Annotated in this window: 108 protein-coding genes, 1 tRNA gene, 2 pseudogenes and 1 riboswitch (1 of these 112 only partly in view); of the genes and pseudogenes, 53 read left to right on the top strand and 58 right to left on the bottom strand. The window is 68.7% G+C overall.

Annotated elements, in window-relative coordinates; translation table 11 throughout:
• Positions 1-420, top strand: partial view of a GreA/GreB family elongation factor gene (locus ACS5NL_RS04495; RefSeq protein WP_439352444.1) — the 3' portion only. 63 nt of this gene lie to the left of the window's left edge; only the last 420 of its 483 coding nucleotides appear in the window; the start codon falls outside the window, past its left edge; its stop codon occupies positions 418-420.
• Positions 421-495: 75 nt separating this feature from the next.
• Here ACS5NL_RS04495 and ACS5NL_RS04500 read toward each other — a convergent pair whose 3' ends face one another.
• From ACS5NL_RS04500 to ACS5NL_RS04565, 14 genes are all read right to left on the bottom strand, one after another.
• Positions 496-1,320 (bottom strand): SDR family NAD(P)-dependent oxidoreductase, encoded by an 825-nt coding sequence (locus tag ACS5NL_RS04500; RefSeq protein ID WP_439352445.1) that lies wholly within the window; start codon positions 1,318-1,320, stop codon positions 496-498.
• A gap of 41 nt (positions 1,321-1,361) precedes the next feature.
• On the bottom strand, positions 1,362-2,330 hold the full coding sequence (locus tag ACS5NL_RS04505) for an alpha/beta fold hydrolase (RefSeq protein WP_439352446.1): 969 nt from the start codon (positions 2,328-2,330) through the stop codon (positions 1,362-1,364).
• A 13-nt stretch (positions 2,331-2,343) separates the two neighbouring features.
• Complete coding sequence (locus ACS5NL_RS04510) at positions 2,344-3,420, bottom strand: alkene reductase (protein WP_439352447.1); 1,077 nt, start codon at positions 3,418-3,420, stop codon at positions 2,344-2,346.
• 43 nt (positions 3,421-3,463) lie between these two features.
• Complete coding sequence (locus ACS5NL_RS04515; RefSeq protein WP_439352448.1) at positions 3,464-4,168, bottom strand: SDR family oxidoreductase; 705 nt, start codon at positions 4,166-4,168, stop codon at positions 3,464-3,466.
• A gap of 86 nt (positions 4,169-4,254) precedes the next feature.
• Positions 4,255-5,256, bottom strand: a complete 1,002-nt coding sequence (locus ACS5NL_RS04520; protein ID WP_439352449.1) for an NADP-dependent oxidoreductase — start codon at positions 5,254-5,256, stop codon at positions 4,255-4,257.
• A gap of 110 nt (positions 5,257-5,366) precedes the next feature.
• Entirely contained in the window at positions 5,367-5,972 is a 606-nt protein-coding gene (locus ACS5NL_RS04525; protein WP_439352450.1) for a TetR/AcrR family transcriptional regulator, read from the bottom strand.
• Positions 5,973-6,077: 105 nt separating this feature from the next.
• Positions 6,078-7,529 carry a xylulokinase gene (gene xylB, locus ACS5NL_RS04530; RefSeq protein ID WP_439352451.1) on the bottom strand — a complete coding sequence of 484 codons (1,452 nt, stop codon included), beginning with the start codon at positions 7,527-7,529 and terminating at the stop codon, positions 6,078-6,080.
• 4 nt (positions 7,530-7,533) lie between these two features.
• Positions 7,534-8,469 (bottom strand): AraC family transcriptional regulator, encoded by a 936-nt coding sequence (locus tag ACS5NL_RS04535; RefSeq protein WP_439352452.1) that lies wholly within the window; start codon positions 8,467-8,469, stop codon positions 7,534-7,536.
• 39 nt (positions 8,470-8,508) lie between these two features.
• A complete protein-coding gene (dalD, locus tag ACS5NL_RS04540; protein ID WP_439352453.1) occupies positions 8,509-9,900 on the bottom strand; it encodes a D-arabinitol 4-dehydrogenase in 1,392 nt (463 codons plus the stop codon).
• Positions 9,901-9,925: 25 nt separating this feature from the next.
• Positions 9,926-10,660 carry an SDR family oxidoreductase gene (locus ACS5NL_RS04545; RefSeq protein WP_439352454.1) on the bottom strand — a complete coding sequence of 245 codons (735 nt, stop codon included), beginning with the start codon at positions 10,658-10,660 and terminating at the stop codon, positions 9,926-9,928.
• A gap of 5 nt (positions 10,661-10,665) precedes the next feature.
• Complete coding sequence (locus ACS5NL_RS04550; protein WP_439352455.1) at positions 10,666-11,709, bottom strand: ABC transporter ATP-binding protein; 1,044 nt, start codon at positions 11,707-11,709, stop codon at positions 10,666-10,668.
• Between the two features lie 140 nt (positions 11,710-11,849).
• A complete protein-coding gene (locus ACS5NL_RS04555) occupies positions 11,850-12,680 on the bottom strand; it encodes a carbohydrate ABC transporter permease (RefSeq protein ID WP_439352456.1) in 831 nt (276 codons plus the stop codon).
• Between the two features lie 8 nt (positions 12,681-12,688).
• Positions 12,689-13,549, bottom strand: coding sequence for a carbohydrate ABC transporter permease (locus tag ACS5NL_RS04560; protein WP_439352457.1), 861 nt, complete (start codon positions 13,547-13,549; stop codon positions 12,689-12,691).
• A gap of 102 nt (positions 13,550-13,651) precedes the next feature.
• Positions 13,652-14,854, bottom strand: coding sequence for an ABC transporter substrate-binding protein (locus ACS5NL_RS04565; RefSeq protein WP_439352552.1), 1,203 nt, complete (start codon positions 14,852-14,854; stop codon positions 13,652-13,654).
• Positions 14,855-15,239: 385 nt separating this feature from the next.
• On the opposite strand from ACS5NL_RS04565, the gene aroE reads away from it, so the two are divergent.
• The 3 genes from aroE to creC are packed head-to-tail and all read left to right on the top strand — an operon-like array spanning position 15,240 to position 18,263.
• The gene (gene aroE / locus ACS5NL_RS04570) at positions 15,240-16,091 is read left to right on the top strand and encodes a shikimate dehydrogenase (RefSeq protein ID WP_439352458.1); all 852 of its coding nucleotides are present in this window, start codon (positions 15,240-15,242) and stop codon (positions 16,089-16,091) included.
• A gap of 26 nt (positions 16,092-16,117) precedes the next feature.
• The gene (creB, locus tag ACS5NL_RS04575; protein ID WP_439352459.1) at positions 16,118-16,816 is read left to right on the top strand and encodes a two-component system response regulator CreB; all 699 of its coding nucleotides are present in this window, start codon (positions 16,118-16,120) and stop codon (positions 16,814-16,816) included.
• A 4-nt stretch (positions 16,817-16,820) separates the two neighbouring features.
• Positions 16,821-18,263: a two-component system sensor histidine kinase CreC gene (gene creC / locus ACS5NL_RS04580; protein WP_439352460.1), complete on the top strand. Its 1,443-nt coding sequence runs from the start codon at positions 16,821-16,823 to the stop codon at positions 18,261-18,263.
• 19 nt (positions 18,264-18,282) lie between these two features.
• Here the strand turns inward: creC and ACS5NL_RS04585 are convergent, their stop codons facing one another.
• Complete coding sequence (locus ACS5NL_RS04585) at positions 18,283-18,834, bottom strand: PaaI family thioesterase (RefSeq protein WP_439352461.1); 552 nt, start codon at positions 18,832-18,834, stop codon at positions 18,283-18,285.
• A 55-nt stretch (positions 18,835-18,889) separates the two neighbouring features.
• Here ACS5NL_RS04585 and ACS5NL_RS04590 point away from each other — a divergent pair, with 55 nt between their 5' ends.
• The 4 genes from ACS5NL_RS04590 (at position 18,890) to ACS5NL_RS04605 (ending at position 22,902) form a co-directional block, all read left to right on the top strand.
• Positions 18,890-19,360, top strand: coding sequence for a MarR family winged helix-turn-helix transcriptional regulator (locus ACS5NL_RS04590; RefSeq protein ID WP_439352462.1), 471 nt, complete (start codon positions 18,890-18,892; stop codon positions 19,358-19,360).
• Complete coding sequence (locus ACS5NL_RS04595; protein ID WP_439352463.1) at positions 19,353-20,714, top strand: MATE family efflux transporter; 1,362 nt, start codon at positions 19,353-19,355, stop codon at positions 20,712-20,714. Before ACS5NL_RS04590 ends, ACS5NL_RS04595 begins: the two co-directional genes overlap by 8 nt.
• A 99-nt stretch (positions 20,715-20,813) precedes the next feature.
• Positions 20,814-22,178, top strand: a complete 1,365-nt coding sequence (creD, locus tag ACS5NL_RS04600; protein WP_439352464.1) for a cell envelope integrity protein CreD — start codon at positions 20,814-20,816, stop codon at positions 22,176-22,178.
• 13 nt (positions 22,179-22,191) lie between these two features.
• Positions 22,192-22,902 carry a metal-dependent hydrolase gene (locus tag ACS5NL_RS04605; protein WP_439352465.1) on the top strand — a complete coding sequence of 237 codons (711 nt, stop codon included), beginning with the start codon at positions 22,192-22,194 and terminating at the stop codon, positions 22,900-22,902.
• On the opposite strand, the gene ACS5NL_RS04610 is transcribed toward ACS5NL_RS04605, so the two are convergent.
• Positions 22,871-23,368, bottom strand: coding sequence for an Lrp/AsnC family transcriptional regulator (locus tag ACS5NL_RS04610; protein ID WP_439352466.1), 498 nt, complete (start codon positions 23,366-23,368; stop codon positions 22,871-22,873). The genes ACS5NL_RS04605 and ACS5NL_RS04610 overlap by 32 nt on opposite strands.
• Positions 23,369-23,475: 107 nt before the next feature.
• On the opposite strand from ACS5NL_RS04610, the gene ACS5NL_RS04615 reads away from it, so the two are divergent.
• The 11 genes from ACS5NL_RS04615 (at position 23,476) to ACS5NL_RS04665 (ending at position 34,340) form a co-directional block, all read left to right on the top strand.
• Positions 23,476-23,784: a 4a-hydroxytetrahydrobiopterin dehydratase gene (locus ACS5NL_RS04615; RefSeq protein WP_439352467.1), complete on the top strand. Its 309-nt coding sequence runs from the start codon at positions 23,476-23,478 to the stop codon at positions 23,782-23,784.
• A 1-nt stretch (position 23,785) separates the two neighbouring features.
• The gene (gene phhA / locus ACS5NL_RS04620; RefSeq protein WP_439352468.1) at positions 23,786-24,667 is read left to right on the top strand and encodes a phenylalanine 4-monooxygenase; all 882 of its coding nucleotides are present in this window, start codon (positions 23,786-23,788) and stop codon (positions 24,665-24,667) included.
• A 125-nt stretch (positions 24,668-24,792) separates the two neighbouring features.
• Complete coding sequence (locus ACS5NL_RS04625; RefSeq protein WP_439352469.1) at positions 24,793-25,713, top strand: transketolase; 921 nt, start codon at positions 24,793-24,795, stop codon at positions 25,711-25,713.
• Positions 25,710-26,651 carry a transketolase family protein gene (locus ACS5NL_RS04630; protein ID WP_439352470.1) on the top strand — a complete coding sequence of 314 codons (942 nt, stop codon included), beginning with the start codon at positions 25,710-25,712 and terminating at the stop codon, positions 26,649-26,651. The genes ACS5NL_RS04625 and ACS5NL_RS04630 overlap by 4 nt, the downstream gene beginning before the upstream one ends.
• 18 nt (positions 26,652-26,669) lie before the next feature.
• Positions 26,670-28,163: an FGGY family carbohydrate kinase gene (locus tag ACS5NL_RS04635; protein ID WP_439352471.1), complete on the top strand. Its 1,494-nt coding sequence runs from the start codon at positions 26,670-26,672 to the stop codon at positions 28,161-28,163.
• A gap of 4 nt (positions 28,164-28,167) precedes the next feature.
• Entirely contained in the window at positions 28,168-29,178 is a 1,011-nt protein-coding gene (locus ACS5NL_RS04640) for an ABC transporter permease (protein WP_439352472.1), read from the top strand.
• A gap of 46 nt (positions 29,179-29,224) precedes the next feature.
• Positions 29,225-30,154 (top strand): sugar ABC transporter substrate-binding protein, encoded by a 930-nt coding sequence (locus ACS5NL_RS04645; RefSeq protein ID WP_439352473.1) that lies wholly within the window; start codon positions 29,225-29,227, stop codon positions 30,152-30,154.
• A gap of 34 nt (positions 30,155-30,188) precedes the next feature.
• Positions 30,189-31,700 carry a sugar ABC transporter ATP-binding protein gene (locus ACS5NL_RS04650; RefSeq protein ID WP_439352474.1) on the top strand — a complete coding sequence of 504 codons (1,512 nt, stop codon included), beginning with the start codon at positions 30,189-30,191 and terminating at the stop codon, positions 31,698-31,700.
• A gap of 36 nt (positions 31,701-31,736) precedes the next feature.
• A complete protein-coding gene (locus ACS5NL_RS04655) occupies positions 31,737-32,717 on the top strand; it encodes a sugar-binding transcriptional regulator (RefSeq protein ID WP_439352475.1) in 981 nt (326 codons plus the stop codon).
• 38 nt (positions 32,718-32,755) lie between these two features.
• Entirely contained in the window at positions 32,756-33,523 is a 768-nt protein-coding gene (locus ACS5NL_RS04660; RefSeq protein ID WP_439352476.1) for an SDR family oxidoreductase, read from the top strand.
• A 28-nt stretch (positions 33,524-33,551) separates the two neighbouring features.
• Positions 33,552-34,340, top strand: coding sequence for an SDR family oxidoreductase (locus ACS5NL_RS04665; protein WP_439352477.1), 789 nt, complete (start codon positions 33,552-33,554; stop codon positions 34,338-34,340).
• Positions 34,341-34,361: 21 nt separating this feature from the next.
• On the opposite strand, the gene ribBA is transcribed toward ACS5NL_RS04665, so the two are convergent.
• Complete coding sequence (gene ribBA / locus ACS5NL_RS04670; RefSeq protein WP_439352478.1) at positions 34,362-35,471, bottom strand: bifunctional 3,4-dihydroxy-2-butanone-4-phosphate synthase/GTP cyclohydrolase II; 1,110 nt, start codon at positions 35,469-35,471, stop codon at positions 34,362-34,364.
• A gap of 103 nt (positions 35,472-35,574) precedes the next feature.
• A riboswitch (FMN riboswitch) is annotated at positions 35,575-35,731 on the bottom strand.
• Between the two features lie 31 nt (positions 35,732-35,762).
• Here ribBA and ACS5NL_RS04675 point away from each other — a divergent pair.
• Positions 35,763-36,485, top strand: coding sequence for a hypothetical protein (locus ACS5NL_RS04675; protein ID WP_439352479.1), 723 nt, complete (start codon positions 35,763-35,765; stop codon positions 36,483-36,485).
• Positions 36,482-37,348: a hypothetical protein gene (locus tag ACS5NL_RS04680; protein WP_439352480.1), complete on the top strand. Its 867-nt coding sequence runs from the start codon at positions 36,482-36,484 to the stop codon at positions 37,346-37,348. Before ACS5NL_RS04675 ends, ACS5NL_RS04680 begins: the two co-directional genes overlap by 4 nt.
• Positions 37,349-37,396: 48 nt before the next feature.
• On the opposite strand, the gene ACS5NL_RS04685 is transcribed toward ACS5NL_RS04680, so the two are convergent.
• From ACS5NL_RS04685 to ACS5NL_RS04720, 8 genes are all read right to left on the bottom strand, one after another.
• Positions 37,397-38,323, bottom strand: coding sequence for an SMP-30/gluconolactonase/LRE family protein (locus ACS5NL_RS04685; protein ID WP_439352481.1), 927 nt, complete (start codon positions 38,321-38,323; stop codon positions 37,397-37,399).
• 8 nt (positions 38,324-38,331) lie between these two features.
• Positions 38,332-39,303: an amidohydrolase family protein gene (locus tag ACS5NL_RS04690; RefSeq protein WP_439352553.1), complete on the bottom strand. Its 972-nt coding sequence runs from the start codon at positions 39,301-39,303 to the stop codon at positions 38,332-38,334.
• Positions 39,304-39,341: 38 nt separating this feature from the next.
• Positions 39,342-40,340 (bottom strand): Bug family tripartite tricarboxylate transporter substrate binding protein, encoded by a 999-nt coding sequence (locus ACS5NL_RS04695; protein WP_439352482.1) that lies wholly within the window; start codon positions 40,338-40,340, stop codon positions 39,342-39,344.
• Positions 40,341-40,395: 55 nt separating this feature from the next.
• Positions 40,396-41,382: a Bug family tripartite tricarboxylate transporter substrate binding protein gene (locus tag ACS5NL_RS04700; RefSeq protein WP_439352483.1), complete on the bottom strand. Its 987-nt coding sequence runs from the start codon at positions 41,380-41,382 to the stop codon at positions 40,396-40,398.
• Positions 41,383-41,426: 44 nt separating this feature from the next.
• The gene (locus ACS5NL_RS04705) at positions 41,427-42,506 is read right to left on the bottom strand and encodes a cyclase family protein (RefSeq protein WP_439352484.1); all 1,080 of its coding nucleotides are present in this window, start codon (positions 42,504-42,506) and stop codon (positions 41,427-41,429) included.
• A gap of 21 nt (positions 42,507-42,527) precedes the next feature.
• Positions 42,528-43,463, bottom strand: a complete 936-nt coding sequence (locus ACS5NL_RS04710; protein WP_439352485.1) for an NAD(P)-dependent oxidoreductase — start codon at positions 43,461-43,463, stop codon at positions 42,528-42,530.
• Positions 43,460-44,143 (bottom strand): RraA family protein, encoded by a 684-nt coding sequence (locus tag ACS5NL_RS04715; RefSeq protein WP_439352486.1) that lies wholly within the window; start codon positions 44,141-44,143, stop codon positions 43,460-43,462. Before ACS5NL_RS04715 ends, ACS5NL_RS04710 begins: the two co-directional genes overlap by 4 nt.
• A 190-nt stretch (positions 44,144-44,333) precedes the next feature.
• A complete protein-coding gene (locus tag ACS5NL_RS04720) occupies positions 44,334-45,314 on the bottom strand; it encodes a Bug family tripartite tricarboxylate transporter substrate binding protein (RefSeq protein ID WP_439352487.1) in 981 nt (326 codons plus the stop codon).
• A gap of 129 nt (positions 45,315-45,443) precedes the next feature.
• Between ACS5NL_RS04720 and ACS5NL_RS04725 the strand changes: the two genes are divergently transcribed.
• The 4 genes and pseudogenes from ACS5NL_RS04725 to ACS5NL_RS04740 all read left to right on the top strand — a co-directional run bounded on the left by ACS5NL_RS04725 (position 45,444) and on the right by ACS5NL_RS04740 (position 48,134).
• Positions 45,444-46,229 (top strand): IclR family transcriptional regulator, encoded by a 786-nt coding sequence (locus tag ACS5NL_RS04725; RefSeq protein ID WP_439352488.1) that lies wholly within the window; start codon positions 45,444-45,446, stop codon positions 46,227-46,229.
• Positions 46,230-46,239: 10 nt separating this feature from the next.
• Positions 46,240-46,494: pseudogene (locus ACS5NL_RS04730) on the top strand (VOC family protein); the annotation flags it as partial.
• A gap of 417 nt (positions 46,495-46,911) precedes the next feature.
• On the top strand, positions 46,912-47,526 hold the full coding sequence (locus tag ACS5NL_RS04735) for an HD domain-containing protein (RefSeq protein ID WP_439352554.1): 615 nt from the start codon (positions 46,912-46,914) through the stop codon (positions 47,524-47,526).
• A 104-nt stretch (positions 47,527-47,630) separates the two neighbouring features.
• Complete coding sequence (locus ACS5NL_RS04740; RefSeq protein WP_439352489.1) at positions 47,631-48,134, top strand: hypothetical protein; 504 nt, start codon at positions 47,631-47,633, stop codon at positions 48,132-48,134.
• Positions 48,135-48,147: 13 nt separating this feature from the next.
• On the opposite strand, the pseudogene ACS5NL_RS04745 reads toward ACS5NL_RS04740, so the two are convergent.
• A pseudogene (locus tag ACS5NL_RS04745) lies at positions 48,148-48,411 on the bottom strand (methylglyoxal synthase); the annotation flags it as partial.
• 280 nt (positions 48,412-48,691) lie between these two features.
• Between ACS5NL_RS04745 and ACS5NL_RS04750 the strand changes: the two are divergent.
• The 4 genes from ACS5NL_RS04750 (at position 48,692) to ACS5NL_RS04765 (ending at position 50,764) form a co-directional block, all read left to right on the top strand.
• On the top strand, positions 48,692-49,294 hold the full coding sequence (locus tag ACS5NL_RS04750; protein ID WP_439352555.1) for an HD domain-containing protein: 603 nt from the start codon (positions 48,692-48,694) through the stop codon (positions 49,292-49,294).
• A gap of 70 nt (positions 49,295-49,364) precedes the next feature.
• Entirely contained in the window at positions 49,365-49,799 is a 435-nt protein-coding gene (locus tag ACS5NL_RS04755; RefSeq protein ID WP_439352490.1) for a hypothetical protein, read from the top strand.
• A 154-nt stretch (positions 49,800-49,953) separates the two neighbouring features.
• Entirely contained in the window at positions 49,954-50,238 is a 285-nt protein-coding gene (locus ACS5NL_RS04760; RefSeq protein ID WP_439352491.1) for a hypothetical protein, read from the top strand.
• Positions 50,239-50,392: 154 nt separating this feature from the next.
• Positions 50,393-50,764 (top strand): hypothetical protein, encoded by a 372-nt coding sequence (locus ACS5NL_RS04765; RefSeq protein ID WP_439352492.1) that lies wholly within the window; start codon positions 50,393-50,395, stop codon positions 50,762-50,764.
• On the opposite strand, the gene ACS5NL_RS04770 is transcribed toward ACS5NL_RS04765, so the two are convergent.
• From ACS5NL_RS04770 to ACS5NL_RS04800, 7 genes are all read right to left on the bottom strand, one after another.
• Positions 50,733-51,119 carry a methylglyoxal synthase gene (locus ACS5NL_RS04770; RefSeq protein ID WP_439352493.1) on the bottom strand — a complete coding sequence of 129 codons (387 nt, stop codon included), beginning with the start codon at positions 51,117-51,119 and terminating at the stop codon, positions 50,733-50,735. The two genes, ACS5NL_RS04765 and ACS5NL_RS04770, sit on opposite strands and share 32 nt — an antisense overlap.
• Positions 51,119-52,714, bottom strand: coding sequence for a glucose-6-phosphate isomerase (gene pgi, locus ACS5NL_RS04775; protein ID WP_439352494.1), 1,596 nt, complete (start codon positions 52,712-52,714; stop codon positions 51,119-51,121). Before pgi ends, ACS5NL_RS04770 begins: the two co-directional genes overlap by 1 nt.
• A gap of 36 nt (positions 52,715-52,750) precedes the next feature.
• Positions 52,751-53,389 carry a bifunctional 4-hydroxy-2-oxoglutarate aldolase/2-dehydro-3-deoxy-phosphogluconate aldolase gene (locus ACS5NL_RS04780; protein WP_439352495.1) on the bottom strand — a complete coding sequence of 213 codons (639 nt, stop codon included), beginning with the start codon at positions 53,387-53,389 and terminating at the stop codon, positions 52,751-52,753.
• Positions 53,390-53,509: 120 nt separating this feature from the next.
• Positions 53,510-55,339: a phosphogluconate dehydratase gene (edd, locus tag ACS5NL_RS04785; RefSeq protein WP_439352496.1), complete on the bottom strand. Its 1,830-nt coding sequence runs from the start codon at positions 55,337-55,339 to the stop codon at positions 53,510-53,512.
• A gap of 12 nt (positions 55,340-55,351) precedes the next feature.
• Positions 55,352-56,044 (bottom strand): 6-phosphogluconolactonase, encoded by a 693-nt coding sequence (gene pgl, locus ACS5NL_RS04790; RefSeq protein ID WP_439352497.1) that lies wholly within the window; start codon positions 56,042-56,044, stop codon positions 55,352-55,354.
• A 2-nt stretch (positions 56,045-56,046) separates the two neighbouring features.
• The gene (gene zwf / locus ACS5NL_RS04795; RefSeq protein WP_439352498.1) at positions 56,047-57,519 is read right to left on the bottom strand and encodes a glucose-6-phosphate dehydrogenase; all 1,473 of its coding nucleotides are present in this window, start codon (positions 57,517-57,519) and stop codon (positions 56,047-56,049) included.
• Positions 57,520-57,627: 108 nt separating this feature from the next.
• A complete protein-coding gene (locus ACS5NL_RS04800) occupies positions 57,628-58,632 on the bottom strand; it encodes a PfkB family carbohydrate kinase (protein ID WP_439352499.1) in 1,005 nt (334 codons plus the stop codon).
• A 171-nt stretch (positions 58,633-58,803) separates the two neighbouring features.
• Here ACS5NL_RS04800 and ACS5NL_RS04805 point away from each other — a divergent pair, with 171 nt between their 5' ends.
• From ACS5NL_RS04805 to ACS5NL_RS04830, 6 genes are all read left to right on the top strand, one after another.
• Positions 58,804-59,793 (top strand): sugar ABC transporter substrate-binding protein, encoded by a 990-nt coding sequence (locus ACS5NL_RS04805; RefSeq protein ID WP_439352500.1) that lies wholly within the window; start codon positions 58,804-58,806, stop codon positions 59,791-59,793.
• A 202-nt stretch (positions 59,794-59,995) separates the two neighbouring features.
• Positions 59,996-60,955 carry an ABC transporter permease gene (locus ACS5NL_RS04810; protein ID WP_439352501.1) on the top strand — a complete coding sequence of 320 codons (960 nt, stop codon included), beginning with the start codon at positions 59,996-59,998 and terminating at the stop codon, positions 60,953-60,955.
• 2 nt (positions 60,956-60,957) lie between these two features.
• A complete protein-coding gene (locus tag ACS5NL_RS04815) occupies positions 60,958-61,749 on the top strand; it encodes an ATP-binding cassette domain-containing protein (protein ID WP_439352502.1) in 792 nt (263 codons plus the stop codon).
• A gap of 12 nt (positions 61,750-61,761) precedes the next feature.
• Complete coding sequence (locus ACS5NL_RS04820; protein WP_439352503.1) at positions 61,762-62,214, top strand: RbsD/FucU family protein; 453 nt, start codon at positions 61,762-61,764, stop codon at positions 62,212-62,214.
• 132 nt (positions 62,215-62,346) lie between these two features.
• Entirely contained in the window at positions 62,347-63,507 is a 1,161-nt protein-coding gene (locus tag ACS5NL_RS04825) for an ROK family protein (protein ID WP_439352556.1), read from the top strand.
• Positions 63,508-63,566: 59 nt separating this feature from the next.
• Positions 63,567-63,845, top strand: a complete 279-nt coding sequence (locus tag ACS5NL_RS04830) for a hypothetical protein (RefSeq protein WP_439352504.1) — start codon at positions 63,567-63,569, stop codon at positions 63,843-63,845.
• Between the two features lie 36 nt (positions 63,846-63,881).
• Here the strand turns inward: ACS5NL_RS04830 and ACS5NL_RS04835 are convergent, their stop codons facing one another.
• From ACS5NL_RS04835 to ACS5NL_RS04845, 3 genes are read right to left on the bottom strand one after another with little or no spacing between them, the layout of a single operon-like run.
• Positions 63,882-64,565 carry an ABC transporter ATP-binding protein gene (locus ACS5NL_RS04835; protein WP_439352505.1) on the bottom strand — a complete coding sequence of 228 codons (684 nt, stop codon included), beginning with the start codon at positions 64,563-64,565 and terminating at the stop codon, positions 63,882-63,884.
• The gene (gene miaA, locus ACS5NL_RS04840) at positions 64,562-65,536 is read right to left on the bottom strand and encodes a tRNA (adenosine(37)-N6)-dimethylallyltransferase MiaA (protein WP_439352506.1); all 975 of its coding nucleotides are present in this window, start codon (positions 65,534-65,536) and stop codon (positions 64,562-64,564) included. Before miaA ends, ACS5NL_RS04835 begins: the two co-directional genes overlap by 4 nt.
• Positions 65,526-66,782 carry a multidrug effflux MFS transporter gene (locus ACS5NL_RS04845; protein WP_439352507.1) on the bottom strand — a complete coding sequence of 419 codons (1,257 nt, stop codon included), beginning with the start codon at positions 66,780-66,782 and terminating at the stop codon, positions 65,526-65,528. Before ACS5NL_RS04845 ends, miaA begins: the two co-directional genes overlap by 11 nt.
• A 113-nt stretch (positions 66,783-66,895) precedes the next feature.
• On the opposite strand from ACS5NL_RS04845, the gene ACS5NL_RS04850 reads away from it, so the two are divergent.
• The 5 genes from ACS5NL_RS04850 (at position 66,896) to ACS5NL_RS04870 (ending at position 72,943) form a co-directional block, all read left to right on the top strand.
• Positions 66,896-68,011: a phosphotransferase family protein gene (locus tag ACS5NL_RS04850; protein WP_439352508.1), complete on the top strand. Its 1,116-nt coding sequence runs from the start codon at positions 66,896-66,898 to the stop codon at positions 68,009-68,011.
• A 17-nt stretch (positions 68,012-68,028) separates the two neighbouring features.
• Entirely contained in the window at positions 68,029-69,288 is a 1,260-nt protein-coding gene (locus ACS5NL_RS04855; RefSeq protein WP_439352509.1) for an acyl-CoA dehydrogenase family protein, read from the top strand.
• Entirely contained in the window at positions 69,285-71,024 is a 1,740-nt protein-coding gene (locus tag ACS5NL_RS04860) for a long-chain-fatty-acid--CoA ligase (RefSeq protein ID WP_439352510.1), read from the top strand. Before ACS5NL_RS04855 ends, ACS5NL_RS04860 begins: the two co-directional genes overlap by 4 nt.
• Positions 71,025-71,069: 45 nt before the next feature.
• Entirely contained in the window at positions 71,070-72,053 is a 984-nt protein-coding gene (locus tag ACS5NL_RS04865) for a Bug family tripartite tricarboxylate transporter substrate binding protein (protein WP_439352511.1), read from the top strand.
• 152 nt (positions 72,054-72,205) lie between these two features.
• On the top strand, positions 72,206-72,943 hold the full coding sequence (locus ACS5NL_RS04870) for a FadR/GntR family transcriptional regulator (RefSeq protein WP_439352512.1): 738 nt from the start codon (positions 72,206-72,208) through the stop codon (positions 72,941-72,943).
• A 14-nt stretch (positions 72,944-72,957) separates the two neighbouring features.
• Here ACS5NL_RS04870 and ACS5NL_RS04875 read toward each other — a convergent pair whose 3' ends face one another.
• Positions 72,958-73,800 carry an alpha/beta hydrolase gene (locus ACS5NL_RS04875; protein WP_439352513.1) on the bottom strand — a complete coding sequence of 281 codons (843 nt, stop codon included), beginning with the start codon at positions 73,798-73,800 and terminating at the stop codon, positions 72,958-72,960.
• A 323-nt stretch (positions 73,801-74,123) separates the two neighbouring features.
• Between ACS5NL_RS04875 and ACS5NL_RS04880 the strand changes: the two genes are divergently transcribed.
• From ACS5NL_RS04880 to ACS5NL_RS04895, 4 genes are all read left to right on the top strand, one after another.
• Entirely contained in the window at positions 74,124-74,525 is a 402-nt protein-coding gene (locus ACS5NL_RS04880) for a GreA/GreB family elongation factor (RefSeq protein WP_439352514.1), read from the top strand.
• A 121-nt stretch (positions 74,526-74,646) separates the two neighbouring features.
• Positions 74,647-75,621: an HlyD family secretion protein gene (locus ACS5NL_RS04885; RefSeq protein WP_439352515.1), complete on the top strand. Its 975-nt coding sequence runs from the start codon at positions 74,647-74,649 to the stop codon at positions 75,619-75,621.
• Complete coding sequence (locus ACS5NL_RS04890) at positions 75,618-76,574, top strand: ABC transporter ATP-binding protein (RefSeq protein WP_439352516.1); 957 nt, start codon at positions 75,618-75,620, stop codon at positions 76,572-76,574. Before ACS5NL_RS04885 ends, ACS5NL_RS04890 begins: the two co-directional genes overlap by 4 nt.
• Positions 76,571-77,704 (top strand): ABC transporter permease, encoded by a 1,134-nt coding sequence (locus ACS5NL_RS04895; protein WP_439352517.1) that lies wholly within the window; start codon positions 76,571-76,573, stop codon positions 77,702-77,704. The genes ACS5NL_RS04890 and ACS5NL_RS04895 overlap by 4 nt, the downstream gene beginning before the upstream one ends.
• On the opposite strand, the gene ACS5NL_RS04900 is transcribed toward ACS5NL_RS04895, so the two are convergent.
• On the bottom strand, positions 77,676-78,395 hold the full coding sequence (locus tag ACS5NL_RS04900; RefSeq protein WP_439352518.1) for a GNAT family N-acetyltransferase: 720 nt from the start codon (positions 78,393-78,395) through the stop codon (positions 77,676-77,678). The genes ACS5NL_RS04895 and ACS5NL_RS04900 overlap by 29 nt on opposite strands.
• A 5-nt stretch (positions 78,396-78,400) precedes the next feature.
• The gene (gene mutL, locus ACS5NL_RS04905; protein ID WP_439352519.1) at positions 78,401-80,353 is read right to left on the bottom strand and encodes a DNA mismatch repair endonuclease MutL; all 1,953 of its coding nucleotides are present in this window, start codon (positions 80,351-80,353) and stop codon (positions 78,401-78,403) included.
• A 47-nt stretch (positions 80,354-80,400) separates the two neighbouring features.
• On the opposite strand from mutL, the gene ACS5NL_RS04910 reads away from it, so the two are divergent.
• Positions 80,401-81,063 (top strand): DedA family protein, encoded by a 663-nt coding sequence (locus ACS5NL_RS04910; protein ID WP_439352520.1) that lies wholly within the window; start codon positions 80,401-80,403, stop codon positions 81,061-81,063.
• Here the strand turns inward: ACS5NL_RS04910 and ACS5NL_RS04915 are convergent, their stop codons facing one another.
• A complete protein-coding gene (locus tag ACS5NL_RS04915) occupies positions 81,064-82,509 on the bottom strand; it encodes an N-acetylmuramoyl-L-alanine amidase (protein WP_439352521.1) in 1,446 nt (481 codons plus the stop codon).
• Positions 82,510-82,516: 7 nt separating this feature from the next.
• Positions 82,517-83,083 (bottom strand): tRNA (adenosine(37)-N6)-threonylcarbamoyltransferase complex ATPase subunit type 1 TsaE, encoded by a 567-nt coding sequence (gene tsaE, locus ACS5NL_RS04920; RefSeq protein ID WP_439352557.1) that lies wholly within the window; start codon positions 83,081-83,083, stop codon positions 82,517-82,519.
• A gap of 12 nt (positions 83,084-83,095) precedes the next feature.
• Between tsaE and queG the strand changes: the two genes are divergently transcribed.
• A complete protein-coding gene (gene queG / locus ACS5NL_RS04925; protein WP_439352522.1) occupies positions 83,096-84,157 on the top strand; it encodes a tRNA epoxyqueuosine(34) reductase QueG in 1,062 nt (353 codons plus the stop codon).
• On the opposite strand, the gene ACS5NL_RS04930 is transcribed toward queG, so the two are convergent.
• On the bottom strand, positions 84,145-85,722 hold the full coding sequence (locus ACS5NL_RS04930) for an acyl-CoA synthetase (RefSeq protein ID WP_439352523.1): 1,578 nt from the start codon (positions 85,720-85,722) through the stop codon (positions 84,145-84,147). The two genes, queG and ACS5NL_RS04930, sit on opposite strands and share 13 nt — an antisense overlap.
• Before the next feature lie 146 nt (positions 85,723-85,868).
• On the opposite strand from ACS5NL_RS04930, the gene ACS5NL_RS04935 reads away from it, so the two are divergent.
• The 3 genes from ACS5NL_RS04935 to ACS5NL_RS04945 are packed head-to-tail and all read left to right on the top strand — an operon-like array spanning position 85,869 to position 88,372.
• Complete coding sequence (locus tag ACS5NL_RS04935; protein ID WP_439352524.1) at positions 85,869-86,687, top strand: MlaE family ABC transporter permease; 819 nt, start codon at positions 85,869-85,871, stop codon at positions 86,685-86,687.
• 18 nt (positions 86,688-86,705) lie between these two features.
• A complete protein-coding gene (locus ACS5NL_RS04940) occupies positions 86,706-87,728 on the top strand; it encodes an MlaD family protein (RefSeq protein WP_439352525.1) in 1,023 nt (340 codons plus the stop codon).
• The gene (locus tag ACS5NL_RS04945; RefSeq protein ID WP_439352526.1) at positions 87,725-88,372 is read left to right on the top strand and encodes a hypothetical protein; all 648 of its coding nucleotides are present in this window, start codon (positions 87,725-87,727) and stop codon (positions 88,370-88,372) included. The genes ACS5NL_RS04940 and ACS5NL_RS04945 overlap by 4 nt, the downstream gene beginning before the upstream one ends.
• 27 nt (positions 88,373-88,399) lie before the next feature.
• Here ACS5NL_RS04945 and ACS5NL_RS04950 read toward each other — a convergent pair whose 3' ends face one another.
• The gene (locus ACS5NL_RS04950; RefSeq protein WP_439352527.1) at positions 88,400-89,152 is read right to left on the bottom strand and encodes a siderophore-interacting protein; all 753 of its coding nucleotides are present in this window, start codon (positions 89,150-89,152) and stop codon (positions 88,400-88,402) included.
• A 67-nt stretch (positions 89,153-89,219) separates the two neighbouring features.
• On the opposite strand from ACS5NL_RS04950, the gene ACS5NL_RS04955 reads away from it, so the two are divergent.
• On the top strand, positions 89,220-89,672 hold the full coding sequence (locus ACS5NL_RS04955) for a MarR family winged helix-turn-helix transcriptional regulator (RefSeq protein WP_439352528.1): 453 nt from the start codon (positions 89,220-89,222) through the stop codon (positions 89,670-89,672).
• A gap of 37 nt (positions 89,673-89,709) precedes the next feature.
• On the opposite strand, the gene ACS5NL_RS04960 is transcribed toward ACS5NL_RS04955, so the two are convergent.
• The 9 genes from ACS5NL_RS04960 to ACS5NL_RS05000 all read right to left on the bottom strand — a co-directional run bounded on the left by ACS5NL_RS04960 (position 89,710) and on the right by ACS5NL_RS05000 (position 98,308).
• Positions 89,710-89,785, bottom strand: a tRNA-Ala gene (locus tag ACS5NL_RS04960).
• A 33-nt stretch (positions 89,786-89,818) separates the two neighbouring features.
• Positions 89,819-90,631 carry an OmpA/MotB family protein gene (locus tag ACS5NL_RS04965; RefSeq protein ID WP_439352529.1) on the bottom strand — a complete coding sequence of 271 codons (813 nt, stop codon included), beginning with the start codon at positions 90,629-90,631 and terminating at the stop codon, positions 89,819-89,821.
• Positions 90,632-90,633: 2 nt separating this feature from the next.
• Positions 90,634-91,434, bottom strand: a complete 801-nt coding sequence (locus ACS5NL_RS04970) for a motility protein A (protein ID WP_439352530.1) — start codon at positions 91,432-91,434, stop codon at positions 90,634-90,636.
• A 109-nt stretch (positions 91,435-91,543) separates the two neighbouring features.
• Positions 91,544-92,770, bottom strand: a complete 1,227-nt coding sequence (locus tag ACS5NL_RS04975) for a hypothetical protein (RefSeq protein ID WP_439352531.1) — start codon at positions 92,768-92,770, stop codon at positions 91,544-91,546.
• Entirely contained in the window at positions 92,754-93,818 is a 1,065-nt protein-coding gene (locus tag ACS5NL_RS04980; protein ID WP_439352532.1) for a hypothetical protein, read from the bottom strand. The genes ACS5NL_RS04975 and ACS5NL_RS04980 overlap by 17 nt, the downstream gene beginning before the upstream one ends.
• A gap of 35 nt (positions 93,819-93,853) precedes the next feature.
• Entirely contained in the window at positions 93,854-95,809 is a 1,956-nt protein-coding gene (locus ACS5NL_RS04985) for an acyltransferase family protein (RefSeq protein ID WP_439352533.1), read from the bottom strand.
• Between the two features lie 42 nt (positions 95,810-95,851).
• Positions 95,852-96,502: an SGNH/GDSL hydrolase family protein gene (locus ACS5NL_RS04990; RefSeq protein ID WP_439352534.1), complete on the bottom strand. Its 651-nt coding sequence runs from the start codon at positions 96,500-96,502 to the stop codon at positions 95,852-95,854.
• A 93-nt stretch (positions 96,503-96,595) separates the two neighbouring features.
• The gene (locus tag ACS5NL_RS04995) at positions 96,596-97,561 is read right to left on the bottom strand and encodes an NAD(P)-dependent oxidoreductase (protein ID WP_439352558.1); all 966 of its coding nucleotides are present in this window, start codon (positions 97,559-97,561) and stop codon (positions 96,596-96,598) included.
• Positions 97,562-97,585: 24 nt separating this feature from the next.
• A complete protein-coding gene (locus ACS5NL_RS05000; RefSeq protein ID WP_439352535.1) occupies positions 97,586-98,308 on the bottom strand; it encodes a GntR family transcriptional regulator in 723 nt (240 codons plus the stop codon).
• A gap of 93 nt (positions 98,309-98,401) precedes the next feature.
• Here ACS5NL_RS05000 and ACS5NL_RS05005 point away from each other — a divergent pair, with 93 nt between their 5' ends.
• Positions 98,402-99,289, top strand: coding sequence for an alpha/beta hydrolase (locus tag ACS5NL_RS05005; RefSeq protein ID WP_439352536.1), 888 nt, complete (start codon positions 98,402-98,404; stop codon positions 99,287-99,289).
• On the opposite strand, the gene ACS5NL_RS05010 is transcribed toward ACS5NL_RS05005, so the two are convergent.
• Positions 99,282-100,259, bottom strand: a complete 978-nt coding sequence (locus ACS5NL_RS05010) for a GMP reductase (protein ID WP_439352537.1) — start codon at positions 100,257-100,259, stop codon at positions 99,282-99,284. The two genes, ACS5NL_RS05005 and ACS5NL_RS05010, sit on opposite strands and share 8 nt — an antisense overlap.
• A 235-nt stretch (positions 100,260-100,494) precedes the next feature.
• On the opposite strand from ACS5NL_RS05010, the gene ACS5NL_RS05015 reads away from it, so the two are divergent.
• The gene (locus ACS5NL_RS05015; RefSeq protein ID WP_439352538.1) at positions 100,495-102,909 is read left to right on the top strand and encodes a UvrD-helicase domain-containing protein; all 2,415 of its coding nucleotides are present in this window, start codon (positions 100,495-100,497) and stop codon (positions 102,907-102,909) included.
• Between the two features lie 95 nt (positions 102,910-103,004).
• Here ACS5NL_RS05015 and ACS5NL_RS05020 read toward each other — a convergent pair whose 3' ends face one another.
• The 5 genes from ACS5NL_RS05020 to ACS5NL_RS05040 form a co-directional block, all read right to left on the bottom strand.
• Complete coding sequence (locus ACS5NL_RS05020) at positions 103,005-103,988, bottom strand: porin (RefSeq protein ID WP_439352539.1); 984 nt, start codon at positions 103,986-103,988, stop codon at positions 103,005-103,007.
• A 148-nt stretch (positions 103,989-104,136) separates the two neighbouring features.
• Entirely contained in the window at positions 104,137-104,409 is a 273-nt protein-coding gene (locus tag ACS5NL_RS05025) for a hypothetical protein (protein ID WP_439352540.1), read from the bottom strand.
• Between the two features lie 70 nt (positions 104,410-104,479).
• On the bottom strand, positions 104,480-105,253 hold the full coding sequence (locus ACS5NL_RS05030) for a BPSS1780 family membrane protein (RefSeq protein WP_439352541.1): 774 nt from the start codon (positions 105,251-105,253) through the stop codon (positions 104,480-104,482).
• A gap of 9 nt (positions 105,254-105,262) precedes the next feature.
• Complete coding sequence (locus tag ACS5NL_RS05035; protein WP_439352542.1) at positions 105,263-106,273, bottom strand: homoserine kinase; 1,011 nt, start codon at positions 106,271-106,273, stop codon at positions 105,263-105,265.
• A gap of 12 nt (positions 106,274-106,285) precedes the next feature.
• Complete coding sequence (locus tag ACS5NL_RS05040) at positions 106,286-106,624, bottom strand: hypothetical protein (protein ID WP_439352543.1); 339 nt, start codon at positions 106,622-106,624, stop codon at positions 106,286-106,288.
• A 76-nt stretch (positions 106,625-106,700) separates the two neighbouring features.
• Between ACS5NL_RS05040 and polA the strand changes: the two genes are divergently transcribed.
• The gene (polA, locus tag ACS5NL_RS05045; protein ID WP_439352544.1) at positions 106,701-109,490 is read left to right on the top strand and encodes a DNA polymerase I; all 2,790 of its coding nucleotides are present in this window, start codon (positions 106,701-106,703) and stop codon (positions 109,488-109,490) included.
• Positions 109,491-110,053: the final 563 nt, after the last annotated feature.

The following is a 110,053-nucleotide window of genomic DNA, read 5'->3' on the forward strand; positions in this document are numbered from 1 at the left end:
GAACAGGCCGCGCGGGCGGCCCATGAAACGGCGACTCACGAAGAAAACATCGCCGAAAACAAATACGACACCTTGGGGCTCGAAGCCGCCTACCTGGCCACCGGCCAAGCGCGTCGCGCCGAAGCCATCCGCCAGGCGATGGCCAACTGGCGCCAATTCCGCCCGCGTCCCTACGACGCCAGCAAAGGCATACAGCTCGGCGCACTGGTCTGCCTGGTCGATGCCGACGACAGGCAGCAACAGCTCTTTCTCGGCCCGGATGGGGGCAGCATGAAGTTGGTCAGCGGCGCTCAGCTTGTTCAGGTCATCAGCAGCGAAGCCCCGTTGGGCCGGGCCATGCTCGGCAAATGCGAGGGGGATGAGGTGTCGATACAGGTCGCTCCCATCCGACAGCAGTTTGAGGTGCTGCGGGTTCATTGAGCCGCAAGCAGGTTCCCTCCGAAGTGATCAGACATGCCTGGCGGTCCTTTCGCTTCGGGTGTCGACAGGCCTGTCTCAGGTCGTGCTGCGCGCAGGCAGCGTCAGGCGCGGCCTGCCGAGCACCTGGGTCGCCACCCGGGAGGCCCACCGCCGCGACAGGAAGCGCACACCGAAGGTGGACAGCTGGTTGAACAGGCCTGGCACGACCGTGCGCTGGCCTTGCAACATGGCGCGGACCGCAGCCTGCGCCACGAACTCGGGGCTTTGGGTCGATGCGTTCGCGATCCACGAGTAGTCGCCCCCGCCGGAGGCGGCGTGGAACCCGGTGTCGGTGCCGCCGGGGCAGACGCAGGTCACGCTCAGCGGCGTGCCACGGTGCTCGTCGTGCAGGCCCTCGCTGAAGTTGCGCACGAACGTCTTCGACGCCGCGTACAGCGCCATGTTGGGCACGGACTGGTAAGCGCCGGTCGAGGCGATGTTCAGCATGTGCGCAGGGCCGGAGCCGGCCTTGTGCGCATCGACGAAGCAGCGCGCCAGCGCCACGAGCGAGGTCATGTTGAGCTGGATGAGCTCGGCGTCGCGCGCCCAATCCACCTCGTCGAACCGGCGGAAGTAGCCGAAGCCGGCGTTGTTGATCAGGATGTCGATCGGGCCGCTGGCGGTGGCGGCAGCCCACAGGGCGCGCGCCGCATCGGGCTGGCCGAGATCGCCGGTGACGATCTCGACCTTCACGCCCTGGCAGGTCGCGGCGACGGCTTCCAGGGCGTCGCGCCGCCGTGCCGTCAGCACGAGGTCCACGCCGAGCGCCGCGAGCTCACGCGCGATGGCCGCGCCAATACCGCTGGAGGCGCCGGTCACCAGCGCGCGCTGGCCCTTGAACTGGCTTGTGTGTGCACGCATGTCGTTCTCCTGGTCTTGGGGGCTGCGTTGCCTGGCCAGCGTCAGCGGGCCAGGAACTCGAGCGTGCTGCGCACGAAGTCGGCATGGAACTGGAAGGCCCCGCCGTGTCCGGCATCGGGGTAGATGACCAGCTGGCTGTTGGGCAGCCGCCGGGCCAGGTCGTGCGTGTTGACCGTCGGGACCATGCGGTCGTGGTCACCGTTGACCACCAGCACCGGCTGCGTCACCACCGACAGGTCGGCGGGCGCCTTCTTGCCCCACACGCGCAGCGCCTCCAGCTGGGCCATGAACGCGCTCACCGAGATCTCGGTGTCGCGGTCTTCGGTGCGTTCCTTCAACCGCGCCAGGAAGGCCTTGCCGGCCTCGATGCCTTGGGGCGTTCGCGTGAAGAACAGGAACTGCTTGGCGTCCTGGCCGGTGAAGAAGCCCCGGGCCATGTCGTAGAAGGTCACCCCCGCCACGGTGCTGATGCCTTCGCCACCCGCAGGACCGGTGCCCGCGAGCACCATCTTGCGCACGAGTGGCGGCTGTTTCAGCACGACTTCCTGGGCGACCATGCCACCCAGCGAGAAGCCCAGCAGGTCCACCTTCTGCAAGCCCTTGGCCCGGATGAAGGTGATGGCGTCGTCTGCCATCGCTTCCATCGAATTCGACGGCGAGCCGCTGGAGGCCCCGATGCCGCGGTTGTCGAAGGCGATGACGTGGTGTTTGGCCGCGAGGCCGTCGATGATGCGCGGGTCCCAGTTGTCGAGGACCGCCGCCAGGTGGGTCAGCATCACCACGGGCGTGCCGCCGTGGTGCTGGCCCAGCTCGCGGTACGCGAAGTTCACGCCGCCGGCCGAGATGGTCTGGGTGGGCACGTTCTTCCAGGTGAGCTCGGCCTTTGGTCCGGCCGCGACCTGGCCTTGGTTCGCCGCGCTGGCGGCAGGCTCTGCCGCCAGCAGCGTGGGCACATGGAGAGTGGTTGACAGGGCCAGGCCCAGCGTGGCCGTCTTGAGCAGGTGTTTCATCATCGGTCTCCGCTCAGGCGCCGAGCGCCGGATAGTCGGTGTAGCCCTTGGGGCCGGGCGTGTAGAAGGTCGCCATGTCCAGCGGGTTCAAGGCCGCCTTGGCCTGCATGCGCTCGACCAGATCGGGGTTGGCGATGAAGGGGCGGGCAAAGGCGATGAGGTTCGCGTGACCCGCATGGAGCGCGCTCTCCGCACTGGCCTGATCGAAGCCTCCGGCCAGGATGAACAGACCGTGGAACGCCACGCGAAGGCGGAACTTGAACTCGGCGGGCACGGGCGGCGCGCCCAGCGCCGAATGGTCCAGCAGGTGCACATACAGAATGCCCAGCTGCGCCAGTGCTTCGGTGAGGGCCAGGTATTGCGCCTCGACATCGGGGTAGGCCCCCATGCCGTTGAACACGCCGTAGGGCGACAACCGGATGCCCACCTTGTCTGCGCCGATGGCGGCGGCCGTGGCGCGAGCCACCTCGAGGGCGAAGCGGTTGCGGCCTTCGATGCTGCCCCCGTAGCCATCGGTGCGGTGGTTCACGTTGGCGTTCAGAAACTGCTCGATCAGGTAGCCGTTTGCGGCGTGCAGCTCGACCCCGTCGAAACCCGCGTCGATGGCCAGTTGGGCCGACCTGGCGTACTCCGCCACGGCGTGGGCGATGTCGTCTTCGCTCATCGCGCGGGGTGCGCTGTGCGGCTGCATGCCCTGGGTGTCGGTGAACATCTCGCCGGGGCAGACCTCGGCGGTGGGCGCGAGCACCTCGGCCCCTTCCGGCAGGTTGGCCACATGGGCCACGCGCCCGGTGTGCATCAGCTGGACAAAGATCTTGCCGCCTTTGGCGTGCACCGCGTCCGTCACCTGCTTCCAGCCTTGCACATGGGCTTCGGTGAACAGGCCCGGAATGCGGGCGTAGCCCAGCCCGTTGGGCGAGGGCGAGGTGCCCTCGGTGACGATCAGGCCGGCCGAGGCGCGCTGGCCGTAGTACTCGGCCATCAGGGCGTTGGGCGTGTTGTGGTCCACCGCCCGGCTGCGTGTCATGGGCGCCATGACGATGCGGTTGCGCAGTGGCAGGGAGGGCGCGGAGAGAGGCGTGAAGAGCATGGTGGTCTTCCTGTGGGTGTGAGTTGAGACTGAGGGCCTGGGTTTATTGGCCTTGGGGCAGATAGACCGGGCGCGGTGCCGTCAGGCCTTGCCGCACCTGCTCGGTGAGCGCGTCGGCCAGCACCTCGTCGGCGCCCGCTTCCAGCCCGTCGAGCGCGCGCTGCACGATTACCTCGGCGCTGCTCTTGGGGACCTCGAAACCGCGCGTGAGGTCGGTGTCGACATAGGCCATGTGCAGGCCCAGCACCTGGGTCTTCTGCCCGGCCAGCTCGTGGCGCAATGCATTGGTCAGCGGCCACGCCGCGGACTTGCTGGCCGAATACGCGGCCAGCTCACTGCCGTTGACCCACGACGCCACCGACAACACATTGAGCAGTGCGCCACCGCCGTTGGCCTTGAGCACGGGCGCAAAGGCCTTGCTCACGTTCAGCACGCCGAAGAAGTTGGTCTCGAAGATGCGGCGTGCCACCGCGTCGCTGTCAGGCGCCAGGAAGCCGCCGGGCTGGGCGATGCCCGCGTTGTTGATGACCAGGGTCACGTCGGTGGCCTGCTGCACTGCAGCTGCGATTTCCTCGGGTTTGGTGACGTCCAGTTGCAAGGCATGGACACCGGGCAAGGTGACGGTGGCGGGATCGCGTGCGGCGGCGTAGACCTTGCGGGCGCCCCGCGCCAGCAGTTCGCGGGCAAAGGCCAGGCCGATGCCGCGGTTGGCGCCGGTGATGAGGACGACGGCGTTTTGAATGTTCATGGATGGCTCCTGAGAAGGTTGGGATACGAAATTCACATGACGATCGTCATATGTAGGGGCGTGAAAAAACGAAAGGGTGGAAAGGTTCAGCGAAGCTTGATGACCACCTTGCCTTTGGCCCGACCGCTTTCGACGTAGGCCATGGCCTCGTTGGTGGCGTCGAAGGGGAAGACCTTGTCGATCACCGGGCGGATGGCGCCCGACTCGATCAACTGTGTGATCTTCTGCAACTGGCTGCCGCTGGACTTCATGAACAGGAACGAATAGCCGACCTGCAGGCGCCGGGCCTGCCTGCGCACGCCAAAGCTCAGGGCGCGCATGACCTGAGTCACCACCCACGGGGCCTTGATGTCCTGCGCAAACTGCGGATCGGGCGGCCCCGAGATGGAGATGAGGCTGCCACCGGGCTTGAGCACGCCCAGGGACTTCGCCAGGGTCTTGCCGTCCTGGCTGTTGAGCACCACGTCGTAGTCGCTCAGCTTTTCTTCAAACGCATCCTTCCTGTAGTCGACGATCACATCCGCGCCCAGGCCCTTGACCAGGGCGGCGTTGCCCGCGCTGGTGGTGGTGGCCACCGTCGCGCCCAGGTGCTTGGCCAGCTGGATGGCGAACGTGCCCACGCCACCGGAGCCTGCCTGGATGAAGACCTTCTGCCCCTTCTTGAGACGGGCTTTTTCCACCAGCGCCTGCCAGGCCGTCAGTCCCACCAGGGGGATGGACGCAGCCTCTTCCATGCTGATGTTCCGGGGCTTGATCGCCACCGAGTCCTCCTTGACGGCCACCAACTCGGCGAAGGTGCCGATGCGGAAGTCGTCGGGCCTGGCGTAGACCTCGTCGCCCACCTTGAACTGGCGCACCCTCGGCCCGACACGGACCACCACGCCGGCCACATCGTGTCCCAGGACAAAGGGCGTGCGGTACGGCAGGATGAGCTTGAACTCGCCGTTTCGAAGCTTGGAATCCAGCAGGTTCACCGCGGTCGCGTGCACCTCGATCAAGACCTCGTCTTCACGCAGCTCCGGTGCCGGCATCTCGGCGGCCCGCAGTTTTTCGTTCTTCCCGTAGCGATCCACGACGAAGGCTTTCATGGTCTTTCCTTTTGGCAAACAGTGCAGGGGACGGATCCATTGGATCCGGTTGAGATGAAGTTTGGAATGATGATCATCATATTTGTGAGCAAAAAAAACCGGTCCGTGGCTCAGACGCCGGAAGGGGCCAGGCGCTTCAAAGCGGCGCCGCACAGCGCGTCCGACAACGCCGGGTCATCGACGGCGCGGGCCAGCATCAGGGTGCCCACCATGGTGGCCACCGTCACCAGCGCGCGCTCATGGGCGCCGGGCTGTCCCCAGTCCGGCGACTGACGGGCCACCAGATCGATCATCTCCTTGATGCGGCGCGTGGCGGCCCGGCGCACTTCGGGCGACTGGCGGGGCATTTCGGAACCCAGGGCCGACACGGGGCAACCCGTCTCGATGCCCGCCAGGTGCTCTTTGGACAGATAGGTCTGCATCAGCGCCTGCAATGCCTGCTCAGGCGGGACCGCGGCAATGACACTGGCCGCGAAGGCGTTGGACTCGGCACCCGCACGGTCCGCCGCTTCGGCCAGCATGGCTTCGCGGGAATCGAAGTGGGCATAGAACGCGCCGTGCGTCAGCCCCGCCTCTTTCATGATGTCGGCCACCCCCGTCCCGTCGTAGCCGCTGCGCCGGATGGCGCGGGCGGCCGCCTGCACGATGCGCTCGTGCGAGGCCTCTTTGGCGGCACTGCGGATGTTGGTTGGTGTCTTTCGCATGACGTGCATCATACAAAATATCGATGAACAGTGCAATGGGGGCGTTGAAACGGGCGAAAGCCTGTTTCAGGTCTGGCCGCGACCCCGGCCCAAGCCGTCTCCGCCGCCGGGCGGCTCTCAGCGCAAGGCCGGATACAGCGCCCTGAACCGCGCATGGCGCGCCCGCAGCGTTTCGCTTTGTGCCGTGTTGGGTTCGAAGCGGTGCCGCACCGGGGGCGTGACGCAGACCGTGTCGAGGCCGCCGCCGGTGGCCAGCCAGGCCAGGCGGGCTGCGCCCATGGCGCCGCCGCTTTCGGAGTCCTGGTGCACGGTCAGTGCCAGGCCGAAGATGTCGGCCAGCAATTGCGCCCACCAGGCGCTGCGGGAGCCGCCACCGACCAGCGAGAGCGCGCGCAGCGGCGGGTCGCTGGCGGGAATGGTGTGCAGACCGTCGCACAGGCCGAAGCCCACGCCTTCGGCCACCGCGTAGGCCAGGTGTTCGCGGCCGTGTTCGGCGCGCAGGCCAACCCAGGCGCCGGTGGCCAGCGGGTTGTTGTGGGGCGAGCGTTCGCCGCTGAGGTAGGGCAGGAACAGCGGGGCCTGGCCCTGGGCGCCGTGGTCCAGCGTCGCGGCCGCGGCCAGCAGCGCGGCTTCGTTCTCGAAGCCGAGGTTTTTCGTGGCCCAGCTCACTGCGCTGGCGGCGCTGAGCATCACGCTCATCACGTGCCAGCGGTCGGGCAGGGCGTGGCAGAACGCGTGCAGCGCCTGCGCCGGGTTGGGTTCAAACGCGGCACCGCTGACAAAGACCACGCCCGAGGTGCCCAGCGAGACGAAGCCTTCGCCCGGGCGCACCAGGCCCATGCCGACCGCGCTGGCGGCGTTGTCGCCGGCACCACCGGCCACCGGCACCGCCGACGGCAGGCCCCAGCGGCTGCACAGCGCTGGTTTGACCAAGGCCGAGACCTCGCTGCCTTCGACCAGCCGCGGCATGTGGGCGCGGGTCAGGCCGGTCGCGGTGAGCATCACGTCGGACCAGTCGCGCCGGCCCACGTCCAGCCACAAGGTGCCGGCGGCGTCGGACATCTCGCTCACGGCTTCACCCGTGAGCATCAGGCGCAGCCAGTCCTTGGGCAGCAGCACGCGCCGGGTCTTCGCAAAGGTTTCCGGTTCGTGCTCGCGCACCCATTGCAGCTTGGGCGCCGTGAAGCCGGGCATGGCCAGGTTGCCGGTGATGGCCGAAAGCTGTGGCACGTCGCGGGTGAGCTGTTCGCACTGCGCGCCGCTGCGGCCGTCGTTCCAGAGGATGGCCGGGCGCAGCACCTGGTCGTGGCCGTCGAGCAGGGTGGCGCCGTGCATCTGGCCGGACAGGCCGATGCCGCGCAGCTGTGCGAGCGCCTGCGGTTGCTCCGCGTGCAGCTGGTCCATCACCGCTTCGAGCGCCTGCCACCAGGCGGCCGGGTCCTGCTCGGACCACAGCGGCTGCGGGCGCTGCACCGTCAGCGGTGCGCGGGCGGTGGCAATGACCTGGTGCTGGTCGGACAGCAGCAGGGCCTTCAGTTCGGACGTGCCGAGATCGAGACCGAGGAACATGGGATCAGGCCGAGCCTTTGAAACGGGTCAGCGATTGCTTGCGGAATTCGGTGGGCGTCATGCCCTTGATTTCCAGGAAGCGGCGGTTGAAGTTGGCGACGTTGTTGAAGCCGACCTCGTAGCAGATGTGGGTGACCTGCTGGTCGGTGTCCATCAGCAACTGGCAGGCGCGGCTGATGCGCACCCGGTTGACGAAGTCGGTGAAGGTGTTGCCGGTGGCCTTGCGGAAGAAGCGGCTGAACTTGCTCTCGCTCATGCCCAGCTCGGCGGCCAGCGCGCCGGCCGAGTGGTCGTCGGCCATGTTGTCGGTGATGCGGCTGACGACGGCGTGGATCTGGTCGATCGAGGCATCGTCGTCGTCGCTCTGCAGCTGCACGCTCGAGAGCAGGCGGTAGTCGGTGCAGGCGGCCAGGTCGGCCAGGTAGTCGCAGAACGCGGTGAGGCGGCGCAGACCGCGCGCGGACTTCACGCGGTGCCAGTGTTTCTCGGCCACTTCCGACAGGCCGAAGAACTCGATGCCGTTCTTGGCACGCTCCAGCAGCGGCAGCACTTCGCGCAATTCCGGGATGGTCTCGGCGGCGCGCACCAGCGGCTCGTGGGTGAACTGGATCACCAGATCGCGCTGCGCCACGCCGCCCTCGGGCATGTCCATGGTCACCCAGTTGTGCGGCAGGCGCGGCCCGGTGAGCACCAGCTGGCCGGCCTGGAACGGGCCGATCCAGTCGCCCACGAACACCTTGCCGCTGGTGCTGGTGATCAGGTGCAGCTCGTACTCGTCGTGGTAGTGCCAGCGCGCCAGCGGCGTCGGAAAACCATGGTCCAGGCAGCGCACGAAGCCGACGTCCGACGACAGCTCGTAGCCCAGGTCGGGCGAGCGGACGAACTCGTGCTCCAGCTCGGGCTTGAGCTGGCGCGGGGCGATGGGCATCTTCACGGTCATGGTGTGCTCCGGCAGGGAAGCCGAGGAAGTTACACCGGTTCAGGCCTTGGCGCGCTCCGCCACGAAAGCCTGCACGCGGGCGTAGGCCTTGCGCAGTGTGCCGACCAGTTCCGGACGGCTGGCCATCTCGCCCCACAGCGTGGTGTCGGCGGCGTAGGCGGCGACCGGGTCGGCCGCGTCGCAGATCGCGTGCGCCACGGCCGGGTCCATGGCCTGGTCCTGGTAGGTGTAGGGGATCTGGCCGGCGTGCCAGCGCTGCAGGTAGGCCAGGAACAGCGCGGGCAGCATGGCCACGCTGTCGAAGCTGCCGCCGCGCGCGAGCTTGTCGCGGATGGTGGGCGCGATCATGCCGGGGATCTTGGAGAACGCGTCCATCGCCACGCGCTGGTTGGTGTCCTGGATCGCGGGGTTGCCGAAGCGGTCGAGCACCACGTCGCGGTACTTCTCCAGATGGATCGGGCAGGGCAGCAGGACCGGAATCGCGTCGTCGGTCACGTAGTCGAAAGCCATCTGGCGGATGGCGGCGTCGTGCGTGCCTTCGTGGATGTAGAGGTAGCCCGCCAGCGTGCCGGCCCAGGCGATGCAGCTGTGCGTCGCGTTGAGCAGGCGGATCTTGGCTTCCTCGTGGGCCTGCACCGAATTGACCATCTCGACCCCGACCTTTTCCCACTCGGGGCGGCCGGCGATGAAGTTGTCTTCGATCACCCACTGGATGAAGCTCTCGCCCATGATGGCGGCCTTGTCGTCCCAGCCGGTGGCGGCCTTGACGCGCTCGGCCACGTCGGGCGTGGGGCGTGGCGTGATGCGGTCGACCATGGCGTTGGGGCTGCGGGTGTGTTCCTGCACCCAGGCCTTGAGGGCGCTGTCGCCCAGTGCGTCGATGAACTGCAGCAGGCCGCCGCGCGAGCGCTCGCCGTTGTGGCGCAGGTTGTCGCAGTTCATCAGCGTGACGGCACCGCCGCCGGCCTTCATGCGCGCCTTCAGGATGCTGACCAGGCCGCCGTAGACCGTGTGGCCCGCCTTGCCGGCCTTCACGGCCTCCAGGTCGGCGCGCAGGTCGGGGAAGGTGGGCCAGTCCAACTGGTTGTTCGCGTCGAGGTAGTAGCCGGCCTCTGTGACGGTGAAGCTGATGATGCGTGTGGCCGGATCGGCGCCGACGGCGATCAGCGGCGCCAGGTCTTCCTGGTAGGGCACCACGCGCTGGATCGACTCGATGCGCGTGTAGCTGCGCTCGCCCTGGGGCGTGACCGTCTCCAGCGTGTAGGCGCCGCCCTGGGCCTGCAGCGCGGCGATGGTGTCGAGCATGTCGGGCCGCAGGTTGCCGCCGGTGATGGACCAGCGCGTGTCGCCCTGCTGGCGCAGCTGGTGGACGTAGACGGCCTGGTGGGCGCGGTGGAAGGAGCCCAGTCCGAGGTGAAGGATGGTGTACATGGTCGGTCGCGTGAAAAGGGACGGGTCAGAGGTCGAAATTCGTGGGCATCATCACCACGTCGCGGATCGTCATGCCGCGCGGGCGCGTGAGCATGAACAGCAGCACATTGGCCACCTCGGCGGCCTCGATCAGGCTGCCGCTGGCCTTGGCTTCGGCCAGTTTCTCGGCCGGCCAGTCGGCCAGCAGACCGGTGATGACCGGCCCCGGCGAGACAGAGCCGATGCGGATGCCGTGCTTGAACATCTGCCGCCGCACGGTCTGCACGAAACAGTCGATCGCCCACTTGGACGAGGCGTAGACCGGCTCCCACGGCGTGGGGAAGTGGGCGGCCAGCGAAGAGGTGACGAGGATGTCGCCCGTGCCGCGCGCCACCATGTGCGGCAGCACGTTGTGCACGTTCTTCATCACCACGTTCACGTTGAGGTTCAACATGCGGTCGATGGCTTCGGGCGTGGTGTCCAGCAGGTCGCCGCCGACGTAGAGGCCGGCGTTGGCGTGGAAGATGTCGAGCTGGCCGGCGATCGCCAGCGTGCGTTCGAGCAGGCTGTTGCACTGCGCGGGGTCTAGCAGGTCGAGCACCAGCGGCAGGGCGTTGGGGCCGATGGCCGCGCAGGCCTTGTCCAGCGCGGCGGCGTCGCGGTCGATCAGCACCACGCGGGCGCCGGCGTGGGCCATGCCCTGGGCGCTGGCAAAGCCGATGCCCGAGGCCGCGCCGGTGACGGCGGCGACCTTGCCTTGAAGTTCTTGTCCGAGGGTCATGGTGGTCAGGCGTGCTGGCCGGCGACGATGCGGCCGGCGGTGTCGAACCAGTGGGCCTGGGAGGCGTCGATGTCCAGGCTGACGGCGTCACCGGCGTGCAGGCCGGTGCGGTCGTTCTGGCGCGCCACGAACTGCGCGCCGTTGGGCGTGCTCACGTAGATCAGGGTCTCTGCGCCCAGCGCTTCGACCAGGTCCACCTGGCCAGGCACCGGCGTGCTGCCGGTGCTGCGCACACTGATGTTCTCCGGGCGCAGGCCGATGGCGCCGCCCACGGCACCGACCGGCGCCTGCTGCTGCACCAGCGCCGGCACCTGGGCCAGCGGGATCACGTTCATCTGCGGCGTGCCGATGAACTGGGCCACGAACTGGTTGGCCGGCTTGTCGTACAGCTCCAGCGGCGTGCCGACCTGCTCGATGATGCCGTCGCGCAGCACCACCACCTTGTCGGCCAGCGTCATGGCTTCGACCTGGTCGTGCGTGACATAGATCGTGGTGGCGCCCAGGTCGCGGTGCAGCTTGTGGATCTCCACCCGGGTCTGGCCGCGCAGGGCCGCGTCCAGGTTGGACAGCGGCTCGTCGAACAGGAAGACCTTGGGCGAGCGCACGATGGCGCGGCCGATGGCCACGCGCTGGCGCTGGCCGCCCGAGAGCTCCTTGGGCGTGCGCTGCAGGTACTGCGAGAGGTTGAGGATGCGCGCGGCGTTCTGCACCTTGTCGTCGATCACCTTGGGATCGACCTTGGCCAGCTTGAGCGCGAAGCTCATGTTCTCGTACACGCTCATGTGCGGGTACAGCGCGTAGCTCTGGAACACCATCGCCAGGTCGCGCTTGGACGAGGGCGCCTGGGTGATGTCCTTGCCGTCGAGCACCAGCTTGCCGCCGTCGATGTGTTCGAGGCCGGCGATCAGGCGCAGCAGCGTGGACTTGCCGCAGCCCGAAGGCCCGACGAAGACGATGAACTCGCCCTTCTCGATGGTCAGGTCGATGCCCTTGATGGCGCGGTGGGCGCCGAAGAACTTTTCGATGCCCTGGAGTTGCAGGTAGGCCATGGGAATGACTCCTCAGATGTTCGATGCCGCAGCGGCGCTGCGAGCGAAGGTTTCTTGTTCGGGGCGACCGCAGAACCGGCTTTGCCGGGCTGCCAGTCGCGCCCCCTGGGGGGTAGCGCCGAAGGCGATGCGGGGGGTACTCATTTCACGGCGCCAAAGGTCAGACCTTGGACCAGCTGCTTTTGACTGAACCAGCCGAAGACGACGATGGGCGCGATCGCCATCAGCGAGGCCGCCGACAGCTTGGCCCAGAACAGGCCCTCGGGGCTGGAGTAGCTGGCGATCAGCGTGGCCAGCGTGCCGGCCTTGGACGAGCTCAGGTTCAGGCTCCAGAACGCCTCGTTCCAGCTGAGCACCAGGCACAGCAGGCCGGTGGAGGCCAGGCCGCCCATGCCCAGCGGCAGCAGCACCTTGAAGGCCTCCTGCCAGAGCGTGGCGCCGTCCATGCGCGCCGCTTCCAGGATCTCGTTGGGGATCTCCTTGAAGGACGAGTACAGCATCCAGACCATGATGGGCAGGTTGGACAGCGTGAAGATGATGATCAGGCCCAGCTGGGTGTCCAGCAGCGCGGTCTTCTGCGCCATCACGTAGACCGGCACCAGCGCGCCGACGGCCGGCATCATCTTGGTCGAGAGCATCCACATCAGGATGTCCTTGTCGCGCTTGCCCTTGTGGAAGGCCATGGCGTAGGCCGCGGGCGCGGCAATCGCCAGGCCCAGCAGCGTGGACACCACGCTGGTGACCACCGAGTTCCAGGCGTAGTGCAGGTAGTCGCTGCGCTCCTGCACCTCGTGGAAGTTCTCCAGCGTGGGGCTGAAGAACAGCTCGGGCGGCACGGCGATGGCCTGCAGCTCGGTCTTGAACGCGGTCAGCAGCAGCCAGCCCAGGGGGAAGAACAGCAGCAGGGCCACGGCCCAGGCGGCCACGGTGCGCACCGCGTAGGCGGGGGTGAAGGTGGATTGACGTGCCATGGTGGTGCTCACTTGTCCAGGTTCTTGCCGACCATGCGGATCAGGAAGATCGCGGCGATGTTGGCCAGCAGCACGGCGAACAGGGCGCCCGCGGAGGCCACGCCGGCGTCGAAGTTCAGCAGCGCCTGCTTGAAGATCAGGAAGGCCACGTTGGTGCTCGCGTCGCCCGGGCCACCACCGGTGGTGGTGTAGATCTCGGCGAAGACCGAGAGCAGGAAGATCAGCTCGATCATCACGACCACGGCCACCGAGCGGCCCAGGTGCGGGATGTAGAGGTAACGCAGCTGCTGGCCGTAGGTGGCGCCGTCCATGCGGGCGGCTTCGAGCTGCTCGCGGTCCATGCTCTGCAGCGCGGTCATGAAGATCAGCGTGGCAAAGGGCAGCCACTGCCAGGAGACCATGACGATCACCGAGAACAGGGGCAGGTCGGTCAGCCAGTCGATCGGGGCGGCGCCAAAGAAGCCCCAGAGCTGGGCCAGCACGCCGTAGATCGGGTTCATCATCATGTTCTTCCACAGCAGCGCATTGACCGTGGGCATGACGAAGAAGGGCGAGATCAGCAGCACACGCACGATGCCGCGGCCGGCGAAGGGGTCGTTGATCAGCAGGGCGATGGCCACGCCCAGCAGCACGGTGATCAGGATCACGCTGCCCAGCAGCAGCACGGTGTTGATCACCGAGGTCGTGAACGAGGGGTCGGTCACGAAGTATTCGAAGTTGTCCAGTCCGATGAAGCCGGTCTGGTCGGGCTGCATCAGGTTGTAGCGGATGACGGAGAAGTAGATCGTCATCACCAGCGGCACGATCATCCAGAGGAAGAGCGTGGCCACCGCGGGCGTCAGCAGCAGGCGCGGGATGAGGCGTTTCATGGGTGTCCAGGCAATGAGGGACCGATGGGCGCCGATGGATCACACCGGCGCCCTGCGAAGCGATGGAAATGGCGGGCAGGGACCTCCCTGCCCGTTGGTGGCTTACTTGTAGTAGCCGGCCTTCTTCATTTCGCGGTCGGCGGCGGTCTGCGAGGCCTTCAGGGCGGCGTCGACCGTGGTCTTGCCGGCCAGGGCGGCGCTCATCTGCTGACCCACGGCGATGCCGATGGCCTGGAACTCGGGGATGGCAGCGAACTGCACGCCGACGTACGGGCTCTTGGGCAGGGTCGAGTCGTTCGGGTTGGCCGATTCGATGGCCTTGAGCTCAGCCGAAGCGAAGCGGGCGGCCTTCTGGAATTCCGGCGACGCGTAGGTGGACTTGCGGGTGCCGGTCGGGACGTTGGCCCAGCCGTTGGTCTTGGCGACCAGCTGGATGTATTCCTTGCTGGTGGCCCAGGTCACGAACTTCTGTGCGGCGTCGACCTTCTTCGAACCGGCGGGGATCGCCAGGTTCCAGGACCACAGCCAGTTCGCGCCCTTGGGGGTCGCTGCGGTGGGGGCCTGGGCGAAAGCCATCTGGTCGGCGACCTTGGACTGCTTGGGATCGCTCACGAAGGAGGCGGCGATCGTGGCGTCGATCCACATGCCGCACTTGCCCGAGTTGGTCAGGGCCAGGATTTCGTTGAAGCTGTTGGCCGAGGAGCCGGGAGGGCCGTAGTTCTTCAGCAGGTCGACGTAGAAGGTGATGGCGTCGTGCCAGGGCTTGCTTTCCAGCTGGGGCTTCCAGCTCATGTCGAACCACTGGCCGCCGTAGGTGTTCACCAGGGTGGACAGGAAGGCCATGTTGTCGCCCCAGCCCGGCTTGCCGCGCAGGCAGATGCCGTAGGTGTTGGGCGGGTTGTGGATCTTGGCGGCCAGGGCCTTGATGTCGGTCCAGGTCGGCTTGTCGGCCACGGTGATGCCGGCCTTGTCGGCCAGGTCCTTGCGGTACATCAGCATCGAGGATTCGCCGTAGAACGGAGCGGCATACAGCTTGCCACCCACGGTCAGGCCACCGCGCACGGCGGGCAGCAGGTCGTCCACGTCGTAGGCGGCGTCGGTCTTGAGTTCCTGCAGCCAGCCCTTCTTGCCCCAGATCGGTGCTTCGTACATGCCGATCGTCATGATGTCGAACTGACCGCCCTTGGTGGCGATGTCGGTCGTCACGCGCTGGCGCAGCACGCCTTCTTCCAGCGTCACCCACTTGAGCTTGATGTCGGGGTTGGCGGTTTCGAAGTTCTTCGACAGCTTCTGCATCTCGATCATGTGGCCGTTGTTCACGGTCGCGATGACGAGTTCGGTGGCAGCGTTGGCGCCAGCGGCGGCCAGCAGGCCGGCGGCAAACACGGTGGCAAGGCGGAATTTCACGGAGTGTCTCCTGAGGTGGATGGGAGGTCGTTTGAGGTTCAACGGTGTCTGAAACCGTGGGGCGATTCTGGGGACCTTCTGGCCCGCAGTTTGTACGCAAAACAGCAAAATCTGTACAGAATTGCGCTATAGGGTCGGGAAAAACCCTAGTGTCTGACAAGAAGTATTCGTAACCCGCTGAAAAGTACATCGAAGGTGCAGCATCGTATTGATCGGGGCGCTCCGGGTGGGCTTTTGGCGGCGCATGCGCTACCCTGACCGGCCCACGCCCCAGGAGAGACCCATGAACTTCCTGCACACGCTCACCGGATCGTTCGCCCAGCCCGCCGGCGAGAACCCGACGGTCGCCATGATCGAGGCGGCCTACCGGCACCATGGTCTGGCGTGGCGTTACGTCAATTGCGAAGTGCCGCCGGAAAAACTCGCCGACGCCGTGCGCGGCGCCCGCGCCATGGGCTGGGCCGGCTTCAACTGCTCGCTGCCGCACAAGGTCACGGTGATCGAACACCTGGACCACCTCGCGCCCTCGGCCGAGGTCATCGGGGCGGTCAACACCGTCGTGGTGCGCGACGGCCTGCTGATCGGCGAGAACACCGACGGCCAGGGTTTTCTGGAAGCCTTGCGCGGCGTGGGCGAGATCCGGGGGCGGCGCGTGCTGCTGTTCGGTGCGGGCGGGGCGGCCCGCGCGGTGGCGGTGGAACTGGCCCTGGCCGGGGCGGCGCACATCGCTGTCGTCAACCGGGGCCGGCTGCGCGGGCAGGAACTGGCCGATCTGATTGCTGCGAAGACGACGGCCGCCGCCGAGTACCTGCACTGGCACCCGGCCATGCCCATCCCCACCGACACGGACATCGTGATCAACGCCACCTCGATCGGCCTGTTCCCGCACGTCGACGACCAGCTCGACATCGACTGGACGACGCTGCGTCCCGGCATGGTGGTCGCCGACGCCATCCCCAACCCGCCGCGCACCCACCTGATCCGCCGCGCCGAAGCCGCAGGCTGCACCGTGCTCGACGGCCTGGGCATGCTGGTCAACCAGGGGGCGGTGGCGATCCGGCTGTGGAGCGGGGTGGATGTGGACCGCGGGGTGATGCGGCGGGAGCTGGAGCGGGTGCTGGCTGTGGCAGAGTAGCTGCTCCGTTGCCTGTGCCTTGCCCGATGCCCCAGATCCTTCTCCTCGAAGACGAACCCGCCATTGCCGACACACTGCTCTACGCGCTGCGCAGCGAGGGCTTCGCGGTCACGCATGTGCAGCTGGCGCGCGAGGCGCTGGCGGCGTTCGCGACGCAACCGCCTGACATTGCCATCCTTGACGTCGGTGTGCCCGACGGCAACGGCTTCGATGTCTGCCGGGCGATCCGCAAGACCAGCGAGCTGCCGATCGTCTTCCTGACCGCACGCACCGAAGAGATCGACCGCATCCTCGGCCTGGAGCTGGGGGCGGACGACTATGTGAGCAAGCCGTTTTCGCCGCGCGAGGTCTGTGCGCGGGTCAAGGCGATCCTGCGGCGCACGGCCAGCGGCAGGGGTGCAGAGCCCGCCGCGGCTTTGGCGACGTCACCGGCTGCGCCGTTGCGGCTGGACGAGGCCGCGCAGCGCATCGCCTGCGGCGGCGACTACCTGGCGCTGACGCGCTACGAGTTCCTGTTGCTGGCCACCCTGTTGCGCCGGCCCGGTCGGATCTTCTCGCGCGCCGAGTTGATGGAGCTGGTCTGGGCCGAGGCGCCCGACACGCTGGACCGCACGGTCGACGCCCACATCAAGATGCTGCGCGCCAAGCTGCGCGAACGTGGCCTGTCGGCGGAGCTGATCCAGACGCACCGGAACATGGGGTATTCGCTGACCCTGTCGCTCTGACGCCATGCGCATCGGCCTCCGTCTCCTGCTCGCCTTCTTCCTGGTCCTCGGCCTGGCGCTGTTCGTGGTGCTGCGCGTCTTCATCGAGGAAGTGAAGCCGGGCACGCGGCTGGCGATGGAGGACAGCCTGGTCGATGCGGCGAATGCGCTGGCGCTGGTGGCGGCGCCGGACCTGAAGGCCGGGACCATTGCGAGCGGCCCGTTTGCACAGGCGATGACGGCGCTGCCGCAGATCGATCCCGGCGCCACCATCTGGGGGTTTCGCAAGGAGCGCATCGGTTACCGCATCACGGTCACCGACGCGCGCGGCATCGTGGTCTTCGACAGCCGGGGCGAAGACCTGGGCAAGGACCATTCGCAGTGGAACGATGTGCTGCGCACCTTGCGCGGCGAGTACGGCGCGCGCTCCAGCGGCGAGAGCGCCTACGACGCCGACCGCACGGTGATGCACGTGGCGGCGCCGGTGCGCGATGGCGACCGCATCGTCGGTGTGCTCACAGTCTCGCGGCCGAACCAGACGCTGGAGCCCTACATCCAGCGCAGCCGCGACCGCATCCTCAACTGGTCGTGGGCGCTGCTGGGCATCTCGCTGGCGATCGGCCTGCTGTTCACCTGGTGGATGGCGAGCTCGCTCTCGCGGTTGCGCGGCTACGCCAACGCGGTGGCGCGCGGCGAACGGGCCGAGCTGCCGCGCATGGGCCGGCTCTCGGGCAACACCGAGTTCGCCGATCTCGCGCAGGCGGTCGAGCGCATGCGCATCCGGCTCGAAGACAAGGCCTATGTCGAGAACTACGTGCACACGCTGACGCACGAGCTCAAGAGCCCGCTGGCGGCGATCCGCGGCGCGGCCGAGCTGCTGCAGGAGCCGATGCCCGAGGCCGACCGCGAGCGTTTCGCGGGCAACATCCAGCGCCAGACCGAGCGCCTGCGGCAGCTGATCGATCGGCTGCTGGCGCTGGCCGACGTGGAGCAGATGCGGCAACTGCGCGCGGTCGAGCCGGTGGACCTGGTGGCGCTCACGCGCGAGCTGCTGCACACGGCCGAACCCCGGCTGCGGCTCAAGGGGCTGCGGGTCGACGTGGCGCAGGGCGCGGAAGTGGCGGTGGTGAAGGGCGATCGCTTCCTGGTCGCGCAGGCGTTGCAGAACCTGCTGGACAACGCGATCGACTTCTCGCCGCATGGTGGTGTGCTGGCGGTGTCGATCGGGCCGGTGAATGGCGGGATCGAGTGGTCGGTGCGCGACGAAGGGCCGGGCGTGCCCGACTACGCGGTGGACCGGATTTTCGACCGCTTCTATTCGCTGCCGCGCGCCGACACGAAGGAGAAAAGCTCGGGCCTCGGGCTGTGTCTCGTGAAAGAGGTCAGCGAGCTGCACGGCGGCACATTGCGGATCGACAACGTGGACCACCCGCGCGGCTGCCGCGCGAGCTGGACGCTGCCGGCCTGACGCGCGCCGCGCCGGCGGCTCAGCGCTGGGTCCGCGTGGCGTCGAAGATGAAGCAGGTGGTGGTCGCGTGGGCGTAGAGCTTGCCGTCGGGACCGACGATGCGGGCTTCGGCGGTCGACATCTGCCGGCCGCTGTGGATCACCTTGCCGATGGCGCGCAGCGGGCCGGTCCTGTCGCTGGCGGCACGCACGATGTTCAGGCCCAGTTCGGCGGTGGTGTAGCCGGTGCCGGCGGGCAGCTTGGTCTGCACCGCGCAACCCAGCGCCGAGTCCAGCAGGGTCGCGTACCAGCCGCCGTGCACGGTGCCCAGCGGGTTGTAGTGCTTGAACTGCGGTTCGCCCTGGAACACCGCGTGGCCGTCGCCGACCTCGATCAGGAAGAAGCCCAGGGTCTCGCTGATCGGCGGGTAGGGCAGCTCGCCACGCAGCAGCGCCTGCATGATCTCCAGGCCGGTCTTGCCGGCGATCTGGTCCGGGGTGGAGACGCCGGCCCTGCCGCCGGCGGCCTCGATGCGCTGGCGCACGGCGGCTTCTTCGTTTTCCCAGCGCAGGCGGATGTTTTCGGTGTCCATGAGCGGTCTTTCAAAAAATGGTTGTATCTGCAATCATTTTAGATACAATCAATCCATGTCCGCAAGCACCCTACCCAAAGCCCTGCCGCAAGGCTGCACCAACCTCAAGCTGCGCCAGTTCATGCGCCGCATGAGCCAGTACTACGACACCGAGATGGCGAAGGCGGGCATCAAGACCACGCAGTACTCGCTGCTGTCCTATGTCGACAAGCTCGGTCCGGTGCGCCCGGGCGAGCTGGCGGACGGACTGAAGATGGACGCCTCCACGCTGACGCGCAACCTCAAACCGCTGGTGGACGCGGGCTGGGTCGTGGTGGAGGCCGGCGAGAACGCGCGCAGCCGGCTGGTGAGCCTGACACCGGCGGGCCGCGAGAAGCGCGCCGAGGCCAAGCGGCGCTGGAAGGTGGCGCAGGAGGGCATCAACCGCCTGCTCGGCGCGGAGCAGGTGGTGGCGCTGCACGCGCTGATCGACCTGTCGATGGACCGGCTCGATCCGGTGGAGACCGCGGGAGAGGGCGATGAGTGAGACCTCCCCGGCAGGCCCGCCGCCGCTGCTGACCAGCCCGATCCTGCCGACGCTGCTGCGGTTTGCGCTGCCCAACATGGGCGCGATGCTGGCGACGGCGCTGGCGGCGATTGCCGAGACGCGTTATGTCGGCGGTTTCGGCTCGCCCGCGCTGGCGGGCATGGCGCTGGTGTTCCCCTTCGTGATGTTCCAGATGATGCTGTCGGCCGGCGCGATGGGCGGTGGCGTGTCGTCGGCGGTCAGCCGCGCGCTGGGCGCGGGCGATCCGGCGCGGGCCAATGCGCTGGCGGTGCATGCGCTGTGGATCGCGCTGGCGGCGGGGGTGGTCTACATGGTCGCGATGCTCACGCTGGGCGAAACCCTGCTGGCGAAGCTGGGCGGGCAGGGCGAGGCGCTGGCGCAGGCCATGGCGTACGCCAACGTGGCCTTTCTCGGCTCGGTGTTTGTCTGGCTGGTGAACACGCTGGCCTCGGTGATCCGCGGCGCGGGCAACATGGCCGTGCCTTCGGTGACGCTGTTCCTCGTGGCGCTGCTGCAGGTGGCGCTGGGCGGCGCGTTCGGCCTGGGCTGGGGACCGTTTCCGCGCCTGGGCATGGCGGGCGTCGCGGCGGGCAGCGTGATCGCCTACGGTGCCGGGGCCGCCTGGCTGTGGGCCTATCTGGTCTCCGGGCGGTCGCGCATTGCGTTGCGGGTGGGCGCCACGCGCTTTCAGCGCGCGCTGTTCGCCGACATCCTGCGTGTGGGGGCGGTGGCCTGCATCTCGCCGCTGCAGACCGTGTTGACCATCCTGATCCTCACGCGCCTGGTGGCGCAGTTCGGCACCGACGCGCTGGCGGGCTACGGCATCGGCACGCGGCTGGAATTCCTGCTGGTGCCGATCGCGTTCGCGGTCGGTGTGGCCTCGGTGCCGCTGGTCGGCATGGCGATCGGCGCCGGTCGCATCGCCCGCGCCCGGCGCGCAGCCTGGACCGCGGCGGCGCTGGCGACGGCCATCCTCGGCGGGCTCGGCCTGATCGTGACGGTGGCGCCCGATCTCTGGACGCGCCTGTTCACGCAGGACCCGGCGGTGCTCGCCGCGGCGGCCAGCTATTTCGGCTGGGCCGGCCCGGTGTATGGCCTGTTCGGCCTGGGGCTGTCGCTGTACTTCTCGTCGCTGGGGGCGGGCAAGGCCATCGGCCCGGTGCTGGCGGGCACGCTGCGGCTGGTGATGGTGGCCGGTGGCGGGGTGCTGCTGGCGATGTGGCAGACGCCGACCTGGACCATCTTCGCGCTGCTGTCGGCCGGCATGGCGGTCTATGGCTTCAGTTCGGTGCTGTTCGTGCGCTTCACGCCCTGGGGTGTGGAGAAAGCCTGAAGCCGTCGCGAGCGGATTTCACATTCGCTTCACACCGCCTGCGTGAGCGCCGCACAGGCGCTTTCCAGAATCGCTCCGTCACAACCCAAGGAGCGAGAAGTGAACCGATTTCCCCTGCTGAGCAAGACCGCCATCATCGGCTTCTTGATGGTGCTGCTGCTGATTCCCCTCTCGATGGTGCGCGAGGTGATCGCCGAGCGCACCCAGAACCGCGAGCAGGCCACGCGCGAGGTGGCTCGCGCCCACGCCGGCGAACAGACGCTCACCGGCCCGGTGCTGCAGGTGCCCTACACCGAGACCTACATCCGCACCGTGATCGTCGACGTGGCGCGCAATACGCAGCGCGAGGAGACCGTCAGAGAAAACCATGTGGCGACGGTGTTCCCGACCATGCTGGACATGCACAGCCGCCTCACCACCGAGACCCGCTGGCGCGGCATCTTTCCGGTCACGGTCTACAACAGCCGCCACGACAGCGCCGGGCGCTTCGTGTGGAAGGGCCTGATGCCGCGCGAGAAAGGCGGGCAGATCACGCTGGGGCAGCCCTGGCTGAGCTTTGGCGTGAGCGACCTGCGCGGTCTGCTTGGCCGGCCGGAACTCAAACTGGGCGGCCATGCCCTGGCCATCGCCGCATCGCCCGCTGGCGCGAATTTGCCTCTGCCGCTGGCCGCGCCGCTGGACGCCGCACTGCTGCAGCCGGGCGCCACGCTGGACTTCACGCTGGGCATGGACCTGGCCGGCACGGAACGCATCGGCTTCGTGCCGCTGGCCGACGACAACAAGGTCACGCTGACCTCGCCCTGGCCACACCCGAGCTTCGACGGTGACTTCCTGCCGCGCAGCCGCTCGGTGACGGCGCAAGGTTTCGAGGCGAGCTGGAGCGTGCCCTCGCTCTCGACGCAGGCGCAGCAGCAGTTCCTGAGCGACGCCAAGGAGCGTCCGCCGGTCGACAGCTTCTCGGTGTCGCTCGAAGACCCGGTCGACGTCTACCGCCTGACCGAGCGCGCGACCAAGTACGGCCTGATGTTCATCGTGCTGACCTTCGCTGCCTTCTTCGTGCTGGAGATGGTCCGCCGCTGGCGCATCCACCCGATGCAGTACCTGATGATCGGCGCCGCCCTGGTGCTGTTCTTCCTGCTGCTGCTCTCGCTGTCCGAGCACCTGGATTTCCGCCTCGCCTATCTGGTCGCCAGCGCCGGCTGCATCGCGCTGCTGGCCCACTACCTGCGCCACGTGCTTGGCGGCTGGCGCGCAGGACTGGGCATGGGCGGCATGCTGGTCGCGCTCTATGGCGTGCTCTACGGCATCCTGATCTCGGAAGACAACGCGCTGATGATGGGCTCGCTGCTGCTGTTCGGCGTGCTGGCCGCGATCATGGTCGCCACCCGCAAGATCGACTGGTACAACGTGATGGGCTCGGGCACTGCCGCTGCGGACCCGGCCGTGTCTGCCAGCCGCGCCTGAGGCGCGCGCCACCATGGCCACCTATCTTCACTTCGCTCCCGCGGTGGCCCTGGCCGCCGCGGTCGGCACCCGCACCGTGGGTTGGCGGCTGATGCTCGCCGGCGCCGTGTGCGGCGTGATTCCCGACCTCGACTTCCTGTCGGTCACCTTGCACCTTGACCGCTACAGCGGCCCCTACGGACACCGCGGCTTCACCCACTCGCTGGGTTTTGCGCTGCTGATCGGCCTGATCGGTGCGTTGTGGCCGGTGCGCGGCGCTGGCGGCAGGCGCCTCCGCGCTTGCCGGGGCCTGTATCTCGCGCTGTGCACTGCTTCGCACCCGCTGCTCGACAGCCTGTTCGATGTGGGCATCTGCAGCGCCTGGTTCTGGCCGCTGGACGGCGCGCGGCACTGCTTCGACTGGCGTCCGGTGCCAATGCAGGGCATTGCCCTGTTCGGCGAGGAACGCTTCCGGATGGAACTGCAGTGGATCGGTGGGCCGCTGCTGGTGCTGGCCAATGCGGGCATGCTGCTGCGGCATGGATGGACCGCTGTCCGGGAACGGCTTCGCCCGCAGCAACAAGGGTTGCCGAAGGTAGAGCGAAGCGCCGTTCCACACCAACCGGCAGGCCCCCGGGAGCGCCGCCGACAGCGCGCCGAAGCCATGCAGGCGGTGGGTCGGGCCTGGATGGCCAGACGCGGTGGCGTGCGCGTCAGTCCAGCGGCAGCGCACTCGTGGACTTGAGCTCGTTGAGGCACACGCTGGAGCGCACGCCGTTGACGCCGGGCTGCTGCGCCAGCGTGCCGAGCAGGAAGTCGGACAGGCCCTTGAGGTCGCGCGCGACCACCTTGCAGACGTAGTCGAAGTCGCCGGTCACGGCGTGGCACTCCAGCACCTGCGCCATCTTGCCGACGGTGCGCTGGAACTTCTGCACTTCCTTGTGCTGCCCGCGCTCCATGGTCACGTGCACGAAGGCGGTCACGCCCAGGCCGAGCCGGTCCGGGTCGAGCCGCGCTTCGTAGCCGCGGATGTAGCCCATCGCCTCCAGCCGCTTGTGGCGCCGGTTGGCCTGGGCGGGCGAGAGGTGCACCTGCGCGGCCAGTTCCTGGTTGCTGATGCGGCCGTTGGCCTGCAGTGCGGCAAGGATGCGGCGGTCCAGCCGATCGAGCGAGGACGGGTGCAAGGATTCTTCGTCGATGGCTTGGTTCATGAAAGGGTCTCTCGCAGGAATGGCTGGACGGCGGATGAAACGAGAGCAAATTGTCCGCCATGCGGCGCAAACTGCCCAGCCATTCGAACCATCACAGGAGACACCCCATGACCCCGCTCACCCCGGACGAGATCCGCGAACGCCTGGCCGCCTTGCCCGACTGGACGCTGGACGCGGAGCAGGGCGCGATCACGCGCAGCTTCGTGTTCGGCAACTTTGCCGAAGCCTTCGGGTTCATGACGCGCATGGCGCTGGTGTCCGAAAAACTCGACCACCACCCCGAGTGGTTCAACGTCTACAACCGGGTCGACGTCACGCTGACCACGCACGACGCCAACGGCCTGTCGGAGCGCGACATCACCTGGGCCAGGGCCGCCGACGGCGCCTTCGCCAGCCGCACGCGCCAGGGAGCCTGAGATGCAGGCCGAAGCCATTCCCGTCAAACACGGTCTGGCCGCCGGCGAGGCCGGTCGCCCCGCCAGCGCCGACTGGACCATCGACCAGGGCTGGAGCCGCTACTCCGCCGCCGAACACGCGACCTGGAAGACCCTGTTTGAACGGCAGACCAAGCTGCTGCCCGGCCGCGCCTGCGACGCCTTCGTGCAGGGCATGAAAGACCTGCCCATCGGCCCCGATCAGATCCCCGACTTTCGCCGCCTGTCTGACGTGCTGCGCAAGCGCACCGGCTGGGAAGTGGTCGCGGTGCCGGGGCTGGTGCCCGACGAGGTGTTCTTCGATCACCTGGCGAACCGGCGTTTCCCCTCGGGCAACTTCATCCGCCAGCCGCACGAGCTGGATTACCTCGAAGAGCCTGACGTGTTCCACGACGTGTTCGGCCATGTGCCGATGCTGATGAACCCGGCGATCGCCGACTTCATCCAGGCCTATGGCCAGGGTGGACTGCGGGCGCAGCAACTGGGCTGCCTGCCGCAGCTGGCGCGGGTCTACTGGTACACGATCGAGTTCGGGCTGGTGCAGCAGGCCGACGGCCTGCGCATCTACGGCGCGGGCATCGCGTCGTCGTTCACCGAATCGGTGTTCTGCCTGGACAGCGCCTCGCCCAACCGGGTGCGCTTCGATCTGGAGCGGGTGATGCGCACGCACTACCGCATCGACGATTTCCAGGAGAGCTACTTCGTGATCCGCGATCTCGAGGAACTGCTGGACTTCACCCGCATCGACTTCGCGCCGCTGTACCAGCGGGCGCTTGCCGGGCCGGAGCACCAGCCGGGCGATGTGCTGGCCGGCGACACGGTGTTCCACCGCGGCGACGGCAGCTACCACCAGACGCGGCGTTGATCCGCCACCCCTCTCACCACGGCGCCTTCGGGCGCCGTGGTCGTTTTGGGGACCTAGGGCAAACCCCGATGCCATCCACGGGTACCCGATTTAAAATTTGATCATTCAATCACAAGTGAATAAATATGCAAACAACCACTTCGAGAGACCGCGATGCGTCGGCGCCCCTGAGCGCCGATGTGGCGGCGGTGGGGCGTTGGCGTGACCGGCGCCAGGCGTTCGCGGCGGCCGGCGCCGACGAGCGGCTGGCATTGCTGCGCGCCAGCAGCACACACATCCGCCGCCAGGTGCTGCAGACCATCCGCCAGGCGGGTCTGGGCCATGTGGGTGGCGACCTGTCGGTGACCGATGTGCTCGTGACGCTGTTCGATGCCGTGCTCGACATCGACCCGGCCGATCCGGCGCGGGTCGACCGGGACCGCTTCATCCTGAGCAAGGGGCATTGCGCCGCGGCGCTGTACTCGGTGCTGGCCCATGCCGGCTTCTTCGACGAAGCGCGCCTGGTGCATTTCGCCGCCGCCTTCTCGCCGCTCAACGGGCATCCGAACCGCCGCAAGGTGCCGGGCGTCGAGACCAACACCGGTCCGCTGGGGCACGGGCTGCCGGTCGCCGTCGGTTGCGCCACGGGTGCGCTGCTGGCGGGCCAGGCCTGGCGCACCTACGTCGTGCTCGGTGACGGCGAGCTGCAGGAAGGCAGCAACTGGGAAGCCGCGATGTACGCCGCCCAGCGGGGACTGGGTGGACTGACCGCCATCGTCGACCGCAACCGCCTGCAGCAGGGTGCCAGCACGGCCGACACCAACGACCTCGAACCCCTGGCCGACAAGTGGGCCGCCTTCGGCTGGGAGACCCATGTGGTCGACGGCCACTCGCACGCCGCGCTGCTGGAGGTGCTCCAGGCACCGGCCGGCGCCCGTCCGCGCGCCGTCATCGCCAACACCATCAAGGGCAAGGGCGTCTCGTTCATGGAGAACGGTGTCGAGTGGCACCACAAGGTGCCCAGCGCCGAACAGGTCGAAGCCGCAATCAAGGAGCTTGCAGCGTGAGCAAGGAAGACAACAGCAGCGGCTTCGATTGCCGGGTGGCGTTTGCCGACGAACTGGCGGCGCTGGCGCGGGCCGACAGCCGCATCGTCGCGGTCTGCAACGACTCGGTGGGTTCAAGCAACCTGGGGGCCTTCCGCAAGGAGTTTCCCGACCGCCTGATCAATGTGGGCATCGCCGAGCAGAACATGGTCGGCGTGGCGGCAGGGTTGGCCAACGCCGGCTTCCGTCCCTTTGTCTGCGCGGCCTCGCCGTTCCTGACCGGCCGCGCGACCGAGCAGATCAAGGCCGACGTCGTGTACTCCAACTTCCCGGTCGTGCTGTGCGGCATGAGCCCGGGCGTGGCCTACGGCGAGCTGGGCCCGACGCACCATTCGATCGAAGACCTGGCCTGGATGCGTGCGATCGACGACCTGCCGGTGATCGTGCCCGCCGATCCGGACGAAACCCGCGCGGCCATGCGCTGGGCCGTCGCCGCAGGGCGCCCCTGCTTCATGCGCATCGGCCGCACCAAGGTGCCGGCGGTGTCGCCGCAGAACGTGACGTTCGAACCCGGGCGTGCGATGACGCTGCGCCAGGGCGCCGACGTCACCATCGTGGCGGCGGGGACCATGGTGGCCAAGGCGCTGGAGGCCGCGGCCATCCTGTCCGAAGGTGGCATCGAAGCGCGTGTGATCAATGCGGCCTCGGTCAAGCCCCTGGACGAGGCGGTGATCCTGGCGGCGGCGCGGGAGACCCGCGGCATCGTCACGGTCGAAGAAGCCATCGTCTACGGCGGTCTGGGTTCGGCGGTCGCCGAGCTGACCGCGCAACAGCACCCGGCGCACCTGCGCATCATGGGCGTCACCGGATTCGCGCCCACCGGTTCGTCCCAGGAACTGTTTGAGCATTTTGGTCTGACAGGTCCGCAAATCGCGCGCACGGCGATGACACTGCTGTAATTTCAAGAGCAGTCCACGATGAGTTCCTTTCACGTTCTTGCCATCGACCAGGGCACCAGTGCGACCAAGTGCGTTCTCGTGAACGCGCGCGGCGAGATGGTGGCCAAGGCCTCGGCGCCGCTGGGTGAGCACTACCCGGCACCGGGCTGGGTCGAACAGGACCCCGCCGCCATCTGGGCCAGCGTGCGGGAGGCCGTGCGTGCCTGCCTGGCGCTCGCGCCGGACGCGGCTGTCTGTGCGGTCGGCCTGTCGACGCAGCGCGAGTCGGCGCTGGTCTGGGAGCGCGAGGGCGCCAGGGCGCTCACGCCATTGCTGAGCTGGCAGGACCAGCGCACCGTGGCGTTGCGCGACCGGCTGATGCAGGCGCAGGGAGACGATCTGGTGCGCGAGCGCTCCGGCCTTCCGCTGGACCCGATGTTCTCGGCGCTCAAGATCCGCTGGCTGCTGGACCAGGACGACGCCTTGATGGCGCGCGCCCGGCGTGGTGAACTGTGCGCCGGCACGGTCGACGCCTGGCTGGTGGCCAACCTGGGCGGCGAGCCGGCGATCGAGGTCGGCAACGCCTCGCGCACGCAACTGCTGGACGTCGGTACCGGACGCTGGAGCCCGGACCTGCTGTCGTATTTCTCGATCCCCGCATCCATGATGCCGGTGGTGGTGTCGTCCCGGCAGCGGCGTGCCAACGCCGACCGGCTGCACGAGCGCCTGGCCGGTGTGCCGGTGCATGGCGTGATGGCCGACTCGCACGCCGCGCTGTACGCCCACGGCGTGCGCGAGCCGGGCGACGTCAAGGCCACCATGGGCACCGGGTCCTCGGTCATGGGGCTGGCCGCCGATGCGCAGGCGCGCAGCCGCGAGGTGTGCCAGACCATCGCCTGGGACGAAGGGGATGGTCCGCGCACCGCACTCGAAGGCAACATCCGTTCGGCCGGCGCCACGCTGAAGTGGGCCGCCGAGCTGTTCGGCATGGACCTGCACCAGGCCATCGAAGAAGCCGGTCGCAACGATCCCGACGGGCTCTGGCTGGTGCCCGGGTTCACCGGCCTGGGCGCGCCGTACTGGGACGCGCACGCGGTGGGCCTGCTCAGCGGCCTGAGCTTTTCCACCGGCCGCGGCCAGGTGCTGGCGGCCGCGGTCGATTCGATCGCGCACCAGGTGGCCGACGTGCTGGATGCGATGGACCGCTGCGCCTCGCCGGTGCGGCGCCTGCTGCTGGACGGCGGGCCTTCCACCAACCCAGAGCTGCGGGGCCGCATCGCGGCCTACATCGGCCGCCCGGTGGTGCATTGCACCGACCCCGAGCTTTCCGCGCTGGGTGTGGCCCACATGGCCGGTCTGGGCGTCGGTCTGTGGGATGCGGACGCCATCGCGCGCCTCCCGCGTGGCCAGAACCAGTCCGGCGACCACCGCTGGAGTCCGGACCGGATCGCCCAGGCGCGCCAGGGATGGCGGCTGGCCGTCGCCCGGGCCCGCCTGCGGGATTGCCCCAACGAAACGCGCGACCGCGCCTGACCCGATGCAGACCGACCTCACGGCCACCATGACCACGCCCTCCACCTCTTCGACGTCCGCCGAACCCGCGTCCCGCGCCCCCTGGCAGGAGCGTGTGTCCGACTACATGCCGCTGCTCAGTCTGGTGGTGCTGTGCTTCGTGTTTTCGCTGACCACGGACACCTTCCTGACGGTGCGCAACCTGCTCAACGTGATCGACCAGCTGACGGTGCTGGGCATCATGGCCCTGGGCATGACGGCGGTGATCGTGATCGGCGGCATCGACCTGTCGGTCGGCTCCGTGCTGGCCGTCTCGATGATGGTGATGGGGGCCATGGCCAACATGCTGGGGGTGCCGATGCCACTGGCGATTGTGGCGGCGCTGGTGGTGGGGGCCTTCTGCGGCGCCTGCTCCGGCCTGCTGATCACCCGCGCCAACCTGCCGCCGTTCATCGCCACGCTGGCCGTGATGTCGATCGCCCGCGGGCTGGCGAACATGGTCACCGACGGCAGCCAGATCGTCGGTTACCCCGAGTGGTTCTCCGCCCTGTCGATCGAGCGCTACTTCGGCTTCATGTCGGTCACGGTGGCGCTGTTCCTGGTGCTGACCGCGGCGGCCGCGCTGTTCATGAAATACCGCGCCGGCGGCCGGGCCCTCTACGCCATCGGTGGCGGCCACGAGGTGGCGCGCCTGGCCGGCATCCCGGTGCGGCGCATGACGCTGCTGGTCTACACGGTGTGCGGGCTGCTGTCGGGCCTGGCCGGTGTGGTGATGTCGACCCGGCTGGACTCGTCGCAGCCCAGCGGTGGCCTGGGGTATGAGCTCGACACGATTGCGGCCGTGGTGATCGGCGGCGCCAGTCTGTCGGGCGGTGTGGGATCGATCTTTGGCACCTTGATGGGCGTGCTGACGATCGGTGTGTTGCGCAACGGGCTGAACCTGATGGGAACGTCTCCGTTCGTGCAGCAGATCGTGATTGGTGTCGTGATCGTGCTGGCCGTGATGGTCGATGCCAACAAGCGCAAGTCCCGTTGATTCCGTGTTCGCTTTTCCTCAACCCCTGAAACCAGGAGACAAATCCATGTTCAAGTTCAACAAGATTGCAATGGCGGTGGTGGCCGGTGTGGCGCTGACCTCTTCGGGCGGCGCGTTCGCGCAGCAGAAGAAGATTGGTCTGGCGGTGGCCAACCTGCAGGCCGAGTTCTTCAACATGATCAAGCAGTCGGTCGAGGCCTACGGCAAGGAAAAGGGTTACACCATCGTCACGGTCGACGCCAAGGGCGACGCCACGACCCAGGTCAACCAGATCCAGGATCTGATCGCGCAGAAGATCGATGCGCTGATCTACATTCCTGCTGGCGCCACCGCTGCCGCCGTGCCGGTGAAGGCCGCCCGCGCCGCCAAGATCCCCGTGATCAACGTCGACCGCAACGCCGAAGGTGCGCCTGGCGACACCTTCATCTACGGCCAGTCCGTGCCGGCGACCACCGCGCTGGGCAAGTGGATCTGTGAGCAGACCAAGGGCCAGGGCAAGGCGGTGATGATCCATGGCCAGAAGGGCACCACGCCCGAAGTCGAACGCACCAAGGGCTTCACCGAAGGCCTGGCCAGCTGCGGCATCAAGATCACGCAGGACCAGTGGACCGAGCGCTGGGCGGCCGACGAAGGCAACAAGATCGCCCAGGACATGCTGCAGCGCGATCCTTCGGTCAACATCATCATCGGCCAGGCCGACGGCATCGCACTGGGCGCGGCGCAGGCCGTGAAGCTGGCCAAGCCGGCGAACAAGGTGTGGGTGGTCGGCTTCGACGGCGACGTCGGCGGCCTCAAGGCCGTGGAGTCGGGCACGCTGGACGCCACCGCCACGCAGCAGACCTTCACCATGGGCCGCATGGCCGTGGACGCTGCCACCGCGCTGATGGCCGGCAAGTCGGTGCCCAAGGACCAGCCGACCGACGCCAAGGTCACGACCAAGGGCAATGTGGCCCAGTTCCTCAAGGCCCACCCCTGAGTCTGACCACGCCCGATTCGCCGCGAGACATCCGATGAGCGTCCACGATTCCTCCCCTGCGCACCACGGCCTGGTCGTGCGCAATGTCGGCAAGACCTACAGCAACAACACCGTGCTGCAGGGGGTGGATCTGGACGTGCGTCCGGGCGAGTGTGTGGCGCTGCTGGGCGAAAACGGCGCGGGCAAATCCACGCTGTCGTCGGTGGTCGCGGGGCTCATCACCCCCGACCCCGGCACCCGCATGTGGTGGCGCGGCAAGGCCTACGGGCCGACGTCGCCCGCCGATGCCCTGCACGCGGGCATCGGACTGATCCACCAGGAGATGCGGCTGCTGCCGCACCTGACGATCGCCGAGAACGTGTTTGTCGGGCGACTGCTGATGAAGAACGGGCGCATCGACATGCCGACCATGGTGGAGCGGGCCCAGGCCCAGCTGCACCGGCTGGGGCTGGACGTGGCCGCGACCAGCAAGGTCGGTTCGCTGCGCGTGGCGGCCCAGCAGCAGGTGGAGATCGCCAAGGCGCTGACCCTGGACGCCCGCCTCCTGATCCTGGACGAGCCGACCGCGGCGCTGGGTGATGAAGAAACCGACCGCCTGTTCGAACAGGTGATGCGCCTGAAGGCCGAGGGCGTGTCGTTCATCTACGTGAGCCACCGGTTGGCCGAGATCGCGCGCATCTGCGACCGCATCGTGGTGCTGCGCGACGGCAAGCACGTGGCCAGCCACGACAACGCCCAGGTGGCGCCGCCGCTGCTGGTGCGCGACATGGTGGGCCGCAACGTCGAGCGCCTGTTTCCGGTCATCGACGCGCCGCCGCCGTCGGCGCCGGTCGCGCTGTCGGTGGAGGACCTGAGCGCGCCCGATGGCAGTTTTCGCCATCTCTCTTTTTCGGTCCGCGAAGGCGAGGTGCTGGGTTTCGCCGGCATCTCGGGCGCGGGCCGCACCGAGGCGATGCGCGCCATCGCCGGCGTCGACCCGATTGCCTCGGGCCACATCACGATCGGCGGCAAGACACTCGTGCCCCGGACCCCGATGGACGCGATCCGCGAGCGCCTGGTGATGGTGCCGGACGACCGCAAGGCGCTCGGGGTCGTGTTGCAGCACAGCCTGTGGGAGAACCTGGCGTACAGCAACTTCGACCAGGTGGCGCCCGGGCGCTGGCTGCGCCCGTCGCGCGCGGTGAAGTTCGCCCAGGACCTGATCCGCAGCCTCGGCATCAAGGGCAACCCGCACCAGAGCGCCGGTTCGCTCTCGGGCGGCAACCAGCAGAAGGTGGTGATCGCCAAATGGATCGCCCGCAACCCCAAGGTCATCATCCTGGACGAGCCGACGCGGGGCGTCGACGTCGGCGCCCGTGCGCAGATCTACGAGGTGATCGCCGAGCTGGCGCGCAAGGGCATGGCCGTGATCGTGGTCAGCTCGGACCTCGAAGAGGTGCTGGGGCTGTCGCACCGGGTGATCGTGCTGTCGCGTGGCGAGATCCGTGGCGAGCTGTCGCAGACCGAAGCGACGGGCGACCGGGTGATGGAACTGGCGGTGGCCTGAGGGGCCCCGAACCACGCCCCAGCGACAATGCCGGCCATGGCCACCCGACGCTCTGCGACCCCCGACCTGTTGCGCCTGACCACCCGTGTGGCCAGCATGTACCACGAACGCGGCCTGTCCCAGGCCCAGATTGCCGAGCAGCTCGGCCTGTCGCAGGCGCGTGTGTCGCGGCTGCTCAAGCAGGCCGAAGAGCTGGGCATCGTCAAGATCACCGTGCACGTGCCCGAAGGGGTGCATGCCGAGGTCGAGACGCAGCTCGAAGCCCGCTACGGGCTGGACGAGGTGATCGTGGTCGAGGTCGACGAAGCGGCGCTGACCAGCGACGAGCTGCTGGCGCAGTCGATGGCGTCCACGGTCGCGAGCTATCTGGAGCTGATGGCGCCCACGCTCAAGAGCATCGGCGTCTCGTCCTGGAGTTCCACGCTGCTGGCGGGAGTCAACGCCATGCGGCCCATCAGTGGCAGCAGCACCTCTTCCATCGTGCAGATCCTGGGCGGCGCCGGCCAGCCCGAGGCGCAGCGGTTTGCCACCCGCCTGACCGAGCGCCTGGCCCAGCTGTGCCACGCCGATCCGGTGTTCATGCTGGCGCCCGGCGTGGTCGCCACGCAGGACGCCAAGCGCGCCCTGCTGGCCGATCCGTCGTGCCGGCAGGCGATCGAGCGCTTTGACGACCTGTCGGCGGTGCTGCTGGGCATCGGCGCGATCCCGCCCTCGCGCATGCTGCGCGAAAGCGGCAACGTGTTTTCCGACCAGGACCTGCTGGACCTCAAGAACGCCGGCGCGGTGGGCGATGTCTGCATGCGCTTTTACGACGAGCAGGGCCGGCCGGTGCACACCCGGTTCGACGAGCGGGTCATCGGCATGGCCCCCGACCAGATCAAGCGCACCCGCCGGCGCATCGGCATCGCGGGTGGACGACGCAAATTCGAAGCCATCCGTGGCGCCCTGCGGGGCGGCTGGATCAGCACCCTGATCACCGACCTGGACACCGCAGAGCGCCTGCTGGCACAACCCTGAGACGGCCCGGCAAGGGCCCACAACGACTGGAGACATTCATGAATCTGTTTTCCCTTCAAGGCGAGGTGGCGATGGTCACCGGCGCCGGCAGCGGCATCGGCCAGCGCATCGCGGTCGGCCTGGCCGAAGCGGGCGCCGACGTCGCGTGCTTCGATCTGCCCGGCCAGTCCGGTGGGCTGGAAGAGACCGCGGCGCGGGTGCGCGCGCTGGGTCGCCAGGCCCTGGTCACCACCGGCGACGTGACCCGCGCAGCCGATCTGGCGGCGGCGGTGCAGGCGGTCGAGTCGCAACTGGGCGCGCTGAGCATCGGCATGAACTGCGCCGGCATCGCCAACGCGGCGCCGGCCGAAGAGATGTCGGAGGAGCAGTGGCGCCGCGTGCACGCGATCAACGTCGACGGCGTGTTCCTCAGCTGCCAGGCCCAGGCCCGCGCGATGCTGCCGCGCAAGAAGGGTGCGATCGTCAACATCGCCTCGATGTCCGGCTCAATTGTCAATCGCGGCCTGCTGCAGGCGCACTACAACAGCTCCAAGGCGGCCGTGATCCACATGAGCAAGAGCCTGGCAATGGAGTGGGCCGAGCGCGGCGTGCGTGTCAACAGCATCAGCCCGGGCTACACCGCCACGCCGATGAACCTGCGCCCCGAGGTGGCCGAGCAGGTCAAGATCTTCGAGCGCGACACGCCGCTGGGCCGCATGGCCTCGGTCGACGAGATGGTCGGGCCGGCCGTGTTCCTGGTCGGGCGCGGCGCTTCGTTCGTGACCGGTGTCGACCTGATCGTCGACGGCGGTTTTGTCTGCTGGTGAGCGGCACCCACATCCCAAGGAGAACCCCATGAGATTCACGGGCAAGGTGGTGGTCATCACCGGCGGCAGCCGCGGCATCGGGCTGGGCATCGCCAGCCGTTTCCTGCGCGAGGGCGCCTCGGTCTGTCTGGCGGCCAACGAAGACAAGGTGCTGGAGGCCGCGACGGCACTGGCAACCCAGGCACCGGACGGTGCGAAGGTGATCGGCGCGGTGGTCGATGTCACCGACCGGGCGCAGGTCAAGGCGCTCTATGCGCGGGTGGCGGCGGAACTGGGCGAGGTCGATGTGTCGGTGCAGAACGCCGGCGTCATCACCATCGCCCGTCTCGAAGACCTCAGCGAGGCCGAGTGGGACAAGGTCATGGACGTCAACACCAAGGGCGTGTTCCTGTGCTGCCAGGAAGCGGCGGTGCGCATGCGCGCGGCCGGCAAGAAAGGTCGCCTGATCAACACCGCCAGCGGCCAGGCGCGCCAGGGTTTTGTCTTCACGCCGCACTACGCGGCCAGCAAGTTCGGCGTCGTCGGCATCACGCAGAGCCTGGCCAAGGAACTGGCCAAGACCGGCATCACCGTCAACGCCTTCTGCCCCGGCATCATCACCACCGACATGTGGGCCTACAACGACGAGGCCTGGGGCAAGCTGCTGGGCAACTACCAGCCCGGGGAGCTGATGGCCGAATGGGTCGAGGGCATTCCCATGGGCCGCGCGGGCACCGGTGAAGACGTCGCCGGCCTGGTGAGTTTCCTGGCCTCGGACGACGCGGCCTACATCACCGGCCAGACCATCAACGTCGACGGCGGCATGTTCATGTCCTGAAGCACGCCGCCGCCGGTCCGGTCACTGGGGCGAGACGAACGTCTCGGCGACCAGACCGTAGGCGCCCATGCTGGGGAAGCGGCGGTGGTTGCCCAGCACCTTCATGCGCGAGATGCCCAGGTCGCGCAGGATCTGCGCGCCCAGACCGTAGGTGCGCAGGTCGGCGTCGTGGCCGGTCTCGACCTTGGGCGGTTTGTTCGTGCGGGGTGCGCGGGCCGCGTGCAGCAGGTCTTCCGACGATTCGGTCGGGTTGAGCAGCAGCGCCACACCCTTGCCTTCGGTCCTGATCGCCTGCAGCGCGGCCGACAGCGGCCAGGAGTGCGGGCTGTTGGTGTCCAGCCAGTCCATCAGCGACACCGGCTCGTGCACCCGCACCATCACCTGCTCTTCGGAGGTCCACTGGCCCAGGCTCAGCGCGAGGTGGGCGCCGCCGAACTCGTCCTGGTAGGTGTGCAGGTCGAATTCGCCGTAGGGCGTGGTCACCGGTCGCTTGGCGACGGTCCTGACCAGCTTCTCGTTCTGGCTGCGGTAGCGGATCAGGTCGGCGATCGAGCCGAGCTTGATGCCGTGTTGCTTGGCAAACTCGACCAGGTCGGGCAGACGGGCCATGGTGCCGTCGTCCTTCATGATTTCGCAGATCACCGAGGCAGGCTGCAGTCCGGCCAGCGCCGCCAGATCACAGCCGGCTTCGGTGTGACCGGCGCGCATCAGCACGCCGCCGGCGGCGGCGCGCAGCGGGAACACGTGGCCCGGCTGCACCAGGTCGCTGGGCTGGGTCTCGGCCGCCACCGCGACCTGCACGGTGCGCGCGCGGTCGGCCGCCGAGATGCCGGTGTCGATGCCGGTGGCCGCTTCGATCGAGACGGTGAACGCGGTGCCGTGTTTGGTGCCGTTGCGGGAGACCATGGGCTGCAGGCCCAGGAAGTCGCAGCGCTCGGGGCTCAGCGTCAGGCAGATCAGGCCACGGCAGAAGCGGGCCATGAAGTTGATCGCCTCGGGCGTGATCTTGTCGGCGGCGATGATGACATCGCCTTCGTTTTCGCGGTTCTCGTCGTCGACGAGCACGACCATGCGGCCGGCGGCGATCTCGGCGACGAGTTCTGGGATGGGGGCAAGCTGGAATTCGGACATGGCGTTGGTCGTCAAAATGGAACGGAATCGGCGGACTCCGCTCTCAGGGCGCGACAAAGCCAGACCAGCCACGGCGCTGCGAAAGCGCGTGGCTGGGGATGGGTTCACGTCTCTTTCATCCGGACTGTCACCGTCGGCCATGGCTCTTGCATCCATGTCTGCTGACCCTGGCGGCGAGGCCGCCAGGCGCTTGCGGGCTCCCGGGGTCCAGGCCCCGAATACCGCCGGTGGGGAATTGCACCCCGCCCTGAGAACGTGGATGGAATTATGCCCGCGGCTAACATTGCCTGCATGAACCGACTTGACACCGAGCACCAGCGCCTGTTTTCCACCGACGACGCCACGCTGGCCGAAGGGCTGGTGCGGCGCATGGTGCTGGGTATCTCGGGTCCGGCCGACTGGCCCCAGCTGGGCGCGGTCTGGCGCGGGGTGCAGGCCGATCTCGACCTGCCCGCGCCGGCGATCGCGGTCAACGGCGTCGATGCCTTCGAGCTGTGGTTCTCGCTGGCCGATCCGCTGCCGGCCGATACCGCGGCGGCCTTCCTTGACAGCCTTTGCGCACGCTACCTGCCCGAGCTCGCGGCCTCGCGCCGGCGCCTGTCGCCATCGCCCGAACCCGGCCTGAACGTCGAGCCAGCGCGCGTCCCGCAACTGCACCCCGAAACCGGTGGCTGGTCGGCCTTTGTCGCGCCCGATCTGGCCGCCGTCTTCGGCAACGAACCGTCACTGGACATCCCGCCCGGTGACGACGCGCAGGCCGATCTGCTCTCGCGCATCAAGTCCGTCACCCGCGCCGAATTCCAGATCGCGATGGCGCGGCTGACGCCCGAGCCCTCGCCGTTCCTGCACGAGCCCGGCTTCGCTGCGCCGCCCCGGGTGCCGGCGGCCGGCGCATCTCGCGGCGGACCATCGACCCACTACGACGACCCACGGCAGTTTCTGTCCGACGTGATGAACGACGCGTCGGTGGCGATGGAGCTGCGCATCCAGGCGGCCAAGGCGCTGCTGCCATGAACCGGGGCTGGTGCGCACTGGTGTTGTGGCTGGCGGCGTTCGCCAGCGCGCACGCCGCCGAGCCGGTCGAGCTGGACTACCGCCTGCGCGCCGACCGCGACCTGGTCAGCGACCAGGTCAACGAGAACGTGATCACCATGCGGGTGCTGAGCGACCGCGGCGTGGTCACCCGTTCGGGCGCGAATGGCGTGACCTATCCGCTCACCTACCACGTCGTCCACCGGCAGCGCTACCGCTACACCACCGGTCCGGCCGGGGCCGATGGCAGTTTTCCGGCGACGGTGTCGGTGCTGGGGCGCCGTTCCAGCCTGCGTCTGGCGTCGGGCGAAGAGCAGCCCATGCCCGGGCAGCCTGCGCTGGACAACTTCGTGTTCAAGGCCATCGTCGGTCCGCAAGGGCGTCTGCTGCAACCCGCCCTGGTTTCCGAGGGCAGCGACGCCGACGCGAACGAAGCGCTCAAGACGGTGCTGGCGAGCGTGCTGGAGCAGGCCGCGCGCATCGAGCCGATCCGCGTCGAGGAAGACAAGGCCGCGCAGCAGGTGGTGAGCCTCAAGGTACCGCTGCCGGGCATCGCGGCGCTGGACCTCAAGATCACCGCCTCCAACCGGCTGACGTCGGTGGCCGACGGCCTGGCCCGGGTCGAGATGGTCTATGTGATGGAATTCGGCGTGCCCGACGGTCCGGTGAAGATCGACGCGACCGGCGCCGGTGGCGGCACCATGGTCTACGACATCGCCACGAAGATCGCGCGCAGCATCGAGACCAACACCCTGATGACCATCGTCGCCGACGTGCCGGACGGCACGCTGGAGTTCCAGATGAACACGCGGCAGACGCAGAAGACGCAGGCGGCAGAGCGCTGAGGGCGCGAGGGCGCCGGTGCCGTCGGCGGTGTGTCGACGGCGGCCGGTTCAGGCCGGCGCCGGGCCGGTGTGCACCGGGGCGCCCGACGCCGCCATCGCCGACCGCAGGATGGTGCCGCTGGTGGATTCGGTGCAGAACAGCGTCTGGCGTCCGGGGCCGCCAAACGCCAGGTTGGTGAGCGAGGCGCCGGTCTCGGCGCGCAGCACCTGCACCGGTTCGGCCCGGTGGTTGAGCACCCAAACGTAAGCCAGTCCCGGGTTGGCCACCAGCAGCTGGCCGGCGCTGTCCATCGCCAGCCCGTCCGGGCCGCTGGGACCATACGAAGTGAAAAACTGCCCGGCCTTGGACACCCCGCCGTCGGCCAGCAGCGGCATGCGCCAGACGCAGTTGCCGCGCGTGGCGGCGACGAACAGGAATTTCTCGTCCAGCGACAGCACGAGGCCGTTGGGGCTGGGCACGTTGTTCAGCAGCACATCGAGCCGGCCCGAGGGGCTGAGCCGGTAGACGCGCCCGGTCGGGTCGTGCAGGCCGGTCTGGCCCTGGTCGGTGAAATACAGGTTGCCTTGGGAGTCGAAGGTGAGGTCGTTCAGGCCCTTGAAGCTCTCGGTGTTGCGCCGGCCCAGGTAGGGCCGCACCGCGCCGCTGCGGCTGTCCACCACCATCAGACCGTTGCGGTAGTCGGTCACCAGCAGCTCGGTGGTGTTCAGGAACTTCATGCCGTTGGGCTCGCCGTCCCACTGCGCCACCAGTTCCCACTCGCCCTGCGGGTCGATGCGGAACACGCGGCCGAACGGGATGTCGGTCACATACAGGTTGCCGGCATCGTCGAACACCGGCCCCTCCAGGAACGAGTCGACCTCGCGCCCGCCCATGTTGGCGTCGCTCCACACCGTGCGCCGGCGCTGGCGGAAGCGCTCGGGCAGGGTGGTGAAGACGTCGAGCGTGCGGATCTCGGGGGGTGTCAGCAGCAGCATGGCGGGTCTCAGAAGGCGTAGAGCTTCGCGGGGTTGTCGACCAGTATGCGCTGGCGGATCGCCGTGGTGGGGGCCCAGTCGTCCAGCAGGTTCAGCACCGCCGCGTCGTCGGGCTTTTCTCCGGCTTTCTTGGTCGGGTGGGGCCAGTCGCTGCCCCAGACCATGCGCTCGGGCGCCAGGCCGATCAGGGCCCGCGCCACCACGCCCACGTCCGACAGGTCGGGCTGCTTGCTGGTGAGGTAGGCGCCCGAGAGCTTGAACCAGGCGTTGCCACTCTCCAGCAGGCGGGCGTACAGCGCAAACGCCGGGTGCTTCAGGCCTTGCGGCTGGGGCAGCTGTCCCATGTGGTCGAACACCACCGGGCAGGCCAGGCGCTGCAGGGTGTCGGCCGCGGCCAGCAGGCGGTCGGCGTTGCCGTTGACCTGCAGGTGCCAGCCCAGCGGGGCGATGCGGCGGGCCAGGGGTTCCATCATGTCGGCGGTGATGCCGACCAGAAAGCTCAGGTTGAAGCGGATGCCGCGCACGCCCGCGGCGTGCAGTTCGCGCAGCTGGGCGTCGGTGACGCCGGTGTCCACCACGGCCACGCCGCGCGCCGCGGGACCGAAGGCCTTGAGCGCGTCGACCAGCAGACGGTTGTCGGTGCCGTAGGTGGAGGGCTGGACCACCACGTTGCGCTGCAGGCCCAGGCGCTGCTGGAGCAGCCGGTAGTCGGCCACGCTGGCGTCGTCGGGCAGCAGCGTGGCGGACGGGTGGGCCGGGTAGCGGCGGTCGTAGATGTGGTGGTGGCAGTCGCAGGCCAGGGCGGGCAGGGCAAAGCGCGGCACGTCGGTGCCGGCGGAGTGCGGCACCGTGGTGGGTTGGGGTTGAGGTGCCTGCGGTGCGCGCGGGGCGGGTGCGGTGGCGCAGCCGGCCAGGCCGGCCAGCGAGACGGCGCCGCCCAGGGCGGCCACGAACTGGCGGCGGGTGGTGTCGAGGGGCATGGGCTTCATGGGATGTCTCCTGTTGTGTTTTGGGCGGATCAGTCGACCTTGAGCTTGAGTTGCTGCGCGATCTGGGTCCAGACCGCGGTTTCGCGCGCCACGTCCTGCGCGAAGGCGTCGCCGCACTGCACCTGGGGTTCCATGCCCAGCGAGCGCAGCTTCTCGGCCCCGGCGGGCGATGCGGCGTAGGCGCGGGCCTCGCGTTGCAGCAGGGCCATGACCGGCTCCGGGGTGCTGGCTGGCGCCAGCAGGCCGTACCAGGCATCGGCGGCGTATTCCTTGAAACCCGCTTCGGCAAAGGTGGGCACGCCGGGCAGTTGCGCCGAGCGCTGCGGGTGCGCCAGGGCCAGCGCGGTCAGCCTGCCGGACTTGATCAGGGGCAGCACCGAACCGAGCGTGGCGAACGAGGCATCGACCTGGCCGGCCATCACGTCGGCCACCGCGGGGGCGGCGCCCTTGTAGGGGACGTGGGTCAGCTTCACGGCCGCCTGGCGGGCGAACAGTTCGCTGGCGAAGTGCACCGAGCTGCCGATGCCCGGCGTGGCGTAGGTGATGCCCATGGGGGCGGCCTTGGCCCGTTCGACGAACTCGCCCAGGCTCTTGACCGGCAGTGCCGGGCCGACCACCAGCACCGTGGGCGCACTGGCGATGCGGCACACCGGCTTGAACGAGCGCACCGCGTCGAACTTGATGCGCGCGCTGTAGAGCGCCGGGATCATGGTGTGGTTGGTCGCGGCCATGAGCAGGGTGTGGCCGTCGCTGGCGCTGGCCACCGCTTCGGCCGCGAGGATGGTGTTGGCGCCGGGTTTGTTGTCCACCACCAGGGGTTGTCCCAGGCCCTTGCCGGCCTGGTCGGCGAAGCCTCGGGCGACCACGTCGGTGGGGCCGCCGGCGGCAAAGCCCACCACCAGGCGCACCGGCTTGGCGGGCCAGGCCGCTGTCTGGGCCTGGGCCATGGCTGGGGAGGCCGCGGCGGTCATCAGGACCGCCCAGCCGAGCATCGTCTGGGCGCGCGAAGGCCCGAACCGTGTGTTCATGTGTGTCTCCTCGGGTGGTCACCGGTCGAGCGCCGTCACCGGGCGCCCGCGGTGCTTATTGCTTTTCGAACGCGGTGTTGGCGGCGACCTTGCCCCAGGCGTCGGTGCTGTCCTTGAGCATCCGCCCGAAGGCTTCCGAACCGACCTGGCGCGCATCGGCGCCCATGCCCTCGGCGAAGGTCTTCATGTCGGCCGAGGCCATGGCGGTGGCGATTTCCTTCTGCAGGCGGGCTGTCACCTCGGCCGGCGTGCCCTTGGGCGCCCACAGGCCGGTCCAGTTCACCACGCCGGGCCACTTGACGCCGGTTTCGGTGAAGGTGGGCACGTCGGGCAGCGCGGCCAGGCGCTTGTCGCCGCTGACGGCCAGCAGGCGCAGCTTGCCCCCCTTGACGTTGCCCATCAGCCCGGTGGTGGAGGCGATCTGCATGTCGATGGTGTTCGAGAGGATGGCGGCCGTGGCTTCACCCGCGCCCTTGAACGGGATGTGCATGAGGTTCACCCCCGCGGCGATGCCCAGTGCCTCGGTGGCGAAGTGTGGCGTGGTGCCGGGGCCGCCCGTGCCGTAGGTGATCTTGTTGGCTTCGCGCTTGGCTTCGGCCAGCAGGTCGTTCAGGGTCTTGAAGCGCGACTGTGCGTTGACCGCCAGACCCATGGGCGCGAACACGAAGGCGCTCACCGGCACCAGATCGGCCTGCGGGTCAAAGGGCAACTTCTTGAAGATGTGGGGCAGCAGCGAGTAGGTGGTGTCGTTGGCCACCAGGGTGTAGCCGTCCGGGGCGGCACTGGCGGCCAGGCTGGCGCCGATGGTGCCGGTCGCGCCCGGTTTGTTCTCCACGAAGAAGCTCTGGCCGGTCTGCTCGGTCAGCTTCTGCGCCATCTTGCGGGTCACCACGTCCACCGCGCCCCCGGGTCCGTAGGGCACGATGATGCGCACGGCCTTGGTGGGCCAGGCGGTCTGGGCCTGGGCGAGCGGCGTGGCGCAGGCCAGGCCCAGCAGGGCGCAGGCCGCCAGGACGGATCGGCGGGTCGGGTGTCGGTTCATGTGGGTCTCCTGTGGTTGTGTGAAATCGGTATCGGACAGTGGTGTCAGACGGTGGCGATGGGCGTGGCCGGCGAGCCCACCGCGCCGGGCAGACGCAGCGGCGGCGCCGTGAGCAGGAAGCGGCTGCGCCCGTGCTGTCGCAGCCAGCGGGCGAGTTCGGTGAGGTACCAGAGCTCGCCCAGGTGGATGCCATTCTTGAACAGACAGTGTTCGTGCAGCGGCAGGCGGGGCTGGCGCAGCGGCTGGCCTGCCTGGGTGGCGCTGGCCAGCTTGGGCACCACCAGCTCCACGGCCGGGTTGTCGGCCACCAGGCAGGCCAGGCGCGTGTCGGTGATCCAGTTGAGCAGGCGCGCATCGTGCCCGTCGAGACCGCTGCCGGTGGCGTGCAGTTGCGCCACGTCGGGCTGGCGGTTCATGGCCAGCAGCGTGTCGGCAAAGCCGGTGTGCAGGCAGACCATGTCGCCCGGCTCGACCGCCACGCGGTCGGCGTCGAGGATGCGCATCAGCGCGTCGTAGCCCACAGCCTGCCGCTGGCGACCGATGTGGTGTTCCAGGTCGATCATCACGCCGCGCCCCTGCGCGCCGTGGGCGGCCAGGTTGGCGATGTCCAGTGCGCCGGCCACCGGGTCCGGGTAGCGGGCCCAGGGTGCAGGCGCCTGCGGGTCTTCCTGTCCGGGGCGGATCGCGCCGCCCGCGCGGTGGCCGTTGTAGAACACCGCCTCGGCCACGCCGTCGCCGTCGGCGTCGAAGTGGCTGCCGACGTGGGCCAGGCTGTCCCACTGGGTGGAGTACTGCAGGCTCATCAGCACCACGTCGTCGTTGACGACGTCGGTCAGGTCCGGGTCTTCGCCCTGGTACGACCAGCAAAAGCCCTGCTGCCCGGCGCTGTTGCCGTCGCGCAGCACGCTGTAGCGGCGCGGCGGCATGCGCCTCGGGTTGAGGGCCTGGCCGCCCGGCACGTCCAGCGGCAGCGAGAGGCAGAAGGTCTGGCCGGTGCGCACCTCGGCCACGCCCTGCAGCACCTTGGCCGCGTTCACCAGGTTCATGCGGCCGAGCGGGTCGTCGGCGCCGAACTCGCCCCAGTGGCTGCCCGGCGGGGTGTGTTGCCAGCGTGGGGTGTTCATGGTGGTCGGGGCGGCGGAAGCTCAGGCCGTGGTGGCGGCCTGCTGCAGCACCGCCAGCGTGTTCTGCGCGGCGGCCACGCCCATGTTCACATAGGCGTCGCTGGTCACGCCGCCGATGTGCGGGCTGAGGATGAAGCCGGGCTGGCCGTGGAAGATGTGCGGCACGGTCATGGGCTCGACGGCGAAGCTGTCCAGCCCCGCCATGCGCACCTGGCCGGACTGCACCGCGGCCAGCAGGGCCGGCTCGTCGATCAGGCCGCCGCGCGCGGTGTTCACCACGATCACGCCCGGCTTGCAGCGCGACAGCGTCTGCGCGGTGAGCAGGCCCTTGTTCTCGGGCGTAAGCGGGCAGTGCAGCGAGATCGCGTCGGCCTCGCGCCAGAGCGTGTCCAGGTCCACCGCCGTCACGTAGTCCGGCAGGTTTTTCGCGAACGGGTCGAAGCCAATCACGCGCATGCCCATGGCGTCGGCCATCTTCGCAAAGCGCAGGCCGATGGCGCCCAGGCCCACCAGACCGACCGTGCGGCCGCCCAGCTCCAGGCTCTTGTGCGTGGCCTTGTCCCAGTGGCCGCCGTGCATGCGCTGGTTCAGCTGCACGACCGACTTGGCGCAGGCCAGCAGCAGGGCCAGAGCCTGCTCGGCCACGGCCGCGGCGTTGGCGCCCACGGCGGCCGTCACGGCGATGCCGCGCTCGGCGGCCGCCGCCTTGTCGATGGTGTCGGTGCCGCTGCCGTGTTTGGAGACCACGCGCAACGCGGGCGCCGCGTCCATCACCTCGGCGTTCACACCGCTGTAGCGCACGATGATGCCGACCGGGTTGTGCTGGCGCGCCAGCGCGGCCACGTCGGCCAGCTGCGGCGTCTTGCCGGCAAAGACCACCTCATGGTCTTTCAGCAGGGCCAGCGCCTGCGGCGCGAGGTCGGCGCCGGTGACGAGGATGACGGGCTTCGAGCTCACAAGGATTCTCCTTGCTTGAGCACGCCCGCGGCGACCAGCGAGGCGCTCAGCCACGAGGCCGAGGTGTTGCCTTCCTTGATCTGCGCGATGCGCTTGGCCTCGGCCTGCACCTTGTGCTCGGCCAGCGGCAGCAAATCGGCCAGCGCCTCGCGCTCGACCACCACCACGCCGTCGCCGTCGCCGATGACGAAGTCACCCGGGTGCACCGTCACGCCGCCGATGCTGATGGGGTGGCCGATGCGGCCGCCGTTGTTCTTGGTCGGGCCGTTGGGGTTGGTGCCGACCGAGAAGACCGGGTAGTCCATCTCGTCGATCTCCAGGCTGTCGCGCACCGCGCCGTCCACCACCACACCGGCCAGGCCGAGCTGGCGGCAGGCGGTCATCATGATGGTGCCCATGAGGGCCGAGGTCTGGTCGCCCTTGCCGTCGATCACCAGCACGTCGCCGGGTTTCGCCAGCGCCATCGCGGCGTGGATCATGAGGTTGTCGCCGGGGCGTACCTCCACCGTGAAGGCCGGGCCGGCCAGCTTCATGCGCGGGCGCAGGGCCTGGATGCGGCCGTGCAGCGCGCCGCGGCGGCCGTGGATGTCGGAAAAAATCGCCGGCTGGAACCGGGCGGCCTGCGCCACCAGATCGGGCGCGACGCGCGGGAAGTCTTTGACGATGTCGGGCTGGGACATGGTGTGGGCTCTCAATAAAGAAGGGGAAAGAAATCGGTGCTCACCGGGCCGGCGCGCGACCGGCGACGAGCGAAGTGCCTGGTTCCAGGGCACCCGGGGAACCGGCTTTGCCGGGCCACAGGGTGCGTCCCCCTCGAAGCGCCGGAGGCGCGCGACAGAGGGGGAAGCCGCGTCAGCGGCGCAGGGGGTGTCAGTCGAGCGTTGCGCCCGAGGCCTTGATGATCGGAGCCCAACGCGCGAGGTCGCTCTTGATCAGGCTGGCAAAGGCTTCGGGCGTGCCACCCAGCACGTCGGCGCCCTGGTCGCTGATCTTCTGTTTCAGGTCGGCCGCGGTGAGGGCCTTGTTCAGCTCGGCGTTGAGCAGCGTGACCACTTCCTTGGGCGTGCCCGTGGGCGCGACGAAGCCGAACCAGGTGGCGGCCTCGAAGCCCTTGTAGCCCGACTCGGCAATCGTCGGCACGGCCGGCAGGTCGTCCACGCGCTTGAGCGAGGTGACGGCGATCGGGCGCATCTTGCCGCTCTTGATGAAGCCGATCAGCGTGGGCACGGAGGAGATGTACAGCTCCACCCGGCCACTGACCACGTCGGTCGATGCGCCCGCGGCGCCCTTGTACGGGATGTGCGTGAAGCTCACGCCGGCGGTCTTCTGGAACAGCTCGCTGGCCAGGTGCGCCACCGTGCCGTTGCCGGCGGTCGCGATGTTCAGGGTGTTGGGCTTGGCCTTGCTGGCCGCGACCACATCGGCCAGGGTCTTGAAGGGCGAGTCGGCGCCCACCACCAGCACCAGCGGTGCGCTGGCCACCAGGCCGACCGGTGCCAGGTCCTTGACCGCGTCGTACGGCATCTTGGTGTAGAGCGTCGGGTTGATCGCCAGGTTGCTGGTCTGGCCCAGGGCGATGGTGTAGCCATCGGCCGGCGACTTGGCGACCGCGTCGATGCCGATGTTGCCGCCGGTGCCCGGCCGGTTCTCGACGATGAAGCTCCAGCCCTTGGTGGTCTGGATCTTGTTGGTGACCTCGCGGGCAATCAGGTCGGTGCCACCACCGGCCGGGAAGGGCACGATCACCTTGATCGGTTTGGCCGGGTAGGCCTGGGCGAAGGCGGTGCCGGCGGCCAGCAGCAGGCTGGCGGCGACGAGGGCGTGGCGGCGGGAAAGGTTCAAGGCGGTCATGTTTGTCTCCGTGGGGCAGCGCTCTGGTCGGAAGGCCGCTGCGCTGTGTGTTTTGCGGCTGGATCGCACTGTACGAAGGTGTTTCACTGAATACAATGCTGTTTCGATAGTCGAAACGACGACCGACCCATGAAACCTGCAAAAACGCCACCATTGCCCTCCACGCCGGGCGAGAACGAGACCAGCACCGGCAGCGTGACCGCGGTGACGCGCGCCCTGCGCCTGCTGGAAAGCTTCGGCATGGACGACCCGCAGCTCACCCTGGCCGAGATGAGCCGCCGCACCGGCATGCACAAGACCACGGTGCTGCGGCTGGCGCGCACGCTCGCGGCCGACAACTACCTGGTGCAGAAGGAGGACGGCAGCTGGCGCCTGGGCCGTGCGGCGGGCTGGCTGGGGGCGTGTTACCAGGCCGTGTTCGACGTGCACGAGGTGGTCGAACCGGTGCTGCGCGCGCTCACGGTGCAGACCGGCGAAAGCGCCTCGTTCTACGTGCGCGAAGGCCAGCAGCGCCAGTGCCTGGCGCGGGTCGACGGGCCGCAGACCATCCGCCACCACGTGCGCGTGGGCATCGGCCTGCCGCTGAACCTGGGCGCGCCGGGCCGCGTCATCCTGGCGTTCTCGGGCGAACCGGGCGAACCCTACGAATCGATCCGCCGGCGCGGTTTCCACCTCTCGATGGGCGAGCGCGAGGCCGAGGTGTCCAGCGTGTCGGCGCCGGTGTTCGGGCTGCACTGGCGGCTGCTGGGTTCGGTGTGCATCTCGGGGCCGACGGCGCGGTTGCCGGAGGCGCGCCTGCTGGAGCTGGCGCAGACGGTGATGACCGCCGCCAACGAGCTGTCGTATGCGATTGCGGGGTCGCGCCGGCCCGTGTCCCAGTTGCCGCAGGGTACCTCGGCCACCTGGCACCCCTGAGGCCCCCGCGATGATCGACCACCTCTTTCTCTTCATCGAACCCGACGGCCCCGAGATCGGGGCGCTCCAGCGCCTGGGCCTGACCGAGACCTACCGCCGCGCCCACCCGGGGCAGGGCACGGCCAACGTCTGTTTCGCCTTCGACAACCTCTATCTCGAGCTGCTCTGGCTCACCAGCGAGGCCGAAGCCCGCAGCCCGGCGATCGCGCGCACGCGCCTGTGGGAACGCAGTCAGTGGAGCGGCAAAGGCACTTGCCCGTTCGGCATCGCGGTCCGCGGTGACCTCTCGGGCACGGGCCTGCCCACCTGGGACTACCGGCCGCCTTACCTGCCCGAAGGCCTGTCGATTCCCGTCGCCACCGCCGGCGACGCGGCGGCGCTGCCGATGGTGTTCGTCTCGCCGGGAAACCAGCGCCCGGTCGACTGGCCCGAGGCCCGCCGGGGCCTGCTGCAAAAGCCCGCCGGGTTCGGCGAAGTCCTGTCGGTCGAACTCGGCCTGCCCGCGCACGTGGCCACCGCGCCGTTGCTGAGCACCCTGGTTTCCACGGTCCCGGGCCTGGGCGTCTCGCCGCGGTCCGACCAGCACCACAGCCTGCGGCTCGCGCTGGCGGACCGGGCCGGGCAACAGTCCCACACGCTGGAGCTGGCGGCCACCGCCACCGGGCAATGGCGCGTCTCGCTCATCGACGAGCGCCTGCCCGGGCGGTCCTGGCAACGCGCCTGGTCCGCGCTGGGCTTGCGTGCACCCGACGGCCTGATGCCGCGCCTGCTCGATGCCTGGGCCGAACCGCCGCGCCGCTACCACACACAGCAACACCTGCGCGAATGCCTGGCCTTGCTGGAGCCGGCGCTGGACCTCGCGCAGCGTCCTGGTGAAGTCGAACTCGCGCTGTGGTTCCACGACGCGGTCTACGACCCGCAAGGGAAGGACAACGAAGCCCGCAGCGCCGACTGGGCCTGCGATGCGCTGGCGCAGGCTGGCGCAGATGAATCGGTGCAACTGCGCGTGCGCGCCCTCATCATGGCCACCTGCCACGATGCCGAACCGGTGGACCCAGATGCGCGGTTGCTGGTCGACATCGACCTCGCCATCCTTGGCACCGACCCGGCGCGCTTTGCCGAGTACGACGCGCAGGTAAGGGAGGAGTACCGATGGGTGCCGGATCTGATTTACCGTGCTAAACGCAAGGAGGTGCTGGCGGGGTTTCTGGCGCGGCCGGCGATCTACGCCACGGAGCGGTTCCGGGAGCGGCTGGAGGCGCAGGCGCGCTGGAATCTGCAGCAGGCCATCGGGTAGACCGTTCCCGGCGGCGGGCGGGGGCCTTTTGATCTGGGACATGGTGTCCGACCCGGCCCTGGTCACACAATCCAGTCAACCGGTTTCTGGTGCTGGAGGTCGTGATGTTTCTTCGGACTGTGGTTGCGTTGGGGGTGGTGCTCTCGGTGTGGTCCGCACCCGCGGGAGCGGTCAACAAGTGCACCCTGGGCAACGGTGCGGTCGTGTACCAGGACACGCCCTGTGCCGGTGGCAAGGAGGAGTCGCTCGACCTGCGCCCTTCGAGCGAATGGGGTTCCGGCCCGGTGGTGCGGCCAGCGGCGCCGGCCGAGACACCGGTGGCGGCAGAACCGCCTCCGGCGGGCGAGCCGGCGGTGCGGGTGAAGTCGCCACTGGAGGCCGACGCGGACCAGTGTCTGGCCTGGTACCTGCGGTTGCTGCCCGATCCCCTCAGAACCTACTACACCAACCCGCGCAAAGACCGGCGGGTCCTGTCGATCGACATCCACACCCCGCACCCGCAGGGCGGGATTTTTGTGAAGACCGCTTCGTGCGAGATCGATACCGGGCTGCTCAACGAGTCGTGGACAAAGACCCACGCCAAGCGGGGAGGCTGGATTCCGGACTGAACGCCTTCGGGCGTCAGCCTTCGAGGCTGTGCAGCAAGACCCGCGCCGTCGCCACATTCGTCGCGCACGGCACGTCGTGCACGTCGCAGGCGCGCACCAGGGCGTTGATGTCCGGCTCGTGCGGCTGGGCAGTCATGGGATCGCGCAGGAACACGACGGCGTCGACCTCGCCCACCGAGAGCCGGGCGCCGATCTGCAGGTCACCGCCCAGCGGGCCGCTGAGCAGGCGCTCGACCGTCAGGCCCACCTCGGCCTGCAACCGGCCGCCGGTGGTGTCGGGAATCGACTGGTCCGAGGCCCGCCGGGGCCTGCTGCAAAAGCCCGCTGGGTTCGGCGAAGTTCTGTCGGTCGAACTCGGCCTGCCCGCGCACGTGGCCACAGCGCCGTTGCTGAGCACCCTGGTTTCCACGGTCCCGGGCCTGGGCGTCTCGCCGCGGTCCGACCAGCACCACAGCCTGCGGCTCGCTCTGGCGGATCAGGCCGGGCAACATTTCCACACGCTGGAGCTGGCGGCCACCGCCACCGGGCAATGGCGCGTCTCGCTAAGCGACGAGCGCCTGCCCGGGCGGTCCTGGCAACGCGCCTGGTCGGCGCTGGGCCTGCCGGCGCCCGACGGCCTGATGCCGCGCCTGCTCGATGCCTGGGCCGAGCCGCCGAGCCGCTATCACACGCAGCAGCACCTGCGCGAATGCCTGGCCTTGCTGGAGCCGGCGCTGGACCTCGCGCAGCGTCCTGGTGAAGTCGAACTCGCGCTGTGGTTCCACGACGCGGTCTACGACCCGCAAGGCAAGGACAATAAAGCCCGCAGCGCCGACTGGGCCTGCGATGCGCTGGCGCAGGCCGGCGCATGCGACGAGGTGCAACTGCGCGTGCGCGCCCTCATCATGGCCACCTGCCACGATGCCGAACCGGTGGACTCCGACGCACGCTTGCTGGTCGACATCGACCTCGCCATCCTTGGCGCCGACCCGGCGCGCTTTGCCGAGTACGACGCGCAGGTAAGGGATGAGTACCGATGGGTGCCGAGCTGGCTGTACCGGCGCAAACGCAAGGAGGTGCTGGCGGGGTTTCTGGCGCGGCCGGCGATCTATGGGACTGAGAGGTTCCGGGAGCGGTTCGAGGCACAGGCGCGGGACAACCTCAGAATGGTCACAGCATAGACTCGCCGTGTACACCGCTCGATCAGCGGAAAGACAGGTCAATACGGGAGTGATGGCATTGAGAAGACGGATGCTGATGCTGGCAGTGGTCGTGGCGCTCGCGGGCTGCTTTCCTCACCTCAGTGAATTGGTGCCTGAGGTGAGCGGTCGTGTGGTCAATGAGCGCGGAGATGGCTTGGAGGGGTTGTGGGTGGGCGTAGTCGACCTTCACGGTCGCGACGGGAAGGCGTTGCCGTTGGCCTCCACCGCCACCGACAAGGACGGTGGGTTCCAGTTTCCGGCGGCAACCACATGGAGGGTTTTTTTCGCAGGTCAGTCTGCGTACGTACCCAACAGATTCGGCCTTGAAATCAAAAAAGGGGATGCCACGGTGTATTCGTCTCCCCTCATGGACTTGGGGACCGACGACGGGCGGTTGGTTTGTTGGCGCGACTTGGCAAAGTGGAAGCCACTGGGGCCAAACTCCTGGCGCAATCTGGAAATCTGGCTGACGCCGCAGTTTTAGAAATGGCCACCTGATGAAGCAATGCGCGGTTCTGTTCTTTGCATTGATGTTGTGGACGTCTGCACAGGCATGCAGCTGCGTTCGCATGACGGGGTCGGAACGATGGGGGAGTTCCCCGCTGGTATTTGTGGGCCGCGTGGTGTCTACATCCCTGGTGCTGAACAAAGAAGGGCGCGATGCTTCAGGGCGCGAAGTGGTGCACGCCACGGTGATTCCCTCCGAAATATTCAAAGGCACCGTTGGTGCTTCACACAAGGTCATTGGTGACGCGGAGTACCTCGCCACCATGTGTTCCATGCCGCTTCTGGCGGGGAAAGACTACCTTTTCACGCTGGACGAGAGCAGGGGCGTATCAAGCTGCAACACATGGTTCGTTGAAAGCCCCGAGAGCAAAGAGTTGCTTCGCACCTTTCGACGACTGAAGGCGCAGAAAAAGTGAATCGACATCTGACCCGTCCTCTGATCGCCCTTTGACGCGATGGACTACCTCCAACGCATGTTCGAACTGGCCCTGCACAAAGAGCTGCAGGGCATCCACTTCTGGGCCACCGTCTACGTGCTGATCGTGCTGGCGGGGTCGTTGTGGAACACGCGTGCGCGTGCGTCGCTGGTCCAGCACCCACGGTCAGTTGCTGGAGCTGGGCATGCGACCTTTGGGCACGCCCGAATCAGGCTCCGGCGATCGGGACCACGTGCCGTCGGCGCTGTACCGGTATTTCGTCGATGGCGTTGAGCACCAGGGCAGAGAGATCTCCGTCTGGAAGATGTCCGCTTCTGGTGCTTTCAGGAACACGGCGTTGCTGCTGCCCAGTCTGGTGCAGGCGGACGCGTCAGGGGCGGTGGAAGTCTTCTGCCACCCTCGCCGGCATCACAAGAGTCTGCTGCTGCGACCGGGCTGGCGCAGTGTGCTCTTTCTCTGCGCCGCCATCGTGATCACTGCCGGTTTTTATCTCTGGCGTTGGTGATACTGCCCAGCAGCATCCGCGCCGTCGCCACATTCGTCGCGCACGGCACGTCGTGCACGTCGCAGGCGCGCACCAGCGCGTTGATATCCGGCTCGTGCGGCTGGGCAGTCATGGGATCGCGCAGGAACACGACGGCGTCCACCTCGCCCACCGAGAGCCGGGCGCCGATCTGCAGGTCACCGCCCAGCGGGCCGCTGAGCAGGCGTTCGACCGTCAGGCCCACCTCGGCCTGCAACCGGCCGCCGGTGGTGCCGGTGGCCATGAGGGTGTGCTGTTTGAGCAGCGGCGCGAACTCGGTGGCCAGGGCCACCATGTCGTCTTTCTTGCGGTCGTGGGCGACGAGGGCGATGCGCATCAGGCCTGCTTTTCCATGGCTTTTGCCATCGTTTTCCCAAGCTCCACGCCCCACTGGTCGTAGGCGTTGATGCCCCAGACCGCGGCCTGCACAAACACCTTGTGTTCGTACAGCGCGATCAGCGCGCCCAGGCGGTGCGGGGTCAGCTGGTCGATCCAGAGCACGCTGTTGGGCACGTTGCCTTCGAAGCTGCGCTGGCTCACGAAGGGCTCGGCCTGCTCGACCGTCTGGCCTTCGGCCATCAGGGCCTTGAGCGTGTCGGCGGCGTTGCGGCCGACGGCCATGGCCTGCGATTGCGCACGCAGGTTGAGGTTGACCACGCGGTGGTGTTCGGCCGCCAGCGGCAGCGCGGTGTCTTCGGTTTCGACGCCGACGAACTCCACCGGCACGCGGTGCGTGCCCTGGTGCAGCAGCTGGAAGTAGGCGTGCTGTCCGTCGATGCCCAGGCCGCCCCAGAGGATGGGGCCGGTGCCGGCCTCGACGGGCTGGCCGTCCTTGCGCGTGCGCTTGCCGTTGCTCTCCATGTCCATCTGCTGCACGAAGGGCGCGAAGCGCACCAGGCGGCTGGGGTAGCACGAGAGCAGCTGCGTCGGGCAGTTCAGGAAGTTGCGGTTCCACACGCCGCTGAGCGCCAGGATGACGGGCAGGTTCTGCGCCAGCGGCGCGGCGCGGAAGTGCGCGTCCATGGCCTGACCGCCGGCGAGGAACTCGCGGAAGGCCTTGGCGCCGATCGCCATCGCCAGCGGCATGCCCAGCGCCGACCACACGGAGTAGCGGCCGCCGACCCAGTCCCAGAAGGTGAAGGTGTGTTCGGCCGGGTAGCCGGCGGCGCCGGATTTCTGCGGCGCGGCGGTGATGGCGACCAGGTGGGCGCTCTGCGCGGTGCCGGTGATGCCGCCGTCTTCCAGCCAGCGGCGGGCGCTGGCGGCGTTGGTCATGGTTTCCTGGGTGGTGAAGGTCTTGCTGGCGACGATCACCATCGTGGTTTTCGGGTCCAGGCCACGCAGCGTGCTGTGCAGGGCCCAGGCGTCGGGGTTGCTGACGAAGTGCACCCGCAGGCCTGTCCGGCCGTCGCTGCAGAGATGGGCCAGCGCGTCGGCCGCCATGCGCGGACCGAGGTCGGAGCCGCCGATGCCGATGTTCACCACGTCGGTGAAAGCCGCGCCGGTGCTGCTCTTCACTTCGCCGGCGCGCACGCGCTCGGCGAAGGCGCAGACGCGGTCGAGCTCGTCCTGCACCAGTTGCTGGATGTCAGGGCCCCAGGGGGCCGCGTCGCCGGTCGCGCCGGGGGTGCCACGCAGGGCCACGTGCAGCACCGCGCGCTGTTCGCTGGTGTTGATGGACTCGCCCGCGAACATCGCGTTGCGCTGGGCTTCGACCTGCGCCTCGTTGGCCAGCGACAGCAGCGCCGACCAGATCGCGCCGTCAAAGGCCTGGCGCGTGAAGTCCAGGCGGATGCCGGTGCCGGAGGCGGCGGCCTGCATCGCATCGCGGCCGGGCTGGGTCAGGCGTTCGCGCAGGTGCGGCTGGGGCAGGGCGGCGAGCTCGGCCAGACGTTGCCAGGCGGGAAGGGAGGTGGGGTTGGTGTGAGACATGGTCTGGGTCGTTGTGGCCAGAGGGGAATCCGCTGTTTATACCTGCGCAGCGAGTTCGGTCGCTTCCCGGGCCAGGCGCGTGATGCGCGCCCAGTCGCCGGCCGCCAGCGCGTCGGCCGGGGTCAGCCAGCTGCCGCCGGCCATGGCGACGTTGGGCAGCTTGAGGAAGTCCTTGAGGTTCTCGGGGCTGACGCCGCCGGTGGGGCAGAACATCACGTCGGGGATCGGTGCGCCCAGGGCCTTGAGCATGCCCAGGCCGCCGGCCTGCTGCGCGGGGAACAGCTTCATCAGCGTGAAGCCCTGTTCGCGGCGGTGCATGACCTCGCCGGGTGTCATCACGCCGGGGATGAAGGGCAGCTTGGCCGCCTTGACGGTGCTGACCAGCTTGTCGGTCGCGCCGGGCGAGAGTGCGAACGTGGCGCCCGCGTCGATCACTCGCTGGACTTCGGCCACGCGGGTCACGGTGCCGGCGCCCAGGTGCATCTGCGGCACGGCCTTGGCGACCGCTTCGATGGATTGGAGCGCGGCGTCCGAGCGCAGGGTGATCTCCATCACGTCGATGCCGCCTTCGAGCAGCGCGTGCGCCAGCGGCACGGCGTGGGCCGGGTCGGCCAGCACGATCACGGGCACGACGCGGGACTTGAAAGCGGGGCGAGAGAAGCAGGTGGTGGTCATGGTGTGTCTGTGTGAGGCGTTGCTGAAGTCTTCGGGATCAGCGTGGAACCGGCTTTGCCGGGCCACAGCTGATGCCCCCTTGGGGGGGTGACGCCGAAGGCGGCGCGGGGGTGGGTCATCTCAGTCGCCGAACAGCGGGGATGCGCCGGATTCGGGGGTGCTCGCGTGTGCGCGGAACAGGCCGAACAGCTCGCGGCCGGTGCCGTGCGCGTTGTGGCTGAGGTCGGGGTGGTGCACCGGGCGGGCGGCGAAGGTGGCGGCGTCGACCTCGACCTCCAGCACGCCGCGTTCGCAGTCGAGCGTGATCATGTCGCCGTCCATCACGCGCGCGATCGGGCCGTCGGCCAGGGCTTCGGGGCTCAGGTGGATGGCGGCCGGCACCTTGCCCGACGCGCCGCTCATGCGGCCGTCGGTGACGAGCGCGACCTTGAAGCCCTTGTCTTGCAGCACGGCCAGCGGCGGTGTGAGCTTGTGCAGCTCGGGCATGCCGTTGGCGCGCGGGCCCTGGTAGCGCACCACGGCGATCAGGTCCTTGTTGATCTGGCCGGCGTTGAACAGGGCCAGCAGGTCCTGCTGGTCGCTCACGACCACGGCCGGCGCGCGCACCACGCGGTGTTCGGGCGCCACGGCCGAGACCTTGACCACGCTGCGGCCCAGGTTGCCCTGCAGCAGGCGCAGGCCGCCGTCGGCGCTGAAGGGCTCGCTGACGGGGCGCAGCACGGCGGTGTCGGCGCTGGTCGCGGGCACCGGGCGCCAGGCGAGCTGGCCGTTGTCCATCCAGGGTTCCTGCGTGTAGGCGGCCAGGCCTTCGCCCATCACCGTCTTGACGTCGCCGTGCAGCAGGCCGTTATTGAGAAGCTCCTGCATCAGGAAGCCCATGCCGCCGGCGGCGTGGAAGTGGTTCACGTCGGCCTTGCCGTTGGGGTAGACGCGGGCCAGCAGCGGGACCACGCCCGAGAGTTCGGCGAAGTCGTCCCAGTCGATCAGGATGCCGGCGGCGCGCGCCATCGCGATCAGGTGGATGGTGTGGTTGGTCGAGCCACCGGTGGCCAGCAGGCCGACGATGCCGTTGACGATGGTCTTCTCGCCCACGATGTCCGCCAGGCGGATCGCCGGCTGGCCGGTGCGGCCGGTGTTGGCGAACGCGCGGTCCATCGCCGCCTTGCTCAGCGCCTCGCGCAGCCCGGTGCCGGGGTTGACGAAGGACGAGCCCGGCAGGTGCAGGCCCATGATCTCCATCAGCATCTGGTTGCTGTTGGCGGTGCCGTAGAAGGTGCAGGTGCCCGGCGAGTGGTAGGCGGCGGCTTCGCTCTCCAGCAGCGCGTCGCGGCCGACCAGGCCCTGCGCGTACTGCTGGCGCACCTTGGCCTTGGCGTCGTTCGACAGGCCGGTGGTCATCGGGCCGGCCGGCACGAACACGGTCGAGAGGTGGCCGAACTGCAGCGCGCCCATGAACAGGCCGGGCACGATCTTGTCGCAGACGCCGAGCATCAGCGCGGCGTCGAACACGTTGTGGGAGAGCGCGACGGCGGTCGAGAGCGCGATCACGTCGCGCGAGAACAGCGACAGCTCCATGCCGGCCGCGCCCTGCGTGACGCCGTCGCACATGGCGGGCACGCCGCCCGCGACCTGGGCCGAGAAGCCAAGCGAGCGGGCGTGCGCGCGCAGCAGCTCGGGGTAGTGCTCATACGGCTGGTGGGCCGAGAGCATGTCGTTGTAGGCCGTGACCACGCCCAGGTGCGGCGCCTTCTCGGCGTGGATCTTGAGCTTGTCGTTGGACGGCATCGCGGCCGTCGTGTGGGCCATGTTGGCGCAGCCCATGCCGGCGCGCTGGGTGCCCGCCTTGGCCGAGGTCTCGACGGTGTGCAGGTACTGGCCGCGCAGGTCGGCGGAGCGGTCGATGATGCGCTGGGTGACGCGGGCGAGGGTGGTGTGCAGAGGGGCGTTCATGGGGGGTTCCGTTCAGGCGATCCAGACGCTCAGCGGGGCCTGGTCCTGGTGCAGGACCAGGGAGATGGGCAGGGCTTCGTCGCGCGAGAGCGCGGCTTGCCGGTAGACGACGACTTTGGTGTCGCCGGCGATGGAGAGCAGCAGTTCGCGCGCGGCGAGCAGGGCGCTCAGGGTGAAGGACAGGCGGGCGTGTGGCGCGGTGTCGGGCACGACCCAGGCCAGGCGCCGACCGGTTGCGATCGCGCGGGCGTAGCCGGCGGCGCCGGGGAACAGCGACGCGGTGTGGGCGTCTTCGCCCATGCCCAGCACCGCCACGTCCAGCGGCCAGGGCAGCTCGGCGATGCGCGATTCGGCGTCGGCGGCCAGGGTGTCGAGCACCTCGGCGTTGAACTGCGCCGGCAACTCGCCGAAGAACGGCAGGAAGCGGGCGGCCGCGGCGGCGCCTTGCAGCAGGTGCCGGCGCACCAGGGCGGTGTTGCTGTCGGCATGGTCGTGCGGCACGATGCGCTCGTCGACCAGCACCACCGTCACCCGCGCCCAGTCCAGGTCCTGCGTGCGCAGGGCCTCGAACACCGGGATCGGCGACTTGCCACCCGAGACCGCCAGGCTGGCCTGGCCGCGCGCGGCGATGGCGGCGCGCAGGGCGTCGGCCAGGTGGCTGGCGATGGCGCCGGGCGTTGCGCCAGGGTGTTCGGTCACGGCCATGTTCAGGATTCCTCGACCCACGAAGAGCCTTCGCGGGCCATCAAGGCAGACGAAGCCGCAGGCCCCCAGCTGCCGGCGGTGTAGGGCTTGGGCTTCTCGCCCAGCTGCTGCCAGCCGTCGATGATGGGTTCGACCCAGGCCCAGGCGGCTTCCAGCTCGTCGCGGCGCATGAAGTGCGTCAGGCGGCCCTTGATGACGTCGATCAGCAGGCGTTCGTAGGCCTCGGCGCGGCGGCCGGTGAAGGCCGATTCCAGGTCCAGGTTCAGGCTCACCGGGCGCAGCTTCATGCCGCTGCCGGGTTCCTTGGCCATCATCTGCAGCTGGATGTGTTCTTCAGGCTGCAGGCGGATCAGCAGCCGGTTGACCGACTTGTGGGCCGAGTCGTTGAAGATGGTGAAGGGCAGCTCGGCGAACTCGATCACGATCTCGGACTGGCGCGCCGCCAAGCGCTTGCCGGTGCGCAGGAAGATCGGCACGTTGGCCCAGCGCCAGTTGTTGATGTGGGCCTTGAGCGCGACGAAGGTTTCGGTGCCGCTGTCTTCGGGGATGTTTTCTTCCTGCAGGTAACCCGCCGCGGCTTCGCCGCCCGAGGCGCCGGCGGTGTATTGGCCACGCACGGTGTCCTTGGCCACATCGGCGATCGTCATCGGGCGCAGCGAACGCAGCACCTTGAGCTTTTCATCGCGCACGGCGTCCGGGTCCAGCGAGACCGGCGGTTCCATGGCCACGATGCACAGCAGCTGCAGCAGGTGGTTCTGCACCATGTCGCGCATGGCGCCGGTGCCGTCGTAGAAGCCGGCGCGGCTGCCCACGCCCACGCTCTCGGCCACGGTGATCTGGATGCTCTTGATCTGCGGGCTGCGCCACAGCGGCTCGAAGATGCTGTTGCCAAAGCGCAGCACCATCAGGTTCTGCACCGTTTCCTTGCCCAGGTAGTGGTCGATGCGGAACACCTGTTGTTCCTCGAAGTACTGGGCGACGTCGTTGTTGATCTGGCGCGCCGAGGCCAGGTCGTGGCCCAGCGGCTTTTCCAGCACCACGCGGGCGCGCTCGTCGATCAGGCCGGCGCTCTGCAGGTTGGCGCAGATGCCGACAAACAGGCTGGGCGCCGTGGCCAGGTAGTACACGCGGTCGGAGCCGGGCTGCATCTCGGCCTTGAGGCCCAGGAAGCTGGCCGGGTCGGTGGCGTCGACGCAGACGTAGGTGAGGCGGCGCACGAAGGTCGCCCAGGCCTCGTCGGTGTAGGCCTTCTCGCCGATGAAGCCGCGCACCTTCTCGTGGATGAAGTGCAGGAAGGCGGCGCGGTCCCAGCTCTGGCGGCCCAGCGCATGGATGCGGGTCTGCTCGGGCAGGTTGTTGTGCAGGTGCGCCATGTACAGCGCGGGCAGCAGCTTGCGGACCGAGAGGTCGCCCACGCCACCGAAGATGACGAGGTCCAGCGGGGCGGCGGGCGTAGGGGTGGGGGAAGTGGCCATGGTCGAACCTGGTTACCTGTGTTGGGCGGAGTTTATGGTAATTAAGTTACATCGTGGGTACTTTTTGCAGCAGACCCTTCAGCCGCCGCGGGCAGCGCGGCGGATCGCTCAGGCCAGCGGCTGGAAAACCGGCCGGCCGTTGGCCAGGCGTTGCAAGACCTGGTCCCGCGTCGGCGGCACGCAACCGGTCTCCATCACGCACAGGCTGGCGCAGGCAATCGCGTTGGCCAGCAGGTCTTCCACGTCGCTGGCGTCCAGTGTCAGTTCGGCCGCGGTCTTCGCGGCGCGCATGGCCGGGCGGTCCAGCAGCGCGACCAGCATGCCGGCCAGGAAGCTGTCGCCCGCGCCCACGGTGTCGGCCACCTTGACCGGCTGCGACTCGCTGGCCTGCCAGGCACCGCCATCGCGCGCCAGGATGACCGCACCCTTGGCGCCAAGGGTCAGCGCCAGCCAGCGGGCCGGTGTCTTCGCCAGCAGCGCGCGCGCGGCGATCAGCGGGTCGGGATTCATGAAGCCCAGGATGCTCAGGTCGTCGTCGCTGACCTTGACGATGTCCGCCTCGCCCAGTGCGGCCATCACGCTGGCCTGGTAGGCCGCCATGTCCGGCACGATGGCCGGGCGCAGGTTGGCGTCGACAACGACCAGCTTGCCGGCGGCGCGCTGCGCCTGCAGCCAGGGCAGGTACTTGTGCGAATCGTCGGCCACCAGGGCCAGGCATCCGGTCACGACCATCTTCAGTGCCGGCTGTGCGGCGCACTGCGCGCTCATGGTGGCGGCGTCGACACGGCGGTCGGCCACGCCTTCCCGGTAGAAGCTGTAGCTCGCCTTGCCGGCGTCGTCGAGGCTGACCACGGCGAGCGACGTGGGTTCGTGCGCCGGCTCGGGGTTGGCCAGGGTGACGCGGGCCTGCGCGATGGCTTGGGCCAGGCCGCGGCCGAAGCGGTCCTGCGACAGGGGGTTGAGATAGAGCGTGCCCACACCCTGCAGACCCAGCGCCCGGGTGAGGTTGTAGACGGCGCCGCCGTCGCAGGGGCGCAGGCGGCCGTCGGCCTCCTGGATCATGTCCATCAGGGCTTCGCCGGCGGTCGCGACCGTGATCGGGGTGTTGGGCATCGGTGGGGTGGGGCTAGGGAAAACCATAACTAAATCCAGTTGATTTATTAAACCTGTTCCAACTATAGTTCAGCCACTCCGCAGCCAGACTCGGAATTACCCGAAGTCCCGGACGCAGAGAAAACTGGTTCAACAACGTCTGATCCCTTCCATCCTCCTCAGGAGACATCCGTGAAAAAAATCGCTTCCATCTTCGTTCTGTCCGCCACCGCCCTGGCCGCCGGCTCTGCCTTCGCCGCCGAGCCCATCATCGGCCTGATCACCAAGACCGAAACCAATCCCTTCTTCGTCAAGATGAAGGAAGGCGCACAGGCCGAAGCCAAGAAGCTGGGCGCCAAGCTGATGAGCGCCGCCGGCAAGAAGGACGGCGACACCGCCGCCCAGATCACCGCCATCGAGAACATGGTCACCGCCGGTGCCAAGACCATCCTGATCACCTCTTCCGGCGACGCCATCATCCCGGCCGTCAAGAAGGCCCAGGCCAAGGGCGTGCAAGTGATCGCCCTGGACAGCCCGTTTGACGGCGCCGACGCCCTGTTCGCCACCGACAACTACAAGGCCGGCATCCTGATCGGCCAGTACGCCAAGGCCGCCCTGGGTGGCAAGCCCGCCAAGATCGCCATGCTGGACCTGTTCCCCGGCCACCCCGTGGGTGCCCAGCGCCACAACGGCTTCATGAACGGCTTCGGTCTGAAGGCCAACGACGCCAAGTCCAACGAACTGTCGTCCACCGCTGAAACCGTCTGCGCCGCCGACACCGACGGCAACCAGGCCAAGGGCCAGACCGCGATGGAAAACTGCCTGCAGAAGGACCCGGCCATCAACGTGGTCTACACCATCAACGAACCCGCTGCCGCCGGTGCCTACAACGCGCTGAAGAAGGCTGGCAAGGACAAGGACGTGATCATCGTGTCCGTCGACGGCGGCTGCGCCGGTGTGGCCGATGTGGGCAAGGGCGTGATCGCCGCCACCTCGCAGCAGTACCCCCTGAAGATGGCCGCCATGGGCGTGGCCGCTGGTGTCGAGTACGCCAAGGGTGGCAAGAAGGCTTCGGGCTACGTCGACACCGGCGTGACCCTGATTGCCAACAAGGCCGTGGCCGGTGTGGACAGCAAGGACGTCAAGCTCGGTACTGATCTGTGCTGGGGCGACAAGAAGTAACCTGAGCCCCCACGCTCCGCCGCTTCGCGGGTCGCTGCCCCCCCAGGGGAGGCTGACCCGGCTTGGGGCGGCCCGGCGCCGGCTCTTCTTTTCTTCGCCGAATCGGCGCCAGGGGCGCCCCTCTGAACCGGGAACCACGAGTCCCGGCGCTGCAAGGGCGCCCTTTTTCTTTTCCTTTTCGTTCTTTTCCGGAGATCTCGCCATGAGCTCTTTCAAGGACAGACTGCCGCCAATCAGTCAGCTGGGTCCGTTCATTGCCCTGGTGATCGCCTGCGCGATCTTCGGCATGACGACCGACAACTTCTTCACCGGCGCGAACTTCGCGCTGATCCTGCAGCAGGTCATGGTGGTGGGCGTGATCGCCATCGGCCAGACCCTGGTCATCCTGACCGCCGGCATCGATCTGTCCTGCGGCATGGTCATGGCCCTGGGCAGCATCGTGATGACCAAGTTCGCGGTCGAACTGGGCATGCCCGCGCCGCTGGCCATCCTCTGCGGCATCGGCGTGACGGCTGGTTTCGGCCTGATCAACGGTCTGCTGGTCACCCGCATCAAGCTGCCTTCCTTCATCGTCACCCTGGGCACGATGAACATCGCCTTTGCCATCACCCAGCTGTACTCCGGCGCGCAGACGGTCTCCAACCTGCCGCCGTTCATGACGGCACTGGGCGGCACCTTCGACATTGCCGGCACGCCGGTGGCCTACGGCACCGTGCTGATGATGGTCCTGTACCTGGGCGCCTGGTTCTGGCTGCGCGAGACCGCCTCGGGCCGCCATGTCTACGCCGTCGGCAACAGCCCCGAGGCGACGCGTCTGGTCGGCATCCCGACCGAGCGCGTGCTGCTGTGGGTCTATGTGCTGGCCGGCATCTTCTACGGCATCGCCTCGATGCTGCTGGTGGCGCGCACCGAAGTGGGCGACCCCAACGCGGGCCAGACCGAGAACCTGGACGCCATCACCGCCGTGGTGCTGGGCGGCACCAGCCTGTTCGGTGGCCGCGGCGTGGTGCTCGGCTCGCTGGTCGGTGCGATCGTGGTGGGCGTGCTGCGCAACGGCCTGACGCTCATGGGGGTTTCGTCGGTGTACCAGGTGCTGATCACCGGCATCCTGGTCATCATCGCCGTGACCGTGGACCAACTGTCTCGCAAGGGAGCTCGCTGATCATGAGCACTTCATCCAAACTCGTGATGCAGGCCAAGGGCCTGGTCAAGCGCTACGGTCAGGTCACCGCCCTCGACGGTGCCGACTTCGAGCTGCGCGCCGGCGAAATCCTGGCGGTGATCGGCGACAACGGCGCCGGCAAGTCCAGCCTCATCAAATGCCTCTCGGGTGCCACGGTGCCCGACGAAGGCGAGATGTACCTGGACGGCCAGAAGATCCACTTCAACACCCCGATCGACGCGCGCCGCGCCGGCATCGAGTGCTGCTACCAGGACCTGGCGGTGGCCCCGGCGATGACGATTGCCGAGAACCTGTTTCTCGGCCGCGAGATGCGCCGCGAAGGCTTCCTGGGCAGCACGCTGCGCATGCTGGACAAGAAGAAGATGCTGGAGACGGCGGTGCAGCGCATGGCCGACCTCAAGGTGGGCATCCGCTCGATGACGCAGGCGGTCGAGACGCTCTCGGGCGGCCAGCGCCAGTGCGTGGCCGTGGCCCGCGCCGCCGCCTTCGCACAGCACGTGGTGATCCTGGACGAGCCGACGGCGGCGCTGGGCGTGAAGGAAGGCAACATGGTGCTGGAACTGATCCGCCGCGTGCGCGACAAGGGCCTGCCCGTGATCCTGATCTCGCACAACATGCCGCACGTGTTCGAGATCGCCGACCGCATCCACATTGCCCGCCTGGGCAAGCGGGCCTGCGTGGTCAATCCCAAGACCATGAGCATGAGCGACACGGTGGCGGTGATGACGGGCGCACGCGACCCGTCGACCCTGCCGCCGGAATGTCTCGCCTGAGGACGGAACCCCATGCTCAAAGGCATTGATCCGTTGCTCAGCCCGGAGCTGCTCAAGCTGCTGGCCGAGATGGGGCACGACGACGCCGTCGTGCTCGCCGACGCCAACTTCACGGCCATGAGCCTGGGCGCCGGCAAGCCGGTGCTGCGCCTGCCCGGTGTGGGCATGGCGCGCACCGTCGACGCGGTCGCCAGCGTGCTGCCGCTGGCCGAGGACGTGGCCCATCCGGTCGCGTACATGCAGGTCGGCGGCACCGACGCCGGCTACCGCTCGGCCCTGCAGCGCGAGACGCTGGCGGTGCTGGCGCGGCACGGCATGCGCGAGGGGCAGGCCGAGGCGGTCGAGCGCTACGCGTTCTACGAGCGGGTGAAGAAGGCCTATGCCATCGTCGTCACCGGCGAGCTGGAGCCCTGGGGCAATTTCATCCTGCGCAAAGGCGTGCTTGGTCAGGCGCTGCGCCCTTGAACCATGTCACACTCCGCGCCCGTGATCGACGACAAATCTGCCCCGGAATCCGCCGAACCGCATGCGCCTGAGGCGGGTGCCGAGGCACCGGACGCGCCGCGCCTGCGCCAGCGCGGGTCGAACCAGATCGGCATGCGGCAGTTCAACGACCGCGTGGTGCTGCAGGCGTTGCGTGTGCACGGCAGCGCGCCCAAGGCCGAGCTGGCGCGCCTGACCGGCCTGACCGCACAGACCATCGGCCTGATCACGGCGCGGCTGGACGAGGACCAGCTGCTGGTGCGCGAAGCGCCGGTGCGTGGCAAGGTGGGGCAGCCCTCGGTGCCGCTGGGCCTCAACCCCGACGGCGCGTTTGCGGTCGGCATCAAGATCGGTCGCCGCAGCGCCGACTGGCTGCTGGTCGACTTCCTCGGCCGCGTGCGCCAGCGCCTGTCGCTGAACTACCCCTTCCCCGATGCACCGGTGCTGTTGCCGGCGATCGAGAAGAACCTCAACCGGCTGCTCGACGGCCTGGGCCCGATGCGCGGCCGGGTCGTCGGTGTCGGCGTGGCCGCGCCGTTCCAGCTCGGCGGCTGGCACCGCATGCTGGGCCTGACCGAAGCACAGGCCGACGCCTGGAGCCATCTCGACCTCGCGGCCGAGGTGCAGGGCATGACCGACCTGCCGGTGAGCTTTGCCAAGGACACCTCGGCCGCCTGTGTGGCCGAACTGCTGCAGGGGCGTGGCCGCGACCTGCACAGCTTTCTCTACCTCTTCATGGACACCTTCGTCGGTGGCGGCCTGGTGATCGACTCGCACCTGCACCGCGGCGCCAACGGCAACGCGGGCGCCGTGGCCTCGCTGCCGCTGCAGGTGGCGCACTCGCGCTACCAGCGCGAACTGCCGCCGCAACTGATCAGCCATGCCTCGCTGTGGGACCTGGAGCAGCGTTTTCGCGAACACGCGCTGGACCCGATGGCGGCCTACGACGCGCGCGCGCTGTTCGAACCCTGGCTGCCCTACACCCGCGAGTGGGTGGACCGGGCGGCGCTGTCGCTGGCGCACTGCATCGTGGCCGGCACCGCCTTTCTCGATGTCGAGGCGGTGGTGATCGACGGCGTGGTGGCGCCCGACCTGCTGCGCGAACTCTGGGCGCGCACCGGCGACGCGCTCAAGGCCTACAACCAGGAAGGCCTGCAGGGCATGCCGCGTCTCGAACTCGGCACCATCGGCTCGGACGCCCGCGCCCTGGGCGGTGCGCTGCTGCCGTTGCACGCAACCTTCGCGCCCGACCGGGATCTGTTTCTCAAGACCTGAGCCATGGCTGCTGGCGCCAGCGCGACGTTCCCCAACCGCTGCTTCTGAGGTACCGAGACATGCGCAATTCACGACTCCTCTGGTTCATTGCGGGAGCGCTGACCGTCGCACTCGCGGTCGTCCTGAACCCGTCACCCGAGCGCCATCGGGCCAGCATCAAAGAGCGCATCGCCCAGCGCAGCCAGCTTGCCGAGATTCTTCACCTGGGCGATCTGGTGGCCTTTGTATCCAGTTACCACTCGCTCGGCGTCGCGTCGTACACGGTGGTCAATGACCGGACTTTGTCTGTCGGCGCGCTGGGCATGGTGTTCGTGTTGGATCAGGGCGCAGCGAAGTGAGGTCGGGCTTCATGGCGCCTCGTCCGGCGCCATGGCTCATCGCGGGAACGGCAGGCCTGCGGTGGGCGAACTGGTCTCGTTCAGGCCCTGGGCGGTCAGGTGCAGCACGCGGCCGGCACGCGCTGCCGCCTGTTCCGAGTGGGTGACCAGCACCATCGAACTGCCCTGTTCGCGCGCCTGCGCGACCAACACATCCATGACCTGCGCGGCGGTGCGCGGGTCCAGGTTGCCGGTGGGTTCGTCGGCCAGAATCAGGCGCGGCCGGTGCACCAGCGCCCGCGCGATCGCGACGCGTTGCAGTTGACCGCCCGAGAGCTGCGCGGGCAGCCGTTCACCCAGGCCCTGCAACCCGACCGCGTCGAGCATCTGCGCCACCCGCGCCGGGTCGGGGCGCTGGAGCAGCAGCAGCGGCAGGCCGACGTTCTGCGCCACGTCCAGGTGTGGAAGAACGTGGAAGGCCTGGAACACGAAACCGAGGTGCTCGCGCCGCCAGTGCGCGCGCTGTGTCTCGCCCAGCCGGCCGAGGTCGGTACCGTCCAGCGTGACCGAACCGTCCTGCCAGTCGTCGAGCACCGCCATGCAGTTGAGCAGGCTGGACTTGCCCACGCCCGACTCGCCGACGATGGCGACGAACTCGCCGGGCGCGACCGTGAGCGAGACGTTCGAGAAGACTGGCGTGTCGCCGTAGCGTTTGCCCAGACCCTGGATCACCAGACTCATGACCGACCTTCCATCAGGGGCGCGACGGCGGCCAGCAACTGCGTCAGTGCATCCGGCGCATCACAGGGGATCACACACCGCTGCGGCATCGAACGCAGCCAGGTGATCTGGCGCTTGGCGAGCTGGCGGGTGGCGAAGATGCCGCGGTCGCGCAGCTCGGCCCGTTGCGCGGGCGTCAGCGGCGCATCGCCTGCCGCGTCCAGCGCCTCCCAGGCCTGGCGGTAGCCGACGCAGCGCATCGAGGGCAGGTCGGGGTGCAGGTCGCCGCGGGCGCGCAGTCGGCGCACCTCGTCGACAAAGCCCTGCGCCAGCATGGCGTCAAAACGCTGTGCGATGCGCTCGTGCAGCCAGGCGCGGTCGTCCGGTTCGAGGCTGAAAAAGGCTCCGTCGGCGATCGGGTTGCTCGTCTCGCGCTGGTTGCCGGTCTGGAAGGCCGAGATGGGTCGGCCCGAGACTTCGAACACTTCCAGCGCGCGCTGGATGCGCTGGCTGTCGGCGGGCGCCAGCCGGGCGGCGGTGCCGGGATCGACCTTCGCCAGTTCGGCGTGCATCGCGGGCCAGCCCAGTGCTTTCGCGCGGGCCTCGATGCGCTCGCGCACGGCGGCGTCGGCGCGCGGCATGTCGTCCAGACCCTGCATCAGCGCCTTGAAGTACAGCATGGTGCCGCCGACCAGCAGTGGCGTGCGGCCACGCGCGGCGATCTCGCCGGTCAGGCGCTGCGCATCGCGCACGAACTCGGCCGCGCTGTAGGCCTGGAGCGGGTCGGTGATGTCGATCAGGTGGTGCGGGGCCGCAGCGAGTTCGGCCGGCGTCGGCTTGGCGGTGCCGATGTCCATGCCGCGGTAGACCAGGGCCGAGTCGACGCTGATGATCTCGACCGGCCAGCGCTGCGCGATGGCCAGGGCCGCTGCGCTCTTGCCGCTGGCCGTGGGGCCAGCGATGGCGATGCAGCGCACCGGCTCAGCGGGCATCGGCGGCTCCGGTCGTGACGCGCACGGGTGGTGTCTTCGTTTCGCCGTGGCGTTGCACGAGGGTCCAGGCGGTCAGCGCGATCAGCACGCTCCAGAACCAGAGGCCGTCGGTCAGCGGCCGCACGCTGCCGGGGTTTTCCGCCAGGCTCCTGCCCAGCCAGCCGCCCATGAAGAAGGCGGTGACCATCATCAGGAAGCCGCTCATGGCCGAGGCCGCACCGGCCGCCTGCGGGAATGGGCCGACCGCGCCGCTCTGGCCGCAGGGCTGGTGCACGCCGTGGCCGAGCATGAACAGGATGAAGGGGCCGAGGATGGCGGCCGGGTGCTGGATGCCGGCCAGGGCGAGCACGCCCATGGTGCTGCCCGCGACCAGGGTGCAGGCGCCGGCGATGGCCACCGTGCGCCGCACGCCCAGGCGCGGCAGCAGGCGGCGGCAGAGAAAGGTGCCGACGATGTAGGACAGCGACATGAGCAGCATCAGCAGGCCGTAGGCCGTCTTGCCCAGGCCGAGCACGCCGATGAAGACGAAGGACGAGGCGGCGAGAAAGGTGAACAGGCCGCCGTAGGACGTGGCCGAGAGCAGGGTGAAGGCCCAGAAGGTCGGGTGGCGCAGGATCACGCTCCAGGTGCGCAGCAGCGTCAGCGGCTCCAGCGCGCGCGGGTTCTTCTGCGCCAGCGTCTCCTCGAAGCGCCAGGCCAGCAGCGCCAGCGTGCCGGCGCCAAACACCGCGACCGCGCCCAGCGCGACCCGCCAGCCGAACAGCTCGGCCAGCAGCCCGCCCACCGGCGCACTCGCGCAGGCGATCACGCCCAGCCCGGTCAGTCCCTTGGACATGACCCGCGCACCGTCGACCGGCGCATACAGGTCGCGCACCACGGCGCGCGCACACATCACGCCCGCGCCCATCGCGATGCCTTGCAGGATGCGCCAGACGATCAGCTGCTCCATCGAGGCGGAAAAGCAACTGCCGGCCGCGGCCACGACGTACAGCGCCGTGCCGCCCAGCAGCACCGGGCGGCGCCCGAAGCGGTCCGACAGCGGGCCCCAGACCAGTTGCGAGAGGCCAAAGGCCAGCAGCAGCCCGGTCAGCGTGAGTTGCGCCTGCGGCATGCCGGCGCCGAATCCCCGGGTGATCGAGGGCAGGGCGGGCAGGTAGAGATCGGTGGTGACGGGCTGCAGTCCCAGCAGCAGGGACAGCGCCAGCACGATCAGTGCCGGCGACATGGCGGACGGGGACTTGGACATCCGGTCGAGGGTAGCAGAAGGCCTGTTTCGCCCGGGTCTGTCGCCTGGGGGACCGGTCTGGCTAGGGTTTGTTTGGATGAGCGGATCATGCGATTGTCCGACAATTAATTTCAATGACCTCCGAGACCCTCTCCGCCACCGCCACCGCCGCATCCGTTGCCGGACTGAACCTGCCCGCGCTGGCCGACTGGCTGGCGCCGCACCTGGGCCCGTTGCCCGAGGCCCTGCAGGCCGAGCGCATGAACGGTGGGCAGTCCAACCCGTCCTGGCGGCTGTCCGCTGGCGAGCGCTCCTGGGTGCTGCGCGCCAAGCCCGGCCCGGCCGCCAGCCTGCTGCCTTCGGCCCACGCGATCGAGCGCGAGTTCCGGGTGCTGCAGGCCCTGCGCGGCAGCACGGTGCCGGTGCCGCGGGTCGTCGCCTTGTGCGAGGACGAGTTGGTGATCGGCGTGGCCTTCTATGTGATGGACTGGGTCGAGGGGCGCGTGCTGCGCGAGGCGCACCTGCCGCAGCTGGCGGTGGGCGACCGCGCGGCCTGCCACGCGGATGCGCTGCAGGTGCTGGCGGCGCTGCACCGGGTCGACTGGCGCACCGCCGGCCTGCAGGGCTTCGGGCGCGAAGCGGCCTTCTTCAGCCGCCTGGTGAGCCGCTGGACAAGGCAGTACCGCGCCAGCGTCGAGGCCCCGGTGCCCGCGATGGAGCGGCTGGCCGAATGGCTGCCGCAGCACATCCCGGCCGGCGCCGATGGCGAGGCCCCGACCTGCCTCACGCACGGCGACTTCCGGCTCGAAAACCTGATGTTCCACCCGACCCGGCCGAAGGTGGTCGCGGTGCTGGACTGGGAGCTCGCCACGCTGGGCCACCCGCTGTCCGACCTGGCCTACCACTGCATGGCCTGGCACCTGCCCTCGGGCGTGCTGCGCGGCATGGCCGACCAGCCGCTGGCGGCGCTGGGCATTCCGGGCGAGCGCGAAACCATCGAGCGCTACTGCGCGCTCACCGGCTGGCCGGTGGACGCCGTGCTCGAAGGTTGGCCGTTCTACCTGGCCTGCAACCTGTTCCGCCTGGCGGCCATCCTGCTGGGCATCGAGGCGCGTGCCCGCCAGGGCACCGCCGCCCACCCCGACGCAGAAGCCATCGCGCGCATGGCGCGGCCGGTGGCCGAACTGGGCTGGGCCATCGCCAGCGGCGCCGTCCCGGCGCTCGCCGACGCGCCGGCCGCGGCGCACTGAATCCAAGGAGCTTTCTCATGGCCTTCTTCGCCGAATCGGACACCACCCGCGGCCTGCGCGAGCGCCTGCAGGCGTTCATGGACGGGCACATCACCCCCAACGAGCGCCAGGTGGCCGAGGAGGCTGCTGCGCAGCGCTGGGATTCGCCCGAGGGCTGGACGACTTGCCCGACCGTGGCACGCCTCAAGGGGCTGGCGCGCGAGGCCGGGCTGTGGAACCTGTTCCTGCCGCACTCGCCGCGCGCGCCCGAAGGCCTGTCGAACTTCGACTACGCGCCGCTGTGCGAGGTGATGGGCCGCGTGCACTGGGCCAGCGAGGTCTTCAACTGCAGCGCGCCCGACACCGGCAACATGGAAACGCTGGATCGCTACGCCAGCGAGGCGCTCAAAGACCGCTGGCTGGCGCCGCTGCTGCGCGGCGAGATCCGCTCGGCCTTCCTGATGACGGAGCCGGCCGTGGCCTCGTCGGACGCGACCAACATCGAATGCGAGATCCGGCGCGACGGCGATGAATACGTCATCAACGGCCGCAAGTGGTGGTCCACCGGCGCCGGCAGCCGGCACTGCAAGGTGTTCATCGTCATGGGCAAGACCAACCCCGGCGCGCCGCGCCACGCCCAGCAGTCCATGGTCGTCGTGCCCGCCGACACGCCCGGCGTGAAGGTGTTGCGCCCGGTGCCGGTGTTCGGCTTCGACCACGCGCCGCACGGCCACATGGAGGTGCTGCTGGAGAACGTGCGCGTGCCGGCCGACCACATCCTGCTGGGCGAGGGCCGTGGCTTCGAGATCGCGCAGGGGCGCCTGGGCCCGGGCCGCATCCACCACTGCATGCGCTCCATCGGTGCGGCCGAGCGGGCGCTGGAAATGGCCTGCCAGCGGCTGGCCTCGCGCACCGCGTTCGGCAAGCGCTTGGTCGACCAGGGCATCTGGCACGAACGCATCGCCAACGCGCGCTGCCAGATCGAACAGGCGCGGCTGCTGACGATGAAGGCCGCGTACATGATGGACACGGTCGGCAACAAGGCCGCACAGGCCGAGATCGCGATGATCAAGGTGGTGGCGCCGACGATGGCCTGCGAGGTGCTGGACATGGCGATCCAGGCGCACGGCGCGGCCGGTGTGAGCCAGGACTTCGTGCTCGCCTTTTCCTACGCCGACCAGCGCACGCTGCGCCTGGCCGACGGGCCGGACGAGGTGCACCGCCAGGCGCTGGCCAAGCTCGAACTCAAGCGGCTGGGGCTGCACCAGCCGTCGCGCCCGCCAGAGGTGAAGGCATGACGGCCACACCATCGTCAGCCGCCCACCGCCCGCACTGGCCCGAGGGCGTGCCCGCCGCGCTGGACGTGCCCGACGCATCGCTCTGGGCCGCGTTCGAGCGCCGCGCGTTGCAGGAGCCCGACGCGCCCGCGCTGGACTTCGTGGGCCGCCGCTACCCCTGGCGCGAGTTGCACGCTGCGGCCTGCCGCCTGGCCGCGGCGCTGCAGGACATGGGCGTGGCCAAGGGCGACCGGGTGCTGCTGTTCATGCAGAACTGCCCCGCCTACGTGATCGGCTTTCACGCCGTGCTGCGCGCGGGCGCGGTGGTGGTGCCGGTCAACCCGATGAACCGCGCCGACGAGCTGGGCCATTACCTCGCCGACGCCGGCGCGCGGGTGGCGGTGGCGGCGTCCGACATCGCGGGCGAACTGCTCGAAGCCGCGCGGCGCCTGCCCGAACCCAAGCCGTTGCAGCACCTGATGTCGGTCGACTGGGCCGACCAGTTGCCGGCCGCGGTGGAGCCGGTCGCCGCCGGGTGGCCGCCGGCCTGGCGCGACTGGCTGCTGGCGCCCGCGCCCGATCTGGCGCCGCTGGCCGCGTCGTCGGGTGCGCAACTGCACCGCTGGAGCGACGTGATCGCGCAAGGCGGCGAGCCCGCCCCGGTCGCGGTGAGCGGCGGCGACCTCGCGCTGCTGCCCTACACCAGCGGCACCACCGGTGCCGCCAAGGGCTGCATGCACACGCACGCGACGCTGATGCACAACGTGCTCGCCGCCGGCCCCTGGCTGGACATGCGCGCGGGCGACGTGGTGCTGGTGGTGGTGCCGATGTTCCACATCACCGGTCTGGTGATGGGCCTGCTGGCGGGCGTGCACCACGGCTGCCGCGTCGTGCTGCTGCCGCGCTGGGAGCGGCTGCAGGCGGCGCGCGCCATCGCGCAGCAGCGCGTCACGCACTGGCCCAACATCCCGACCATGGTGATCGACCTGCTGGCCCAGCCCGGCATCGACGCCATCGACCTCTCCAGCCTGCGCTACATCGGCGGCGGCGGCGCCGCGATGCCCGAAGCCGTCGCCACGCAATTGCAGGAGCGCCTGGGCCTGACCTATGTCGAGGGCTACGGCCTGACCGAGACCGCGGCCCCCACGCACTGCAACCCGCGCCAGGCCGCGCGCCGCCACTGTCTGGGCATTCCCTACATCGGCACGCAGGCCCGTGTGGTCGACCCCGACACGCTGCAGGACCTGCCCGAGGGCGAGGTCGGCGAGATCGTGGTGCGCGGCCCGCAGGTGTTCCAGGGCTACTGGCGGCAGCCCCGGGCCACCGAGGCCGCCTTCGTCGAGATCGACGGCCAGCGCTGGTTCCGCACCGGCGACCTGGGCCGCGTCGACGCCGACGGCTATTTCTTCATGGCCGACCGCCTCAAACGCATGATCAACGCCAGCGGCTTCAAGGTCTGGCCGGCCGAGGTGGAGGCGCACCTGCACCAGCACCCGGCGGTGCAGGAGGCCTGCGTGATCGCCGTGCGCGACCCCTACCGCGGCGAGAGCGTCAAGGCCGTGATCGTGCCGCGCGAATCGCACCGCGCCGACCTGCGCCCCGAAGACGTGATCGCCTGGGCGCGCGAGCACATGGCGGCCTACAAGGTGCCGCGGTGCGTCGAGCTGGCCGAGGCCCTGCCGCGCAGTGCGTCGGGCAAGGTGCTCTGGCGCGTGCTGCAGAACGAAGAAGACCAGCGGCGCCCCGCAGGCCGCTGAACCCGCCAACGATTTCCCCCGTCAGTTCAACAGAAGGAGACATCCATGACCCAGCCTCAAGCACCCCGCCGCCACCTCGCCAGAACCCTGCTCGCCGGCCTGACCGCCCTCGTGCTGCCGCTGGCCGCGCTGGCCGAAGACGCGCCCGCGAAGATCCTGGTCGGCTTCCCGGCCGGTGGTTCGTTCGACACCATCGCCCGGGTGCTGGCCGAGAAACTCAAGACCGAGCTGAACCGCCCGGTGCTGGTCGACAACAAGCCCGGCGCCGGTGGCCGCATCGCGGTCGACGTGCTCAAGGCCGCGCCCACCGACGGCAGCGTCGTGATGCTCGGCCCGGACGCGCTGCGCGCCCTCTACCCGTTCACCTTCAAGAAACTGAGCTACGACCCGGTCAAGGACCTGGTGCCGGTGGCGACCGTGAGCGAGTTCGCGTTCGCGATGGCCGGCGGCGCCGACCCCAAGGTCAACACCCTGGCCGAGTACGTGGTCTGGGCCAGGAAGAATCCCGAGAAGGCCAACTACGGCATTCCGGCCCGCGGCGCGCCGCACCACTTCTTCGGCATGGTGCTGGGCGATGCGATCGGCGTGAAGATGCCCGACGTGCCGTTCCAGGGCAGCGCGCCGATGGCGACTGCCCTGATGGGCGGCCACATCAGCTCCAGCATCGACGTGCTCTCCAGCCTGGTCGAAGGCCACAAGGCCGGCAAGCTCAAGGTGCTGGCGGTGTCGTCCGAGAAACGCGACCCGCAGCTGCCCGACGTGCCGACCTTCGCCGAGCAGGGCTACCCCGGCATCACCGGCATGGGCTTCAACGCGCTCTACGCACCGGCCGGCACGCCCGCCAGCGTGGTCACGACCTGGAACAAGGCCGTGGCCAAGGTGCTGGCGATGCCGGAAGTGAAGGAGCGCCTGGTGGCGATGGGCTTCCACACCGTGGGCCAGTCGCCGGAGGAGCTGGCGCAGCGTGGCGCCAATGCCGCCAAGCGCTGGGAGCCGGTGATCAAGGCATCGGGTTTCACGGCGGATTGAGGCCCACCCCCGCGCCGCGCCTTGCGGCGCGTCACCCCCTCAAGGGGGCGATGCGAGTGGCCCGGCGCAGCCGGTTCCACCGCATCCTTGGTCCAGACCGTTCGCGCCGGACAGGTCGCAGGCATACTCATAGCGCTTCTGACGGACCCACCATGGACATCGAAAAACTCCAGCTGCTGCCTGCCTACCGCGTCGTCTCCGACGACCTGCGGCAGCGCATCGTGCGCGGCGAGGTGTTGCCGGGTGAGGCGATCCCGACCGAGGGCGATCTGGCGGCGCGGTATGGCGTGCACCGCTCGACCATCCGCGAGGGGCTGCGCCAGCTGGAGCAGGACGGCCTGCTGCGCCGCGAAGGCAAGAAGCTGCTGGTGACGATCCCGAGCCACAGCAACCTGGCCAACGCCGCCGAGCGCGCGCTGCGGATGCGCCAGGTGACCTTCGGCGATGTCTGGGAAGTCGCCAGTTCGCTGGAGCCGCTGTGCGCCCAGCTGGCGGCCGAGCGCATTACCGAAGAAGAGCTGTCGGCGTTGCAGGCCAACGTCGAGCACACCGCCGCGATCGTGGCCGGCGGCCCGGCGGCCAACGGCTCGCTGGTCAACGGCACGATCGAGTTTCAGACCCTGGTGGCCGAGGCCACGCACAACCCCGCGCTGCAGCTGGCGCGGGCGCCGGTGAGCCAGCTGATGCGCGCGGGCTACGCGGCGATTGCGCCGGCCTTGCCGCAGTCGGGCGAGCGCCTGCTGCAGGCGCACCGCGAGGTGCTGGACGCGCTGCGCGCGCACGATGCCGAGCGCGCCGTGCAGTGGACCCGCAAGCACATGCTCGACTACCGCCGCGGCTGCGAGTTCGCGGGCCTGGACCTCAAGGCGCCGATTCCGCTGGCGACCTGAACGCGGGGAAGGGCTCAGCGCAGCCCGAACAACTCGGCCAGCGCCACGCGGTACTGCGGCTGGCCCATGGTGTTGGTGTTGTGGTGCGAACCGCCTTCGACCAGCACGAAGCTCTTCTTCCCCGTCGCCGCGTCGTAGAGCCGCCGGCCCAGTTCGGGCTTGATGGTGGCGTCTTCGCTGCCGTGCACCACGAGCAACGGCGAGCCGATCTGCGCCACGCGATCGATCGCGTCGAAGCGCTGCGTGATCAGCGGCCCCAGTGGCAGCCAGCCCCATTTGTAGGAGGCCACCACGTCGGGGATCGAGGTGAAGGTGCCTTCGACCAGGGTGCCGGCCTCGTCGGGCACCCGGGCCGCCAGGTCGATCGCGATCGCGCCGCCCAGCGAGTGGCCGAAGATGTAGCGCGGCCGGTCGGGATACTGTTTCGCCAGCCAGTCCCAGGCGGCGCGGGCGTCTTCGTAGGCCAGGGATTCGGAGGGCAGGGCGGGCGAGCTCTTGCCGAAACCCCGGTAGTCGATCGCCAGCACCGAGAAGCCCAGCGCCTGCATCTGCCGCGCACGGAACGCGGAGCCCACCACGTTGTAGCGCGCGCCGTGCAGGTAGAGCAGCACGGGTGCCTTCGGGTTTTTCGCGAAGTGCTCGTCCGCGGCCCACAGGCCATGCAGCCGCGCCGCGTTCCCGGTCTCCTGCGAAGCGAAATCGATCCACACGTCCTGCATGCCCTGTGCCGCTTCTTCGCCCCGCCACCAGGTCCGGTCGGACGGCTGGAAGATCCAGCCGCGCTGGCGTTCATCGAGCGAAGCGCAGCCCGACAGCACGGCGGCGGCGAGCAACAGGAGGGCGAGCAGGCGTTTCATCCCGGTGAAGGATGCCTCAACGTCGGGAAAGTTCATTTCGGCGGACCGGGGGTTTGACACCGTCAGGGGCATCTCCTACAGTGCCGCCCATGGTCACTCCGGCCCCCACCCCTGTTGTTCTGCCCGCGGCACCGATGGCCCTGTGCCGGGGCGGGGTCGGGCGCTGCCGGCCGCACACCGGAATCTGCCGCACCGCCGCAGATTCCTGAGCCCGGCGATCCTCTGTTCATTGTTCGCGCCACGCGCGATCGCCGGGCCCCTCCCCAGAGCGCCAATCCGTCCCGCCGCCACACCGGCCGGGATGTTTCCTTTCTGGAGTTGCCATGTCTTTTTCCCTCGGCGTCGACCGCATCGTCACCGAACTCGACTTCGTCCGTCTGCACAAGCTCGGCACCAGCCACATGCCGGCAGGTTTCCCGGATGTGCTGGAACTGGCCGAGCAGGTGGCCTCGCCCGTCGTGCCGCCCGACGTCGTCACGATGTATTCGCAGATCGATCTTCTGGAGGCCGGGGCGGACCGGCCCCGCCGGCTCACGCTCTGCTATCCGCAGGACGCCGAACCCGCCCAGGGCTTCATTTCGGTGCTCTCGCCGCTGGGCGCGAGCCTGCTGGGTCTGCGGGTCGGCGCACGGGCCCGCTGGCGCACCCCGCAGGGCGAACAGCGCCAGGCGCGGGTGCTCGCGATCCTGTTCCAGCCCGAGGCCAGTGGCGACTACACGACCTGAGCCCTTGCGACAGCGCTGCCGGGCGGAGCCGCCGGTGTGTCGCCGTGTGAAAACCGCATGGCCCACCCCGGGGCAATAATCCATCGATGAAGCTGGCGGGGTGCGCCAGAGAGGATGGCCCATGAAGCGCAGGCGTTTTCTGTTCCTGGTCGTCGCCGGGTCGCTCGCGGCCTGCGGGCAACCGGCGGCCACGGGCTGGTCCGGCTACGCCGAGGGCGACTATGTCTACCTCGCCGCACCCATCGCCGGCCGGCTCGACCGGCTGGCGGTCCGCGCCGGTGACCAGGTCAGGCAGGGGGCCCCGCTGTTTGCGCTCGACGCGCTGGCCGAGCAGGCGGCCGCCGACGAGGCGCAGGCGCGGGTGAAGGCCAGCGATGCGCAGGCCGAGAACATCGCCAAGGGCCGCCGGCCGGAAGAGCTGGCCGTGATCCGCGCGCAGCTGGAGCAGGCGCGGGCGCAGGCGGTGCTGGCGCGCTCGGCCTGGCAGCGGCAGAAGGAGCTGGTCGACCGCGGCTTTGTCTCCGCGGCGCAGCTCGACAGCGCCGCCGCCACGCTGCGGCAGGCGGACGCGAAGGTGGCCGAGCTCGAGAACGCCTTGCGCGTGGCCACGCTGCCGGCCCGCAACGACGAGCGTGTGGCTGCGCAGGCCCAGGCCGAGTCGGCGCGCCAGTCGCTGCGCCAGTCCGAATGGCGGGTGGCACAGAAACAGCAGAGCGCGCCGACCGACGCGCAGGTGGCCGAGGTGTTCTACCGGCAGGGCGAATACGTCGCGGCCGGCCAGCCGGTGCTCTCGCTGCTGCCGCCCGGTTCGCTCAAGGCGCGTTTCTATGTGCCCGAGGACCAGCTGGCGCAGATCTCGCTGGGGCAGGGCGTGCGCCTGTCGTGCGACGGCTGTGGCGAGCCGGTGGCGGCGCGCATCAGCCGCATCGGCACCGCGCCCGAATTCACGCCGCCGGTCATCTATTCCAACGCCCAGCGTGCGCGCCTGGTCTATCTGGTCGAGGCACGTCCCGAGCCGGCCGCGGCGGTGCGCCTGCGGCCCGGGCAGCCGCTGGACGTGGCGGTGGACCCCGCCGCGCAGAAGGGCCGTCCGTGAACGCCACGCCGCTGGCCATCGACGTGCGTGGCCTGACCAAGCGCTATGGCGGCCGCGCGGTGGTCGACAACGTGTCGCTGCAGGTCGGGCAGGGCCGCATCTGCGGTTTCCTCGGTCCCAACGGCAGCGGCAAGACGACCACCATCCGCATGCTCTGCGGCCTGCTGCGGCCCGACGCGGGCGAAGGCCAGTGCCTGGGGTTGGACTTCCGCAAAGAGGCCGCCGCGATCAAGCGCCAGGTCGGCTACATGACGCAGAAGTTCGGCCTCTACGAAGACCTCTCGATCCGCGAGAACCTCGACTTCGTGGCGCGGCTGTTCGAGCTGCCCAGGCGCCCTGAAGCGGTCGACCGCTCGCTCGAACGCCTGGGACTGCAGAGCCGGCAGCACCAGCTCGCCGGCGCGCTCTCGGGCGGCTGGAAGCAGCGGCTGGCACTCGCCGCCTGCCTGATCCACGAACCGCGCCTGCTGCTTCTCGACGAGCCCACGGCCGGCGTCGATCCGAAGGCCCGGCGCGATTTCTGGGACGAGATCCACACCCTGGCCGCACAGGGCATCACGGTGCTGGTCTCGACCCACTACATGGACGAAGCGGCGCGCTGCCACGACCTGGTCTACATCGCCTACGGCCACGTGCTGGCGCGCGGCAGCGAGCGCGAGATCGTCGACGGCGCGGGCCTGTCGGTCTGGTCGCTCGAAGGCGAGCAGGCCGGGGCCTGGGTGCCGCGCCTGCGTGGTCGGCCGGGGGTGCAGAGCGTGGTCGCGTTCGGCAACACGCTGCATGTGGCCGGGCACGACGCGGCCCTGCTGGCGCAGACGCTGGCGCCGCTGCGCGAAGAAGCGGGCCTGCAGTTGCAGCCCAGCCGCGCCACGCTGGAAGACGTGTTCATCGGCCTGATCGACGGCGCGCACGACAACTTCGCAACCGACGCCCGACCGGGCGCCCGGCCATGAGCCGCTTCTCGCCGGCCCGCACCTGGGCGGTCTTCGTCAAGGAGTTCCAGCAGATGCTGCGCGACCGCCTGACCTTCGCGATGGCGGTGGGCATTCCGGTCCTGCAGCTGGTGCTGTTCGGTTACGCCATCAACACCGACCCCAGAGGCCTGCCGACCGCGGTGGTCGCGGCCGATGCCGGGCCGCAGGCACGCAGCCTGGTCGCGGCGCTGCAGAACAGCGGTTACTTCAAGCTGGTGCACCAGGGCACCTCGCCGGCCGAGGCCGACGCTCTGATGGCCAGCGGCCAGGTGCAGTTCGTGATCGAGATCCCGGCCGATTTCAGCCGCGCGGTGGTGCGCGGCGAGCGGCCGGCGGTGCTGGTCGCGGTCGACGCCACCGACCCCTCGGCCTCGGGCAACGCCATCGCCGCGCTGGGCGAGATGACCAGCCAGGCGCTGCGCCACGACCTCGTGGGTCCGCTGCGAGCACAGCAGAAGGCGCCAGCGCCGTTCGAGCTGCGCATTCACCGCCGCTACAACCCCGAAGGCCTCTCGCGCTACAACATCGTGCCCGGCCTGATCGGCACCATCCTGACCATGACCATGGTGATGCTGACCTCGCTGGCGATGACCCGCGAGCGCGAGCGCGGCACCATGGAGAACCTGCTGGCCACGCCGGTGCGTCCGTTCGAGGTGATGGTCGGCAAGATCCTGCCGTATGTGGTGATCGGCTACGTGCAGCTGGCGGTGATCCTGGGCGCGGCCATGCTGCTGTTTCAGGTGCCGATGGTGGGCAGCTTCGCGTTGCTGATGGCGATGATCGGGGTCTTCATCGTCGCCAACCTCGCGGTCGGCTTCACCTTCTCGACCGTCGCGCGCAACCAGCTGCAGGCGGTGCAGATGACCTTCTTCTTTTTCCTGCCCTCGATGCTGCTCTCGGGCTTCATGTTTCCCTACCGCGGCATGCCGCTGTGGGCGCAGCACCTGGGCGAGGTGCTGCCGCTGACGCACTTCCTGCGCATCGTGCGCGGCATCATGCTCAAGGGCAGCGGTCCGCCGCAGATGTGGACCGAACTCTGGCCCATGCTGCTGTTCATGGCGGTGGCCGGCACGGTCGCGCTCAAGCGCTACCGGCAGACGCTGGACTGAGCCGCCGCAGCACGCGGATCGGCGTCTCCAGCCGTTCGCGAAAGCCCAGCCGGCGGTACATGGCCCGGGCGGTCGCGTTGCTGGCCATGGCGTGCAGGAAGGGCGTCTCCCCGCGCAGCAGCTGGCGCCGCACGACCTCGTGGGTCAGCGCGCGGCCCAGGCCCTGGCCCTGGTGGTCGGGGTGGGTGCAGATGCCGCTGACCTCGTGCCAGGCGCCGGCCCGGGTGCGCTCGCCAGCCATGGCGACCAGCGTGCCGTCGGGCGCGAAGTGCCCGAGGAATTCGCCCATTGACAGGGTGTGCGGGCCGAACGGTCCGGGGCGGGTGAGGTCCACCAGCGCCATCACGGCGGGCAGGTCGTCGGCGCCGAGCGGGCGGCAGCCCAGCGTCACGGGTTCGGGCACCGGCCCGCCATCCCAGGCCATGCAGACCATGGTCGCGTCGACCTCGATTTGCCAGTCGGGCGAGACCCCGGTGCCGTTCCAGCCCGCGACGTAAAACGATTCGCCCGGCGCGCTCAGCGCCGCCAGGCTGTCGAGGTCGGGCGCCGACGGATCGGCGAAGGCGGCAATGGGCGAATAGCCGGCGCGGTAGCGCCGGGCCCCACCCAGCGCCTGCGACAGGTGCCGGTGCGGGCCGTCCAGGCAGCGCCAGAAGATGTGGTGCAGCAGGGTCGGATCGGCGGTTGCCATGAGCGTCAGCGCCCGCGCAGGAACAGCGCGTCGAGGTCTTTCATGCCCAGTTGGCGCCAGGTCGGCCGGCCGTGGTTGCACTGGTCGCTGCGCTCGGTCACTTCCATCTGGCGCAGCAGCGCGTTCATCTCGTCCAGCGTCAGGCGCCGGTTGGCGCGCACCGCGCCGTGGCAGGCCATGGTGGCGAGCAGTTCGTTGCGCGCGCGCTGGACCACCGTCGAGGCGTCGTGCTGGCCGAGTTCGGCGAGCACGCTGCGCGCGAGCTCGACCGGATCGCCCGCGGCGAGCGTGGTCGGCACCGCACGCACGGCCAGCGTCTTCGGCGAAAACGGCACGATCTCCAGGCCGAGCGTGGCCAGCACCTCGGCCGTGCTTTCGGCGGTGGCGACTTCTTCGGGCGTGGCCGCAAACGTGGCCGGGATCAGCAGCGGCTGGCTGCTGATCTGATGCGCGTCGAGCTGCTGCTTGAGGCGCTCGTAGACGATGCGCTCGTGGGCGGCGTGCATGTCGACCACGACCAGCCCCTGCGCGTTCTCGGCCAGGATGTAGACGCCGTGCAGCTGCGCCACCGCGCGGCCCAGCGGCCATTCGCCGTCGGGCAGCGGCGCCGGGGCCGCCTGCGCGGCGGGACCGGGCGAGAACACCGGCCCGGCGCGGCGGACGTCGGGCGCATCCAGCGGCGCACTGACCCGTTCGGACGGCCGCCAGAGCGCTTCGAGATCGCTCACCCGCTGGCCGACCTGCGGCGCGTCGGGACGCCAGGGCAGGGGCTGCTGTCGTGGCTGGGCGGCCAGGAAGCTGGTGTCCGTCTCGGCGGGCACCGCAGCGGACACCGGGACCGCCGGTGCATGGGCCGAACGGGGTGCGGCCAAGGCGCTCTCGACCGCGTGCCGCACCGCCTGGTGCACCTCGCGGCTGTCGCGGAAACGGACCTCGATCTTGGTCGGGTGCACGTTCACGTCGACCCGCGTCGGGTCGATGCTCACGTACAGCGCGTAGACCGGCTGGCGGTGGCCGTGCAGCACGTCTTCGTAGGCGCTGCGGGCGGCGTGGGTGATGACCTTGTCGCGCACGAAGCGGCCGTTGACGTAGGCAAACTGCCAGTCGCCGCGCGAGCGCGCCGCGTCGGGCACCCCCGCGAAACCCCAGACGCGCAGGCGCTGCACGCCGTCGCTGCTGCCGAGGGCGCCCGGCGCGTCGTCGGCGGGCCAGTTCACCGCCACGGCCTGCTCGATGAATTCCTCGCCCAGCACATCGGCCAGGCGGCGGCGCAGCGCGTCCAGCACATGTTCGCCGCCGGCCAGGTCGGGCGCCACCGCGCGCCACTGCGCGACCAGCTTGCCGTCGTGCCAGATCGCGAAGCCGACCTCGGGCCGGGCCAGCGCGTGGCGGCGCACGGCCTCGATGCAGTGGGCCAGCTCGGTGCTTTCGGATTTGAGGAACTTGCGGCGCGCGGGCGTGGCGAAGAAGAGTTCACGCACCTCGACCGTGGTGCCGCGCGCGCGGGCGGTGGGCTGCAGCTCGCCGCTGCGGCCATCCAGCAGCCAGCCGTGCGAAGTCTTGCCGTCATGGCCTTCGTCGGTGCGGGTCAGCACCGAGACCTCGGCGATCGAGCAGATCGCGGCCAGCGCCTCGCCGCGGAAACCCATGGTGTCCACGGCTTCGAGGTCGTGCAGGCTGGCGATCTTGCTGGTGGCGTGGCGCTTGAGCGCGGTCGGCAGTTCGTCGCGCAGGATGCCGATGCCGTCGTCCTCGACGCTGATGAGCCGGATGCCGCCGGCCTGCAGCCGCACGGTGATCTGCGCGGCGCCGGCGTCCAGCGCGTTGTCCACCAGTTCGCGCACCACCGAGGCCGGCCGCTCGACGACTTCGCCGGCGGCGATCTGGCTGATCAGCTCGTCGGGCAGTTCACGGATGGGGCGTCGGGGGGCGGGGTGGGGGGCGTTCACCCGGGGCATTCTAGGCGCCGGGAATGCATAAGGTGCGCCGGGGATAATCGCTGGTTATGGAATTCGTCCTCTACCTTCTCGACTTCGTGCTGCACGTGGACAAACACCTGCAGGCCTTCGTGCAAACCTATGGCAACTGGGTCTACGCGCTGCTGTTCCTGATCATCTTTGTCGAGACCGGCCTGGTCGTGATGCCCTTCCTGCCGGGCGACTCGCTGCTGTTCATCGTCGGTGCGCTGTGCGGCGTGGGGCTGATGGAGTATCCGGTGGCGGCCGGCCTGATGCTGGCAGCGGCGATCCTGGGCAACCAGACCAACTACACCATCGGGCGGTTTTTCGGGCCCAAGGTGTTCCAGTGGGAGAACTCGCGCTTCTTCAACAAGAACGCCTTCAACCAGGCCCACAACTTCTACGAGCGCTACGGCGGCATCACCATCGTGATGGCCCGCTTCATGCCGTTCGTGCGCACCTTCGCGCCCTTCGTGGCCGGCGTCGCGCAGATGACGCGCAGCAAGTTCACCTTCTTTGACGTCACCGGCGGCGCGCTGTGGGTGATCGGCCTGACCGCGGCGGGCTATTTCTTTGGCAACCTGCCCTGGGTGCAGGCCAACCTGTCCAAGATCATCTGGGCGCTGATCTTCGTGCCGGGCCTGATCGCGGCCTTCGGCGCCTGGCGCGCACACCGCGCCGAGAAGGCGCGCCTGGCGGCCGAGGCCTGATCAGGCCTGCTGCTTGCGCGCCAGCGGCGGATTCGCCGCAAAGTACTTGACGATGCCCTTGAGCAGGGCGTCGGCCAGCTTCTCCTGGTAGTCGTCGCTGCGCAGCCGCGCTTCTTCGTCGGGGTTGCTGATGAAGGCGGTCTCGACCAGCACGCTCGGAATGTCGGGCGCCTTGAGCACCGCAAAGCCCGCCTGCTCCACGCTGCCCTTGTGCAGCTTGCCCACGCGGCCCACCTCGCCCAGCATCGCGCTGCCCAGCTTGAGGCTGTCCTTGATCTGCGCCGTGGTGCTCATGTCCAGCAGGGTGCGCTGCAGCGTGGCGTCCTTGACCTTGACGTTGATGCCGCCGATCAGGTCGGCCGCGTTTTCCTTGTTGGCCATCCAGCGCGCGGTGGCGCTGCTGGCGCCCTTGGTGCTGAGCGCGAACACGCTGGCGCCTTGCGGCTGCGGGGTCAGGAAGGCGTCGGCGTGGATGCTGATGAACAGGTCGGCGCGCACGCGCTGCGCCTTCTGCACCCGCGTGCCCAGCGGCACGAAGAAGTCGGCGTCGCGCGTCATGTAGGCGCGCATCGGGTTGCCGTTGACCTTGGCGGCGTTGATGCGCTCGCGCAGCTTCTGCGCGACCAGCAGCACCACATCTTTTTCCTGCGTGCCGCCGGGACCGGTGGCGCCCGGGTCTTCGCCGCCGTGGCCGGGGTCGAGCGCCACGATGATCAGGCGCTCTGCCTTGCCGCTGCCCGACGGCTTGCTGTCGGCTTTCGGGTCGGTTTTGGCGTCTGCCTTGGTGTCGGCTCTGGGGTCGCCCTTGGGCGCTGTCTTGCCGGCGTCCGTGGTTTTCGGCGGTGTCGGGCGTCCGCGCCCGGCGATCAGCTCGCCCAGCGGGTCGTCGGCGGTCGCTGGTGCCGCGGAGGGCGTGTCGGCCTTGAGTTCCGCGCCCAGCAGTTCGGCCGCGCGGGCCGAGGCTTCGTCCACCGTCAGCGCGCGCTGGCGGATCAATTCTTCCAGCGGGTCGACCGTCTGCGCGGGGTAGAGGTCGAACACCAGCCGGTGCTGGTAGGCCGCGACCGGCTGCAGGTTGAACACCTGCGGCTTGATCGGCTTTTTCAGGTCCATGGTCAGCCGCGCCACGTTGGGGCTGACCGGCGCGACCTTGATCGCGGCGATGTTGGGGTCGTCGGGCTGCAGCTTGCCGATCAGCTCGCGCATGCCGTCCAGCAGGTCGATGCCTTCGATGTCGACGGTCAGGCGGGATTCCAGCGCTTCGGTCTTGCGGGCCTTGAGCTCGCCTTCGGATTCGAGCGTGACGCGGGTGTAGTCCTGCGCCGGCCAGATGCGCACAGCGACGACGCGGCCCGCGTGGGCCAGGTGCGGCGCGCCGATCAGCAGCACCAGCGTGCCCGCCTTGAGCAGGCGGCGGCGGTCGGGGTGGTGAACGGGTTCGGTCATGCGTCCGTCATGGGGCTAGGGCGGCCAGCAGCTGGCAGCCGGTGTCGGTGAAGGCCTGCATGGTCACACGGCGCGGGGCATCCGTGCCGTCGGATTCGTCACCGGGCGTTTCCTCCGGGCCGATCTCCAGGGCCGCGTCGACCGCCGGCATCAGCCCGGCCGCGTGCTCGGGCCACTCGACCAGCTTGAGGCCCGCGCTCGCGAACAGTTCCCGGAAACCCGCGTCTTCCCACTCGCGCGGATCGCCGAAACGGTAGAAGTCGAAGTGCCAGGCCGACAGCGGCCCGTGCGGCCCGGCCTCGGCGCGGTGCGGCTCGACCACGGCATAGGTCGGGCTCTTGATGCGCCCGGTCACGCCCAGCGCGCGCAGCAGGTGGCGCACGAAGGTCGTCTTGCCCGCGCCGAGATCGCCGGCCAGCGTGATCGTCGCGCGGGTGATCGCTGGGCACGCGGCCAGACGCTGTGCAAAGGCCGCCGTGCCAGCCTCGTCCGCCCAGCGGCCGTCCCAGCGCGCCAAGGGCTCGGCGGGGGCGGGCGTTCCTACAATGGGCGGAAGATGCGATCCGGATTCGATGCTGCTCAACTGATGACTCAGGTTCAGGCCTGGGGCCGGGAACTCGGATTCTCCCAAATCGGCGTGGCCGGCATCGACCTCTCCAGCGCCGAGCCGGGCCTCGAAGCCTGGCTCGCGGCCGGATTTCACGGCAGCATGGACTACATGGCGCGCCACGGCCTCAAGCGCGCGCGCCCGGCCGAGCTGGTGCCCGGCACCGCCAGCGTCATCACCGCGCGCATGGATTACCTGCCGCACGACACGCGGGGCGGCTGGCAGGCGCAGGAACTGCAGCGCCTGCAACGCCCCGGCGAAGCCATCGTCTCGGTCTATGCCCGGGGGCGCGATTACCACAAGGTGCTGCGCAACCGCCTGCAGCAACTGGCCGAACGCATCGCCGCCGCCGTCGGCCCGCTGGGCCACCGCGTCTTCACCGACTCCGCGCCCGTGCTCGAAGCCGAACTTGCCCGCCGCAGCGGCCAGGGCTGGCGCGGCAAACACACGCTGATCCTCAGCCGCGAAGGCGGCTCGATGTTCTTCCTCGGCGAGATCTACGTCGACCTCGCCCTGCCGCCCACCGAGGCGGTCAGCGACCACTGCGGCGCCTGCAGCGCCTGCATCGACGTCTGCCCCACGCAGGCCATCGTCGGCCCGCACCGGCTCGACGCACGCCGTTGCATCTCTTACCTCACCATCGAACACGAAGGGCCGATCCCCGAAGAGCTGCGCCCGCTGATCGGCAACCGCATCTACGGCTGCGACGACTGCCAGCTCGTCTGCCCGTGGAACAAGTTCGCGCAGCGCAGCCCGCTGCCCGACTTCGACCCGCGCGAAGGCCTCAGCGGCGCGACCCTGGTCGAGCTGTTCGGCTGGAGCGAAGAAGAATTCCTGCGCCGCACCGAAGGCAGCCCGATCCGGCGGATCGGGCATGCCCGGTGGCTGCGCAACATCGCGGTGGCGATGGGGAATGCATTGCGGGCTGGGGAGGACGCCGGGGTGCGGGCTGCGCTGGTGGCGCGGTCAGGGCATGGGGATGCCACAGTGCGTGAGTCCGTGGCTTGGGCGCTGACTTTGTCTTCGACTCAGTCGGTGTAGCTTCGCCGCAACTCCCTTTTCAGCAGCTTCCCGCTCGGATTCTTCGGCAGCGCGTCGGTGAACACCACGCGTTTGGGGCATTTGAAATGCGCCATGTGGGCATTGCAATGCGCGATCACTTCTTCTTCGGTCAGTGTTTGCCCGGCCTTGACCACGATCACGGCTGTCACCGCTTCGACCCATTTCGGGTCGGGCAATCCGATCACCGCGACTTCGCTCACGGCCGGCAGGCGGTAGACCATTTCTTCGACCTCGCGGCTGGCGACGTTTTCGCCGCCGGTCTTGATCATGTCCTTCTTGCGGTCGACGACGGTGATGTAGCCCTCGGCGTCGATGGTGGCGAGGTCGCCGCTGTGGAACCAGTCGCCGCTGAAGCTGGCGGCGGTCTTGTCGGGGTCGTTGAAGTAGCCGAGCATCAGGTGGGGCGAGCGGTGCACGATCTCGCCGACCTCGCCCACGGCCACATCCTGCATGTCGTCGTCGACCACGCGGGTTTCGACGTTGATCACTGCCTTGCCACACGAGCCGGGTTTGCGCAGCTGGTCATCCGGGCCGAGCATGGTCGCCAGCGGCGCAATCTCGGTCTGGCCGTAGAGGTTCCACAGCCGCACCCTGGGCAATCGCGCCGCCAGTTCCTTCAGCACCTCGACCGGCATGATGGACGCGCCGTAGTAGCCCTTGGCCAGGTGCTGGAGCTTCTCGGCGTCGAACAGCGGCGAGCGCAGCAGCGCGATCCAGACGGTGGGCGGCGCGAAGAAGCTGGTGATGCGGTGCTGCTCCAGCAGGGCGAGCAGGTTGTCCGGCGTGGGCTTGCCGGTGATGACGTTGCTGCTGCCGATGTAGATCGCCGGGCCGAAAAACACGTCCAGCTGGGCGCAGTGGTAGAGCGGCAGGGCGTGCAGCGTGCGGTCGGTCTCGGCCACCTCGGCGTTGATGACGCAGCTGACGTACTGCCAGAGCACAGCGTCGTGCGTGAGCATGGCGCCTTTGGGCATGGACTCGGTGCCGCTGGTGTAGACGATCTGGGCCAGGTCGTGGCTCTGCGTGCGCACCTCGGGCAGCGGGTCGGTGCAGGCAGCGAGCTCGTCGAAACGGTGCATGTTCGGCGCCGGCTCGCTCGGGTCTTCGCTGGGCAGCCAGACGAACTGCTGCACCTGCGTTTCCAGCGCCGAGGCCTCGCGGGCGAGCCCGGCCAGGCCGCTGTCGGTGGCGAGCGTGCGGGCGCCGGCGTGGCGCAGGATGTAGGCGACCTCTTCGGCCTTGAGCATGAAGTTGATCGGCACCAGCACCGCGCCGCGGCGGGCCAGTGCAAAGCGCAGCGCCGCGAAGCCGTGCGAGTTGCGCGCCAGCACGGCCACCTTGTCGCCTTCGCCCACGCCGATCTTGTGCAGGCCGGCGGCCAGCCGCGTGACCAGGGCGTCGAATTCGGCGTAGGTCCAGGTCGTGGCGCCGCAGGTGATGGCGGTCTTGGCCGGCAGGCGCAGGGCGGTGCGGTGCAGCGCGTCGGCGATGGTCTGGCGGCGCACGGCGGGGGCGATGGCGGGGAGGGCGGCGGCAGCGGACATGGGCGAAATCTCCTGTTACAGCGGGGGCCGGGCGGCCGGGGCAAGATCACCCCATTGAAAACCAGCCGCGCCCGTTTGCCATGGGCGTTTTCACCATGCCGCGTGCCCGGGCTGTCGCCTGGGTGTCGCGGGCTATCATCAACCGCATGTCCGGCTCACCCTTCGCCTCCACCGCGCTCGACCGCTCGCTCGGCGCCTGGTCGCGCCGCATCCGTGCCTCGTGGGCGGCGTGGTGGCATGTGCTGCTGCTGGGCGCGCAGGTGATGGTGCTGGCGCTGGTGCCGTCGAGCTACGCGCAGGGTGCGCAGCGCAGCGCCGTGCTGCGCCAGATCTACACCGCGTCGGCGCCGCTGCTGACCTGGTTCCTGACGCTGTCGGCGCTGCTGAGCCTGGTGCTGATCCGCATCGTGGTCGCCACCGCTTACAGCTACGGTCTCTCGCAGTACGCGCTGGAGGTGCTGGTGCGCACCCTGGTGCTGGAGCTGATTCCGCTGTATGCGGCGATGTTCGTGGCGCTGCGCCACACCATGCCCGAGGCCCAGCGTATCCGGCGGCTGCTGGCGCAGCAGCACCGCAACGGGGTGAAACACGACGAACAGACCCTGCTTCGCAGCGAGCTGCTGCCGCGCGCGCTGGCGGGGGTGTTCTCGGTGCTGTTGCTGGCGGCGGTCAGCTGCGTGATCGCGCTGGTGCTGACCTACCTGAACGTCTATGGTTTTTCGCACTGGGGCCTGCCGGCCTACACCCGCGCCGTGGGCCAGGTGTTCACGCCGGCCGTGACCCTGATCTTCGGGCTCAAGACCCTGTTCTTCAGCCTGGCGGTGGCGATCGTGCCCCTGGCCGCCAGCGCCCGCCGCGACCTGATGGGCGGCTACGGCCGGCTGAGCGACATCACCGAGTTCGCGCGCCTGCTGTCGGTGCTGCTGATCGTCGAGGTCGTCTCGCTGCTGGGCAACTACTACTGACCGATGGACCAACAACCGATGAATGCCCCCGAGACGCCGCCCCCGCTCGAGCCCGCTCCGCCGCCGGTGAAGAACCTGGAGTTCAAGGCTGCGCTGCTGCTGATGTTCCTGCTGTCGCTGGTGGTCGGGTCGGCGCTGTATGTGGCCTATGCGCGCGGCGCCTTCGAGCGCACGCAGCGGCTGGTGCTGGTCGCACCCGATTCCGAGGGTGTCGCGGTGGGCATGAACGTGACCTTCGCCGGCTTTCCGATCGGTCGGGTCGGGCGCATCGAACTGGCCGACGACGGCAATGTGCATTTCCTGGTCGACGTGCCGGTGAAGGACGCGAAGTGGCTGCGCAGCTCCAGCATCTTCACGATGGAGAAGGCGCTGGTCGGCGGCACCAAGATCCGCGCCTACAGCGGCGTGCTGACCGATCCGCCGCTGGAAGAGGGCGCCGTGCGGCAGGTGCTCAGCGGCGACGCCGCCGCCGAGATTCCGGGCATCGTGGCCTCGGTCAAGGAGCTGGTGGGCAACCTCAATGCCCTGACCGCCGCCGACGCGCCGCTGCCGCAGAGCCTGGTGCATCTGCAGGGCACGGCCGCCCGGCTGAACGGGCCGCAGGGCGCGATGGGCGCGCTGTTCGGCAACGACGCCGACGCGAAGAAGGTGATCGAAGCGGTGGAGCGGGCCAATGCGCTGCTGGCCAAGGTGGACAAGCTCACGGCCCGGCTCGACGGTCTGGTCGCCAATGCCGATCGCCAGGTGTTCGGCCAGGGCGCCGGCCCGGGCGGCAGCACCGATGGCGGTCTGGTGCAGGACGCGCGCGGCACGGTCAAGCAGCTCGACGGTCTGCTCGGCGAGGCCCGCGGCAGTCTGCAGAAGGTCGACAAGCTGCTGGTCGACGCCCAGGGCATCGCCGCCAACACCCGCGAAGCGACCGCCGACCTGGGCCAGCTGCGTGCCGAGGTCGACGCCAGCCTGCGCAAGGTCGAGTCGCTGATCAACGAGGTCAACCGCCTGTGGCCGCTCAAGCGCGACGCCCAGATCGAACTGAAATGAAACACGTCCTGCGCTTCCCGTGGTTTGTATTGGCGGCCCTGCTCGCGGCCTGCGGCAGCACACCGCCGCCGCCCGACTGGCAGATGAACGCCAAGGGCAGTGTCGACCGGGCCACCGAGGCCTGGCTCAGCGGCAACCAGAAGATCGAAGAGACCGAGTTCGCGCGCGCGCGCAGCGAAGTCCTGCGCACCGGGCAGCCTGCGCTGGTCGCCCGGCTGGAGCTGACACGCTGCGCGACCCGCGTGGCGGCCCTGGTGTTCGAGCCCTGCGCGGGTTACGACGCGGTGGCGGCCGACGCGGTGGCGGCCGAGAAAGCCTATGCGCGGTACCTCGGCGGTCAGGCCACGGCCGACGATGCCGCCTTGTTGCCGGCGCCGCACAAGGGGCTGGTGGGGGTGGCCGGCGGTGATATGGCCGGCATCACAGACCCGGTGTCGCGGCTGATCGCGGCGGGCGTGCTGATGCGGCGTGGGGTGGCTTCTCCTGCCGTGGTGGATGCGGCGGTGGACACCGCCTCGCAACGCGGCTGGCGGCGTCCGCTGCTGGCCTGGCTGGGCGTGCAGCTCAAGCAGGCTCAGGCGGCGGGCAAGGCCGACGACGCCGCACGCATCCAGCGGCGCATCGATCTCGTCGCGCCGCGCTGAGCTTTCGGATCGCTGGCGAAGGCCGGCTCAGGTCAGGTCTTCGTGGAAGTCGCTGGCGCCGGGCTTCCAGTAGGCCGAAACCTTGACGTGGGTGCGCGCCAGACCGCGCTCGGTGATCAGCACATCGCGCAACTGCGCCATCGTGCCGGCTTCGCCCGCGCACCAGACGAAACCTTCACCATCCGGTAGCGCCACATGGCGCGTGGCTTCGATCAGCGCAGCCGTGTCGGGCAGCCACTGGCGGGTCAGTCCGGCCCGCGCGGGCAGCAGGTTCTGGTCCTGGGCGTCACCGGTCTGCAGCAGCACCACGGTCCGGGCGGCCGCGGGCAACTCTTCCAGCCGGCGGGCCATCGCGGGCAGGGCGGTGGCGTCGCCAGCCAGCAGGTACCAGTCGAGGTGGTCGGGAATGACCATGGAGCCGCGCGGTCCGCCGATCACGGCGGCATCGCCGACCTGCGCGCGCTGCGCCCAGTCGCTGGCGGCGCCGCCGTCGTGCAGCGCGAACACCAGGGTCAGCTCGTTTTTGCTGGCGTCGAAGTGCCGCGGCGTGTAGTCGCGCCGCTGCTCCTGGCCATGGGCGTCGCTGAAGATGAACTTCAGGTGGTCGTCGAACGAGAGCGAGGTGAAGCCGGCGAGCGAGGCGCCGCCGAAGGTGACGGCCTGCAGGCCGGGGCTCAGGCGTTCGGTGCGGAGCACGCGCACGTCGCGGCGCACCAGTTCGTGGCGCACGCGACGGATCAGGCCGGGCTGGCGGTCGTCGGGTCGGGAAAGGAATGACATGAAGACAAAGGCATATGGTTGATAATGTCATCTATTCTGTCGAATGAAGTTGATAAAGTCAACCATCATGAAAAAACACCCCGACGACGACCTGATGGAAGCGGTGCACGAGTTGATGCACCTGGCGCGTTCGCAACAGCGCCGGCACATGCCCGACGACGGCCTGCACCCGATGGAAGGGCGTGCGCTGGGCTTCTTCGTTCGCCGGCCGGGCGCCACACAGAGCGATCTGGTCGAGCATTCCGGGCGCGACAAGGGGCAGCTGGCGCGGCTGATCGCGGTGCTCAGGGAGCGGGGGCTGCTGGAGGCGCGGCCCGACGAGAAGGACCGTCGCGTGACCCGGCTCTATCCCACCGACGCGGCGCGGCAGCTGCACGAGTCGGTGCTGCGCCAGCGGCGCCAGGTCTCGGCCCGGGCCGCCGCCGGTCTGGACAACGGCGAACGGCAGGAGTTGCTGCGCTTGCTGCGCCACATGCAGGACAACCTGCGGGACGCGGACCCGGACACGGGGTGCACATGAAAAAGGCCTCGTGAAGACGAGGCCTTTTGAAAGGAAGTGGTGGAGACGAGGAGGATCGAACTCCCGACCTTCGCATTGCGAACGCGACGCTCTCCCAGCTGAGCTACGTCCCCACGAAAGGGTCAAAGTTTACCAAAGCGCCGCTGTCAGCGTGCCGGTTTCTTCTCGGCCGCCGGGCGTTCCATGGTCAGTTCCACCCGCCGGTTGTGCACCCGGTCGACCGGGTTGTCGCGCGAACCCAGCGGGCGCGTGTCGGCAAAGCCGCTGGCCTGCACGCGCTGCGGCGCCACGCCGTGTTCGATCAGGTAGCGGGCCACCGCGGCGGCGCGCCCGGTCGAGAGCTCCCAGTTGGAGGGGAAGCGCTCGGTGTGGATCGGGATGCCGTCGGTGTGGCCCTCGATCACCAGGCGCAGGTTCGGGTCGGCGTTGAGCAGCGGGATCAGCTTGTCCAGCGCCGGTTGCCCCGCGGCGGCGAAGTTGGCGTTGCCAGACTCGAACAGCAGCTCCGTGCTGATGCGAAAGCGCACCGCATCGTCGTTCATCAGCACCTCGATGTCGCTGCCCAGCTTGTCGAGCTCGAAACCGTTGAGGGTCTTGGGCGTGGGCCTGGCCGGTTCGGGCTGGGCGGGGGTGGCGTTCGGCGGTGGCGGCACGATGCTGCCCGACGGCGCAGCGGCCGGTGGTGCGCCCGGCACCGGGCCGGCAGTGGCTGCGGTGGGCGCGGCTTGCGATTCTTCCTTGCTCTTGCCGTCCTTGCCCTTGCCGGGTCCGGCGAAGGCCAGCATCACGATCATCATCACCAGCATCAGGGTGAAGACGTCGAGGTAGGTCATCATCCAGATGTCGTCTTCCTGCACCGGCACGGTGTTGACGTGCCAGCGGCGGTAGCGGCCGACAGCGCGTGCGGCGGCGCGCGGCTGGCGCGCCGAAGAGGTGGCGGTCGGCGAGACGGCGGCCATGCTCAGTGGCCCTTGGCGCGGCTGCTGCCCTTGCCGTCGTAGATCTCGTCGTCGTACTGCGCGACGAAGGCCTTGAGCGTCTCGCGCATCAGCGACGGGCTTCGGCCCACGCACATCATCGAGATGCCCTCGAGGATCATGTTCATCAGGATCAGGCGCTGCTCGGTGCGGCGTTCGAGCTTCACCGCGATCGGCTTGAAGATCAGGTTGGCCAGCAGCACGCCGTAGAACGTGGCGATGAAGGCGATGCCCAGCTGCGCGCTGATGGTGCCGATGTCGCCGCTGCCGACCAGGCCCATCAGGTTGATCAGTCCCAGCAGCGTGCCCACCATGCCGAAGGCCGGCGCGTAGGCGGCCATGACGCGGAACAGCTGGGCCTCGGCGGTTTCGCGCTGGCGCAGGTGCGCGATGCGCCACTGCATCAGGTCGATGATTTCCTCTTCGGGCGTGCGGTCCAGCACCATCTGCACGCCGGTGCGCAGGAACGGGTTGGTCACGTAGCCCAGCGATTTCTCGACCGCCTGCAGGTCGCCCTGTATCCAGAGCTTGGACAGGCTCACCAGGTCTTCGATGTCGCGCTTGGTGTCGAGCTTGTCCTCGCGCATCGCGTGGGCGACGAGCGTGAACACGCGGCGCAGTTCGCTGATCGGGTAGCTCAGGAAGGTGGCGGCGAGCGTGCCGCCCAGGACGATGGCGATCGCCGCCGGGTCAATGAAGACGGCCGGTTTGTCCGAGGCGAAGATCAGGGCGATGGCCAGCAGCGCAAAGCTGCCCACCATGCCGATCAGGGTGGACGGGTTCACGCGAGGGTCTCCGGGGATGTGCGGTGCATACGGGCATTGTGGTCAGCCCGGTCGCGCTCAGCCGCCGGAAAAGCGGGGTCGGGACGGTGCTTTTCCGCCCCGCGCGGGCTCAGGCGCCCGAATCGGTCGTGGGGCGCCAGGCCGCCGGCAACTGCCCGATGCCCAGCACCACCAGGTAGAGCAGCATGGTGGCCGCGCCCAGGTCGAACGCCATCAGCACCCGGTCCGCGGCGGTTTCCAGGTGCCACTTCAGCTCGAAGTAGGTGGTCAGGAACACGGTGAACAGCACCGCGACGTAGCCCATCACCACCAGGACCGAAGGAATCGCGAACCAGAACCGCCGCCAGCCCGCCGCCACGACCACCAGCACCACGGCCAGCATGGCGAAATACTCCTGCGACAGGATGCGGAAGAAATGCAGGATGAGGCCGAACTCGCTGAACGATTGCAGGCGCTTGAGGCCCCGCTCGAGCAGGCTGCCGTTGCGCAGCAGGTCGCTGGTGATCGCCGCGTGCGAGACCGGCAGCTTCCAGACCAGGGCAAACACCAGCCAGGGCAGCACGACGCACCAGGCCAGCCGGGGCCGGCGCAGGAACGCGGGCGCCACCGCCAGCGACAGCAGGCCGGCCATCACCGAGCCTTCGTTCTTGAGGAACAGCAGGTGCAGCAGCGACGCCGCCAGCGCCACGGCCGGTCCGGTCGGTGCCGGCGCCGCGCGGTCCGCGCCGCGGCGGTAGACCTCGGCGATGGCCACCAGCGCCAGTCCAAAGTGGATCGCGACCAGGCTGTCCATGTAGCCGCTGAGCAGCTCGCCCCAGCAGACCAGCAGCATCAGGCTGACCCAGGCGCAATAGCCGGCGAGCGAGCGGAACAGGTAGGCGGCGAAGAACAGCGGCGGGGCCAGCGCAATCGCGACCGAGGCGCGCGGCACGATCTCGTTCCAGTAGCCCAGGCTGCGGGCGAGCGAGGCCGCGATCGCCGGTACCAACACCGGGTACTCGTTGTGGGTGTACGGCGCGTAGTTGTCCAGCTGCGCGTAGAGCGTGCCGTCGAGGTAGATGCGCTTGGCGTGGAACAGCCAGATCGAGCGCGCGTCCCAGCCGGTGACCGGGTGCAGCAGCGGAATCACCACGAACACCACCATCAGGCCGACCGCGATCAGCCCGTTGAGCCGCTGGTGACGCAGGGCGGGCCACAGGCACAGCAGCAGCACCGCCGCCCAGGCCCAGACCGGCAGGTAGAGGCCCGCGGCCCACAGCAGCATGTTCAGCAGGTTCAGCGCCGTGAACACGGCGCCGGCCATCAGGTAGTCGTCGGATTCAGGGACGGCACGCATACAGCACGATGTTGGTTGTTTTGTCGACAGGCTGGCACTGGCCGAACCGGGGCTCCAGCGGCACGTTCACCCGCCCGAACACCCATTCGGACTGGTGCACGATGCGCGAGGGGTAGAGGTATTCGGTGGCGCGCTGGAAAACCTCGCTTTCGTCGTCGCCCTTGCCCATGTCGCCGGCCAGCACGAAGGCGTGGTCACCGTGGCGCTGGACCATGGCCTTCATCTCGCGCACTTCGATCGGCACGGCCTTGCCCACACCGTCTTTGGCGAGGGTCTGGGTGACCGGGCTGAGATCGAAGTGGGTGTAGAGCTGGATGAACTCCAGCAGCATGTAGATCAGCACCAGGCCGACCGCCAGGTCCAGCGCCAGTCCGGTCCAGGCGCCGCGCGCCGTGCTGCCGTCGAGCAGCGCCAGCGGGCGGCGGAACCGGCCGGTGAAGCCCAGGTGGTGTTTGCGGATCACCACGGCGACGAACACCACCATCGATGCCGACACGAACCAGGCCAGCAGGTAGTTGAGGTTGACCACCCGCTGCGGCACCTTCAGGATGTCGGGAGGAAGCGGCACCAGGAAGTTCGGGTCGTTGCCGACGGTGTCGAAGCGCAGCACCCCGTTGTCGATCCGCACGTTGGTGATGTCGTTGCCCGCCCGCACATGGGGTTCCAGTTCCTGCACGGTCAGCGTGTGCACGCCCGTCAGGGTGTGCAGGGTGATGGCACCCATCTGGATCTGGTTGGGCGTGGTGGCGGGGTCGATGCGCAGACCGGAGACCGGCCGGGTCGAGCGCACGATGCCGCGGATCAGCGCCAGGGGCGGCGGAGCCTCCTGGTTGCGCACGATGTGCATCTCCTCGACCTGCGTGTCATTGAAGTCGGTGGGTGTGTTCTTGCGGTTGGAGTGGTACACGTAGATCGGCGTCGGGATCTCGTGGTAGTACGCCATGTCAACCCGCATGCGGTACGGCTTGATGATCGAATGGACCCAGGGAGCCAGCAACAGGCTCAGGACCAGGAGCAGCAGGAGCGTTCGGGCGCGCTGACGTGTCATGTTCGGTTCATCGGCGCCCGTGGCCCGGGCCGATGTCACCGGTTCCCGAAAATCCTGGGCGCGATCTGTGCGATGAAATGGCTGGAGGCGGCGACGGTCAGGTGACCGTAGTCGAAGGTCGTGGGTTCACTCGCCCGCTCGTTCAGGCGCGTCAGGCAGCCGTTGGGGTCGCAGAAGACGTCCAGCCCGGAAATGAACTCGCCTCCCGCCCGTTCGGTCCGCATCTGCACCTCGCGCGAATAGGCCTGAATATGATCGTCGAGGAACGAGTTAGGGAGGCGTAAGGGCGGCGTACTCTGCGGCGGCCCTTGTTTCCAGATGTTCAGCAGGATTTCGGGCAGCGGCCCACGCCAGAACGGTGCATCGCCGATGACCACGACCCGGCCGGCACCGGCCGCGCGGATGGCTTCGATGGTCTTCTCGAAGTTGGCCATGTCGTAGCGCTGGTGGATCAGCTGCTCGTGCCAGAACGCGTACAGCACCACGATCTCGGGCTTGAGGCGCCGGACGTCCTCGAGGTTGCTGTCGTTGAGCGCCTGGCACAGCGGGCGCGGCTCGTGGCCCAGCACCGGCGGGCAGATCGCGGCGGTGCGTTCGGTCAGCCCGAAGCGGTACTCGCCCTTGTCCTGCAGCGCCTTGAAGCCCGGATACAGCGCCCCGGCGTGCGAGTCGCCCCAGAGGAAGACCATGGGGCGCGGCGCCGTCTCGGTGCAGAAGGGCTTGAAGTCGCGCCCGGTCTGTTCGAAGCCGAGCATGCAGTCCTTGACCCGCCAGCCTTCGGTGAGCACCTTTTCCCCGACCCTGGTCTGCAGGGTCTGGATCAGCGGCGGGGCGCCGGCGGTGGCCGGGCTCGGGCGGGACAGCCAGAAGCCAGCAGCCGCCATGGCGACCAGTCCGGCGCAGAGCAGGCCCACCACGGCCGGCCGGCGTTTCCAGCGCCCGAAACGCACCGGCCGTTCGACCCAGCGCCAGGTCAGCCAGGCCAGCAACACGCTCGCCCCGACCCAGAGCCACTGCTGCGCGACCGGCGGCAGGCCGCCGTGGTGGATGCGCGCCAGGGTCAGCAAGGGCCAGTGCCAGAGGTACAGCGGGTAGCTGATCAGACCGACCCAGACCATCACCCGGTGGGACAGCAGCCGGCGGTGCAGGGCGGTGTCCGGCCCGCTGAGGATCAGCAGCGAGGTTGCGACGACAGCCGCCAGCGCCCAGCCGCCCGGGAAGCGCCGCTCCGGCGTGAGCCGGACCAGGACGACGGTCAGCAGCAGCAGGCCGGCGACGGCCAGCACCGTGCGCCAGCGGCGGTTGTCCGGTGCTCCGCCGTCGGGAGCGCGGAGTGTGTGGGCCGCCAGCAGTGCGCCGGCCGCCAGTTCCCAGAAGCGGGAAAGCGGGTGGTAGAAGGCGGCGGTGCGGTCGGCCTTGAGCAGCCACAGGCTGTAGAGCAGCGACAGCAGCAGAACCACGCCGATCGCGCGGCGGGGGCCTAGCCGCCAGCGGTGCAGCAGCCAGAGCACACCCGGCCAGACGATGTAGAACTGCTCTTCGATCGCCAGCGACCACAGGTGCAGCAGCGGTTTGCGGAAGGCCTCGGCGTCGAAATAGCCCGACTCGCTCCAGAGCGTGAAGTTCGAGGCGAAGACGGCGGCCGACATGGCGTGCCGGCCCAGGCGCATCAGGTCCAGCGGCAGCAGCACCAGGCTGGCGGCGGCCAGCGTGGCGGCCATCACGACCAGCAAGGCGGGCAGGATGCGGCGGATGCGGCGGGCGTAGAAGCCCGCGATGCCGAACTGCCCGTGCTGCAGGTCTTCGAGCAGTTTCTGGCTGATCAGGTAGCCAGAGAGGACGAAGAAGATGTCTACACCGACGAAGCCGCCCTGGATCGCGTGGGGGAAGGAGTGGTGCAGGATGACCGCGACGACGGCGATGGCGCGCAGGCCGTCGATGTCGGGGCGGTAGGCGTGGCTGGCGGTGGCGTTGGGCGTCGTGGTCGTCATGTCAGCAGGCTGGCCACCGCGCCAGCCCGCCTCGGGTGGCACTTATTGCAGCATCGGGAACAGCGCACTGGCGGCGTTGTTCTTGATCAGAACCTGGGCGGCATCCGTGAAGTGAGTGCCGTCGAAATGGTAGTAGTTCCCGTCGTAGGGAATGCCATTGGACATGTTCACGTAGGTGCTCTTGGTGTTGGCCGCGGCTTTCTGGTAGGCCGCCGAGTAGGCCTGGGCCGTTTCGCCGCCGTAGGCCTTGAGCGTGAACTCGCCAAAGATGACCTTGGCGCCGGCGTCCTGGGCCAGCTTGGCCATGGCTTCGAGGTAGGGGCGGGTGATGACTTCGGTGCACTCGGGGCAGAACGGCGGAATGTCGTTGGTGCCGTGCATCAGGAAGATGTGGGTCGGCTTGTGGGTGGCCAGCACGTCGGGCAGGCGGTTCAGCGCGGCCTGCGAGTCTTCACCGCCCAGACCTTCGTTGACGATCGTGATCGAACGCTTGGCGGTCAGGCCGTCGGCCTCGACCTGCGCCTTGAGCTTTTCCACCCACAGCTGATCGGGTGTCACCCACTGGCCGCGGTCGTTGGTCAGGGAGTCGCCGAACATCACAACCACCGCCGCCTTGCTGGAGTCGCTGCCGCCCCCGCAGGCCGACAACAGGAGCATGGAGAGGGAGACAAGAAGGGTGGACAGCTTTTTCATGAAGGGCGGCCGGAGGTGGGAAGCCCGTGCGGGCGATAACCCGCGATCATAAATGGCGGGGTGTTGGCAATTCCTAACGCCCCGCCGGGCGGCTCAGCGCATGCCGTTGCGGCTGGCCAGCTCCATGAACAGGGCCGAATGGTCCAGGTCGGCCAGTCCGTGGTCGGCCGCCTGGGCAAACAGCGACTCGAACAGGCCGGTGATCGGCGCCTCGAACCCGATCTCGCGGGCGGTGGTCATGGCGTTGCGCATGTCCTTGAGCTGGACGGTGATGGCGGCGCGCTTGGCGAAGTCGCGCTCGACCATGCGCTGGCCGTGCACCTGCAGGATGCGGCTGTCGGCGAAACCGCCGGTGATGGCCTGCTTGACCTTGCCCATGTCGGCGCCGCCTTTCTCGCACAGCAGCAGCGCCTCGGCGACGGCGCCGATGGTGATGCCCACGATCATCTGGTTGGCCAGCTTGGCCAGCTGGCCCGAACCGTGCGGGCCGACATGGGTGGCGCGGCCGAGCACCGAGAAGACCGGCGCCGCGCGCTCGAAATCGGCCGCCTTGCCGCCCGCCATGATGGCCAGGCTGCCGGCTTCGGCGCCCACGGTGCCGCCCGAGACCGGCGCGTCCAGGTGGCTGACGCCCAGCGCGGCCAGGCGGGCCGCGTGGTCGCGGGCCTGGCGCGGCTGGATGGACGACATGTCGATCACCAGCGTGCCGGGGCGCAGGCCCTGCGACGTGCCCTGCTCGAACAGCACGCTCTCGACCGCCGCGCCGTCTTCCAGCAGGCAGATCACCAGGTCGGCCTGGGCAACGGCCTGCGAAGGCTGGTCGGTGACCCGGGCGCCAAACGGCTGCAGGCGCTCGGCCTTGGCGCGCGAGCGGTTCCAGGCGGTGACCTGGTGGCCGGCTTCGCACAGGCGGCGGGCCATGGGGAAACCCATCATGCCGATGCCGAGCACGGCGATGGAAAGAGCGGTGGAGGAAGAGGATTCGGACATGGGAAAAGTGTAGGTTGCCCGCCGCTGGCGGCGTTGTGCCGGAAAGAAAAAAGGCGGTCTCCGGAGCAGGCCCCGGAAACCGCCCGAAGTGGTTCAACGAACCACGGAGTTGTCGGTGGCCGCGGCCGCCAGGGGCGCCGGCGTCTCGGTCTGGTGGGACAGGTAGTCGCCGGCCTGCAGGCTGTGCTCGCGCATCAGGCTTTCGGCGCGCGCGGCGTCGCCGTCGGCGATGGCCTGGGCGATGGCGGCGTGTTCGTCCCAGACCGGGGCGCGCAGGAAGTCGTGTTGCAGGGCCTCGCCCATGGCGCGGCGGATGTGGTGCCAGTGCAGCAGGGCGCTCTGTTCGATCAACGGGTTGGCCGAGGCCTGGTAGAGCGCGTGGTGGAAGGCCAGGTCGGCGTCGATCATGGCCTTGATGTCGCCCTGGGCCACGGCGGCGCGCCCGCGCTCGATCAGCGCCGGGTCGATGCGGGTGCGGCGCTGCGCCGCCAGCCGCGCGGCCAGGGTGTCGAGCGCGCCCCGCACTTCATAGACCTGGGCGATCCGGGCCGGGTCCAGTGGCGTGACCTGCAGGCCGCGGCTGCGGCCGCTGGGCGCGCCGGCCAGGGGCGCGTCCTGCACGAAACCGTCGCGCTTGAGCAGGCGCAATGCCTGCATCACCGGCTGGCGCGAGACCGCCAGCCGCTCGGCCAGGTCTTCCTGCGTGATGCGCTGCCCGGGTGCCAGCGCGCCGGCGCTGATGGCGTCCAGCAGGGCGCGGTAGACCTGATCGACCAGGTCGGGAGCGGTTTCGAGTTGCAGCAGCTGGGCGGTCATGGGTGATTTCTGTACTCTGTATACAGAATACATCAAAAACCGACGGCCGGGCAGGCTTCTGCCGACCCACCGGCCGGTGCCACAATCCGCGGCATGAACGACAGCACACCGCTCAACGATCCGGCCTGGCTCGAGGTCCAGTACAACAACCGCGCCCGCGTGCCGGAGCATGTCCAGCACTTCGAGCGCTGGGGCCGGCTGTCCCGGGAGGCCCGCGAACGGCTGGTCTGCCTGCCGGATGTGGCCTACGGCCACGGACCGAGGGAGACGCTGGACATCTTCCCGGCCAGGCGCCGCGACGACGAGGCGCTGGCCCCGGTGCTGGTGTTCATCCACGGGGGCTACTGGCGCAGCCTGGACAAGTCGCAGCACAGCTTCCTGGCGCCGGCCTTCGTGAACCAGGGGGGCTGCGTGGTGATGCCCAACTACGCGCTGTGTCCGTCGGTGACGATCCCGGACATCGCGCTGCAGATGGTGCAGGCGCTGGCCTGGGTGTACCGGAACATCGCGGTGCACGGCGGCGATCCGCGCCGCATCTCCATCGTCGGCCACTCGGCCGGCGGGCACCTGGCCGCCATGCTGCTGGCCTGCGACTGGGAACGTTATGCGGCCGACCTGCCGGAAGACCTGGTCAACAACGTGCTGTCGATCTCGGGGGTGTTCGACCTGGAGCCGCTGCGCCACACGCCGTCGCTGCAGGATGTCCTGCGCCTGACGCCGGAGGCCGTGCGCATGGCCAGCCCGGCCTGGCTGCCCTGCGTGTTGCCGGCCGAAGACGAACGCGGCGTGCTGCTGAGCGTGGTCGGGGGCAATGAAAGCGGCGAATTCATCCGCCAGGCGCAGCTGATCCGCGAGACCTGGGGCGAGCTGCTGGTGCCGATCTGCGAGACGCTGCCGGGGCTGGACCATTTCACCGTGCTCGATGCACTGGTCCATCCGCGGCACCGGCTGCACAAGCTGGCGCTGCAGCTGCTTACATGAACAGGTGCTCGCCGGCGTTCTCGCCGCCGAGGATCACGTAGTTCACCTTCTTCAGATCGCTCAGCTGGGTGCCACCGGCGTAGCTGATCGAGCTCTGCACGTCTTCCTGCATCTCGCGCAGCGTGTCGGCCAGCTTGCCCTTGACGGGTTCGAGGATGCGCTTGCCCTCGACGTGCTTGTACTCGCCCTTGTTGAAGTCGCTGGCCGAGCCGTAGTACTCCTTGTAGAGCTTGCCGTCGACCTCGACCGTCTGGCCGGGCGACTCTTCGTGGCCGGCGAACAGCGAGCCGATCATCACCATGGTCGCGCCAAAGCGCACGCTCTTGGCGATGTCGCCGTGGTGGCGGATGCCGCCGTCCGCGATGATGGGCTTGGTCGCCACGCGGGCGCACCACTTGAGCGCGGAGAGCTGCCAGCCGCCGGTGCCAAAACCGGTCTTGAGCTTGGTGATGCAGACCTTGCCGGGACCGACGCCGACCTTGGTCGCGTCCGCGCCCCAGTTCTCCAGGTCGATCACGGCCTCGGGCGTGGCCACGTTGCCGGCAATCACGAAGGCCTGGGGCAGCTTCTTCTTGATGTGTTCGATCATCAGGCGCACGCTCTCGGCATGGCCGTGCGCGATGTCGATGGTGATGTAGTCCGCACCCACGCCGTCGGCGGCCAGGCGGTCGATGACCTCGTAGTCCGGTGCCTTCACGCCCGAGCTGATGGAAACGAACAGGCCCTTCTCGCGCATGCGCTTCGCATAGGCGACGTTGTCCAGGTCGAAGCGGTGCATCACGTAGAAGTAGCCGTTGGCGGCCAGCCACTCGCTGATGGACTCGTCCAGCACCGTCTTCATGTTGGCCGGTACCACCGGCAGCTTGAAGCGCCGGCCGCCAAACTCGATCGAGGGGTCGCACTCGCTGCGGCTTTCCACGCGGCATTTGCGCGGCAGCAGCAGGATGTTGTCGTAGTCGAAGATTTCCATGTGGGCCTTTCAGTCACCCCCGCGTGGCGCGGCAGGGTGGGTTGGTGAAAAGGCGCTTGGAACTGGCCGGTGCCTGTTTCCGGAGCCGGAAACAAAAAACCGGGCGCAATTGCTTGGGCCCGGTGCTTGATTCTAGGCGGGTTGCCCGGCGGGCAGTGGCTTTCCTGACCGTATGGTCTTCATACGCTGTTTCATATGGGCGGTTGGCCGACCGGGCGCTTCCTACAATCCCCGGATGTTGTTTGAAGATCCCTCTCCGCTGCTCCATGGTCTCAACCCGGAGCAGGCCGCCGCCGTCACCCTGCCGCCCGAGCACGCGCTCATCCTTGCCGGGGCCGGTTCGGGCAAGACCCGGGTGCTGACCACCCGCATCGCCTGGCTGCTGCAGAGCGGCCAGATCGGGCCGGGCGGCGTGATGGCCGTGACCTTCACCAACAAGGCCGCCAAGGAGATGATGACGCGCCTGTCGTCCATGCTGCCGGTCAATGTGCGCGGCATGTGGATCGGCACCTTCCACGGCCTGTGCAACCGCTTCCTGCGCGCCCACCACCAGCCGGCCAACCTGCCACAGACCTTCCAGATCCTCGACTCGCAGGACCAGCTCTCGGCGATCAAACGGCTGTGCAAGCAGCACAACGTCGACGACGAACGTTTTCCGCCCAAGCAGCTGCAGTACTTCATCGGCGGCTGCAAGGAAGACGGCATGCGCCCGCGCGACGTGGTGGTGCGCGACGACGAGACGCGACGCAAGGTCGAGATCTACCAGCTCTACGAAGAGCAGTGCCAGCGCGAAGGCGTGGTCGACTTCGGGGAGCTGATGCTGCGCAGCTACGAGGTGCTGCGCGACAACGACCCGATCCGCGCGCACTACCAGCGGCGCTTCCGCCACATCCTGATCGACGAGTTCCAGGACACCAACCGCCTGCAGTACGCGTGGATCAAGATGTTCTCCTCGCCGCCGATCGAGGGCCTGCCGCCCTCGGGCAACGCGGTGTTTGCGGTCGGCGACGACGACCAGAGCATCTACGCCTTCCGCGGCGCGCGCGTGGGCAACATGGCCGACTTCGTGCGCGAGTTCCAGGTGCAGCACCAGATCAAGCTGGAGCAGAACTACCGCAGCGTCAGCAATATCCTCGATTCGGCCAACCACCTGATCAGCCACAACAGCCACCGCCTGGGCAAGAACCTGCGCACCGACGCCGGTGCGGGCGAGCCGGTGCGGGTCTACGAATCGACCAGCGACTTCGCCGAGGCGCAGTGGATCGTGGACGAGATGAAACAGCTCGAACGCGAGGGCATGGCGCGCAGCGAGATGGCGGTGCTCTACCGCAGCAACGCGCAGAGCCGGGTGGTCGAAACCGCGCTGTTCAACGCCGCGATCCCGTACCGCGTGTACGGCGGCCTGCGCTTTTTCGAGCGCGCCGAAATCAAGCACGCGCTGGCCTACCTGCGCCTCTTGGAGAACCCGCACGACGACACCAGCTTCCTCCGCGTGGTGAATTTCCCGCCGCGTGGCATCGGCGCTCGCAGCGTCGAGCAGTTGCAGGATGTGTCGCGGGCCAGCGGCTGCTCGCTGCACGACGCGGTCAGCGCCGTCACTGGCCGTGCCGGCGTGGCCATCGGCGGCTTCGCCACCAGGCTGGACGTGATGCGCGAGCAGACGCAGGGCATGACCCTGCGCGAGATCATCACGCTGGTGCTGGACCAGAGCGGACTGCTGGAGCACTACCGCGCCGAGCGCGAGGGCGAAGACCGGGTGGAGAACCTGGAGGAGCTGGTCAACGCGGCCGAAAGCTTCGTGATGCAGGAAGGCTTTGGTCGCGAAGCCGTGGCACTGCCGGTGGACGAACACGGCCCCAACCTGTCGCAGAGCCCGGTCAGCCAGGGGCTGGACCCGGCCGCGCCGTTGCTGGACGATACCTTGCCGCCGCTGGCGCCCGACGCCGAAACGGGCGAAACCCTCAGTCCGCTGGTGGCCTTTCTCACGCACGCCGCCCTGGAGTCCGGCGACAACCAGGCCCAGGCGGGCCAGGACGCGGTGCAGCTCATGACCGTGCACGCGGCCAAGGGACTGGAGTTCGACTGCGTGTTCATCACCGGCCTCGAAGAGGGGCTGTTCCCGCACGAGAACTCGATGAGCGACCGCGAAGGACTGGAGGAAGAGCGGCGCCTGATGTACGTGGCGATCACGCGTGCGAGAAAACGCCTCTACCTCAGCCACTCACAGACCCGCATGCTGCACGGACAGACCCGCTACAACCTGCGCAGCCGCTTCTTCGAGGAGTTGCCGGAAAGCTGCCTGAAGTGGCTGACGCCCAAAGCCGCGACCTGGGTGGGCGAACCTGCCGCGGCGGGCGGCTGGCAGACCGGGCGCCGCGGTGCGCCGGGGCAGAACCGTTCACAGGGGCCGAGCCCGGCTTGGTCGCCCGGCTGGCTCAACGGCGACGCTGCCAAGACCAAAGCCCCCGAGCCTGACCGCGGCGTCGACATCCGCTCCGGACAGAAGGTGTTCCACACCAAGTTCGGCGAAGGCAAGGTGCTGGCGATCGAGGGCGCGGGCACCGACGCGCGCGCCCAGGTCAACTTCAACCGCCACGGCGTCAAGTGGCTGGCGCTGTCGGTCGCCAAGCTCACACCCGTCGACGAATGAAAAAAGCCACCGGCGCGAACGCCGGTGGCATCAAACCGTTGCGCAGACTCTGAAACCGGCAAAACGCCCTGCGCAACACACTCCCGAGACAAGGCTCAGAAATCGTGGCGCAGGCCGAAGGCGACCAGGCGCGTGTCGGCGGTCTTCGTGCCGGCGGCGTTCTTGATGTTGTGCGTGCGGAAGCCGCCGTACACCGTGGTGCGCTTGGACAGGGCGTAGGTGGCGCCGATGCCGATGCCCGAAGACTTGGCGGCGGTCGCGCCGGCGATGGTCGTCTTGCTGTTGGCGACGCTGAACGAGAGGTTGAAGGCGCTGCCCAGCGGCACGATCACGCCAGCCTGCAGTTCCTTGTCGTCGCCGTTCTTGGCGTTGCCCTTGCGGGTGTTGTAGCCGCCGGAGAGGATCACCGGACCCAGGTCGTAGGAACCGGCCAGCAGCATGTAGTCGTTTTCCTTGCCCTTTTCCCGCTGGATGCCCAGCGCCACGTCCAGCGGTCCGGCCTTGTAGCCGACCTTGGCCGCGAGCATGTTGGCCTTGACGGCCGGGTCTTCGTCCAGCGCGTATTCGAGACCGCCGTAGACACCGCCCAGGCTGGGCAGGGTGTAGGTGATCTTGTTGTTGAAGCGGCTGCTGTAGTCACCTCCCGAGCCCCAGACGCCGTTGGCGGCTGGCGTGAAGGCCGAGTCGAACACGTTGGCGCTGTTGGCCAGGCCACGCACGTCGTCGTACAGCGTGAGGCTGCGGCCGAGCTTGACGGTGCCGAAACCACCGGAGAGGTTCACGGTGGACTCGCCCTTCCAGAACGGGTCCTGCGAGGTGCCTTCGTCGGCATTGAGGCGGTGTTCGAGCTTGAAGCCGGCCTTGAGGCCGCCGCCGAGGTCTTCGGTGCCCCGGAAACCCAGGCGCGAGGTGGTCAGGCCGCCGTCGCCACCGTTGAACAGCTTGGTCATGCTGCCCTTGTTGAGTTCCTTGAGGCTGCCGACGGAGAGGTCGACGCGACCATAGATGGTCACGGAGGACTGGGCCATGGCGGCGGAAGAGGCGGCCAGCACGGCCAGAGCGATCAGTGTCTTGTTCATGGGGGAGATGGTGTGAATGAAAGTGCGTCCGCCGATGTCGTGCGAACGCCTGTCATTGCACCTGTCTCACATAAAACCTTCGTGACACTGCGCAGAAACAACAACCGCCGTTCGGGACGGCGGTGATGGGGGGAAGCGTGTGGTGCGATCAGGCGGGTGTGGTGGCTTCGGGCCTGCGCATCTCGTCGACCTGCACGGACACATCCAGCAGACGCAGCTTGCTGGTGTAGTAACGGTCCAGCCGCCACTCGGTCAACAGTTCCAGTGCCAGCTGGAAATCGTCGTAGTCGAGCTTGTACAGCTCGGCCAGGGCAAACGGGGTTTCGGATTCCAGTGCCACGACCAGGGACGACAGCGTCTCGGCGGCAGGACTGGCGGGGGACTTTTCGATCAGCTTGCGGGCTTTTTTCAGGGCTCTCATGGGGCTGCGAGCATATCGGTGCCTGCGCCGGATTTGATGAAAGCCGTGTGACGGTTTTGTGACGATTCCGTCAGGAAGGCTGCTCGTCGGTGAGGAAGCTGTCGCGGAAGCTGAACCAGATCGAGGTGAAGAACATCGAGACGATCAGCAGCACGGCCGGATACAGGATGGCGCTCGACGCCTCGGAGCCACCCAGCAGCATGCGGAACACGCTCATCAGCACACCCAGCAGCAGGAACACGGCCAGCCAGCCGCAGAGGAACAGCGTCAGCGCGCCCTTGTTGGCCCAGGCGGCCAGGGCGCTGAAGAACAGGCTCTTGACCGGCGTCACGCCGTGCCAGAACAGCAGTGCCGGCGCGTGCCAGAACAGCACCTGCAGCGGCATCATCAGCACCATGCCGATCCACAGCGCGGGGCTGGACAACATGACCTGCATCGCCTGTTCCTGCGTCATGGTCGCGGTGTCCACCGACGCGGAGAAGGCGCTGTCGAGCAGGCCGACCAGCAGCAGGATCACCAGCAGGCACAGGCCGTAGAGACCGCCGAGGGTCATCATGCCGCGCGTGCGCTCCGGGCCGCCGCGGAAGGCGGTGAGCAGCTGGGTCGGCATCGGGAAACGGCCGGCCTCGGCCTCGCGCGTGGCCGACATCAGGCCGAGGTTGATCGCCGGGGTCAGCAGGGCCGAGATCGCCGCGCCCAGGAAAGGCAGCATGGACAGCACCGACACCACGGCCATGAACATGAAGAACAGCCCGGCCATCGCCAGTGGCTGCTTCAGGAAGGTGCGCATGCCCAGGCGCACCCATTGCAGGCCGGTCGCGGCGGGGACGGTGTGCAGTTTCATGCGGGGCGTTCAGGCGGGCACGCCGCCGGCTTCGATCGCCGAGGCCGACAGCTGGCTGGCCTGCAACACCCGCTCGCGCAGCACGCGTTCGAAGTGCGTCGGGTCGTGCGGCTTGAGTATCGATGCCTCGCGCGGCAGGTGCCAGTCCCACAGGCGCGAGAGCCAGAAACGCAGGGCGCCGGCGCGCAGCATGGCGGGCAGCAGTTGCCGCTCGGCCGCGGCGAGCGGACGCACCGACTGGTAGGCCGCGAGCATCGCCTGCGCGCGGGCCTCGTCGTGCATGCCGTCGGCGCCCAGGTCGCCGTGGAAGATGCACCAGTCGTTGAGCGTCACCGCCAGGTCGAACAGGAAGCTGTCGTGGCCGGCAAAGTAGAAATCGAAGAAGCCGCAGAGCGTCTCGCCGTCGAACATCACGTTGTCGCGGAACAGGTCGGCATGCACCGGGCCGCGCGGCAGCGCCCGGTACGCGGGCAGGCCGGCGACGTGGTTCTGGAACGCGAGCTCGGTCCTCAGCAGTGAGCTCTGGTCGGCGTCCAGGTGCGGCAGCACGACCGGTGCGGTCTCGTTCCACCAGGGCAGGCCACGCAGGTTGGGCTGCTGCAGCTCGAAATCACGGCCGGCCAGGTGCATGCGCGCCAGCATGGCGCCGACGGCCGTGCAATGCGGAATGGACGGCGCGAGTTCGCTGCGGCCGTGCAGCTTGTTGACCACGGCGGCGGGCTTGCCCTGCAGCTTGTGCAGCAGTTCGCCCTTGGCGTTGGCGGCCGGTTCGGGCACGGGAATGCCGCGTGTCGCCAGGTGCTTCATCAGCCGCAGGTAATACGGCAGCTGCTCGAAGCCCAGGCGCTCGAACACCGTGAGCACGTGTTCGGTTTCCACCCCGTCGAGGACGGTGGTGGCGAAATAGTTGGTGTTTTCAATGCCACCCTGGATGCCGCGCAGCGCGGTCAACTCGCCCAGGTTCAGTGCGCGCAGCAAGGCCGCAGCTTCGTCCTGCGGGACTTCGGTATAGACAGCCATCGACGGGGAGAATCAGAAACTGAGGATGCGCCAGCGGCTGCGGCCCGTGTTGCCCTGTCCTTCGGTCAGGTTGTCGGCCCCAGACAGCGGCTTGATTTCATAGCCGGACGCGCCGTTCTTGGGCTTGACGTCGATGCTGCGGGTTTCGCCGCCGACGCGCACTTCGTCGATGCGCGAGAGCGCGTCTTCGTGCGTGATGCGCTCGATCGCCCTGGCTTCGCCCGCGGGCAGCGGGGCGGATTCGGCGGGAGCGGCTTTGGCGGTGCCGGTCTGGGCCAGGGCAGGCAGGGCTGCGCACAGGACCAGCACGGGCACCACACGGCGGGACAGGGGGAGGAAAGTGGCGCGCATGCCGCATTGTAAGTAGGCGCGGACCGCCGGCACCACCCGCGCCGGCTTTCCCCTGCTATCCCCGACAATGCCCCCCATGTCCGAATCCACCACGCCCACCCCGCGCCTGCTGCTCGTCGACGGCTCCAGCTACCTTTACCGCGCCTTTTTCGCCGGCGGCGAGTCCATGAGCACCACGCTGCCCGACGGCACGGTGCAGAAGACCGGCGCCATCCGCATCATGATCAACATGATGCAGAAGCTGCTGAACGACTACCCGTCGACCTATGCCGCCTGCGTGTTCGACGCCAAGGGCCCGACTTTCCGCGACGCGATCTACCCCGAATACAAGGCCCAGCGCAGCCCCATGCCGGACGACCTGCGCAGCCAGATCTCGCCCATCCACGAGGTGGTGCGTCTCTCGGGCTGGCCGGTGCTCGATGTGCCGGGCGTGGAGGCCGACGACGTGATCGGCACGCTGGCGGTGGCCGCCGCCAGCCAGGGCATCGAGGTGCTGATCAGCAGCGGCGACAAGGATCTGGCCCAGCTGGTCAACCCGCACATCACCATCATCGACACCATGAGCGGCAAGCTGCGCGACCTGGCCGGGGTGGAGGCCGAGTTCGGCGTGCCCGCCCGTCTGATGCTGGACTACCAGATGCTGGTGGGTGACCAGGTCGACAACGTGCCCGGCGTGCAGGGCGTGGGCCCCAAGACCGCCGTGAAGCTGCTGCAGGAATACGGCTCGGTGGACGCCCTGATCGCGCAGGCCGACCAGATCAAGGGTGCCGTGGGCGAGAAGTTGCGCAAGGCGCTGGACTGGCTGCCCACCGGCCGCCAGTTGCTGACCATCAAGACCGATTGCGAACTCAATGGCTGGGTGCCCGGCCTGCCTGCGCTGGACGCGGTGCGCATGGGGCAGCCGCAGAAAGAACCGCTGCGCAGCTTCTACGAGACCTACGGCTTCAAGGGCCTGGCCAAGGCGCTGGGTGGTGGCGAAGCGCCGGCGCCCGCGCCGGCCGCCGCACCGGGCGGGACCAACGACCTGTTCGCCGAACCGGCCGCGGCCGCGCCGCGCGCCAGCAACCTGGCCTACGACACCATCCTGACCTGGGAAGCGTTCGACGCCTGGCTGGCGAAACTGGAAGCCGCCGACCTCGCTGCCATCGACACCGAGACCACCTCGCTGGACGAAATGGTGGCGCAGATCGTGGGCATCAGCTTCAGCGTGACGCCGGGCGAGGCCGCCTACATCCCGCTGATGCACGCCGGTCCCGACGCTCCCGAACAGCTGCCGCTGGACGACGTGCTGGCCAGACTCAAGCCCTGGCTGGAGAACCCGGCCAGGCACAAGCTCGGACAACACATCAAGTACGACCGCCACGTGTTCGCCAACCACGGCATCGAGGTGCAGGGCTACGTGCACGACACCATGCTGCAAAGCTATGTGCTCGAAGTGCACAAGCCGCACGGCCTGTCCAGCCTGGCCGAGCGCCACCTGGGCCGCAGCGGCATCAACTACGAAGACCTGTGCGGCAAGGGCGCGCACCAGATCCCTTTCGCCCAGGTGGACGTGGCCAAGGCGGCGGAGTATTCGTGCGAAGACAGCGACATGACGCTGGACGTGCACCGCGTGCTGTGGCCGCAGATCGAGGGCGATGCGAAGCTGAAGTTCATCTACGAACTCGAAATCGCCAGCAGCGAGACGCTCTACCGCATCGAACGCAATGGCGTGCTGATCGACGCGCCCACGCTCGCGAAGCAGAGCCACGAACTGGGTCAGCGCATCTTCGCGCTGGAGCAGGAGGCCTACGAGATCGCCGGCCAGCCCTTCAACCTCAGCAGCCCCAAGCAGCTGGGCGAAATCTTCTTCGACAAGCTGGGCCTGCCGGTGATCAAGAAGACCGCCACCGGCGCCCGCAGCACCGACGAAGAGGTGCTGGAAAAACTGGCCGAGGACTTCCCGCTGCCGGCGAAGATCCTCGAACACCGCAGCCTGATCAAGCTCAAGGGCACCTACACCGACAAGCTGGCCCAGCTGGCGCTGCCGCGCACCGGCCGCGTGCACACCCACTACGCGCAGGCCGTGGCGGTGACGGGACGCCTGTCCAGCAACGACCCCAACCTGCAGAACATCCCCATCCGCACCGCCGAAGGCCGCAAGGTGCGCGAGGCCTTCGTGGCCGCGCCGGGCCATGTGATCGCCAGCGCCGACTACTCGCAGATCGAGCTGCGCATCATGGCGCACCTGAGCGACGACGCGGCCCTGCTGCGCGCCTTCCACGAAGGCCACGACGTGCACCGTGCCACCGCGGCCGAGGTGTTCGGCATCACGCCCGAAGAGGTCAGCAGCGAACAGCGCCGCTACGCCAAGACCATCAACTTCGGCCTGATCTACGGCATGGGCACCTTTGGCCTGGCCAAGTCGCTGGGCATCGAGAACGCGGCCGCCAAGACCTACATCGACCGCTACTTCGCGCGTTTCTCGGGCGTCAAGCAGTACATGGACGACACCCGCGTGCTGGCCAAGCAGAACGGGTACGTCGAGACCGTGTTCGGCCGCAAGCTGGTGCTGCCGGATATCCAGAATGCCAAGGGCGCCAAGCTGGCCGCGCTGGAGCGCCAGGCCATCAACGCGCCCATGCAGGGCACGGCGGCCGACCTGATCAAGCTGGCCATGGTCGCGGTGCAGAAGGCGCTGGACGACCAGGGCAAGGGCACGAAGATGATCATGCAGGTGCACGACGAACTGGTGTTCGAGGTGCCCGAGGCCGAGGTGGACTGGCTGCGAGCGGAGATCCCGCGCCTGATGGCCACCGTCGCCGATCTCAAGGTGCCGCTGCTGGCCGAGGTGGGCATGGGGCCGAACTGGGACCAGGCGCACTGAGGCAACACTTCCCCCGTGCGGCGTTGACGTCAATGAGTTGACGTGCTGGCGTGAAAACATGAAACGCCAAATTGGCAGGTCATGTTTTCGTCACGCATGTTTGGCAGTGCATTTTTTTGATCAACATAGCGCGGAGCGCTGGAACGAAATTCGGGACCGTCGCAATGCCAACGAAGTGGTGCATTGCGACGGTCCCGAATTTCGTTCCTGTTCCGGCCAGAGCTCATATCCCAATCGCCTAGACTCCGCTGGGTGAGCCTGTATGTGGTTCCTGCGTTCCGGCCAGAGCTCATATCCCAATCGCCTAGACTGACACGCTGTATCACGCCAATGCATCGCACGTTCCGGCCAGAGCTCATATCCCAATCGCCTAGACTACACAACTCGCGTGATGCCTGACGGCACCAGTTCCGGCCAGAGCTCATATCCCAATCGCCTAGGGATGGTGTTCAAAACCCCCGGTCAAGCCCGAATGGCATGAGCGAGGCACGACAGGAACAATGGCGTGATGACCCAACGAGAACTTGGCCTGAATCTGAGTACGCGGCGCACGCGCAAAGCGG

This window comes from Hydrogenophaga sedimenti (assembly GCF_051857515.1).
In the GTDB taxonomy this organism is placed as follows: Bacteria; Pseudomonadota; Gammaproteobacteria; order Burkholderiales; family Burkholderiaceae_C; genus Hydrogenophaga.

Excerpts from the sequence above, each read along its gene's own strand:
- ACS5NL_RS04500 (WP_439352445.1), bottom strand. The coding sequence starts at position 1,320 with ATGCGTGCACACACAAGCCAGTTCAAGGGCCAGCGCGCGCTGGTGACC.
- ACS5NL_RS04505 (WP_439352446.1), bottom strand. The coding sequence starts at position 2,330 with ATGAAACACCTGCTCAAGACGGCCACGCTGGGCCTGGCCCTGTCAACC.
- ACS5NL_RS04510 (WP_439352447.1), bottom strand. The coding sequence starts at position 3,420 with ATGCTCTTCACGCCTCTCTCCGCGCCCTCCCTGCCACTGCGCAACCGC.
- ACS5NL_RS04515 (WP_439352448.1), bottom strand. The coding sequence starts at position 4,168 with ATGAACATTCAAAACGCCGTCGTCCTCATCACCGGCGCCAACCGCGGC.
- ACS5NL_RS04520 (WP_439352449.1), bottom strand. The coding sequence starts at position 5,256 with ATGAAAGCCTTCGTCGTGGATCGCTACGGGAAGAACGAAAAACTGCGG.
- ACS5NL_RS04525 (WP_439352450.1), bottom strand. The coding sequence starts at position 5,972 with ATGATGCACGTCATGCGAAAGACACCAACCAACATCCGCAGTGCCGCC.
- xylB (WP_439352451.1), bottom strand. The coding sequence starts at position 7,529 with ATGTTCCTCGGTCTCGATCTCGGCACGTCCGAACTGAAGGCCCTGCTG.
- ACS5NL_RS04535 (WP_439352452.1), bottom strand. The coding sequence starts at position 8,469 with ATGACCGTGAAGATGCCCATCGCCCCGCGCCAGCTCAAGCCCGAGCTG.
- dalD (WP_439352453.1), bottom strand. The coding sequence starts at position 9,900 with ATGTACACCATCCTTCACCTCGGACTGGGCTCCTTCCACCGCGCCCAC.
- ACS5NL_RS04545 (WP_439352454.1), bottom strand. The coding sequence starts at position 10,660 with ATGACCCTCGGACAAGAACTTCAAGGCAAGGTCGCCGCCGTCACCGGC.
- ACS5NL_RS04550 (WP_439352455.1), bottom strand. The coding sequence starts at position 11,709 with ATGGCCTACCTGCAACTCCAGGGCATCGAAAAGTTCTTCGGCGCCCAC.
- ACS5NL_RS04555 (WP_439352456.1), bottom strand. The coding sequence starts at position 12,680 with ATGGCACGTCAATCCACCTTCACCCCCGCCTACGCGGTGCGCACCGTG.
- ACS5NL_RS04560 (WP_439352457.1), bottom strand. The coding sequence starts at position 13,549 with ATGAAACGCCTCATCCCGCGCCTGCTGCTGACGCCCGCGGTGGCCACG.
- ACS5NL_RS04565 (WP_439352552.1), bottom strand. The coding sequence starts at position 14,854 with ATGATCGAGATGCAGAAGCTGTCGAAGAACTTCGAAACCGCCAACCCC.
- aroE (WP_439352458.1), top strand. The coding sequence starts at position 15,240 with ATGAACTTCCTGCACACGCTCACCGGATCGTTCGCCCAGCCCGCCGGC.
- creB (WP_439352459.1), top strand. The coding sequence starts at position 16,118 with ATGCCCCAGATCCTTCTCCTCGAAGACGAACCCGCCATTGCCGACACA.
- creC (WP_439352460.1), top strand. The coding sequence starts at position 16,821 with ATGCGCATCGGCCTCCGTCTCCTGCTCGCCTTCTTCCTGGTCCTCGGC.
- ACS5NL_RS04585 (WP_439352461.1), bottom strand. The coding sequence starts at position 18,834 with ATGGACACCGAAAACATCCGCCTGCGCTGGGAAAACGAAGAAGCCGCC.
- ACS5NL_RS04590 (WP_439352462.1), top strand. The coding sequence starts at position 18,890 with ATGTCCGCAAGCACCCTACCCAAAGCCCTGCCGCAAGGCTGCACCAAC.
- ACS5NL_RS04595 (WP_439352463.1), top strand. The coding sequence starts at position 19,353 with ATGAGTGAGACCTCCCCGGCAGGCCCGCCGCCGCTGCTGACCAGCCCG.
- ACS5NL_RS04605 (WP_439352465.1), top strand. The coding sequence starts at position 22,192 with ATGGCCACCTATCTTCACTTCGCTCCCGCGGTGGCCCTGGCCGCCGCG.
- ACS5NL_RS04610 (WP_439352466.1), bottom strand. The coding sequence starts at position 23,368 with ATGAACCAAGCCATCGACGAAGAATCCTTGCACCCGTCCTCGCTCGAT.
- ACS5NL_RS04615 (WP_439352467.1), top strand. The coding sequence starts at position 23,476 with ATGACCCCGCTCACCCCGGACGAGATCCGCGAACGCCTGGCCGCCTTG.
- phhA (WP_439352468.1), top strand. The coding sequence starts at position 23,786 with ATGCAGGCCGAAGCCATTCCCGTCAAACACGGTCTGGCCGCCGGCGAG.
- ACS5NL_RS04625 (WP_439352469.1), top strand. The coding sequence starts at position 24,793 with ATGCAAACAACCACTTCGAGAGACCGCGATGCGTCGGCGCCCCTGAGC.
- ACS5NL_RS04635 (WP_439352471.1), top strand. The coding sequence starts at position 26,670 with ATGAGTTCCTTTCACGTTCTTGCCATCGACCAGGGCACCAGTGCGACC.
- ACS5NL_RS04640 (WP_439352472.1), top strand. The coding sequence starts at position 28,168 with ATGCAGACCGACCTCACGGCCACCATGACCACGCCCTCCACCTCTTCG.
- ACS5NL_RS04645 (WP_439352473.1), top strand. The coding sequence starts at position 29,225 with ATGTTCAAGTTCAACAAGATTGCAATGGCGGTGGTGGCCGGTGTGGCG.
- ACS5NL_RS04650 (WP_439352474.1), top strand. The coding sequence starts at position 30,189 with ATGAGCGTCCACGATTCCTCCCCTGCGCACCACGGCCTGGTCGTGCGC.
- ACS5NL_RS04655 (WP_439352475.1), top strand. The coding sequence starts at position 31,737 with ATGGCCACCCGACGCTCTGCGACCCCCGACCTGTTGCGCCTGACCACC.
- ACS5NL_RS04660 (WP_439352476.1), top strand. The coding sequence starts at position 32,756 with ATGAATCTGTTTTCCCTTCAAGGCGAGGTGGCGATGGTCACCGGCGCC.
- ACS5NL_RS04665 (WP_439352477.1), top strand. The coding sequence starts at position 33,552 with ATGAGATTCACGGGCAAGGTGGTGGTCATCACCGGCGGCAGCCGCGGC.
- ribBA (WP_439352478.1), bottom strand. The coding sequence starts at position 35,471 with ATGTCCGAATTCCAGCTTGCCCCCATCCCAGAACTCGTCGCCGAGATC.
- ACS5NL_RS04675 (WP_439352479.1), top strand. The coding sequence starts at position 35,763 with ATGAACCGACTTGACACCGAGCACCAGCGCCTGTTTTCCACCGACGAC.
- ACS5NL_RS04680 (WP_439352480.1), top strand. The coding sequence starts at position 36,482 with ATGAACCGGGGCTGGTGCGCACTGGTGTTGTGGCTGGCGGCGTTCGCC.
- ACS5NL_RS04685 (WP_439352481.1), bottom strand. The coding sequence starts at position 38,323 with ATGCTGCTGCTGACACCCCCCGAGATCCGCACGCTCGACGTCTTCACC.
- ACS5NL_RS04690 (WP_439352553.1), bottom strand. The coding sequence starts at position 39,303 with ATGCCCCTCGACACCACCCGCCGCCAGTTCGTGGCCGCCCTGGGCGGC.
- ACS5NL_RS04695 (WP_439352482.1), bottom strand. The coding sequence starts at position 40,340 with ATGAACACACGGTTCGGGCCTTCGCGCGCCCAGACGATGCTCGGCTGG.
- ACS5NL_RS04700 (WP_439352483.1), bottom strand. The coding sequence starts at position 41,382 with ATGAACCGACACCCGACCCGCCGATCCGTCCTGGCGGCCTGCGCCCTG.
- ACS5NL_RS04705 (WP_439352484.1), bottom strand. The coding sequence starts at position 42,506 with ATGAACACCCCACGCTGGCAACACACCCCGCCGGGCAGCCACTGGGGC.
- ACS5NL_RS04715 (WP_439352486.1), bottom strand. The coding sequence starts at position 44,143 with ATGTCCCAGCCCGACATCGTCAAAGACTTCCCGCGCGTCGCGCCCGAT.
- ACS5NL_RS04720 (WP_439352487.1), bottom strand. The coding sequence starts at position 45,314 with ATGACCGCCTTGAACCTTTCCCGCCGCCACGCCCTCGTCGCCGCCAGC.
- ACS5NL_RS04725 (WP_439352488.1), top strand. The coding sequence starts at position 45,444 with ATGAAACCTGCAAAAACGCCACCATTGCCCTCCACGCCGGGCGAGAAC.
- ACS5NL_RS04740 (WP_439352489.1), top strand. The coding sequence starts at position 47,631 with ATGTTTCTTCGGACTGTGGTTGCGTTGGGGGTGGTGCTCTCGGTGTGG.
- ACS5NL_RS04755 (WP_439352490.1), top strand. The coding sequence starts at position 49,365 with ATGCTGATGCTGGCAGTGGTCGTGGCGCTCGCGGGCTGCTTTCCTCAC.
- ACS5NL_RS04770 (WP_439352493.1), bottom strand. The coding sequence starts at position 51,119 with ATGCGCATCGCCCTCGTCGCCCACGACCGCAAGAAAGACGACATGGTG.
- pgi (WP_439352494.1), bottom strand. The coding sequence starts at position 52,714 with ATGTCTCACACCAACCCCACCTCCCTTCCCGCCTGGCAACGTCTGGCC.
- ACS5NL_RS04780 (WP_439352495.1), bottom strand. The coding sequence starts at position 53,389 with ATGACCACCACCTGCTTCTCTCGCCCCGCTTTCAAGTCCCGCGTCGTG.
- edd (WP_439352496.1), bottom strand. The coding sequence starts at position 55,339 with ATGAACGCCCCTCTGCACACCACCCTCGCCCGCGTCACCCAGCGCATC.
- pgl (WP_439352497.1), bottom strand. The coding sequence starts at position 56,044 with ATGGCCGTGACCGAACACCCTGGCGCAACGCCCGGCGCCATCGCCAGC.
- zwf (WP_439352498.1), bottom strand. The coding sequence starts at position 57,519 with ATGGCCACTTCCCCCACCCCTACGCCCGCCGCCCCGCTGGACCTCGTC.
- ACS5NL_RS04800 (WP_439352499.1), bottom strand. The coding sequence starts at position 58,632 with ATGCCCAACACCCCGATCACGGTCGCGACCGCCGGCGAAGCCCTGATG.
- ACS5NL_RS04810 (WP_439352501.1), top strand. The coding sequence starts at position 59,996 with ATGAGCTCTTTCAAGGACAGACTGCCGCCAATCAGTCAGCTGGGTCCG.
- ACS5NL_RS04815 (WP_439352502.1), top strand. The coding sequence starts at position 60,958 with ATGAGCACTTCATCCAAACTCGTGATGCAGGCCAAGGGCCTGGTCAAG.
- ACS5NL_RS04820 (WP_439352503.1), top strand. The coding sequence starts at position 61,762 with ATGCTCAAAGGCATTGATCCGTTGCTCAGCCCGGAGCTGCTCAAGCTG.
- ACS5NL_RS04825 (WP_439352556.1), top strand. The coding sequence starts at position 62,347 with ATGCGGCAGTTCAACGACCGCGTGGTGCTGCAGGCGTTGCGTGTGCAC.
- ACS5NL_RS04830 (WP_439352504.1), top strand. The coding sequence starts at position 63,567 with ATGCGCAATTCACGACTCCTCTGGTTCATTGCGGGAGCGCTGACCGTC.
- ACS5NL_RS04835 (WP_439352505.1), bottom strand. The coding sequence starts at position 64,565 with ATGAGTCTGGTGATCCAGGGTCTGGGCAAACGCTACGGCGACACGCCA.
- miaA (WP_439352506.1), bottom strand. The coding sequence starts at position 65,536 with ATGCCCGCTGAGCCGGTGCGCTGCATCGCCATCGCTGGCCCCACGGCC.
- ACS5NL_RS04845 (WP_439352507.1), bottom strand. The coding sequence starts at position 66,782 with ATGTCCAAGTCCCCGTCCGCCATGTCGCCGGCACTGATCGTGCTGGCG.
- ACS5NL_RS04850 (WP_439352508.1), top strand. The coding sequence starts at position 66,896 with ATGACCTCCGAGACCCTCTCCGCCACCGCCACCGCCGCATCCGTTGCC.
- ACS5NL_RS04855 (WP_439352509.1), top strand. The coding sequence starts at position 68,029 with ATGGCCTTCTTCGCCGAATCGGACACCACCCGCGGCCTGCGCGAGCGC.
- ACS5NL_RS04860 (WP_439352510.1), top strand. The coding sequence starts at position 69,285 with ATGACGGCCACACCATCGTCAGCCGCCCACCGCCCGCACTGGCCCGAG.
- ACS5NL_RS04865 (WP_439352511.1), top strand. The coding sequence starts at position 71,070 with ATGACCCAGCCTCAAGCACCCCGCCGCCACCTCGCCAGAACCCTGCTC.
- ACS5NL_RS04870 (WP_439352512.1), top strand. The coding sequence starts at position 72,206 with ATGGACATCGAAAAACTCCAGCTGCTGCCTGCCTACCGCGTCGTCTCC.
- ACS5NL_RS04875 (WP_439352513.1), bottom strand. The coding sequence starts at position 73,800 with ATGAAACGCCTGCTCGCCCTCCTGTTGCTCGCCGCCGCCGTGCTGTCG.
- ACS5NL_RS04880 (WP_439352514.1), top strand. The coding sequence starts at position 74,124 with ATGTCTTTTTCCCTCGGCGTCGACCGCATCGTCACCGAACTCGACTTC.
- ACS5NL_RS04885 (WP_439352515.1), top strand. The coding sequence starts at position 74,647 with ATGAAGCGCAGGCGTTTTCTGTTCCTGGTCGTCGCCGGGTCGCTCGCG.
- ACS5NL_RS04895 (WP_439352517.1), top strand. The coding sequence starts at position 76,571 with ATGAGCCGCTTCTCGCCGGCCCGCACCTGGGCGGTCTTCGTCAAGGAG.
- ACS5NL_RS04900 (WP_439352518.1), bottom strand. The coding sequence starts at position 78,395 with ATGGCAACCGCCGATCCGACCCTGCTGCACCACATCTTCTGGCGCTGC.
- mutL (WP_439352519.1), bottom strand. The coding sequence starts at position 80,353 with ATGCCCCGGGTGAACGCCCCCCACCCCGCCCCCCGACGCCCCATCCGT.
- ACS5NL_RS04910 (WP_439352520.1), top strand. The coding sequence starts at position 80,401 with ATGGAATTCGTCCTCTACCTTCTCGACTTCGTGCTGCACGTGGACAAA.
- ACS5NL_RS04915 (WP_439352521.1), bottom strand. The coding sequence starts at position 82,509 with ATGACCGAACCCGTTCACCACCCCGACCGCCGCCGCCTGCTCAAGGCG.
- queG (WP_439352522.1), top strand. The coding sequence starts at position 83,096 with ATGACTCAGGTTCAGGCCTGGGGCCGGGAACTCGGATTCTCCCAAATC.
- ACS5NL_RS04930 (WP_439352523.1), bottom strand. The coding sequence starts at position 85,722 with ATGTCCGCTGCCGCCGCCCTCCCCGCCATCGCCCCCGCCGTGCGCCGC.
- ACS5NL_RS04935 (WP_439352524.1), top strand. The coding sequence starts at position 85,869 with ATGTCCGGCTCACCCTTCGCCTCCACCGCGCTCGACCGCTCGCTCGGC.
- ACS5NL_RS04940 (WP_439352525.1), top strand. The coding sequence starts at position 86,706 with ATGAATGCCCCCGAGACGCCGCCCCCGCTCGAGCCCGCTCCGCCGCCG.
- ACS5NL_RS04945 (WP_439352526.1), top strand. The coding sequence starts at position 87,725 with ATGAAACACGTCCTGCGCTTCCCGTGGTTTGTATTGGCGGCCCTGCTC.
- ACS5NL_RS04950 (WP_439352527.1), bottom strand. The coding sequence starts at position 89,152 with ATGTCATTCCTTTCCCGACCCGACGACCGCCAGCCCGGCCTGATCCGT.
- ACS5NL_RS04955 (WP_439352528.1), top strand. The coding sequence starts at position 89,220 with ATGAAAAAACACCCCGACGACGACCTGATGGAAGCGGTGCACGAGTTG.
- ACS5NL_RS04965 (WP_439352529.1), bottom strand. The coding sequence starts at position 90,631 with ATGGCCGCCGTCTCGCCGACCGCCACCTCTTCGGCGCGCCAGCCGCGC.
- ACS5NL_RS04975 (WP_439352531.1), bottom strand. The coding sequence starts at position 92,770 with ATGCGTGCCGTCCCTGAATCCGACGACTACCTGATGGCCGGCGCCGTG.
- ACS5NL_RS04980 (WP_439352532.1), bottom strand. The coding sequence starts at position 93,818 with ATGACACGTCAGCGCGCCCGAACGCTCCTGCTGCTCCTGGTCCTGAGC.
- ACS5NL_RS04985 (WP_439352533.1), bottom strand. The coding sequence starts at position 95,809 with ATGACGACCACGACGCCCAACGCCACCGCCAGCCACGCCTACCGCCCC.
- ACS5NL_RS04990 (WP_439352534.1), bottom strand. The coding sequence starts at position 96,502 with ATGAAAAAGCTGTCCACCCTTCTTGTCTCCCTCTCCATGCTCCTGTTG.
- ACS5NL_RS05000 (WP_439352535.1), bottom strand. The coding sequence starts at position 98,308 with ATGACCGCCCAGCTGCTGCAACTCGAAACCGCTCCCGACCTGGTCGAT.
- ACS5NL_RS05005 (WP_439352536.1), top strand. The coding sequence starts at position 98,402 with ATGAACGACAGCACACCGCTCAACGATCCGGCCTGGCTCGAGGTCCAG.
- ACS5NL_RS05010 (WP_439352537.1), bottom strand. The coding sequence starts at position 100,259 with ATGGAAATCTTCGACTACGACAACATCCTGCTGCTGCCGCGCAAATGC.
- ACS5NL_RS05015 (WP_439352538.1), top strand. The coding sequence starts at position 100,495 with ATGTTGTTTGAAGATCCCTCTCCGCTGCTCCATGGTCTCAACCCGGAG.
- ACS5NL_RS05020 (WP_439352539.1), bottom strand. The coding sequence starts at position 103,988 with ATGAACAAGACACTGATCGCTCTGGCCGTGCTGGCCGCCTCTTCCGCC.
- ACS5NL_RS05025 (WP_439352540.1), bottom strand. The coding sequence starts at position 104,409 with ATGAGAGCCCTGAAAAAAGCCCGCAAGCTGATCGAAAAGTCCCCCGCC.
- ACS5NL_RS05030 (WP_439352541.1), bottom strand. The coding sequence starts at position 105,253 with ATGAAACTGCACACCGTCCCCGCCGCGACCGGCCTGCAATGGGTGCGC.
- ACS5NL_RS05035 (WP_439352542.1), bottom strand. The coding sequence starts at position 106,273 with ATGGCTGTCTATACCGAAGTCCCGCAGGACGAAGCTGCGGCCTTGCTG.
- ACS5NL_RS05040 (WP_439352543.1), bottom strand. The coding sequence starts at position 106,624 with ATGCGCGCCACTTTCCTCCCCCTGTCCCGCCGTGTGGTGCCCGTGCTG.
- polA (WP_439352544.1), top strand. The coding sequence starts at position 106,701 with ATGTCCGAATCCACCACGCCCACCCCGCGCCTGCTGCTCGTCGACGGC.